Origin of the sequence: Streptomyces sp. NBC_00690, from assembly GCF_036226685.1 — a bacterium.
Lineage (GTDB): Bacteria > Actinomycetota > Actinomycetes > Streptomycetales > Streptomycetaceae > Streptomyces.
This window is the reverse complement of record NZ_CP109009.1, coordinates 1,323,536-1,438,214: the sequence shown is the minus strand read 5'-3', so window position 1 is coordinate 1,438,214 and position 114,679 is coordinate 1,323,536. Positions and strand designations below refer to the sequence as shown.

Genomic DNA, 114,679 nt, shown 5'->3' with positions numbered 1-114,679 from the left:
TCTCGAAGTTCCACTGGACGTCCCCGGCCGCGCCGTCCGCGTCAGCCGCCTTCGTCAACTCCGTGTACAGCGGGTGCCGCCCAGCACCGTTGACGTCGACCTTCTCCAACATCGGGAAGCTGACGCCGTACGTCGTCGAGCAGAAGGTCTGGATCTCCTCCGCACTGCCAGGCTCCTGGCCGGCGAACTGGTTGCACGGTACGCCGACCACCGTGAAGCCCTGATCGGCGTAACTCTTCTGAAGACGTTCCAACCCGGCGTACTGAGGTGTGAGACCACACTTCGACGCCACGTTCACCACCAGGACCGCCTGGCCCCGGTAGGCGCCGAGCGAGGTCGACTCACCGGCGAGCGTGTTCACAGGAATGTCATGCACCGTTGTCATCGTTGATCTCCTTTGCTGGCGGCTCAGCCGCCCCATGTGCGGAACAGGCCCTCCTGCACCACGGACACCAGCAGCCTGCCTTCCCGATCGTAGATCCGTCCACGCGCCAACCCCCGGCCGCCCGTGGAGATCGGGGACTCCTGGTCATAGAGGAACCACTCATCGGCGCGGAACGGACGGTGAAACCACATCGCATGATCCAGCGATGCCATGTCGAAGCCCCGCTGACCCCAGAGCGGCTCCACCGGAATGCGGACCGCATCCAGCAGGGTCATATCGCTCGCGTACGTCAGCGCGCAGGTGTGGACCAGCGGATCGTCCCCCAACGGGCCCACCGCCCGCATCCACACGGCGCTCCTGGGGTCCGTGCGCTTCTCCTCGATCTCCTCCGGGGTCCAGCGCAGCCGCTCCACATAGCGGATGTCGAACGGCTGACGTCGTGCCATCCGCTCCAGCGCCTCCGGCAGCTCACCCAGATGGGCGCGGATCTCATCGGGCAGGGTCGGCAGGGTCTCGGGGTCGGGGAACTCCAGCCGCGGCGGCAGCTGGTGCTCGATGCCGCCCTCCTCCGGCCGGTGGAAGGACGCGGTCAGGTTGAAGATCGTCCGCCCCTCCTGCACCGCGGTGACCCGGCGCGTGGTGAACGACCGACCGTCCCGTACCCGTTCCACCTGGTAGACGATGGGCACACCCGGCCGCCCCGGCCGCAGAAAGTAGGCGTGCAGCGAGTGCACCGGACGCTCGCCGTCCGTGGTGCGCCCCGCGGCGACCAGCGCCTGCCCGGCCACCTGTCCGCCGAAGACCCGTTGCAGAGACTCGTTCGGACTCAGCCCGCGGAAGATGTTCACCTCGATCCGCTCCAGATCGAGCAGATCCACCAGGCGCTCGGCCGCATTGGTCATCGGGGGCTCTCCTTCGTCAGGTGCCGTCGGGACGGGTCAGAGCTGACCCACCGAGGTGACCCGGACGATCGCCCGGCCCTCCTCGTCGGAGGCCGCCAGATCGACCTCCGCACTGATGCCCCAGTCATGATCGCCGTTCGGGTCGGCGAAGATCTGCCGGACGCGCCACAGCCCGTGCTGTTCGTCCTCCTCGATCAGGAGCAGCTTGGGCCCACGGGCGTCGGGGCCGGTGCCGAGGTCCTCGTACTCGTCCCAGTACGCGTCCATCGCCTGGCCCCAGGCGTCCTCGCCCCAGCCCGATTCGGCGTCCAACTCGCCGAGTTCGGCGACCTTGTCGAGGGCCGCGAGCTCCACCCGGCGGAACATCGCATTGCGCACCAGCACGCGGAAGGCACGGGCGTTCGCGGTGACGGGACGGACCTGATCGGCCTTCTCCTGGGCTTCCTCGGCGGTCTCCACCTCGGGGTTGGCCAACTGCTCCCACTCGTCGAGCAGACTGGAGTCCACCTGGCGCACCATCTCGCCGAGCCAAGCCGTCAGGTCCTCCAGGTCCTCGGACTTGAGGTCGTCCGGGATGGTGTGCTCCAGGGCCTTGAAGGCGCCCGCGAGATAGCGCAGCACGATGCCCTCAGTGCGGGCCAGTTCATAGAACGAGGTGAACTCGGTGAACGACAGCGCCCGCTCGTACATGTCCCGGATGACGGACTTCGGGGACACCGGGTGGTCACCCACCCAGGGGTGACTCTTGCGGTAGACGTCGTACGCGTGCCAGAGCAGCTCTTCCAGCGGCTTGGGGTAGGTCACCTCCTGGAGCCGTTCCATGCGCTCCTCGTACTCCACGCCGTCGGCCTTCATCAGCGCGACCGCCTCGCCGCGCGCCTTGTTCTGCTGCGCGGCCAGGATCTGGCGCGGATCGTCCAGGGTGGACTCCACCACGGAGACCATGTCCAACGCGTACGAGGGCGACTCGGGGTCCAGAAGTTCGAAGGCGGCGAGCGCGAACGTGGAGAGCGGTTGGTTCAGCGCGAAGTTCTGCTGGAGGTCGACCGTCAGCCGAACGATCCGCCCCTGCTCGTCCGGCTCGTCGAGCCGCTCGACCACTCCGCCATCCAGTAGCGAGCGGTAGATCGCGATGGCCCGCCGGATGTGGCGCAGCTGGTTGCGGCGCGGCTCGTGGTTGTCCTCAAGGAGCCGGCGCATCGCTTCGAAGGCGTTGCCGGGGCGGGCGATCACGGACAGGAGCATGGTGTGAGTGACCCGGAAGCGTGAGGTCAGCGGCTCCGGATCGGAATCGATGAGCTTCTCGAAGGTGGTGTCGGACCAGGCGACGAAGCCGTCGGGGGCCTTCTTCCGGACGACCTTGCGGCGCTTCTTGGGGTCGTCGCCCGCCTTGGAGAGCGCCTTCTCGTTCTCGATGACGTGCTCGGGCGCCTGCGCGACGACGAATCCCGCCGTATCGAATCCCGCCCGGCCGGCGCGGCCGGCGATCTGGTGGAACTCGCGCGCCCGCAGGGTGCGGACCCGGGTGCCGTCGTACTTCGTGAGCGCGGTGAACAGCACCGTGCGAATGGGCACGTTGACCCCGACGCCCAGCGTGTCCGTGCCACAGATCACCTTCAGCAGCCCCGCCTGGGCGAGCTTCTCCACCAGTCGTCGGTACTTGGGGAGCATGCCGGCGTGATGGACACCGATGCCGTGCCGTACATAGCGCGAGAGGTTGCGACCGAACTTCGTGGTGAAGCGGAAACTGCCGATCAAGTCGGCGATCTGTTCCTTCTCCTCCCGCGAACACATGTTGATGCTCATCAGGGACTGCGCCCGCTCCACGGCCGCCGCCTGGGTGAAGTGGACGATGTAGACGGGTGCCTGACGGGTTTCCAGCAGCTCCGTCAAGGTCTCGGTGATCGGCGTGCGCCGGTACTCGTACGACAGCGGAACCGGTCGGCTGGCCGAGCGCACGACCGCGGTGGGGCGGCCGGTACGGCGGGTGAGGTCCTGTTCGAAGCGGGAGACGTCACCGAGGGTGGCCGACATCAGGATGAACTGTGCCTGGGGCAGTTCCAGCAGGGGGATCTGCCAGGCCCAGCCGCGGTCCGGTTCGGCATAGAAGTGGAACTCGTCCATCACGACCTGGCCGATGTCGGCGTCCTTGCCGTCGCGCAGGGCGATCGAGGCCAGCACCTCGGCGGTGCAGCAGATCACCGGTGCGTCCGCGTTCACGGATGCGTCGCCCGTGAGCATGCCCACGTTCTCGGTGCCGAAGATCTTGCACAGGTCGAAGAACTTCTCCGACACCAGGGCCTTGATCGGCGCCGTGTAGAAGGTGACCTCGTCCTTCGCCAGGGCGGTGAAGTGCGCTCCGGCCGCCACCAGGCTCTTTCCGGAGCCCGTGGGGGTGGAGAGGATCACGTTCGCCCCGGACACCACCTCGATCAGCGCTTCCTCCTGCGCCGGGTAGAGCGTGATGCCCCGGTCTTCGGCCCACGAGGAGAAGGTCTCGAAGAGGGCATCGGGGTCGGCATCCGGCGGCAGCTGATCGATAAGGGTCACGCCCCCATCTTGCCTGTCTTCCGCCCCGATGAGGGAACCGGCCGGTGGACGGAAGATCACGAACGATACGCTGACCAGTCAACTGGGCTTGACCAGCAGGAGCGATGGCCGCTGCGGCGGTGGGAACGGCGCGCGAGCGGCGGGGGCGGGGAAAAGATCATGATGGGGCCTGCGCACTCACTGTCGGGAGCCGCGGCGTGGCTGGGGGTGGGCGCGGCGACCGCCGCAGCGGGACATCCGATGCCCTGGCCCGTGCTCGTCGTCGGCGCCCTGATCTGCGCGGGAGCGGCACTCGCTCCCGATCTGGACCACAAGGCGGCGACGATATCCCGGGCCTTCGGACCGATATCCCGCGGTCTGTGCGAGATCGTCGACAAACTCTCGTTCGCCGTCTACCAGGCGACGAAGAAGCCGGGTGACAAGCGCAGGACCGGCGGTCACCGCACCCTGACCCACACCTGGCTCTGGGCGGTGATGATCGGTGGCGGCGCCTCCGCGCTGGCGGTCACCGGTGGCCGCTGGGCCGTTCTGGGACTGCTTTTCGTCCATCTGGTGCTGGCGGTCGAGGGCCTGCTGTGGCGCGCGGCCCGGGTCTCCAGCGATGTCCTGGTGTGGTTGCTCGGGGCCACGAGCGCATGGATCCTGGCGGGGCTGCTGGACAAGCCGGGCAACGGCGCGGACTGGTTGTTCAGCGCCCCCGGGCAGGAGTACCTCTGGCTCGGGCTGCCCATCGTGCTCGGTGCCCTCGTCCATTGCATCGGCGATGCGCTGACCGTCTCCGGTTGCCCCATCCTGTGGCCGATCCCGCTGGGCCGGAAGCGCTGGTATCCGATCGGGCCGCCGAAGGCGATGCGGTTCCGGGCGGGCAGCTGGGTGGAGCTGAAGGTGTTGATGCCGGCGTTCATGCTGCTCGGGGGAGTGGGCGGGGCAGCGGCGCTCAATGTGATCTGACGCCGACCGGGGGCGCTCGGGAACGACTGCGGCTGTGTCCGTCGCCCGCTGGGGTGATCCTGTGGCCCGTCGGCCCTGAGTTTGACCCCGCCCGTAAGCGTGGAGGGACCGCCCGGTGTCCGAGCGGCCCCCCATGATCACTTCTGCGCCCAGCGGCGTCGGTGGTCAGCCGTGCCAGGACCGCCAGAGCGCGGCGTACGCACCATCGGCCGCCACCAGTTCGTCATGGCTGCCCAACTCGCTGATCCTGCCCTCCTCCACCACCGCGATCACATCCGCGTCATGGGCGGTGTGGAGCCGGTGCGCGATCGCGACGACCGTACGGCCCTCCAGCACACGGGAGAGCGAACGCTCCAGGTCACGGGCGGCCCGCGGGTCCAGCAGCGAGGTCGCCTCGTCCAGGACGAGGGTGTGCGGATCTGCCAACACCAATCGGGCCAGCGCTATCTGCTGCGCCTGCGCCGGAGTCAGCGCCAGACCACCGGAGCCGACCACGGTGTCGAGCCGCTCCTCCAGCGTGCTCGCCCAGCCGTCCGCGTCGACCGCGGAGAGCGCCGCCCACAGTTCTGACTCGTCCGCGTCGGACCGGGCGAGCAAAAGATTGTCCCGGAGCGAGCCCACGAAGACGTGGTGCTCCTGATTGACCAGGGCCACGTGCTCGCGCACCCGCTCGGCGGTCATCTGGGACAGCTCCGCGTCACCGAGCGAGACACTGCCCTTGCGCGGGGCGTAGATGCCCGCGAGCAGCCGCCCCAGGGTCGACTTGCCCGCGCCCGAGGGACCCACCAGGGCGAGCCGCGTACCCGGGGTGACCGAGAGGGACACCTCGCGCAGGACGTCCACCCCCTCGCGATAGCCGAAGTGCACCCCGTGTGCCTCTACGGCGCGCCCATCGGGTCGAACCGCCCCGTCACCCGCGTCCGGTTCGATCTCCCGCACCCCGACCAACCTGGCCAGGGAGACCTGGGCCACCTGGAGCTCGTCGTACCAGCGCAGTACCAGCGAGACCGGGTCGACCAACATCTGTGCCAGGAGTGCGCCCGTCGTCAGCTGGCCGATGGTGAGCCAGCCCTGGAGGGCCAGGCTGCCGCCGATCAGCAGGACGGACACCAGGACCGTGGTGTGGGTCAGGGTGATCACCGGGAAGAGCACCGAGCGCAGATGGAGCGTATGGCGCTCCCACGCCGTCCACTCCTTGATCCGCTGGTCGGAGAGGGCGACCCGACGGGCGCCGAGGCGGTGCGCCTCCACCGTGCGACCCGCCTGGACGGTCTCGGTGAGCGCGGCGGTGACCGCGCCGTACCCGGCGGCTTCGGAGCGGTAGGCGGCGGGTGCCCGACGGAAGTACCAGCGGCAGGTGACGATCAGCAGGGGTGCCGCCACCACCACGGCGAGGGCCAGCGGAGGTGAGGTCACGGCGAGGCCGCCGATCAGCACCGCCGCCCACACCGCGCCGATGGCGAGTTGCGGAACGGCCTCCCGCATGGCGTTGGAGAGCCGGTCGATGTCGGTGGTGATGCGGGAGAGCAGATCACCGGTACCGGCGCGCTCCAGCACTCCCGGAGGCAGGCGCACGGACCGTACGAGGAAGTCCTCGCGCAGATCGGCGAGCATCTCCTCCCCGAGCATCGCGCCGCGCAGTTGCATCATCCGGACGAAGACGGCCTGGATCACCAGCGCGATCGCGAACAGGGCGATCGTGCGTGTCAACGGGAGCTCCCGCACCCCGTCGGTCAGCTTCTGCACGGCGGAGCCCAGCAGATAGGGGCCCACCATGGAGGCGATCACGGCGAGGGTGTTGAAGAGGACCAGGGCGCCGAAGGCCCGCCGGTGCCTCCGCAGCATGCGCCGGCCGTACGCCCGTACCGTCGTACGGCCGGCGACCGGGAGGGTGGCTGCCGACTCTGGTGCTGCCGGGTCGAACTCCGGCGGCACCGGCCGGAAGAGCCTTGCTCCGGTCGTATCGGTCGTATCGGTCATCTGGATTCCTCGTTCCCCCCGTAGGCGCGGTGCTGCGGCGACGGACCGGTGTCGAGCGGCCCGCGGATCTTGCCGGTGCGCTTCATCGCTGCCCCGGTGAAGCCGTCGGTGCCCATCGCGGCCAGTCGTTGTTCGATCTCGTCCTGTGTCTCCCGGGTGACCACGGCTCGATAGCGCGGTTCGCTGCGCAGGAGTTCACGGTGGGTGCCGCACGCCACCGCCTGCCCCTCGTCCACCAGGACCACTCGGTCGGCGAGGTCGAGCAGGAGTGGTGACGAGGCGAAGACCACGGTGGTGCGCCCGGCGCGCACGCGTTTGATGCCGGCCGCGACCCGGGACTCGGTGTGGGAGTCGACGGCTGACGTGGGCTCGTCCAGGACGAGCACCTCGGGGTCGGCCACCAGGGACCGCGCGAGCGCGAGCCGTTGGCGCTGCCCCCCGGAGAGGGATCTGCCGCGTTCGGTGATGCGTGCCTCCATGGGGTCCTCACCGGTGTCCCCGCCGGCGAGGGCGAGGGCGGCGAGGGCATCGGCGCAGTGGGCGGCTTCGAGTGCGGCGGCGGCGGAGACCCGGCCGGACGAGGGCACGTCGAGCAGTTCCCGCAGGGTGCCGGACAGCAGTACCGGCTCCTTGTCCTGGACCAGGACGTTCGCCCGGGCGCGAAGGAGGGGCATCCCGTCCAGGGCCGCTCCACCGAGCAGCACGGAATCGTTGGTGTCATCGGTGGCCGGATGCCCGCCGAGCCGTTCGGCGAGCCTTCCGGCGAGGTCGGGGTCGCCGCAGACGACGGCGGTCAAAAGGCCCTCCGCGGCGAGGATCCCGCTGACGGGATCGTGGAGGTCGCCGCCGAGGGGGCGTTCCGACGGGTCGGATTCGACGGGGGCGGCCGATGCCGGTGCGGCGTCGGCGGTGCGGCGCAGTGCCAACACCCGCGCCGCCCTCTCGGCCGAGGGCTTGGAGTAGGAGTAGGCCATGGCCATCTCCGCGAAGTTGCGCAGTGGATGGGCGGTGAGCAGAACGGCGCTGTAGACGGTGATCAGTTCACCGACCGCGATGTGTCCGTCCAGGGCCAATTGCGCCCCGTACACGACGATCGTCAACAGGAGGGCGCCGGGGAGGAGGACTTGGATCGCCGAGATCAGGGCCCACATGCTGGCGCTGCGGACCGAGGCGCCGCGCACGTCTTGGGAGGCCCTGCGGTAGCGGCTGAGGAAGAGGTCTTCGCCGCCGATGCCGCGCAGCACCCGCAGCCCGGCGACGGTGTCCGCCGCCAACTCCGTTGCGTAGCCGGCCTTTTCGCGTTGGTGGTCCGCCCGACGGGTGGCTATGGGCAGCAGGGGCAGTACGGCCAGTGCCAGCACGGGCAGGCCGATCGCCACGATGATGCCGAGGGAGGGTTGGTAGAGGGTCAGTCCGGTGCCGATGGTGAGGAGGGCGATGGCCGCCGCGGCGAATCGTGAGAGCGCTTCGACGAACCAACCGATCTTCTCCGCGTCCGCGGTCGAGATCGCCACCACTTCACCGGCCGGAACACGGCGGGTGAGCAGGGAGCCGAGCTCCGCCGTGCTGCGGGAGAGCAACTGTTGGATGCGGGCGGCGGCCGTGGTCCAGTTGGTGATGGTCGCCCGGTGGACCATGGTGTCACCGAGCGCGATGATCACGCCCAGCAGGAGGAGCAGTCCGCTGGCGTACGCCAGTCGTCTCCCAGAGCCGTCCACCACGGCCTGGACGGCGAGGCCCACGCCCAACGGCAGTGCGGCCACGCCCAGTTGGTTGACCAACGCCCAGCCGAGGCCGGCGAGTTGGCCGCGCCACTGGCGACGGCCGAGCCAGATCAACAAGCGGGTTCCGGACCGGACGTCTGGGTCACCTGGGTCAAGATACGGAAGGTCGCGAATTTGCATGACGTCCCAGCACAAGTCGAGGTTGGTGCACGCGGCAAGGCTCGCCGTACTGACGCCTAATAGGCAAACTCGTTCATTAACTGACAGGACAGAACACGCCAGAACCCGGTGCGCGGAAGCACCGGGTCCATTCGACGACTGGGCCGATACGTAGGCGATCTCCCCCTGCCTACGGAGTGTGTTGACCCATCGAATCAGCTCGAAGGTTTGACCGAATCCACACCGGTGCGAGGCTTCTTCCACTCCCCGCGCGTGAAGTCGGGAATAGGCAGTGGTGTGCCCTTGGCCCGGATCGAGGTGTGACTGAGCGGTACGGGAGCCGTCCAGGTGGCCGCGTCGTACACGTCGAAGTCGGGCACCAGACCCAGCTGCATGCACTGCATCAGACGAAAGATCATGATGTAGTCCATGCCGCCGTGGCCGCCGGGCGGGTTGGAGTGCTCCTTCCACAGCCAGTGGTCCCAGTCGGCGTACCGTGCGAAGCTGCCCCACTGGTGGTTGGTGTGATCGGGCTCGACGTAGATGCGCGCGGGATAGTCCTCGAAGACGCCCTTGGTGCCGCCGAGGCTGTTGATGCGGCTGTAGGGGTGCGGGGTGGAGACGTCGTGCTCCAACCGGATGACCCGCCCCCGAGCCGTGCGGAGCATGCTGATCGTCCGATCGCTGCTGATGTACGACTCCTTCCAACTCGGGTCATCCGCAGGCATGTTCGCCTCGCGGTACTCCGCGAGGCCCAGCGCGGGGGTCCCGAAACTGGAGATGCTCACCACCCGGTCGCCGCGGTTGACGTCCAGGTAGTTGGCCACCGGGCCGAAGCCGTGGTTGGGGTAGAGGTCACCGCGCAACCGGGTGTGCCACTGCCGCCGCCAGGGGCCCTCGTAGTAGTCCGGGTCGAACATCAACTGGCGCAGGTCGTGGTTGTAGGCGCCCGCGGCGTGGAGCAACTCGCCGAACTTGCCCGCGTGCGCCATGCGCAGCACCCGCATCTCGTTCCTGCCGTAGCAGCAGTTCTCCAGCTGCATGCAGTGCCGTCGGGTGCGCTCGGACAGATCGACGAGCTCCCACAACTCGTCGAGGCGCATGGCGACGGGGCACTCCACACCGACGTGCTTGCCGTTCGACAGCGCCGACTTCGCCATCTCGAAGTGGGCCTCCCAAGGGGTCGCCACATAGACGAGGTCGAGATCGCCGCGGCGGCACAGGTTCTCGTAGTCCTCCTCGCCGTGGGAGTAGACGGCCGGGGCCGGCTGGCCGGCCGCCAGCACCTTGGCCGCGGCCCGTTCCGTCTTGGCCCGCACCGGGTCGCACAAGGCGCGCACCTGGACGCCGGGCAGGGCGAGGAAGAGGTCGATCATGCTGCTACCGCGGTTGCCGAGACCGATGATCCCCACGCGGACCGTACTGCGGCGCTCGAACGGTACGCCCACCATGGTGCGGCCCGCCCGGGCGGGTGTCTTCTCGGCCGTGCCTGCCGCCCCGGCGCCGTCGGTCGCAGCAGCAGCGGCCGTCCCGGTTCCCAGGGCGCCGAAGGCGAGTCCCGCGCCGGCGACTCCCGCCGAGGTCCGCAGCACGGAGCGACGGCTCGGCGGGCCGTCGGTGCCGCCCGCGGTGGTGTCGGGCAGCTCGCCCGGGGTTTCGAGGTGGTTCCCCTCGGCGGGGAAGGATGCTGCGTCGTTCATCGAGCCTCCACGAGAGCTGATGGTGCGCTGCCGGTCATCTCGACCTCGTGAAGGACCCTGGCCGCTGGGACGCACGGTGCGCAAGAGCCCCGTTTGGACTCTTGCGCACCAACCCATGGACTCTTATGCCGCCCCATGACGGCACGTCATTCGTGGCTAGCCGACGGGAGCGGCCACCGGCTCGCGCGGCTCGGACTCATCGCTGGCCACGGGGGATTCGCTCTTCGAGCGGTGCGGGAAGACAGCCTGGTGGAGCTTGCGCAACGGCGCCGGCGCCCACCACGCGGCAGCACCGAGCAGTGCCATCAGCGACGGCACCAACAGCGCCCGGACCAGCGTTGCGTCCAGCAGTACGGCGAACGCGGCACCGAGCCCCAACTCCTGGATGAAAACCAGTCGGGACAGCGCCAGCGCACCCACGGGCACGCAGAACAACACGGCGGCAGAGGTCACGATGGACCCGGTCCGTGACAGTCCGTACGCCACCGCGGCCCGATCGTCCATGCCCTGCGCCCGGGCCTCCTTGATCCGACTCAGCAGGAAGACGTTGTAGTCCGTCGACAGACCGAACGCGAGGGCGAAGACCAACAGCGGAGTGGTGGCCTCCAGACCATTCTGCGGCGAGAAGCCGAGGTTGCCGTCCTGGAACACCCAGACCAGGAATCCGAAGGCGGCACCGGTCGACAGCAGGTTCATCACCAGCGCCATCAGCGGCAACACCACGGCACCGGAGAACGCGAACAGCAACAGCAGGGTGACTCCCGCCAGGATGGCGGCGGCGAGCGGCAGACTGTCACCGATCGTCGAACGCTGCGCCAGGAAGTCGGCGGTGACACCGGTGTAGGCCGCCGAGTAGGGCGCCTTCAGGTCCTGTACGGCGTCGACGGACTCCTGTGCCGTGTCGTCCAGCGGGTTGCCCGCCACCACGGCGTCGATCTCCCAGTGCCGTTCGTCCAGCTTGAAGGGCGCTGCCACGGCCTCAACGCCGGGCACGTCCTTGATCCGTGCGACGTAGTCGTTCAGCCGGGAGTTGTCGGGCGCCAAGTCACCGGTGGCCAGCACGATCTGGAGGGGTGCGGTACCCGCGTCGTCGTACTCCTTCTCCAGGACCGCGGCGACCTGACCGGCGCTGGTCTCCTTCGGCAGGAGGGCGGGGTCCACACCGGTGAAGCGCACCCCGGCGAGCGGGGAGGCGATGAGCAGCAGGATCGCGGTGGCCACCACGGCGAAGATGCCGGGGCGCCGCATCACCGCCGAGGCCATCCGGTGCCAACGGCCCTCGGTCGCGGCAGCCGTGCCGGCGGAGCGCTGCCAGCGGCGCGGTGCCAACGAGTTGATGCGGTGACCGAGCACGGCAAGCAGCGCCGGCAGTCCCACCAGCGCGAACAGCGCGGCGGACAGTACGGTGATCACACCGGCCAGGCCCATCGAACGCAGATAGGGATGGGGGAACGCGGTCAGCGCGGCCAGGGCCGCGGCCACGGTCAGCGCACTGAACAACACCGTCCGGCCGGCGGTGGCGACCGTCTGCCGCAGCGCCTCACCCCGATCCTTGTCGGCGGCCAACTCATCGCGGAACCGCGAGACGATCAGCAGCCCGAAGTCGATCGACAGGCCGAGCCCCAGGGCGAACGACAGACTCATCGCGCCGGCGGAGACGTTCATGAAGTCGGTGGTCAGCCGCAGTCCCGCCATGGTCAGCAGCAGCGAGACAAAGCCGCCCAGCAGCGGTACGAACGCTGCCACCAGCCCACGGAAGACCAGGAAGAGCACCACCAGGATGATGGGTGCCGCGATCAGCTCCGCATTGGACACATCCTCGTCGGACACCTTCGCCACCTGCACATGCCCGGGGGTGGAACCACCCAGCCAGGTGCGGTCCTTCAGCACGGGATCGTCCTTGATGGCCTCCTGGATGGCCTTCTCGGCGTCCACGCTCTCCTGGTACTCCATCGTGCGCACGGCGCCGACGACCACCGTGCTGCGCCCGTCCTTGGAGATCAGCCCGGTGCCTGCGGCGGACGAGTAGTCGATGACGTCCTTGACCTCGGAGCGGGAGCGCAGCAGCTCGACCGCGGCCTTCACGGTCGCCGGCGGGGCGACACCGGGCTTCAAGGACTCGTCGGTGCGCACCAGCAGCAGATAGCCCTGCTGCGGGTCGACGCCGGTGGCCTTCGCGATCGTCTCGCGCGCCACGACATTGCCGCCACCCGGGTCGTCGTAGTCGGACAGACCGTTGGAGAGCTTCTCGGAGACGCTGCCGCCATAGGCGGTGGCCAGCACGGTGACCAGGAGCGCCAGTAAGAGTACGGCGACCCTTCGGCGGTGGAGGGCCGAGCCCAGAGCGGAGAACATGGCTTCCTTCCTTCCATCGGACCGACCACCGGGGCCGGCACGGAGGAGGGGGTGGGGACGAAAGGGGCGCGCGGACGGCTCGTAGGGAACTCGCTACCGAAGGGCGGAGCGCATACGGCCCGCGCAGCGTCCATCGTCCGGCAAGCCGCTGGAGTTCCACTGAAGCGGCCAGGGAGAGGCTGGGGGTTGGTTCTAAGGGATCGCTGTAGCGAAGCGTTCCGGGGGCGGCGCAGGCATCGGTGCGCAGGTAGCGTCCCTGGGGAAGGGCGTTCCCGGTGCCGTCTCCCGATCGGATGCAGCGAACGTGACCGGGGGCAACCACCGGCCGGCACCACGATCCCGCCGAGCCGTCGCTCGGACCTGCGCACAGCCACCTGCACTGCCAACGGCCCAGCCGCCTACACCGTCAACCGCTCGGGGCACCTGCACTGCCAACCGCCCTAGACACCTGCACGGGCGCCCGCACCGTCAATCGCACAGACGTCTACTCGGACACCTGCACCGATGTCCGCATCGCACTCGCTCGTACCACCCGCTCGTACCACCCGCTCCGGAAAGGGCTCCCATGCGTCGCATCTCGTCCGCCGTCCACATTGCCGCCACCCCCGACCAGGTGTGGGGCGTGCTCACCGACTTCGCGCGTTTTCCCGAGTGGAACCCCTTCCTGATCGCGGCGGAGGGACGGCCGGTGCCCGGTGCCCGACTCACCCTGCGGCTTCGACTGCCCGACAACGGACGGGAGATGACGTTCACCCCGACCGTGCTGGAGAGCCGGCCCGGGCGGCTGCTGCGCTGGCGCGGCAGGCTCGGTGTGCCGGGTGTCTTCGACGGCGTCCACACCTTTGAGCTGAGTGCTCAGCACCAAGGCACCCAGGTCCTCCAGAGCGAGGTCTTCAGCGGATTCCTGGTCCCCTTGTCCGGGTCGATCATCAATCCGTCGGAGCGTGGCTTCACCGCACTGACGGACGCACTGAAGGCCCGCGTCGAGTCGATCCACGCACCCGTCAGCCCCGGCGAGTGACCCGGCACCCCGGCCGTTCGTCCGCAAGGAGAGCTTTAGCCCCCCGATCGACGATCGGCCGACCATGACTCCCGCTGGAGAGGCAGCAATACGATGACAGCAGCGCTGACGGCACAGGTGTGCGTGGTCGGAGGAGGGCCGGCCGGGCTCACGCTCGCCATGGAGCTGGCCAAACGCTCCGTGTCCGTGGTGGTACTGGAGCAGAGCGGGCACTTCAACCGGTCGTTCCGCGGCGAGTCGGTCTCACCCGACTCGGTATGGCTGCTCGACCAGTTGGGGCTGCTCGACCGGCTCGACGGCGAGTACGCCCAGATGCACCACATGGAGATCATCGACTCCGGTCACACCGTGATGCGGACCAACTTCTCCGACTACCACTACCCCCACCCCTACCCGGTGGAGCTCCCCCAGCCCGCGCTGCTGTCCGCGCTCGCCGCCGCAGGCCGGGAGCACGAGGGGTTCACCCTGTTGCAGTCGGCCACGGTCGTGGGGCTGCTGCGCGAGAACGGCGAGAACGGCGCCGTGACCGGTGTGCGCGCCCGTACCCCCCGAGGTGAGATCACCGTCAACGCCGCGCTGACGGTGGCTGCCGACGGCCGGTTCAGCAAGGTCCGCGAGATGTCCGGCCTCCCTTACGAAAAGCTCCCGTTGGACCGGGACGTCATCTGGATGCGGCTGCCCTTCCCCGCCGAATGGGACAGCAACACGTATCGCATCCGCATCCGCGGCGGCGAGCACGGACTGTTCATCCCCACGCATCCCGACAGCGTGCGCGTCGGCCTCAACATCCCCAAGGGCGGCCTGCGCGACCTGCGCGCGCAGGGCCTCTCGGCACTCCACGAGCGACTCGACCGGCTCGCCCCCGAACTGTCGGACACCGTCCGCAGCCAGGTGCGCAGTTGGTCGGAGACCTCCATGCTCGACATCTTCACCACCGTGGTGCCCCGCTGGTCGATGCCCGGTCTGGTTCTGATGGGCGACGCCGCGCACACGCTCACCCCGATCCTGGGACAGGGTGTCAACCACGCCATCATCGACGCCGTCACCCTGGCGCCCCTGGTGGAGGGCGCCTTCGCCGCCGGCGGATCCACGGCCGAGCTGACGACGGCCGCTGCGGAGTTCCAGCGCGTCCGGGAGGAGGCGGTGCGCCGCTCCCGCGGGCTCCAGCTGCGCCAGGAGAAGCTGTTCGCGCTCGACGGCAGGTTCGGGGGCGCGCTGCGCCGGGCGCTCTACCGTGTCGTCGACGGCAACCGGGCGCTCCAGCACCGGGTACTGGCCAGGGCCTACTTCCAGGTCCAGCAGCCCGGCCCCATCGTCGCCCGCAAGGTCTCCCAACGCCCGAGCCCCCGCGTCTGACGTCCTCCGTACGACACACCACTGCCCGGGTCCCCGCCGAAGGGACCCGGGCAGCGGCGTTCAACAGCTCCACGTCACCAGGTGACCGGCATGGCGCTCAGCGCGTGGACCATCATTCCGCTGGTCATCTTCAGATTGCTCACGTCGTCCGCGAGCGCCAGGTTCGGGAACCTCTTGATCAGCGAGGAGATCGCGATCTGGAGCTCGGCCCGCGCGAGGGCCGCGCCGAGGCAGAAGTGGGCGCCGTGGCCGAAGGCGAGATGGGAGCTGGCTGTGGGTCGGGACGGGTCGAAGTCCCCGGGCGTGGCGCCGAAGCGGTCCGGGTCCTGGTTCGCCGAGCAGACCGCGGCGATCACACCACTGCCTGCGGGAATGGTGGTGTCCGCTATCTCCACGTCCTCCAGGGTGATGCGGAACGGCCCGCCGTCACCGATGGGGTTGAGCCGCAGCAACTCCTCCACGACATGGTCGATCGTCTCCGGGTTCGCCCGCAGCGCTGCCAGGTACTCCGGGTGGCGCAGCAGGGTCAGAACACAGGTGCCGATCATGCTGACGGTGGTCTCGTGGCCCGCCACCAGCAGGGTGATCCCCATGGTGATCAGCTCGATCTCGCTGAGCCGCTCGCCGTCCTCGTCGTGGACCGACACCAGCGCGCCCATCAGATCGTCCGAGGGCTCCTCACGCTTGCGCTGCACCAGCTCGCCGAGGTACTGCACCATCGACATCCGCTGTTCCATCACCTCTTCGGCCGTGTGCGAGGTGAGCGAGACGAATGCGTCGGACCAGCCACGGAAGCGGTCCCGGTCCTCGAAGGGAACGCCCAGCAGCTCGCAGATGACCATCACCGGCAGCGGGAAGGCGAAGGCCGGATTGAGATCGACGGGCGGGGCGAGCTTCTCCATCTGGTCCAGCAGCTCGTCCGTCATCTCCTGGATGCGCGGACGCAGGTTGTGCACCCGGCGCGCGGTGAACTCGCGCGACACCAGCTTGCGCAGTCGGGTGTGCTCGGGCGGGTCCATGGTGAACAGGCTGCCGCCCATGGGCGGGGCGGCCGTCAGCCGCGGAGCGCCCTCGGCGAGCATCGCCGCCCGGCTGAACCGTAGATCCGACAGGACGGTACGCACGTCGTCGTACCGGCTGACCACATAGCCGTCATCGCCGCTGGGCAACCGGACCTTGGCCACCGGGCACTCGCCGCGCAGCTTCTGGTAGACGGGCGGTACCTCGACCGCGGAGGGGCGCGGGAAGGGGTACTGGAGCTCGGTTTCGGTCTCGGTCGGGGACTCGACCGGGGCCGAGGTCGGCGAGGCGGTGTCCATCGTGTGGCCTCCACGGGATTCGGTAGACGAACGGGGACTGCGCCCCTGTCAGGCGAGCGTCCCAGCGGTGGCTTGTGCCCGGATTAAGAGCGACTGGACCGCGCTGGCCACGGCCCCCGCCCTCCACCCCTCTGCGTCGTCCCCACCGTCTGCGCCCATGCGAACAGGCCCGCACCCGAAAGGGGTGCGGGCCTGATTCCGCTGCCGCGTCGCGGCCTCGGACATGAGCCGGCGCTCGTGTGCTGCCGGGTGTGCCCGTCAGCGCACCCAGCCGTCGGCGGTGCGCTGGCCGAAGCCCATCGCCCGGGCGATGGCGATGTTGGTCAGCCACGACATGCCGAACGTGAAGGGCGCCGCGATGTCCTCGGGCGCATCGCCGAGGAACGAGAAGACGACCATGATGCCGAACGGGATCAACGGCTGGTGCAGCAGGTTGTACAACGGCACTGCCCTGCCCGGGAGTTGGCCCGGCTGGTGCTCCTGCCCCAACCCGGCGAGGCGCGACAGATCGGGGAGCACCGCGCCCAGTGCGGCGGCCGGAATCACCCAGCCGGTGTGCTTCACCACCTCGAAGACGTCCCAGATCAGGAGCAGCCCTCCCAGGACTCCCCAGGCGACCCGTACCGAGCCGGACGTCGAACTTCTTCTTGCACCGGTTCGGTCGGTCATCATCACCATGCGTTTCTCCTCAGCTTCGAGGCATTCGGCCAGGGCGGCGGTCCTGGCGCCGGAACAACGGCGGTCAAACTCAGGAGTATCCGCCAGTGCACTGAAGCGCCGCTGGAGCCGCAGGCGGCAGCGGCGATTCCCGCCCTCACGCCAGTGCGCCGGACGGCTCCCACTGGGGTACGTCCACGATCTCCAGCACCGCACAGGTGCAGCTGAACCCCGAACCGCCACCGACGAACAGCACCCGATCGCCCACGCGCAACTCGCCCCGCTCCACAAGGTCGTTGAAGCCTGCGATCTGGTCACCCGCGCCCAGATGTCCCGCCCGGCGCGCGAACTCCCAGGTGGACAGCTCCACCGGGAAGCCGAGCAGTTGGGGGAGCTGCCATTCGAGCCGGGCGCGTCCACTGGCCAGGGTCACCACGCGGTCGATGTCCGCGCGGCCGACGCCGGCGTCGGCCAGGGCCGTGTCCACGACCCTGTTGACGACCGCCGCGACCTTCTCGGTCGCCTCCCGCACACTGCCCCGGGTCCGGACGTAGTGACCGACGCGGCCCAGCAGGTCCAGCGGACCGCCTGACGGCAGCGGCTTCAGCGCAGGTCCGCGCACCACCGCCTCCAGTGAATTGTCCGAACCGCTCGCCGTGGACAGCAGCCGGGCGAATCCGCCGCGTGCGGACAGGAGCAGAGCCGTGCCCGCGTCCCCGTACACGAAGCCCGGCTCACTGCTCCACCGCTGGACCAGGGGGGCGCCGAAGCGGTCGGCGGTGGTGACCATCGCCGCACCCTCGCCGGGTCGGGCGCTGACCTGCCGGGCCGCCACCTCCAGGGCGCCCACACCGCCGTTGCACTCCTGCTCCAGCCCGAAGGCCGTCACCGATGTGCCCAGCGCGTGCCCCGCCACATAGGAGGCGGCGGGCCACATCTCCACGCCCTGGAACCAGATGCTGCTGTGGATCAGCAACTCCACGTCCGACGCATCCAGCCCCGAGCGCTTCAGCGCGGTCGTCGCGGCGTGCACGGCCATGTCCGGGGGAGCCATCGACTCGTCGGCGACCGAAACGGACAGGATCTCGTCCTGCGCGTGCTGTTCCGCGTCGTACCTACCCGACTCCACGGCGGACCGGGCGAGTTCGGGCTCGCCCAACCACACTCCGGTCCCCGCGACGAATACGCCTTCCCAACGCATGAGGTCCTACCTTCTTGGTTGTGGGTCTGAGCCGGTCATCCGGGTCAGGCAGCCGGGCCGACGGCCTGCTCGCGCAGGGTGGAAACCACGCGCCAGAGCGAGGCGGGCGTGGCGAAGGTGGCCGCGACCAACTCGCTGTCGGGGATGGAGATGCTGTACGCGGACTCCACCCGGACCAGCACCTCCACCATGGCCATGGAATCCAGACCGGCCGCCTTGAGGCTGCTGTCGGGCAGCAGCGGACCCTTCGCGGCGAGCCGGGGAAGCACGTCGTGCAGGACGGACTCGTACTCCTCGTCCCAGCCGTGGGCCGTGGACGTGGTGGTGTCGGTCGCCGTGGGGACGGAGGTGTCGGGCATGGCGGGGGAATCCTTCGACTGGAGGTCGGCGAGCGGAGCGACGGTGTGGCGTTGCAGGGCCAGACGGGTCGCGGAGACGGCCTTGCCGCCGTCCACCAGGACCTCGGCGGGCGCCGGATGACCCAGGAAACCCAGCAGGCTCGCCGACAGCCCGTAGGCGCCGACGTGCGGGAAGACCAGCCGGTCGCCCGGGCGCACCCCCGGCAGTTCCGCGACGCGCGCCAGAATGTCGGCCGGGGTGCACAGCGGGCCGGCCAGGGTCACGGTCGTCGGGCCCTCGTCCGCGCGGTCCTCGGGCACGGGAGCGAGGGGCTGCGCCGAGAGCGGCAGCAGCCGTCCGAGGCCGGAGAGCCCGCCCAGATGGTTGATTCCCGAGTCGAGCACCGCGTAGTCGCTGCCCTTGCTGTGCTTCACATCGGTGACCGTGGTCACCAGCCGACCGCTGTCCCCGACGAGATAGCGCCCCGACTCGAAGGCGATCACGGGATCACCGTCGCGCCAGCCCGGCAGGTGTTCGTCGAGGACCGCGGTCAGCGAGGTCCGCAGACCGCGGTAGACGGGACGCTCGCCCGGAGTGGCGTAGGGCGCCGCGAACCCACCGCCGAGGTCGAGCAGTTGGAGCGGGATGCCGAGTTCGTCGCGGAGCCGGGCCGCCGTGCGCACGCTGTTCGCCAGCTCGGCGTGCAGCCCCTCCTCGTCGCGGGCGTTGGTGAGCGGGAAGAAGTGCATGCCCACGATCCGGGTGCCTTCGGCGAGCAGCCGGGCCCGCTCCCTGGCCAGCCCGTCCAGGTCGAACCCGAACTGCGAGGGCCCGCCCGTCATCCTCAGTCCGCCCTGCCCGGGGGCGCCCGCTGCGTTGATGCGCAGCACACAGTCGGCGACCACCCCGTGCGCCGCAGCCGCGGCGCCGATCCGCTCCAGATCACCGAACGACTCGGTGGAGAAGGTGCGCATCCCCGCCGCGATCGCCTCGTCCAGCTCCGCCGGCACCTTGCCGGGACCGGAGTACATCAGCTCGGCGGCTGGATGTCCCGCCTCCAGCGCGGCGGCGAGCTCCCCGCGCGAGGTGACCTCGGCGCGCGCCCCGCCCCGGCGCAGCTCGGCGACGAGGCCGGGGTGCGGATTGGCCTTGAGCGAGTAGTAGATGCGGCTCGGCTGCGGCAGGGCGGTCCGCAGGTCCTCCAAAGCGGAGCGCAGCCGCGCCAGGTCGTAGATGTACAACGGGCTGCCGTACTGCTCGACCAGCCCTTCGACGAGGTCCCTGTCAGTCGCCATGGATGCCCTCCACGAGCCGCCTGCGCAGCTCCTTGCGGTCGATCTTGCCGTTGGGGGTGAGGGGGAGTGCGGTCAGCACATGGCAGACGTCGGGCACCTTCGCGGCTTCGAGACGGTCCCCGAGCCGCAGCAGTACCTGCTCGTCGGTCAGCCGGTCGTCCTCGCCGACGACGAAGAGGACCATGTCCCGATCGTCCTCGGGGACCAACAGTGCGGCTTCCCGCACACCCTCGATGTCGAGCGTGGCGGCCTCGATCTCCACCGAACTCATGCGCGCGCCGCGCCGCTTGAACAGATCGTCCCTGCGGCCCTGGAAGTAGACGTGACCGTCCTCGTCCAGCCAGCCGTAGTCGCCCGTGTGCAGGGTGACCCCGGTCTCGTCGGAATGCCGGAAGCGCAGCGCGGTCTGCTCGGGGGCCTGCCAGTAGCCCGCCATCACATGGGGGCCGCGCACCACGAGTTCACCGATCTCGTGGGGCGGCAGCCGTCGGCCGTCCTCGTCGAGTACCAGGACCTCGGTGCCGGGCAGCGCGGGTCCCACGGACCCGGGCCGGGCCAGATCGCCGTCCGGTTCCAGGATGGTGATCCGCTTGCACTCGGTGGTGCCGTACATGGGGGCGACCGCCGCACCGGGGAACGCCTCCCTCAGCGCAGCGATCAGCGGCGCGTTGAGTGCGGCGCCGGTGTTGGTGAACAGCCGTATCCGGGTCGGCTGCCGATCGCGGGAGGTCAACCGCACCAGCAGTTCGCCCAGCGACGGTACGAGGGGCACCACCGTGGCGCCGTGGTCGCGGGCGAACCCGAGCAGCCGGGCGTGGTCGGACGGGCCCGAAAGGAGCAGCTCGGCGCCGGCCAGCGCGCTCAACAGGATCTGGTACAGGCCGTAGTCGAAGGAGAGCGGTACGGCGGTGAGCACGGTGTCGTCCGCGCGGTAGCCCAGCCGGGCCGCGACCGCCCGGGCGGCGAACGCCACCGGGCCGTGCGGGCAGGCCACCGCCTTGGGCGCCGACGTGCTGCCCGAGGTGTAGATCAACAGGGAGAGCCGATCCGCCGGCACCTTGACCTGGGTGCGCGCTGCGGGGTCGGCCGCACCGGACAGATCCACCTCGCCCAGCACGGCGACCGGCACCTGCGCCGGCCACTCCAGTCCATCGGCGCCGGATCGTTCCCCCTCCTCCACCACGATCAGCGAAGGACGGGAGTCGGCGAGCACCGCCGCGAGGTGGTACGCCTTCATCCCCGGGTTGATCGGGACCAGGACGGCTCCTCGACGCCAGGTGCCGTACAGCAGTGCCGTGAACTCACGTACGCTCCCGACCCGGGCGAGCACCCGGTCGCCCGGCTCGATGCCGTAACCCTCAAGGACGCGGCTGAAGGAGTCCGCCGCGGCGTCGAGTTCGGCATAGGTCCACACTCCATAGCGGTCACGCACGGCGGGGGAGTCGGGATGGGCGCCGACGGCGGCCGTCAGGAACACCTCGGCGGCGTTCTCGACGAGGGGCGCGGTGTCGGTGCCCACGGCGTTGTCGATCAGCGCCGTCGCGGGGAACACCTCCGGTGCCGGGGCGGTCATGACTGAGGCTCCTGGGCGAGGGCTGCGGGCACGGCCCACGCGGGCTGGCTGGTGATCTCCAGGACGGCACAGCTCGCGGTGCCCGGGCCGGCGGAGAGCATCAGCACCCGGTCACCAGGGTTCAGCTCGCCCCGCTCGGCGAGGTCGTTGAGCGCGGCGAACTGGTCACCTGCGCCCAGGTGTCCGGTACGCCGGCCGAACTCCCAGGTCGTGCGTTCCGCCGGCACGCCCAGCAGCTGTTCCGCCTGCCACTGCATCTTGCTGCGGCCCCCGGTGGGGATGACGGCCCAGGCGAGGTCTTCACGGCGGGTGTCGGCATCAGTCAGGGCGTCGTCGACCGCGCCCATGACCATCGCGATCAACCGCTCGGACGCCTCCCGGATGTTGCCCTGGGCCCGCAGGTAGTGGGCGAACCTGGCCGCGTGGTCGTAGGGCTCGTCGGTGGGCAGGGGGCTGAGCCCCGCACCCCGGGCGAGCGCCTCCATCCGGTTGTCCGCGCGGGTCGCGGTCGACAACACCCGAGCGAACCCGCTGCGGTTGGAGAGCACCAGCGCGGTACCGCCGTCGCCGTAGACCAGTCCGGCCTCCGCGCTCCAGCGGTGGATCAGCGGCTCGGCGAAGCGGTCGGCGGTGGTGAGTACCGCGGCGGCCTCCTCGGGCTCCGTGCTCAGATGGCGGGCTGCGAGCTCCAGCGAACTGATCGCGGCGTTGCACTCCTGCTTCACCTCGAAGGCCGGTACGCCGCGGTGGACGGCGTGGTCGGCGACGTAGGACGCCACCGGCCACATGGTCTGGCCCTGGAACCACACATAGTTGTGCAGCAGGAGCCGCACGGTCTCCGCGTCGATCTGCGACCGCTTGAGTGCGGTGGTGGCGGCCTGCACCGCCATGTCGGGCGGCGCGATGTCGTCGCCGGCGATCCGGACCGTCAGCAGACCGTCCGCCTCGAACTGCTCGGGGTCGTACTCGCCCGCCTCCACGGCGGCGCGGGCGGGGAACGGTTCGGGGAGCCAGGCACCCGTTCCCGCCACATAAACGCTTTCCCAGCGCATGGTTCTCCCATCGTCAGGGGGCTCTCTCGCGACCGGGTCTTCACCGGCGCCTCCGCGGTACATGCGGTGCGCGGTCACGGCCCGGGTCCGCCCTCGCGGGGATCGTCCGCTTTCGCGCTTTGGGCCTGCTAAAGGCGAGGTAGGGCGGACATCGACGGGCTGAGATCCCCCCGCCCACTGCCGGCCGGCTCCTGTGCGACGGCCCGGCCCCGATCGGCTTGACGCCCTGTTCCTGCGCCGCCCGGTCCGACCCGTTCGCCACCTCCGGCAGGCGTACCCGGGCACACAACGAAGCCCGGCTACCAACGAAACACGAGCACCAACGAAACACGAGCACACAACGAAGCCCGGGCCCCTCGACGACGGCCGAGGGGCCCGGGCACACCAACCCGCGGGATCGCTCCGACAGCACGGCCTACCCGGTGGTGGTCGGAGCCGGTCGAGCCAGCGGCACGGTCGGCTCCGGACGCTCGGGGGCCACCAGTGAACGCGCCATCAACAACACCCCGAGGACGAGCAACAGCGGTACGCACATCGCAGCTCGGTAGGAGACCGTCGCGCCGACCGCCCCGACCAACGGCGGACCGACGAGGAATCCCACGTAGTTGAAGAGGTTGACGCGGGCGATGGCGGTGTCCGACGACCCCGGCAGCAGCCGGGCGCCGACCGTGAACACCTGCGGAATGATCACCGACAGACCGGCGCCGAGCATGCCGAAGCCGAACACCGCGGCCCAGGGCCCCGGCGCCGCGGCGACCACCGAGAAACCGGCGGCCGACAGCACCGCGCCCGCGCGGATCACACTGGCAGCGCCCCACCGCCTCACCCACTGGTCGCCGAAACCACGACCCACCAGCGTGGCGACCATGTAGAGGGCGTACGGCAGAGTGGCCACCGCCTCGGAGCTCCCCAGCGTGTCCTGAAGGAACTTGGCACTCCAGTTGGTGGCCGTGGAGTCGGCGACCACCGCAACGCCCATGATCAGGCAGAGCGGCAGCAGCGGCTTCCACGGCACTGCCGGCCGCTCGGTCTTCGATGCCGGCGCCGCGCCTTCACCGGGCAGCTCCACCGCGGACAACCGAGGGCCCGCCGCCACACCGATCGGTAGCAGCACCACGACCGAGACCGTATAGAGGACGGACAGCGAGACGTCCCAGTGTGCACCCGCCCAGGCCAGCAGGGCGCCGACGATGCCACCGAGGCTGGCGGCCCCGTGGAAGCGCAACATGATGCTGCGGCCGTAGCCGCGTTCGATGCCGACGCCCGTCATGTTCATCGTCGCTTCCAACGCGCCCACCATCAGTCCGAACACGGCAAGGCTCAGGGCGAGGTGCCACACGGCCCGGCCCGACCCCACCCCCACCAGCGTCAGACAGATCACCGGCTGGAGCACCCGCACCACCATCGGCGCGGGCACCCGCCGCACCAGGCGGGAGGCGCTGAGGCTCCCCACTCCGGCGAGGATCGGCACGGCGGCCAAGAATGCGGGCAGGGCTGCGTCGCTGAGCCCGTACCGGTCCTGGATCGCGGGAATCCGGGTGACCAGCAGGGCGAAGACCGCTCCGTGGACGAGGAAGATCAGCAACAGTGCTGACCGGGCTTGCCGCAGTCGCAGCGGGATCTCCATGGCACCCCCTTCGGGCATCGCCGCCTCTCGGGACGAGCACGGCACCGGGCGAAGGTATGGAGCGCCGCTGAAGCGCCGCTTGAGCGGCCGGCCGGACCCCGTCGGACGGGCCGACTGCACAAGCAGCCCTACAGTGCGGCCCGGAAATCTGGCGGTGCCCAGCGTGTCCCGGAACGACGGAGGACCGACAGATGCACCCGACCGCCAAGGACGGCACGACCCCTGAGGACCCACGCCGTTGGTGGATGCTCGGTGTGCTCTCCCTCGCGCTGTTCGCGATCGTGCTTAACAACGGCCTGCTCAACGTGGCCATCCCGGAGATGATGCGCAGCCTGGACGCGGACATCAGCGAGGTCCAGTTCATCGTGGACAGCTATGCGCTGGCCCTCGCCGGAGCCCTGCTGACCGCCGGTACGCTCTCCGACCGCTACGGCCACAAGCTCGCCACCTTGACCGGCACGGTCGTGTTCGGAGTCGGTTCGCTGGTGGGCATGGTCGCGGACGGCCCGGGCCAACTCGTCGCGGCTCGTGCCCTGATGGGTCTGGGCGCCGCCTTCATCATGCCGGGCACCCTCGCCGTGCTGGTCCATGTCTTCCCCCCGGCCGAACGGGCGCGCGCCATCGGCATCTGGAGTGGCGCCTCGGCGCTCGGGGTGGCCGCGGGCCCGGTCATCGGGGGGTTCCTGGTGGGTCACTTCTGGTGGGGTTCGATCTTCCTGGTGAACCTGGTACCGGTGGCCGTCGTGTTGGTGGCCGGTGCGCTGCTGTTGCCGGAGTCGTCCAACGCCACACCGCGCAGGCCCGATCCCATCGGTGCGCTGCTCGGCACTGCGGCCATGGTGGGTCTGGTCTTCGGCACGATCCGGGTCTCCCAACATGGCTGGACGGCACCCGGTCCGTTGGCCGGGTTTACGGTGGCGCTGGTCGCCGGGGTCGCCTTCGTCCTGTGGGAGCGCGCCCACCCGAGCCCGATGGTCGACTTCGAGCTGCTGCGTAAACGGCCCTTCATCGGGGCGAGCCTGAGCATCCTCCTGTTGATGTTCGGACTGGCCGGCACCCTGTTCGTCCTCACCCAACGGCTTCAGTTCGCCCTGGGCTACGGAGCCTTGCAGGCGGGACTTGCGGTGATGCCCGTCGCCTTCGCCGTGCTCCTGGGAACACTGATGTGTTCGGCACTGGTACGCCGGGTGGGGCCGGGCGGCAGCGTGGCGATCGGGTTGGGCGCTGGTGCGGTCGGCATTCTGATCGTGGGCACGGTCGGGAGCGGCTATCCGCCTGTCCTGGCGGGACTGCTGCTGGCGGGCGTCGGCTTCGGGCTGGCGATGGGGCCGACCACGGACGTGGTGATGTCCCTGGTACCGCCCGAGCGTTCCGGTGCCACCGGCTCCTTGGACATGACCATGCAGGAGCTGGGAAACGCCCTGGGCGTCGCGGTCGTGGGCAGCGTCCTCGCGCGCAGCTACGCCGACGAGGTGACCTCCGTCGGTCTGCCGGACGCGGCCGGGCGGACCCTCGACAGCGCACTCAGGCTCGCCGAGCGGACCGGTGGCAGTACGGGGGCGGACTTAGCGGCCAGCGCTCGGGCGGCCTTCGACGAGGCCGCGGGGGTGGGGCTGGTGGTGGCCGCGGTCGGGGTGGCGGCCGGTGCGCTGGTCGCCGCAGCGCTGATGCCCCGGCGCGGCGCGTCGGTTGACGGAGCTGGCGACGAGTTCGGCGTGGGGGAGGGGCCGGCGACTGCCTCGGGAACGCCCGAGGACACGGCACCGCGGGTGGTGGAACAGGGTTCACGTCACTAGGACCTCTGTCGAACCGCCAACCAGCCCTGAAGCCGACGACGACCCTGAAGCCTGTGGAGCGAACTGCCTCATGTCGGCTCGTTGCTCCGCCGCTCGACGCCAGTGCATCGGCCCCCAGGCCCGGATCCGGGCCTGGGGGCCGATGTGTCATGCCGTTCCGTTCGCCCGCCCCGATCGTTCCCCGCCGCCCGGTGAGGAACGACGCGACGCCTGGGCGGATCTCACTCGCTCGGAGCTCCGACCAGGTCCCGCTCGATCAGGCCGGGTGCGTTCTCGTACCGTTCCAGGAGGAGTTGCAGGCGCCCGAGGAAGTGGTCTTCCTCCTCCCGGATGAAGAAGTGCCCCCCGGGTAGCACCTCCACCGCACTCTCCGCGGTCGTGTAGGCGGACCACTCCCGGATCTCGGGCACCGTGACCAAGCGGTCCTCCACCCCGCCGAAGGCATGGACGGGCACTGGTAGCGGGGAGCGATCCACTCCGCCCGCATCGGCGCAGAGCGCCAGATCTCCCCGGACCACCGGCAGGAGGGCCGTCAACCACTCCGGTCGGTCAAGCAACGCCTGAGGCAGCCCGCCGAGCTCCGCCAGTCCCCGGACCAGCTCCCCGTCGTCCAGGACCTGTCCCTGGGCGATCGGTGGCGCGGGCAGGTGCGGAGCGCGATGGCTGCTCAGCACCAGGGCCAGCGGCAGCCGGGCACCACGGGCCCGTCGGTACTGGGTGAGGGCGAACGCGATCAGCGCACCCATGCTGTGTCCGTACATCAGATGCGGTTGTTCGAGTTCTGGTCCGATCTCCCGGTCCAAGTCGGCTATCAGCGCCGGCAGATCGGTGAAGCGCGGTTCCGCCATCCGGCCCTCGCGGCCGGGAAGCTGCACCGGTTGCACGTCCACGGCGGCGCCAAGCCGGCGCTGCCAGCTGGCGTAGGCGGAGGCACCCCCACCCGCGTAGGGGAAGCAGAACAAGCGCAGTCGGCCCCCGTCGGCCGTCCCGCCGCGCCTCAGATATCGCGTCATAGTGCCCGGTTCTCCTCTCGCTGCCCTGATGTCCACCGGCGCCCACGGCCGCGGAGCGTGGCTGGGCGACACGGTCCGGTGGGGCGTTGACCGCACGCTGCGGAGGCCGGAACGGATCCCAAACGGAGGACGGCGACAGCCGTGCCTCCCACCCGTCCACCGAACGCCGCCGCAGCAGAATCGGCCAAACACCCTCCAGAGTCGGCAGCACCGCTTAAGGGGCGGCAAACGATCGGCACGACAACCGCCCGGCGAGCCCGGTCGGCCCCGGCCCGAACGGCGGTCGTACGGGCCGGGGAACAGAGCCGGGCCGCAGCCCCGGCGAGGTCACGGGGTTGCGGCCCGGGGTCATGGGCTGGGGTCATGGGCTGGGACCGAGGATGCGGCCGGGCAACGGCCGACCCGTCGACTACACCGGGGCGGGGACGAGCCGTCCGAAGCCGCGTATGGCGCCGGCGTGCATCCCCTGCTCCGGGGCCTCCAACCCCGGATCGGCCGCCAGGATCGCCTGGTGCAGCCGCTGCAACCGCGGCGAGGGCTCCAACGCCAACTCCTGGATCAGTGAGCGACGCAACCGCTGGTAGGCGCTGAGCGCATGAGAGGGCCGACCGCAGCGGTACAGCGCCAACATCAGTTGCGCGTGCACGGTTTCGTGCAGGGGGTGTTGTGCGGCAAGGGCGGTCAACTCGCCCAACAGCGACGCGTGTCGCCCGAGCCGCAGATCGGCCTCGATGCGTCCGTCCAGCGCGCTGAGCCGGGTCTCCTCCAGCCGCAGGGTCTCGACCTCCAGCGCCCGACCGATCTGCACATCGGCGAGTGCGGGACCGCGCCACAGCGACAGCGCCCGGTGCAGCAGTTGGGACGCCTCCAGATCGGCGCCTTCGCGCAGTGCCGTCTGCCCCGCCACGCACAGCCGCTGGAACTCGGTCGCATCGACGGCCGCGGCGGCATCCAGCGCGTACCCGCCGTAGCGGGTGCACAGGACGTCCTTGGGACCGCGCACCCCACCGGGGTCGAGGGCGTCCCCGAGCATCCTGCGCAACTGTCGGATGTACGTCTGCAAGGTGGCCGGCGCGGTGCGCGGCGGTGCGTCCCCCCACAACTCGTCGAGCAGGGTGGACACGGTCACCACCTGGCCGGGATGCAGCGCCAACAGTGCAAGCACCTGGCGCGGCTTGGCCGCGCTGGGCACCACCGACATTTGGGCGAGCTGAGCGACGAGCGGCCCCAGGACCCGGATCTCCATCTGGTACTCCCTTCCAACCACAACCGCCCGGTTTCTTCCTCCGGGGTGACCAACGATCGCAGCAGGAGGGCTTTTGACCCAGTGATCGGTTCACCGGCCCGATATGAATCCGCGACGGTGGCAGCCATGAAGAACTCATATGTGAGGCATGAACGGAACACTGTCTTTCGGCCACATGTGACGCACAAGATTTATCCCAGCCGCTCAGACACGGCGCTCCGACGGACATATTCAGGATGAAAGCGGAGGACCACGTGAACGGAATCACCCTTTTCGCTCCCGACGGTACGACCCGTACGACCCGTACGACCACCGCACCCACCCCGGGTGCACTCGGACGAGAGAGATCGATCGGCTCCCAGCAACTCGTCGAGGTGGTTGCCCACATCTGGCTTGAGCCCGGCCTCGCAGACCGCTACCGCTACGACGCCCGCTCGGTACTCGGCGAGTTCGGCGTCTCCGCTGACCTGGCCGACCAGGCCCCCACGCTGACCGAGGACACCCCGGGCGAGTTGACCATCGAGGAACTCAGCCGGCCCGCGGTCGCGCAGGCGCAGCTCTGCTTCTGCCTGGAGACGGAGTCGCTCTCCGACTCCTCCCGCCTGACCGACGGCTTTTCCACCGCTTTCTCCGCGGCCCTCGCCGCCGCGAACGGGACGACCCTGCGGTGACTGCCGTCCACGGCGAGCGCTCCCCGCGCTCCCAGGAGTCCACGCGAGGGCGGCGCGTGGGATTCCGCAGTCACCTCAGGGCGGAGGTCATCGCGGGGGACGCGGCGTATCTGCTCTCCGACCGCGGAGTCACCGCCCTCCAGGGCGGTCAGATCGAGGCGCTCGTCCCCCTGTTGGACGGTACGAGGGATCTGCCGTCCGTCCTGCGCGAAGCAGCCAGGACCATCCCCGCGGAACAAGCGGGGCGGTTGATCGGACGTCTCGCCCGGGCCGGGCTGGTCGGGTACTCGGGCACCGCCCCCGACGCCCACACCGATCCCGTGCGCACTCACGCCCGCGCCTATTGGGAGTTGGCGGGGCTCGACGGGAGCGACGCCCTCGACCGATTGGCCGCGGGGTCCGTGGAAGTGCTCGCGGTGGGAAACGTCGACACGGACGGAGTGAGGGAAGCGTGCGGGGCCGCCGGTCTGACACTGGCGGGCGGTGAGGGCTCCGACGGAGGTCTCACCCTCGACGCCCCGCAACTCACCCTCGACGCCCCGCAACTCTCCCTCGTCGTCTGCGACGACTACCTCAACCCCGAACTGCGCGAGGTCGACGCGCGACATCAGGTCACCGGACGACCGTGGCTGCTGACCAGGCCGGGTGCTTCGACCACCTGGCTCGGGCCGGTGTTCCAGCCCGGTATCGGCGCCTGCTGGTCATGTCTGGCCCATCGGCTCGAAGGACACCGGCTCTGCGAGGCCCCCGTGCGACGGGCACTGGGGCTGAGCGGACCGGTGCCCCGGCCCGCAGCACGGGTCGCGGCCACCGGCGCAGCCGCCGCACACCTGACCGTGCTGGAGGCGGCGAAGTGGCTCGCGGGCTACCGCCATGCCGGCCAGTCGTCGGTGCTGACGCTGGAGACCCTGTCGCTCACCACCCACCACCACGACCTGCGCCGCCGCCCACAGTGTCCCGACTGCGGAGATCCGACGCTCATCGCCGACCAGGCACGACGACCGGTGACGCTCGTCTCCCGCCCCAAGTCGCCCCACAGCGCCGGCCATCGTGCCCGCTCCGTACAGGAGGTCCACGACCAGTACCGCCATCTGGTGAGCCCGGTGACCGGGGTCGTCGACGCCATCCGTCGCGACCCCCGGGCGCCGGCCGCCCTGCACTGCTACCTCGCCGGCCGCAACCCGGCCGCGGGAGGTGCGGACCTCGCCCAACTCCGCGCCGGCCTACGCCAGGTCAGCGGCGGCAAGGGCAGCACCGCACAGGAAGCGGAAGTCAGCGCGCTCTGTGAGGCCCTGGAGCGGTACAGCGCCACGCTCCAGGGCGATGAGCTGCGGATACGGGACAGTCGCCGTGCCCTGGGGGACGCGGCCCTGTCTCCGGACGTAAGCCAGCTCTACGCACCGCGCCAGTTCCGTGACCGCGACCGGTGGAACGCCCTGCACTCGGCCTTCCAGTACGTTCCCGAACCCTTCGACGACCGCGCACCGGTCGACTGGACCCCCCTGTGGTCCCTCACCGAACAACGCCAGCGGCTCCTCCCCACCGGAATGCTCTACTTCTCCGGTCCCGCGGGCGGCACGGCACCACCCCCGGCCGGCCATCGCGCCCTGCGTGCAGACTCCAACGGCCAAGCCGCGGGCAGCAGTTTGGAGGACGCGATACTCCATGGGTTCCTCGAACTCGTCGAGCGGGACGCGGTGGCGCTGTGGTGGTACAACCGCACCCGCCAACCGGGCGTCAGACTCGACGGCACCGAGGGGTTCGGTGACGCCTGGAGCGAGGAACTGCACGGTACCTACCGGGAGTTGCACCGCGAGGTGTGGGTCCTCGATCTCACCTCCGACCTCGGGATCCCGGTGTTCGCCGCCCTCAGTCGAAGGACCGACAAACCGGCCGAGGACATCATGTTCGGCTTCGGCGCCCACTTCGATCCCGCCGTCGCCCTGCGTCGGGCGCTCACGGAGATGAACCAACTCCTGCCGGCCGTCGTCGACGCCCGGGCCGACGGCTCCGGCTACGGCATCACCGCGGCGGAGCCGCTCGGCTGGTGGTGGGGCGCCACCGTCCGCAACCAACCCCATCTGCTGCCCGACCCCGCACAACCCGCGCGGGGCCCGGTCGACTTCACCCACCGGCGCCGGTCAGATCTGCGCGAGGACGTCGAGGAGGTCGTCACGCTCCTGCGCGGGCACGGCATGGACCTCCTCGTCCTTGACCAGACGAGACCGGACATCGGCATTCCGGTGGTGAAGGTCGTCGTGCCCGGCCTGCGTCACTTCTGGGCGAGATTCGCCCCGGGGCGACTGTTCGACGTGCCGGTGCACCTCGGCCGGCTCGATGCCCCGACCCCGTACGCCGACCTCAACCCCGTTCCGCTGTTCGTCTGAAGCACGTGTGCGTCTCCCGGCCGTTTCGACGGCTCTCCCCCGCGTCCCGCTCAGGAGTTCCCATGCCAACCGAGAGGTCATTCGACGGCCACCCGACCGTACGCCGAGGACGGCGCACCCTCTCTCTGTGGGCGCTGCGCGAGGACGTACTGGTGGACACCGGCTGCCCCAGCGGTGCCGTGGTGCTCTCGGGAAGATGGGGGGAGGTTCGCATGCGCCATGCCAGCCCCTCGGTGCGTGAGGCGCTGCGTCGGATGCGGCTCGGGCCCATCTCCCTGGCGAACGTGGTGGCCGGCGCGCCGCCCCCGCCCCCCTCGTACACCGAAGGGGGCGGGGGCGGCGCGTCCGTCGAGGCTTCGCTGACGGAGATCCTGATGGTGCTGCAACGCCTTCAACACCTGGTGGTGCGTTCCCTCGGACTCGACAGCCCCGACCATCTGCTGATGTCCGTGGTGCCGATCTCCCAGTCGGCCCGCTACGGACCGGCGACGGTCGATGAGAAGCACCCGATCCGACTCTCCCAGTTCGCGTTCTTGCGCAGTGAGGGAAAGGGCTTCGTCCTGGAGTCACCGACCTCCCTGCACCGGGTGGTCCTCCACTGCCCGGAGGCGTCCTGGGTCATCGGGATGCTCGGGCGTCCCATCACCAGTGCCGAAGTGGCCGCCGCAGTCCCGCTGCCGCCGGAGGCGACCCGCGAGATCATCGCCCATCTGCTGGGCACCGGGATGGTGGTGCCGGCCGAGCCATCGACCTCGCCCGACCTCGGGGGCGGCGCGGAAGCCGGCACGGGAGCAGTGCAGGGCGACGGAGTCCTGCATCCTCCCGTCCCCGGATTCGCGGAGGACAGCGACCCCGCCCTGGCCTCCTGGTCCGCGATCGACCTGCTGTTCCACACGCGCTCCACGCTCGGCAGGCACGACGCGGACTTCGGAGCCACCTACCCGCTCGCCGACCGGATGGCCCCGGCCCCCGCGGTCAAACCCCTGCCGGATGGGCCGCGCATCGCCCTCGCACGGCCCCGCCTCGATGAGATGCCGGCGAGCGATCCACCCCTGAGCTCCGTACTCGAAGGCCGCCGCAGCATCAGGTCCTTCGGCTCCGAGCGACTGACCGCGGACGTCCTGGGGGAGTTCCTGTTCCGGGCGCTGCGGGTGCGTTCCCTGCACGACGGATCACGGGGCGGCGAAGAGGGAGCCTTCACGGACCGGCCCTACCCGAGCGGCGGCCGGGCCTACGAGTTGGAGTTCTACCTGGCGGTCCGGGACTGCGCCGGCATTCCGCCCGGCATCCACTACTACGCCCCGCTGGAGCACTGCTTGGTGCAGGTGGGGGACCCCGACCACGAGTCGGCCAGGGCGGAGCTGTTTGCCGAGGCCAGGATCGCCGCGGGGCTCACCGACCTGCCGGCCGTGGTCATCACCATCACCTCCCGCATCCACCGCTTGGCGTGGAAGTACAGTGGCCTGCCGTACGCCCTCACGCTCAAGCACGTCGGTGCCGTGACCCAGAACCTCTATCTGGTGGGCACGGCGATGGGGCTGGCGTCCTGCGCGCTGGGCAGCGGTGACATCGATCTCGCCGCCCGTGCCACGGGCCTCGACTGGCGCATCGAACCGAGCGTCGGAGGCTTCGTGCTCGGTACGCTCCCTGAGGAACTGGCGCAATCCGCCGTAGTGCGGCACGATTTTCACAGGTCTAATCCACAAGCTGGCTCCGGAGTTCAGACTCTCCCCATTGACTGATCTCCTGTGATGCCTCACCGCGGGGGAATGCATGAGGGACGCCATGACGCGCTCGGGTAGATCCAGGACCGCAGGCAGACGGGACCCCGACCCGGGCGTCGGTGGTCTGCCGGCCCTCTCGTCGGCGGTTTCCAAGATGGGACGCGGCGCCCCGCCGCCACACCTCGCCCTCAGCATCCTGCTGCTGGTCGAGTGCGGATTCGTCCTCGTGGGCTTCCTGAACATCCTCGGGGAGGAACCGGCGACGTTCACCCTCGTGGCGTCCGTGATCGGCTTCGCCCTCATCTTCGTCCTACAACTCGTCCACTCCTCCTACCAGTTACGCCAGTTCCGCGCCCGATGGGGCCGGTGGACCCTGGCCGTGCAGGCCCTCTTGACTTATCTCCCGCTACTGACGCTCGGCTTTGGCTGGGGCGGCATGGCGGGATTCTTCGGTGCCTCGGTCCTGTTGGTGCTGCGCCCCCAGGTGGCCTGGCCGTTGTTCGCCGCGGTGACCGCGGTGGCCGCGGCGACCGGCCCGCTCCTCGGTATGGACTTGCTCGCCACCGTGTACATCGCGGTCTCTACGGTCCTCACCGGACTGATCGTGTACGGGCTCAGCAGGCTGGCCGAGTTGGTGGTCGAAGTGCAGGAGGCCCAGCAGGAGATCGCGCGGCTCGCGGTCACCCAGGAGCGCCTTCGCTTCGCCCGTGACCTCCATGACCTCCTTGGCTACAGCCTCTCGGCGATCACGCTCAAGAGCGAGTTGGCCCGTCGGCTGGTGCACGGGGAGACCGATCGTGCCCTCGCGGAGCTGGAGAGCATCCTGGAGATCTCCCGTCAGGCGCTGTCCGACGTACGCACGGTCGCCCGCGGCTACCGGGACATGTCCCTGGCCACCGAGGCGGTATCGGCGCAGGCCGTACTGGAAGCGGGCGGCATACGGGCGACCGTGGACCTCAGGGGCAGGCTTCCCGAAGGCGAGGTCGACACCATCATGGCCACCGTGCTGCGGGAGGCCGTCACCAATCTGTTGCGGCACAGCAAGGCGGAGAACTGCCGGATCGCCTGCTGGACCGATGCGGCGGGCGATGCGGTGCTCACGATCGTCAACGACGGGGTGGAGCAGTCTCTTTCGGGCACTCTGCAGGATCCGAGCTCCCGTGATGGCAGCGGCTTGCAGAATCTACAGTTCCGATTGGCGGCGGTCGGTGGCCGGCTCGCCTCGGGCATCGACACGGACGGCTGCTTCTCGCTGCGGGCCGAGGCGCCCGTGCGGCTGCCACCTCATCTCGCGGACTGAAACTCGCCGACTGCGCGCGACAAAGTCGACTGAGCGGTTCGAAAGGCAGGCCCCGCGCCCCGGCCCCTGCGGATGTTCCGTCGACGGGGCGGGGGCGGTGTCACATCAACCAGCCGCTCTCCCGTGCCACTCGGATGGCGTCCACCCTGTTGCGGGCGTTGAGCTTGGTGACGATGGTCGTCAGATAGTTGCGGACCGTCCCCACCGAGAGGAAGAGACGGATCGCGATCTCCGCCGCCTCCGCCCCGTCCGCGGCCAGCCGCAGGACCTCCACCTCGCGTGGAGTCAGTGGATTCTCGCCGTTGTCGAAGGCGGCGAGGGCGAGTTGAGGGTCGATGACCCGTTTGCCCGCAGCCACTTCGCGTACGGCGTAGGCAAGTCGGGCCGGCGGCGCCTCCTTGAGGAGGAAGCCGCCGACCCGGGCCGCGAGTGCCTTGCGGAGCGTTCCGGGTCTGCCCAGACTGGTGAGGATGAGCGTTCGGCACCAGGGAGCTTGCTCGGCCAGGAGCGCGGCGGCACTGAGACCGTCGAGCCCCGGCAGATCGACATCGATGATGGCGATGTCCGGCCGGCACTCCAGGACGGTGCTGACGATGGTGTCACCGCGTTCGACTTCGGCGACCACGTCTAAGTCGTCCTCCAGAGCCAGCAGTGCCACAAGCGCCCCGCGAACCATGTGCATGTCTTCGGCGAGCAGGATGCGTATCAATGCGGTCCCCCGTCGGGTTCGGTCGATTGGCCGACACCTTTTGGGCGGAAATGCTACTGGATGGAGACAATGCACGGGATTTATGCAAACGTCTTTCTTTTTGAACTCAACTCCATTGTGCCACCTCAAGCCGCAGGGCAGTGGTGGTCCTTCCCTCCTGAACCGCTTCGACCGAGACCGGGACTGTGCAAGTGCGTAGATCTTCGTCCCAGCGGAACCCCTCGGCGGTCGCCCGCATTCGGGTGATCTGGTCCAGCTCCGCATAGTCGGAGAAGTTCGTCGTGATCGAGGCGATCGTCAGGGTGTACGGGTCCAGTCCGTGCAGTCGTGCGACCGAGGCTATGGCCAACTGCCGTGCTGCTTCCATCTGGAGGTGGCCGGGCACATGGTCCAGCGGGTGGTCGAAAACGTGCGGGTGCGTGGTGTCCACCACCAACTGCGCCGAGAACAGCCCGTGCTCCGCTTCGGCGACCGGATCGGTGATGAACACATTGCGGGCGTCGCGCCGCCCCACGGTGGCGGGCTCGGCAGCCGTGAAGCGGGGCAGCAGGAATCCCGGGTGATCGGGGACCTGCCGCTTTCCGCGCAGCACCCGATAGGCGGAGGAGGAAAGGATCAGCAGCCCGCCCTCCCCTTCGAGGGCGAGCTCCCCGTCGACATGGATGGCTCCGGTGAAGGTGAAGCCCTGGACCCGGCCGGCTCTGTTGCGCTTCGGCTTGGCGTCCATCGTGACGACGAGGTCCGCGGGCCGCAGCCCGATCCGCAGCGGCGCGAAGCCCGTGGTGCGCAGATTCAGGTCGCGGAAGATGAAGGCCGAGGCGAGGGCCACGTTCAGATGGCGATGGGCGACCAGCACGCCGGCCTGGCGCACCACCTCGACCAGGAGGGTGAAGTCGTAGAGCGGCGAGGTCTCGCCGATGAGGTGGCCACGGGGCAGTTGGGCCGCGACCTTGAAGCTGTCCTCACCCGTCTGGATGGAGTCGGTGACGAAGACCTCGGCGATCGAGGAGCGGTGGACCAGGGCCCGCGGGACCGTGGCGTCATAGCTCAGCGTCGGCAGGGCCGCGGTCTCCTCGCTGATGAGGGACGACGTCTGCTGAAGGTCTGCCTCGACGGCGGCGGCCGTTGCGGGGAGGGTGACGGCGGGCGTCGAGAGGGAGGCTGCGGTGGAGATGGACATGGCGAAGTGATCCCTTCACACGAATGGTCATGGGGAGCGGTGGCCACCCGCGGGAGCCCGTCGAGTCGAGCGGGGCTCCCATGGCGTGGCGGGAAGTGCAGGAAGGCTGCGGGGCGCCGGTTTCCGCAGTGCGGTGACGGACGCAGTGGGGCGGGTCAGTGCCGTGATGGGGAGAGGGGAGGTGGGCGAGCGGGCCCATCAGGCCCGCGACGCCCGTGGTGTCCGCGGGGTCAACTACCGTGCCTGGCCGCGAGGGTCTGCCCCACCGAGGGCGCCTCGACGGACGACTTCGGCGGCTGCCCGGGCGCGGGCGGCAACTGATTCTCGACGGCGCGCAGGGAGGGCCAGCACGGCAAGCGGGCGAGCAACGCATCGAAGCCGGCCGTGCCCGAGCGGGCGCCGAGCACCCCGTCCGGCCTGATGTAGGCGAACCACGGAGTGTCGCCGCCCCCGAGCACATAGCCCCGGTCCTGGAGGACCTCGCAGCCGGGAACCGTGGCCCCCCGGTCGTGGCCGGCGCCCGGGCGCACCCAGAGCACCTGTACGACGTCGTCGACCTCCCAGGCGCGAAGCGCCAGGGCGGCCTGCTCAGCCCATTCGCCGGCGCTCGCACCGTGCACCATCAGTGTGTGCCGCCCGGTGGACAGGTACTTCCTGAGCGACGTCATCGCACCCCCGGGCACCGGTGCGAGCGGTACGTCGAAGGCGCGCCTGCCCAGGCGCAGAGCGCGCGGTACGGCTCCGGCACCGGGCAGATCGACGACCGCCGCACTGCGTGAGTGGTCCAGATCCAACTGGGCCAGCAGAGGCACGACCTTGGACTCCAGCACTCCCGCGCCGGACAGCGCCCGCATCGCCAGATCCCGAGCCTTGCGGGCAGCCGGGGAGCGCAGCAGCCACATCCTGGTCTGTTGATCCCCGCTGCGGACCGCCCGCACCGATGCCGGCCGGCGTTCCGCCTCGAAGCTGTCGAGCAGCCGTGCATCGCCGCCGCGGATCACCGAGGCCAGCTTCCACCCAATGTCATAGCCGTCCTGCACACCGGTGTTGAGCCCTTGACCGCCCGCGGTGGTGTGGGCGTGCACCGCATCTCCCGCAAGCAGCACCGGACCCTCCCGAAAGCGAGGGGCGACCTTTGCATGGACCCGGAAGCGGCTGGACCAGCGGACGTCCCGCAGCCTCAGCCCACCGGGGCCGCGCTCGTCGAGCAGCCGTTGGAGCAGTTCCAGCGGGGGCGGTTCGGATTCGTCGGTGGGTTCGGTGTCGAAGAAGACCCGGTGGCCTTCGGGCTGCGGCACGATCACCAACACACCCTCCGGGGCGATGTGGTGCTGGACCTCGGCCTCCGCGGGAGCGCCCTCAAGCGTGCCGTCCCCGATCAGGAATGTCCGCTCGAAGGTGTGGCCCTCGAAGGGGATGCCCACGGCCGTGCGCACCAGGCTGCGTGCCCCGTCGGCGGCGATGAGCCAGGGAACCGTCAACGTCTCCTCGCCCCCGCCGGACCGCAGGGCCACGGTCACAAACTGGTCGGACCCGGAGCGGTCCACCCGTACGGTCGTGGCCTCGGTCTCCCACTCCACCCGACCGCCGAGTTCCATGAGCCGTCGGTGCAGGGCCCGCTCGGTCACGGGTTGCGGCACACACAACGGCCCGGGGAACGCCGTGTTGGCCAGCCCTCCGAAACGCACCCCGGCGATGCGTCGACCGGCGGTCCAGTAGGACGCCCCGGCCAGCGGCAGGGCAACCCGGGCCAGCTCGTCGGCCACACCGACGCGGTCGAGGCACTCCAGCGCCCCGCTCCACAACACCAGTCCCTTGGGGGCCGTACCGGGCCCCTGGCGGCGGTCCACCACACGGGCGGGCACCCCGAGGCTCCACAGCGCACAAGCCGCGGTGAGACCGGTCGGTCCGGCCCCGATGACCAGCACGGGCGCACTCATCGTGAACCACCCAGGGCCCGTGCGCCGAGCGGGCTGGCGCCCACGAGGATGTCATCGGTCGTTGCGGAGGACGCAGCCCCGTCCATGCACACCGCAGACGGCTGTTCGGGGCCCTGGTGCCCGAGCACGGCGTCGATCTCCTCGATCGCCCGCAGGGTGTCGGTGAAGTGCACCGCGCGCATGCCCAGACCCTCCGAAGCCGTGCAGTTCTCCTCGGTGTCGTCGACGAACAGGCACCGCTCGGGGCCGACTCCGAGCCGGTCGAACAGCACCTGGTAGATGGCCGGGTCCGGCTTGCGGACGCCTTCGCGGTGCGAGTCCACGACGACGTCGAACAACTCGTCCACGGGCAGTTGGGCCCGCCACAGCGGCTCCCACTCGCGCACATTGTTGGTGAGCAGCGCCAGTCGTACGCCACCGCGCCGCAGCGAGTGCAGATACTCCAGGAACGGTGTGTTGGGACGGCGTCCGCGGAACCAGAGCTCGCCGAAGCTGTGCCCGTCGCCCAACACCCGGCCCGCGCCCTCGGGTAGTTCGGCCAGGATCCGCTCGGTCATCTGCCGCTCGCTGATCCTGCCGGTCTCCAGTGCGGCCATGGGTGTCTGGCCGTACCGTTGCGTTGCTGCCATCAGGGCACCTGCGAGCTCATCCGTGCCCAACCGGGCCAGCTCGGCGAAGGCCACGAAGGTCTCCACCAGCGGGTTGGTGAGAACCCCTCCGTAGTCGACGACGACCGTGTCGATGGCCATGGCCACTCCTCCTCGTACCGGTCTGGGCGTACGCACGCTCCGCGCGCCCCCCATCTGTTGCAGAAAAGGTCCAGGAACCGTCCGTCGGTCCTCCAAGGGGAGGCCGAACGGGACTGGTGGAGGATCTGTCCTGCGTCCGCCGTAGCGCGGTGCCCCGGACGCTATGCGCGACCCCTTGTGCAGGGCCAAAGCAGCCCGCACACCAGCCTGCACACCAGTCCCCGCGCCAGCCCCCGCCAGTCGGCGAACTGCGCGGACCGAGGGCACATGCCTGCTCCGCCTCTGTCCCGTAGGGCCGTTGAGCGGGCACGAACGGTCCGAACCCGCGTGGTCGAGGCACCAACGGCCAGGTGAGGCCCACACCGCCCCACGGCACTCGCATCCCACGCTGCGTTGTGACAACAGCGAAGGGCCGGTCGTCCCGTCGGAGAGGGGCGACCACACCCGCCCCCAACAGTTCGGGGCCGCCCCGTCGACCGGCCTGCACACGGCAGGCTCTCCGGTCGACGGGACGGCCCCGAGCGGGGGACGAGTCAGATCTTCGCGGCCGTCCTGTGTTGCTCGTCGGCCGGGGCGACGGCCGTCCGTACGGGCGGATCGACCGCATCCGGATCAGCCGTCTCTCGATCGGCCGTGGCACGCCCCGCGGTGTCGGCAGTCGGTTCACGGCCCTCGTCGGCACGCGGACCCGCATCGTGATGCACCGAACCGCCTTCGCTGATGCCGAACCGCGCGTGCAACCGGCGTAGCGGCCCCGGTGCCCACCAGGTGGCCTTGCCCGTGAGCGAGAGCACCGCGGGGACCAGCAGCGTACGGATGACCATGGCGTCCATGAGGATGGCGAGGGCCACACCGAGCCCCAACATCTTGGTGTTGGTGATCCGCGAGCTGCCGATGGCCACCATCACCACCGCGAGCACCACCGCGGCAGCGGTGATCACCCCACCGGTGCCCCGGATGCCCTCGACGACCGCGGCCCTGTGGTCGCCGGTGCGCAGCCGCTCCTCGTTGATCCGGGACAGCAGGAAGACCCCGTAGTCCATGGAGAGACCGAAGGCCAGGCAGAACATCAGCACCGGTAGTGCCGTCTCGATGCTGCCCGTCGGTGTGAAGCCCAACAGGCCCGAGAAGTTGCCGTCCTGGAACACCCAGACGACTGCTCCGAGCATCGCGGTCAGACTGAGCGCATTGAGCAGCACCGCCTGCACGGGCACCAGCACACTGCCGGTCAACAGGAACACGAGCACCAGCGTGGCGAGGACGATGATGCCGATCGCCCACGGCAACCCACGACCGATGGCCGACTGACTGTCGATCAGGGCTGCGGTCGTACCGGACACATGGGCCGGGAACGGCGTTCCCACTGCCCGTACGTCCCGCACCAGTTCCTTGCCCTCCTCGGACACGGCCTCCACCCCGGGCACCACCGTCAGGTACGAGGTGTCACCTGCGGTACGGGAGGGCTGGGCGCTACCCGAGACCTCACCGTCCGCGTAGCGGCCCTGCGGGGCGTCCACCCGCAGTACGCCGGGCAGGGCGGACAGCTCCTCGGCATAGCTCCCCAGCTCAGCGCCGGCTGCCCGCTCGGTGACGACCTCGATCGCTCCGGTGGGACTGCCCTGGAACCCGTCCTTGATGCTTTCCTGCACCTGCCGGGACTGCGCGGACGAGGGCAATTGGCGGTAGTCGGCCGTACCGAAGTCGACGTTGAGGAAGGGGGCGCCCAGGAGCAGCAGCACGGCGAACGTACCGGTCGCGACCAGCGGCGCACGCCGCATCACACCCTGTGCCAACCGTGCCCAGGCCGCCCCAGGAGCGGACTTCCGCTGGCCGCCCGAGCGCCGCTTGAGCAGCTTGCGGACGTCCCATGCGTCGATGCGCGGACCGAGTACCACGAGCAGGGCCGGCAGCACCACCAGGGCGGCCACGGCCGCCAACACCACCACACTGATGCCGGCGTAGGCGAGCGAGCGCAGGAAGTACAGCGGGAACACCATCATGGCGGCGAGCGAGACGGCGACGGTCGCCGCCGAGAACAACACCGTGCGCCCCGCGGTGTTCAAGGTGGTGGTCAGTGCGTCCCGGAGGTCCTTGCCGGTGTCCAACTCCTCGCGGTAGCGCCGCACGATCAACAAGGCGTAGTCGATGGCGAGCCCGAGGCCGAGCGCGGTGGTCAGATTGGTGGCGAAGACCGACACATCGGTGAACTCGGTGATGACCCGCAGCACCGCATTGGTGCCGAGGATGGCGATCACCCCGATGCCGATGGGCAGCAGCGCCGCGACCGCGCTGCCGAAGACCACCATCAGGATCAACAGGGTGATCGGCAGGGCGATCAGCTCGGCCCTGATCAGATCCTCGGCGATCAGCTTCTGCTGCTCGTGCTGGACGGCGACGCTCCCACCGATCCGTACGGTGAGGTCGTCCTGCCGGCCGTCGAAGCGGGGGATGATCCGGTCTTCGAGTGTGCGTTCCGCCGCCAGTTCATCACCGTCGATGCGGGCGACCACCATCGCCTCCCGGCCGTCCTGCGAGCGCAGGGCGGGGGAGCGGGTGCTCCAGTAGGACGCGACACCGGTGACTCCGGGAACGGCGGCCAGCCGGTCGGCGAGCTCCCGACCCTGCCGGGCGATCCCCGGGTCGTCGACGCCCTTCCCCGAGCCGTCGGCCTCGACGAGCAGGACGACGTTGGGCCGGGCGTCGGGGAACTCCCGCTCCAGCACCTTCGCGGCGTACGACGACTCCGAGGCGGGGTCGACGACACCGCCACTGCCTCCGCTGCGCAGCCGGTCGGCCACTCCGCTGCCGAGGACCACGGCACCGGCCAACAGGATCAGGGTGAGGAGGAGCAGCAGCCGTGGCCGGTTGCAACTTAAGCGGGCCAGGGCGGTGAAGGGGCCGCCGGGCGAAGCCTGCTGGGGCGGGGCACCGGTGCGTGGTCGATGCGGCATGGGCGGGACTCCCGGGTCGGTCGATACCGGTGGCGTTCGTGCCGGGAGGAGTCCTCGCGGAGCAGCCCGCCACCGGTGGGGTGAATGGGTCGGGGCTTGATGGGGAAGTGTTTTGGCGCGGTCAGCGCCGGCGCAGTTGGAACTGGCCGGGAGTGGTGGAGGGCACCCCGGCGAGGATTTCCCTGAGGCCCCCGCTGACCACGTAGTCGCCGTACGGCGTCACGGCCACGGTGGTGGGGTCGGCGAGCGGCCAGGTCTGGTCGCGCAGGGTACGGGCCGTGCGCCAGCCGTCCGTGGACCGCAGGACGACCACGGCGTCCCGGCCGCCTGCACCGCCGGGCAGCGAGAGGTCGTTCACCACGACGACCAGGGAACCGTCCGGGCGCAGCGCGATGCCGTCGATGGAGGCGGGCGCGCGATCCAGGCGCACTTCGCGGACGATGGGGCGCGCCGAACGCGGACGGTCGATGCGAAAGAGCCGGCCGCCGTCGTACTTGCCCATCAGCAGATGCCCGGCGGGGTGGGCGACGATGCCGTTGGGACCGGTGCCGTCGGCCGTGAAGCGGTCGTCGCGGATCACCTGGAGCACCTCACCGTCCCGGCTCACACGGGTGATGGTGTCGGCTTCGGTGTCGGTGACGTAGATGTCGCCGTGTCGGTCGGTGGTGACGTCGTTGGTCCGCGGCTCGGACTCCCCGGTCGAGACGGGGACCAGCTGCCGTACGGCCCCGGTGGCCAGGTCGAAGCTGCCGACGCCGTTCACCGGGGGCAGGGAGGTGTCCACCATGCCCAGACGGCGGAAGAAGTAGTCGCTGTAGGCGGCCTGGATGCTGCCGCGGACCGCGTCCACCTGGATGCCGATCACGGACACCCGGGCGAACGGGGCGACCAGCACGGAGAGCGAACCATCGGCGCGCACCACCGAGATGGTGCCCTGGGCGGTGGAGCCCACCAGGAACGCCTTGCGTCTTGGGTCCCAGGCGACGCCTTCCGGATAGAGCCCCGGAGCGGTGACCGAGAGGGTCCGCGGCAGCGGGCAGCGGTCCGCGCCGGTGGCGGCGAACGCGGGCAGCGGGGTGGCGGCGATGGCGCCACCGGCCGCGCCGACTGCCGCGAGGCGCAGAAGAGTGCGGCGGGATGTCTGCAGTGAGGGTTCCACGGTGTGCTCCTTCGAGCGGTACGGAATGCGAGGCGGTGCACTGGGCCGTACGGGCCTGCCCGGTCGGACCGGGTCCGGTCGGGGGAAGGGGTCGGACAGACCGGCTCCGCCGACGAGGAAAGCGTCGCGAGGCTTTCTGGAGAACTGCTGTACGGGCGCTGTAATCAGCCGCCATTCGCTGTCCGTACGCGGCCGGCCGGGCCAGCGGCGCGCATCACCGCCGTTGCACGGGCTCCCGGGCGTCGGTGATCCCGTCCGGCCAGGGGGCCGTGCATCGGGGATGGACCGGTGCTTTGGCTTGCCTCAAGGCGGCCTGCCTAGCGTCGTGCTCGTCCATGTGCCGAAGCCGCGCAGTCGCCCGGTGAACAGCCAGCAGAATGTTGAAGGAGACGGATCGCGTGACGGTAGACACGGTAGGCGTCGAAGAGGCTGAGCCGGTGTCGGCCTCCGTCCCGGCCAAGGAGGTTCGCCGGTTGGATCGGGTGGTGATCCGGTTTGCTGGTGACTCGGGTGATGGGATGCAGCTTACGGGTGACCGGTTTACGTCGGAGACGGCGTCGTTGGGGAATGATCTTTCGACGTTGCCGAACTTCCCGGCGGAGATCAGGGCGCCTGCCGGGACTTTGCCGGGGGTGTCATCGTTCCAGTTGCATTTTGCGGATCATGACATTTTGACGCCGGGTGATGCGCCGAATGTGTTGGTGGCGATGAATCCTGCTGCGTTGAAGGCGAACCTGGCGGATGTGCCGCTCGGTGGCGAGATCATCGTGAACACCGATGAGTTCGCGAAGCGGGCGATGGCGAAGGTCGGCTATGCCACCTCGCCGTTGGATGACGGCACCCTGGAGGGTTACCGGGTTCATCCGGTGCCGTTGACGAGTCTGACCATCGAGGCGTTGAAAGACTTCGGACTGTCCCGTAAGGAAGCGGAACGGTCGAAGAACATGTTCGCGCTCGGGTTGCTGTCGTGGATGTATCACCGGCCGACCGAGGGCACGGAAGCATTCCTGCGGTCGAAGTTCGCGAAGAAGCCACAGATCGCGGAGGCGAACATCGCCGCGTTCAGAGCGGGCTGGAACTTCGGCGAGACAACGGAAGACTTCGCGGTCTCCTACGAGATCGCCCCGGCGACCTCGGCGTTCACCCCGGGCACCTACCGCAACATGTCCGGGAACCTGGCCCTGTCACTGGGTTTGATCGCCGCCTCCCAGCAGGCAGACCTGCCCCTGTATCTGGGCTCGTATCCGATCACCCCAGCGTCGGACATTTTGCATGAACTGTCCAAGCACAAAAACTTCGGGGTCCGCACCTTCCAGGCGGAAGACGAGATCGCGGGGATCGGCGCAGCGTTGGGAGCGGCGTTCGGTGGCCAGTTGGCGGTGACCACCACCTCTGGACCGGGTGTCGCGTTGAAGTCGGAGACCATCGGGCTGGCCGTGTCGTTGGAGCTGCCCTTGTTGATCGTGGACATCCAACGCGGTGGGCCGTCCACCGGGCTGCCCACCAAAACCGAGCAGGCCGACCTGTTGCAGGCCATGTATGGGCGCAACGGCGAAGCACCGGTACCGATCGTGGCGCCGAAAACCCCCGGCGACTGCTTCAACGCAGCCCTGGACGCAGCCCGTATCGCCCTCACCTACCGCACCCCCGTCTTCCTCCTCTCCGACGGCTACCTCGCCAACGGCTCCGAACCCTGGCGCATCCCCGACCTCACCGAACTCCCCGACCTCAAAGTTCAATTCACCACCACCACGAACCACACCCTCGCCGACGGCACCGAAGTGTTCTGGCCCTACAAACGCGACCCGCAGACCCTCGCCCGCCCCTGGGCCGTCCCCGGCACCCCCGGACTCGAACACCGCATCGGCGGCATCGAAAAACAAGACGGCACCGGCAACATCTCCTACGACCCCGCCAACCACGAACACATGGTCCGCACCCGCCAAGCCAAAATCGACCACATCACCGTCCCCGACCTCACCGTCGACGACCCCCACAACGCCCGCACCCTCGTCCTGGGCTGGGGCTCCACCTACGGACCCATCACCGCAGCCGTCCGCCGCCTCCGCGCCGACGGCCACCCCATCGCCCAAGCACACCTCACCCACCTCAACCCCTTCCCCACCAACCTCAAAACCATCCTCAACCACTACCAACACACCGTCATCCCCGAAATGAACCTCGGCCAACTCGCCACCCTCATCCGCGCCCGCTACCTCACCCCCGCCCACTCCCACACCCAGGTCAACGGAATGCCATTCAAGGCCGAACAGCTCGCCGCGGCCCTCAAGGAGCACATCCATGACTGACACCACCACCCGCAGCGAGCCCACCCTCCTGACCCTGGTCCCCAAAACCACCACCCCCCAGACCATGAAGGACTTCAAGTCCGACCAAGAAGTCCGCTGGTGCCCCGGCTGCGGCGACTACGCCATCCTCGCCGCCGTCCAAAGCTTCATGCCCTCCCTCGGCCTCGCCAAAGAAAACATCGTCTTCGTCTCCGGCATCGGCTGCTCCTCCCGCTTCCCCTACTACATGAACACCTACGGCATGCACTCCATCCACGGACGTGCCCCCGCCATCGCCACCGGACTCGCCACCTCCCGCCAAGACCTCTCCGTCTGGGTCGTCACCGGCGACGGCGACGCCCTCTCCATCGGCGGCAACCACCTCATCCACGCCCTACGCCGCAACGTCAACCTCAAAATCCTTCTCTTCAACAACCGCATCTACGGCCTCACCAAAGGCCAATACAGCCCCACCAGCGAAACCGGGAAGATCACCAAGTCCACCCCCATGGGCTCCCTCGATGCCCCCTTCAACCCCGTCTCCCTCGCCCTGGGAGCCGAAGCCACCTTCGTCGCCCGCACCATCGACTCCGACCGCAAACACCTCACCGAAGTCCTCCGCCAAGCAGCCGAACACCCCGGCACCGCACTCGTCGAGATCTACCAAAACTGCAACATCTTCAACGACGGCGCCTTCGAAGCCCTCAAAGACAAAGACCAAGCCCAAACCGCCCTCATCCGCCTCGAACACAACCAACCCATCCGCTTCGGCATCGACAACAACCAAGGCATCACCCGCAACCCCACCACCGGCGACCTCGACATCGTCACCATCACCCCCGAAAACGAACCCCACATCCTCACCCACGACGCCCACAACCCCAACCCCACCACCGCCTTCGCCCTCTCCCGCCTCGCCCACCCCGACACCCTCCACCACACACCCATCGGCGTCTTCCGCAGCACCCAACGCCCCGTCTACGACACCCTCATGAACAACCAACTCGACACCGCCACCGAACAACTCGGCAGAGGCGACCTCAAGGCACTCCTCACCGGCAACGACGCTTGGGTCGTTCGTCCGGAGCGCAGCAGCGCGACCCCGCAGCCCGTCTGATCCGCCCGAGAACCCCACACCCCAGGGAGGGACCCATGGCGTACGTGATCGCTCAACCCTGTGTCGACGTCAAGGACCGGGCGTGTATCGACGAATGCCCCGTCGACTGCATCTACGAAGGTCCCCGCAAGCTCTACATCCACCCCGACGAATGCGTGGACTGCGGGGCCTGTGAGCCCGTCTGCCCGGTCGAGGCCGTCTTCTTCGACCAGGACGTCCCGGCCGAGTGGAGTGACTTCCGCACGGCCGACTCCGAGGTCTTCGTGCCCCTCGGCTCTCCCGGAGGAGCCAGCGGAGCTGGACCGCTCAGCGTCGACCACCCCCTGGTCGCCACTCGGGCGGCGGGGGAGTAGCCTCTCGGGCCCGTTGGTGGTAGATCGCATTCCGGTGCGGTCCAGTCCCGGTACAGGCCAAGTCCAGAGCGATTGCAGCGACCCGAGAGAACGTTGGGGCGGTGACGGGTAAATCCCGCCACCGCCCTCGGTGTTTCCGGTCCGGAAAAGGCTTGATCGCCCAGTACACCGCTCATGGACACATGCATATGCGCCAGTCACGTGTGCATCGGTGGTGGCCGTGAGCGATTGGGACGGTACGGAAGCTCCGCGTCGTACCCCGCACGATCGTCCCTCTCGCCGCCCACGGCCCAGCCCGGGGCACCCGAAGGAGCTGGTATGGACAGCGCGCCCAACGCTTCCGACGCACACGCTAGACCACCCGAGCCCGCGCCCCGCGCCACCCTCGCGGCCGGGCTGCCGGGCTCCCACGACATGGCCCCGCTGCATCTCCTGCACCGGCCCGACACCCCGGAGGGCTTCCTCCTGGACGCCACAGCCCCGGTGGAGCAGCACTTCGCGCTCTCCGCCGAACTGCCCGACGAGCACCCGGTCTTCAACGATGGACCGGACACCTTCCACGACCTGCTCTTCGCCGCGGAGTCACTGCGCCAAGCCACGTTCTTCGTCGCCCACCAGTACTTCCGGGTCCCCGTCGACCGCCCCGCCGTCTTTGTGTCGAGCGGTATCGACATCCGGGAGCTCACCCCTTGGCGCCGCGTCGGCCGGCCGGCGTCCATGACGCTGGACATCACGCTCAACCCCGTCGATGTGGTGAACGGCGTCCCGCGCGGTCTGGAGTGCCGCGGGGGAGTGGCGATCGACGGCGTGAGCTGCGGCAGTGGCACCGCACGCCTCCAGTTCCTGATGCCTCGGGTGTACCGGGCACACCGTGAACTCGGGCGTCGGGAGAGCCTGCGCGGAGCTCTGCCCCCCGCTTCGCCGACGGCCCGACGGGCGACCGTCCGTCCCGAACAGGCCGGCCGCGGCGATGTGCGCAACGTCCTGGTGGGCCCACCGCTCCGCGCGATCGACGGCGAGTTCATGTTGCCCGTCACCCCACAGCCCGGCCATGAGACCTTCCACGGCGGACCGGGCGGACACATCCCGGGGACGGTGTTCCTCGAAGCGTCCAGGCAGGCGGCGCTCGTCGTCGCCGCCGAACTCCAGGGGTTCGAGCCGGCCCATGCCGTACTTACCCACTGGTGGGCCTCGTTCCGCGGTTTCGGCGAGGCGGACCTCCCCCTGACCTGCACCGTCAATACGCGCGATCCACTGCGTGACCGTGCCGGTCGTCCCGTCGTCCACACCCGGATCACCTTCAGCCAGGGCAGCCGGGTGTTGTGCACCGCGACGGCGACCCTGCTCCAGGACTGCTGACGCCCCGCCCGTCAGCCGTCCAGCTGTCCAGTTGTTCAGCCGCCCAGTCTTCGATCCTCCAGTTCTCCAGCGCTCGGTCCGAAGATCCCCCGGTCCGACGATCCCCCGTCTGAAGATTCCGCGGTCCGACAGCCCCCGCACCCCACCCCCGATCACACAGCCTTCCGTTTGCTTTCGAGAGGAGCCAGACCATGCGTTTTCGGGTATTGGGGCCGGTGAGCCTGTCCCCGCGCACCCCGTCCGCCGCCAAACCGCGTGCCCTGCTCGCCACCCTGCTGGTGCAGGCCGGAGAAGTGGTGCCCGCGCACAGTCTCATCGACGAACTCTGGGGGAACGAGCCGCCGCGGACAGCGACCACCACGCTCCAGGTGTACGTGTCGCAACTGCGCAAGATCCTTGCCGAAGGCCCGGCCACCACGACCGGCGGTCTCCTGGTCACCCGCCCACCGGGATATCTGCTCCAGATACCCGACCAGGAGCAGGACTTCGACCTGCCCCTGTTCGAACGACTGCGTACCGACGGTCGCGCCGCCCACCAGCAGAATGACTTCGCCGGTGCCTCCCGTCTGCTCGGCGATGCCCTCGCGCTGTGGGGCGGACCCGCGCTCTCCGGGATCCCGCACGGCGTACGGCTGGAGTCCGCGGCCATCCGCCTGGACGAACTCCGCCTGGAGGTCCTCGAACAGCGCATCGTGGCCGATCTCCGGTTGGGACACCATCAGGAACTCGCCGGTGAACTGCTGGCCCTCGCCAACGAACACCCGCTGCGCGAGACGCTCCACGCCCATCTCATGGTGGCGCTGTACCGCACCGGGCGCGGCTCCGACGCACTGCGGGTCTACGGGCGACTGCGGCGCTCCCTGGTCGAGGAGTTGGGAGTGGAGCCGGGGCCCACGCTCGCCCGGCTCCACGAACGCGTACTGCGCCGTGACCCCTCGCTGGACTGGCGGGCCCCCGTTCCGCCCACCCCCGTGGACGCCCGCCCCCCGACGATGCGTTCCGATCCCGGCGCGACCTCCTCGACACCGGGCCAGACCGTACCGACCCTGCCTGTGCCGACCCCTCCGGCACTGCCCGCCGCAGCCTCGGGCTTCGTGGGCCGCCACGAGGAACTCGCCCACGGCGAACGCGTGCTGCGCGGCGGCTCAGGTCGTCCGCCCGGGCGCGTGCTCGCCATCTCCGGTCGCGCCGGCGTCGGCAAGTCCGTACTCGCCCTCAGACTCGCCCATCGGCTGGCCGGCCGATTCCCGGACGGACAACTCCTGGTGTGCCTGCGCGGTCCGCAGGGCAGACCGCTGACCCCGTTACAGGCGCAGGCCGCCCTGCTGCGCGGACTCCTGGGCGACACCGCCGGACCCGCCGTGCCGACCGACCCGGTGGAGTTGATGGATCGGCTGCGGCGCGCCCTGAACGGACGGAAGCTGCTGCTGGTCCTGGACGACGTCACCTCCGAGGAGCAGGTCCGACCCCTGCTGCCGCCCGCCGAGGGCAGCGCCGTGATCCTGATCGGTCGCCGTACGGTGGCGGCACTCGACGGCGCGGAACACCTGGTGCTGGATGCGGTACGACCGGACGACGCACTGGAGTTGCTGCGTACGGCCGCTGGCGAGCGCATCACCGACGATCCGGCCGCCGCCGCCGAGATCGCCCGGCTCTGCGGCTATCTGCCCCTGGCGCTGCGGGTGGCCGCGGCGGCGCTGACCGCCCGCCCGCACACCACGGCAGCCGAACTGGCCGAGCGGCTGCGGGACGAGCGGACCCGGCTCGGTGTCCTACGGGAAGGCGACCTCGATCTGCGCTCCAGCCTGTTGACTGGATACCAGGAGGCGGCCCCCGCCACCCAGCGCGCCTTCCGGCTGCTGACCCTGGCCCCCGCGCCCGACTTCGCGGCCTGGACGGCGGGCGCGCTCCTGGAGGTCGCACCCGGTGCCGCGCACGAGGTCGCCGAAGAACTGGTCCGGGCCCAACTCCTGGAAGCACGTCCCGGCGGGCGCCCCGCCCGCTACGGCTTCCACTCCTTGCTCCGGGTACTCGCCGTCGAGTTGCGGGACGCCGATGCCGGTGGCCGTGAGCAAAGGCGCCAGGCCGTCGAGCGGCTGTGCCACGCGTACCTGGACCTCGCCCGGTACGCGGACGGACGGCTCGCCCCGGGCCGGAACTGGACCGCGCACGCGCTCTCGGGTGGCTCGGCCGCACCGGACGGCACGTACCGGGGGACCCTGTTGGACCGGGCGGCGATCGTCGGCTCCAGCCCGCTCGGCTGGTTCCGCGACGAGGCAACCGGGCTGGTCGAGAGCGTACGACAGGCGCACGCGGCCGGTCTGTGGCACTTGGTGTGGGAGCTCGCCGACAGTGCCACCGGCTACTTCCACGTCTGCGCCGCCTGGGACGACTGGGAGGAGACGCACCGACTGGCGCTCGATGCCGCACTGCGCGCGGGGAACACCTCGGCGGAGGCCGTCGTGCGCTACGGACTGGGCGATCTCGCCTGGCAGCGACAGGAGGGACGCAGGGCCCTGGAGCACTTCACCGCAGCTCAGCGCTGCTTCGATCGGGTCGGGGACCGGACCGGTGCGGCCCGCTGCCGGATCGGCATGGCGGACATCCTGCTGGGCCAGGGCAGACTGGGCGCCGCGGCCCGCCGGTACGGACGGGCCCTGGACCAGTGCCTGGCCGCCCAGGACCTCTGGGGCAAGGTGGCGGCGCTCAACGGACTCGCCCTGGTCAATCTGCGTAGGGGCCGTCGTGACACCGCCACCGGGCAGTTGGTCCAGTGCCGTCGGTGGGCCGAGCGCCTCGGCGACCGCCGCTGGGCGGAGTACACGCGTCGTACGGCCGCACGGCTGGCCCAGGACATCTCCGTCGCGCACGAGTCGGGCGCTCCCGCTCCGGCGGTGAGCGGCGGCGCGGACGGAGATGGCCCGGGCCAGTACGCGGTGGAAGTGCGCCCCGGAATGTGGCTCATCGGTGCCGCGGCGGGACGTACGCGCCGAGCCCCGGTGCCCGCACTGTCCTTGTGACGGGTGGATCACCAAGGGAGTCGTGGTGGGTGCCGGGCAGTACATCCGGTACCCGCCACGGCGGCGCACCCCACCACGCGCGGCGGAGCGTGGGCCGTACTACCCCGCCGCGCGTGGGGCAGCGGGCCCGGCGGTGCGGGCCTGCGGGCGGCGGGTGCGCAGCAGTTGCCGCCACTCCTCGGCGCTGAACTGCGCCGGCTGCGACCCACGGATGAAGTCGTGCACCACCGCGAGGAACCGTTCGGGGTCCGCACGGAACGGAAAGTGTCCCGCCTCGGGGAAGATCTCCAGCCTGCTGCCCGGCATCGCCACATGTCCCAGCCCCGCGTGCATGGCCGGCACTACCATGTCGCGCCCGCCCCAGATCAGCATGGTGGGCATGCCCTGCGTCAGATAGCTGCGATCCAGCAGCGTCCCGACCTGGCCGCGCCAGTCCACCACTGCCCGCAGGGTGCGCACGAACGCACTGCGTGACGTGGCGTCGGGCAGTGCGTCCACGGCCCGGAGCAACTCCGGCGCATCGAGCCCCAACCCGCTGTGGAGCGACTGGAGGACACGGACGGTCAGCCCGAGTTGCCAGCGTACGGTGGGCAGTTGCAGAGCGGCCAACAGCAGTCCGGCACCTGGCAGGCTGGCCGCACGCAGCAGCGGCGTCACATGTCGTCCGATGCCACCGCTGCCCACCAGGACCAGCCGTTCGGTGCGCTCGGGGAACTGGTACGCGAACTGCGCGGCCACCGCCCCACCGAGCGAGTGCCCCACCAGGGTGGCCCTGTCGATGCCCAGGGCGCTCAGTAGATCCCGCAGCCCGTTGGCGTACGCACCCGGTGAGTAGTCTCCGCGGGGCTTGTCCGACGCCCCGTGTCCCAGCAGATCCGGTGCGACCACCCGATAGCGGCGGGCGAGCCCAGGGACGATCTCCGCCCAGGTGGCCGACGAGTCCCCGATGCCGTGGATCAGCACGACGGCCGGCCCCTTGCCGGCCATCCGGTAGGCGTGGCGGTGTCCGTGCAGCAGCCGGGAGCGGAGCCGCACCCCACCGCCCCCGGTCCGCGGACGATCAGGTTCCGGGCGATCGCCGAGCTGGGCTCTGGCCACGGATCATGCCTCTTTCGGACCTGGACGTCCCGTCAGGGCGGACAGGAAGTCGGACGAGGGGAACGAGACCAGCGGGGTGTGCGGCCCGCTGTGGTCCGAGGCGCCGGAGGCATCGTCGACGGCGATCGGCTGCCCCTCGTCGAGCGTTGACACCGACCGGGTGTCCAGGGGCAGGGGGTCTATCCCGAGTGACGTCAAGGAGCGCCACGGCTGGACGGTGCCGTGGAAGACGGCCCGCGGTGGCGCGGGGGACAGTGTGGTCGCAGAGGGCATGGCAACCGCCTCTCGGTCGGCGTTCACGGGGCCCGGAAGCGGGCGCTGCCGGGCGGATCGTTCGACTGGCGTGAGGTACGGACAGACGTACGGCGGCGCTGAACGGTTGACGCGGCTGGAGGGCGTCAGCTGCCGGGGGTCGCGGAGGGGCGACGACCGTCCGAACGCGTCGCGGGGAGCTGAGCACCCGGGGCGGGCGAAGCCGTGCCGTGGGGCACCGTCACCCGTGCCGCGGCCCTTCCGTACCGACCGGCGCGCCCCGAGGACTCCGCGATGCGCGAGCGCACCAGCGAGGCGACCAGCCAGGAGCGCAACGCACCTTGGTGCGCCGGTGAGCCGTGCACGTCGTCGAACTCCTTGAACCGCACCCGCGGCAGGGTCCTGGCCAGCAGCTGGTGCTCCCCGGCCGGGATGATCTCGTCGCGCTTACTGACGACGTAGTTCACCGGAACGCGGACCGACTCCAAGGTCGTCTCGTCGAGGGCGAAGTCCGCCAGTACGGAGCGCAGTTCGCTCTGATCGGCGACACCCGTGAGCCTGCGCAGGGTCTCCCGGGTGATACCGGGAACGCGGGGCCACCACAACGGGTCGCTAAAGAACTCCGACACCGGGGCGCCCACCGTGTGGATGCTGCGGATGCGGGAGTCATCGGCTGCGGCCCGCAGGGCGAGATGGCCGCTGAAGCTCAATCCCAACACCGAAGTCTGCGTGACCCGGGCCCGATCGCTTAGGTGGTCGAGGAGGTAGGGCAGCAGCTCCCAGGAATCGGCACGGTAGCGCAGTGTGTTCTCGCCGACTCCCGGCATCTCGGTCGCGATGGCCGCGTACCCGAGCCGAGCGAGCTTGGGCAGCAGCGGCGCCCACTGCTCCTTGACGCTCACGATGCCACCCATGATCACCACCAGCGGGCGCTGACGCCCACCGTCCAGTCCAGCCGTCCAGGCGGCGACCGTGCCGCCCGGATGGTCCAGCACCAGACGGTCCACGCCCCGGCGCCTGCGCCAGTCGTCGAAGGTGCGCACACAGTTGTGCTGCGCCCTGAGACGGTCGTCGTCGCCGTGATGGGGGAAGCGGGCGAGCGCATAGCGGCGGCAGGCGTCGATCGGTCGGCCGGCGAAGGCCAGTCGATCGGCCTCGGCGCTCCACACCCGCGCCCAGGACCCCGGGTGCCCCGGCTCGTCCGTGGTGATCCAGGGGAGGACCGCCGCCACCTGGCGTTCGGTCATGCCCTGGCCCCGCGCATGGAGCCGGGCGAACTCCTTGAGTTCTTCGAGGTGGTTCATGGGTGTCCTCCGTCTCCCCGGTGACCAGGGCCGGTGGCCGACGAGCGCGGCACCGGAGCGCCGTCCTGGTCGATCAGATGCGCAGCGCTACGGATCGGGGCGGGCGCCATGCCGAGGTGGGGGGTGTGGAGCCTTCGGCGGAGCGCCCGCCCGATGACCAGATTGCGGCTCGCCCCTTAAGCCACGCTTGTCGCTCGGACACACGAAGGCGCCGTGGTTGCGGGGAGCTCCCCGCAACCACGGCGCCCGCCGGAAGCTGCACTTCGGACATGGTGCTGCGGCCTCACCAGTACGCTGTCGCCGCCTGTGGCCGGGTGCCGGTGCCGTCGATTCCCGCGTGGGGATACGTGGCGTGGACGGTGTTGCCGTCCGTGTTGTAGTCGTCAGCCTCGTCGTCGCCCAAGGCTTCCGTCACGGCTGCCACCACCCGTGGATCGAGCATGGTGCGCGCAGCAGTGTCCTCCGTATCACCGAAACCGGAATCGCTGACGGCCACACTGACGGCATAGCCCCCGTCGACCGTATAGGTCTGGAACTCCCATTCGACGCCGGTGCCCGGAGCGCCGTCGGGGGCCAGCACCCGCGCTGGCTGTCCATCAGGCCCAAAGCCGAAATCGGTGAAACGGAACCGCATCCCCTGACCGATGGCCTTGCTGTACGCCTCCTTGAGCGTCCAGAGGCGTACGAGCGCCCGCTCCCGCTGTTGTGGTGGTAGCAACTCCAGGTCCGCCAACTCATGGGGGGTGCACACATGCCGGTGCAACCCACGGGTGTACAGCGGACGATCCTCCCGTTCGGCATCCACCCCGATCAGACCGCGTGTCGTCAGACCGATCAGCAGCAGGTCCTCCGTATGGCTGAGGCTGATGTCCACGGCGTCACAACCGCGCAGATAGGGCCGTCCGGTGGGGCCGTAAGCGAGCTCGATCACCTGTGGGGGCACCCGGAGGGCGACCGCAGCGGCGAACTTCAACAGCACCCGGGACGCCGCGAAGCGAACCCGGACCGCCGGATGCGACATCTCCAGATAGCGTTCCCAGTCCCGGCCGAGCAACGCCCGCAGCCGCGGTCCGCCCGCTTGGTCCGGCCGCCAGTCGGCGAGCCGGGCGTGCAGGACCGCGACCGAGTGCTCTTCCAGATCGGCGCGGACCCGGTCCCAGGCCCCGTCACGTCCGGAGATCTTGACCGGTTCCCCGAACGAGGGGCTGGATACAGTCCTCCTCCGCGCCGTCATCGAACTCCTCCAAGGTGGATGTGAGATCACCGAGCACGTCCGCCGCTGCCGCGCCGTCGACGATCCGGTGGTCGAAGGTCAGCCCGAGGCGCATCACCGGTGCGATCGCGAGGCGTCCGTCCCGGACGACGGGACGGTCGATCACCCGCCCCGCACACAGGGTGACGGCGGTACCACCGCTGGAGTGGAACCCGTCGACGGGCCGATGTCCCAACGAACTGACCGACACGGTGCCCAGCGTGCCCGGCGTGCGCACCGCGGCGGCGAAGGCCAGCCGGCCGAGCGGTACGGGCAGTCTGCCTAGTAACCGCACCCCGCGGAACTCCGGCAACTGTGCGGTGTCGGGCTGTCGATAGCGGTCGATCCGCTCCTGGATGGCGTCCAGATCGGCCGACTCCAGCCGGGGCAGCAGCGCGGAGAGCACCGTCCGCTCACCGTCGACGACACGATCCAGCGCAACCTTCGCGGTCACCCCGGAGAAGCGGACCGTCCGCGGCGCCCGCAACCCCGACCGGCTCGGCACCAGGGCAGCGTTGGCCTCGGGATGGCGTTGCAACACCCGCCCGGCGGCCCACAACAGATAGCCGACCACCGAGTACCGCCGGCCGGCTGCCCTGGCCGCGGCCCGGTGCGCCTCCACCCGCGACATGTCGATGTCCGTGTCCAGGTGCACGGGCCGCTGCCGGGCGGCGTGTTCCAGGAAGTACAGCGTGTGGAGTCGGCGACGCTCGGAGTGGATGCGTACGGGGGTGGCCGGCGCCGGGTCGTTGGGGCGTCGCAAACCGCTCACGTCTGGACCGCCAGTCGGTAGATCTCCTGGAGGCTACGGGCCTCCAGCAGCCTGCCGACCGGCAGCGGCCTGCCCGTGGTCTGCTCCAGTACGGTGACCAGTTTCAGCAGGTAGAGCGAGTCCCACTCGGGTAGTTGGTCGAGATCGGCGTGGACCTCGTGGTCTTCTAGCGGCATACCCAGTTCGTCTCGGACGAGACGGACGAAGTCGTCGATGGTCTGCATGCGAAAACGGCCCTCCCGGGCGCGGAGCGGAATGGTGACGACGGGCGGGGCGCCGCACCGCGCCCATGCGGTGCGGCGGCCCCGCGCCGGTGGTGTCTGATGAAGGGCGTCGTCCGCCCGAAGGGGGCGGGCCAGGCGGAACCCATCAGGAACGAGCTAGGTCATGGCTGATGGAGAGCGACGTCCGCCCACAGTCCGGACGGGATGCGTTGGACAGGGCTGGGGGAGATCTGACCGGTCATACCTTCTCCAGTGCGAAGCCGGACTTGATCCACTTGCTGGATTCGACGGCCACCGCCAGCGCCCGCTGACCCTCCGTCATCTTCGGCAGGAGTCCCTCCAACTGGAGGAAGGGCAGGGCGTTCCCGTTGTTCCCGGTCTCCGCCACACAGGACACCTCGACGGCGCCTGGCAGATCCAACTGCTCGGTGATGCGGCGGGTCATCCGACCCGAAAGCTGCGGTGGCAACAGGAAGTCCACCTGATCCGTGGTCCAGTCCAGCTCCTCCAGCAGTTCCCACAGGATCTCCGCCGCCATCACCGGGACGGCGGCTTCGATCGCCTTGTAGTCCTCCCGCACGGCCTGTCGGTCCTCGTGCCGGTCGGCGAGTCCGAACCAGTCGATCACCTGACCGGGCTCCCGGCCCAAACCGGTGAACCGGTTCAGCACCCGGCGCAGCGCGAGCCGCTCGCCGCGCGGTTCGGCGGTGAGGACCGCGGCACCCGCGCCGTCCCCGAACAGGACGTAGTTCACCAGATCACTGGGAGCCGCGCCGGAGAGATCACGGTCCAGCTCCAGGTGCTTGCTGCACACATCGCCGCCGATCACCAGCCCGGTGCCATAGCCACCGCCGGTGATCAAGGTGCGTCCCAGCTCCAGGGCCTGGACGGCACCCGCGCACCCGGACTGCAGCTGATAGGTGGGCAGTTGGTCCAGCCCCAACTGGTCGGCGACCTGATTGACCGTTGCGGGCATCAAGTGGTCCGGGGTCGCGGTGCCCATCACCACGAACTCGATCTCCTCCGGTGCGATCCGGGCCGCGCTGAGCGCCCGTTCCGACGCCTGGGCACAGAGATCGGCGAGCGACCAGCGCACATCACCGGTGATCAGATCGCGGGCGAAGTGCCGGGTGCGGGTGCCGATGAATACATCGATCCACTCCTCGTTCACACCGAGGGTCTTCGCCAGCATCGCATTGTCCACGGGGTCGCCCGGCAGCGCGGTACCGACGGCCGCGAGATGGGCGACGACTTCGGTGGACGGTGGGGATGACTGCATCGTGGGTCCTTCCTTCCTTTCAGGGCCGGTGGGCCCGAAAGGGCCGACGTGGTCTGGGCGCCAAGGGCGCGGAACGGGGCGAACGGCCCCGGGGCCGTATCAGGCGACGGCGGAACCCACCCGGTCGCGCAGATAGTCGATGAGGTCGCCAACGGAGGACAGGCGCGGCAGCAGATCCTGCACGCTCATCGTCTCCAGTCCGCTCAACTGCTCCTGAATGCGGTCCTTCAGCTCCATCACCATCACCGAGTCGAATCCCAGGTCCTCGTAGAGGAGGGAGGCGGGTGACACCTCGTCGGGCGCGTAGCCGCCCACGGCTGCGACGGCTTCGATCACCGCCCCGGCCACCGAGTCCACGGACGTTGCTTCCCGCGCTGACGGCAACACCCCCAGCGCCTCGCCGGCCCCGGCTGCCACGCTCAGTCCGCGCGCCTCCGGCTCCCCGCCGCCCACGGGCTCGCGGGACCCACCGGCGGCCGGCGCCGGCAACACACCGACGCCCGATGCCGCAGCGGACCGCACGGGACCGCGGGTCCAGAAGCGATGGGCGTCCGAGAAGGCATAGGGAGCCAGGCGTTGCGGTTGCCGTTCCTCCTCCGCGTACGCCGCGTCCCACCACGGCTCCAGACCACTGCGGTACAACTCCGCAACCGCCTGGGCGAGGTCCCGGCCGCCCGCGTCCTCCTTGGGCACCAGGGCGACCCCCTGGCCACCGGTCAGTCCGGACGACCGCAGCCGGCGCGCCATCTGTGTCAGCACCGGCCGGGGGCCGACCTCCACCAGATGCGTGGGCCCCGCCTCCAACAGTTGCGTCGCGGCCTCGCCGAAGAGCACGGGGGCGCTGATGTGCTCGGTCCAGTACTTGGCGTCCATCGGTTCGGCCTCCAGCAACCGGCCGCGGACCGTGGAGTACACGGGCAGCTTGGGCACCCCGCCGCCGGCCTCCTCCGCGACGTCGGCGAACCGCTCCAGCACCGGTTCCATCAACGGCGAGTGGAAGGCATGGGACACCTCAAGCCGCCTGCTGCGGATGCCCTGCTCGCGCAACGACTCCTCGACCCGGGCAAGTGCCGCCAGCTCACCCGACAACACCGTGGCCTGCGGCCCGTTCACCGCACCCACCCCCACCAGGGGTTCCATCTCCACCAGGGGCGCCAACTCCATCGGCGTCGCCCGTACCGACAGCATTCCGCCGCCTTCGGGCAACTCCTCCATCAGCGCACCGCGCGCAGCGATCAACTGCGCTGCCTGCTCCAGCGGAAAGACCTCCGCCAAAACCGCAGCCGCGTACTCGCCGACGCTGTGACCGAGCATGAGGGCAGGTCGTACGCCCAGGTCCGCCATGCTCGACGCCAGTGCGTAGCCGACCGCGAACAGGGCGGGCTGGGTCCACCGGGTGCGGTGCACCGACGGGTCGCCCGAAAGTATGAGATCACGCACCGAAGCACCGGTGTGGGGGGTCAGCGCCGCGTCCGCCTCGTCCAGGTACTTCCGGTACAGCGCCGACTCCTGGTAGAGCCGGGCCGTCATCTTCGGATACTGCGAGCCCTGGCCGGTGAACAGCAGGGCCACCAGCGGCTTGCCCGCGGGGTTTCCGGTGAGCTGGGCCAGCCGGTCGTCGTCGGTCGCCGCCTCGCGCAGGGCAGCGGCCAGTTCACCCGTTTCCTGGGCGGGCACAGCGAAGCGGTAGCGGTGGCCCGTCTTGACCCGGTTACTGTTCCAGCACAGCGGGCCGACCGGCACCCTGCGCCGCTGCACGGCATCGGCCTGGGCCAGCAGATTGCGCCGCAGCGCCTCCAGGGAGGGAGCGCTCACCGTGAAGACCCCGCTGCCCAGCCCGGTCCGACCGCCGGCATCGTGGCTCGACACCGCCTCGGGCCGGGCGGCGTAGGCGGGAGCGGACTCCAACACCGCATGGGCGTTGGTACCCCCCATGCCGAAGCTGCTGAGCCCGCCGATCGCCGGCTTCGACTGGAGCCGCAGCGGGGTCTTGAGCAGCCGCAGACCGTGCTTGGCGAGCTTGAGCGCCGGATTCTCCTTGGTGGCGTAGCGGCTGGCCGGCACCGTTCGATGGTGCAGTGACAGCGCGACCTTGATGAGACCGGCGATGCCGGCCGCACCTTCCGCGTGGCCGATGCTGCCCTTGACCGACCCCACCGCCATCGGACGACCGGTCCGGCCCGCGTGGAGCTGCCCCAACGCCTTGATCTCGATCATGTCGCCGAGCACCGTGCCGGTGCCGTGTGCCTCGGTGAAGGTCACATCGGACGGTTCCACACCGGCCCTGCGGTAGGCGGCCGTCAGCACGTCCTGTTGTGACCAACGGTTGGGCGCGGTGATGCCGTTGCTGCGCCCGTCCTGGTTGACGGCCGTCCCCCGGATGACGGCGTACACCGGTTGACCGTCCGCGACCGCGTCCTCTAGGCGGCGCAGTACGACGGCACCGACGCCCTCGCCGCGGCCGATGCCGTCGGCCTCGGCACTGAACGGCTTGCACCGGCCGTCGGGGGCCGACAGACCGGCCTGGGTGTAGAAGATGTTGAGCGCGGGGGTGAGGGCCACATTGACCCCGGCGGCGATGGCGGTGTCACATTCTCCCGACAGCAGTGCGTTGCAGGCGAGGTGCACGGCGACCAGCGAGGACGAGCACGCCGTGTCCACGGCCAGGCTCGGCCCCTTGAGGTCGAGGTGGTAGGAGACCCGGTTGGCCGTCATGCAGTAGCCGTTGCCCGAGCCCACCTGCGCCGTGACCCGGGCGTAGTCGGTGAGGTGCAACTGCGCCCACTCATTGCCCATGATGCCGACGAACACCCCGGTGGGGGTCCCGGCCAGCTTCTGCGGGGCGATCCCGGCGTCCTCCACGGCCCGCCAGGCGCATTGCAGCAGCAGCCGCTGCTGGGGGTCCATCGCCGCGGCTTCCCGCGGCGAGATGGTGAAGAACTCGTTGTCGAAGGCGTCGGGGTCGCTGATGAATCCGCCCTCGACCGTGTTGGCATGGCCTTCTGCGCCGGTGGGGGAGTGGAAGTCGCGGGCGTTCCACCGCTGCCCTGGCACCTTTCCCACTCCCTCGTCGGAGCGCATCAACATGTCCCAGTAGGCACCGGGGTCGGGCGCCCCGGGGAAGCGGCAGTCCAGCCCGACGATGGCTATCGGTCTCATCGGGCCTCACTCTGCACATCTCGCAGCTCCTCGACGAGGTGCCCGGCCAGCGCGTCGACGGTGGGGTAGTCCCAGGCCACGGTCGGCTCCAGGACGAGGTCGAAGTCCTCCTCGATGTCGCCGCACAGGCTGAGCGCAGCGACCGAGTCCAGCCCGTACTCGGCCAGCGGGACGGTGGACACGATCTCGGACGGCGACCGCTGGAGGTACAGCGCGATGCGGTCGGCGAGCCAGCTGCTCAGCGACTCGACGCTGTGCTCGGTGCGCTCGGTGCTCGTGGGGCGGTCGGTCGCGGGAACAGACATGGGGTACTCCTCGGTGGAAGCGCTGGGAGGCGGAATCAGCCGGCCAGCGGAGTGTCGTAGAGGTCGTAGCTACGGCGTTCGTGGAAGCGCCGCAGCACTTCCTCGTGCACGCGGCCTGCACAGGCGGGAGGCAGATCGGCCGGGCGCTGCCCCAGCCGGCGGGCGAGGCGGTGCAGTGCGGCGGCGGCCCAGGCGGGGTCGGCGAGGAAGGAGTCCCCACCGTCCCGCGCGGCCCGCCACACACCCAGCACCGCCGCCGCCGCGAGGAAGACCGCATAGCGGTCGGCGAGGGCGAAACTGGCCGGGCTGGCCAGCGCGGTCCTGTCCTGTGGGGAAAGGTTGAGGCTGTCCTCCTGGAGCTGTCTGAGCTGGTCCAGCATTCGCATCACCAGGGACTGCACCGCCAACTCCTCGGGGGAGCCGCTGGGCAGGTCGTCGACCGCCGCCACCAGGGAGGCACTGAGACTGTCCCGCCCGCTGGCCAGCGCCAACCGGTCGAAGGGAATGTCCCCCAGCGCCGTGCGCGGCTCGAACAGCGCCCGGGGTGCCTCGTCGCCTGCGAACCAGGCACGTCGGGCCAGCCGGGAGAGCTGCGGGATGATGGTCGCCTGGCAGGCTGCCGAGCCCGCGTGTCCGAGACTGAGCACCGGTAGGTCGCGCACGTGCTTCTGGAAGAGGCCGAACTCGCCCTCGCGCACGTAGAAGCGCGCACCGAGCACGATCGACAGGTCGTACATGGTGTCCGTGAGCATCTTGGGCACCAGGTACTTCACCGCAGCCGCGTACACACTGGTCTCGTCGGGAAGCAGATGCACCGCACGGGTGCCCACCAGGGCCAGGCTGTCGCAGATCAGCAGATCGAGGAAGGCGCCCGTCAATGTGGCCGAGGCATGGGGGATCTCCATCACGGTCCGCCGGTACAACTGCCGCCCGACCGCGAACCGCACCACCGTGCGCAGACTCGTATCGAGCGCGCCGATCGCCATCCCGGGAATCGCGCTGCGGGTGATCTGGAACGAGCGCAGGGCCAGTTCCACACCTTGGCCCACGGCACCCACCCGGGCGGACTCGGGCACCGGGCAGTCGGTGAAGTCCAGGCCCGAGAGCCGGCAGCCGCGGACCCCGACCGCGCTGTAGCGCGGCAGGACCCCGAAGCGCTCGGCGTCGAGTTGGTCCCGTTCGACGAGGAGCACCGAATGGCTGCGGCTGCCCGGGCTCTCGTCCGTGCGGCTGAAGAGGGAGAACGCGGCTGCCCTGTCGGCGTTGTTGATGACCTCCTTGCGCCCGTTGAGCCGATAGCCCCCGGGATACGGGTCGGCACGGAACTCGTTGCGGACGAAATCGTTGCCATGCGGCAGTTCGTGGTACGCGACCGAGACCTTCGACCCGGCCAGCAGCAAGTCGGCCAACCGCCGGCGCTGCTCGTCGCTGCCGGCGGTCCACACATTGGCCGCCGCCATGAACGAGGTGATGCCGTAGCCGAGGCCGAGGGCCACATCGCGCCGAAAGACATGACGCATCGTTCGGACGAGGGTGTCGAGCCGGTCGAGCCGGCCGCCGAGCGCGGTCGGCACGAACTCGGCGTTGAACACCACGTCGTCGAGGAGCTGTTCTCCCGCGGGCGGCAGTTCGCCCGCTTCGTCGGCGGCGACGATCTGGGCCGCGGACAGGGGGTTGGCAGCGTCTTCGGGGTCACCGAAGCGTCGTTCCAACTCCGCGACGCGCTCCTTGGCCGCGTCCTCCTGTGTCTGGTCGACGCCCGACAGAAGGCGTTCGGCCTGGCCGGTCGGGACCGCATCGCCGCGGAGCCCCTGGACGGCGGGATCACTCAGCATGACGCCCCCTCGGATGACCGGGCGTTCGGTGCAACGCTCGGGTGTCGATGACAGCGGACCCGGCTTGCGGATCGCTGTCGTGGTGCCCCGTCGCCGGTGGGCGCGAGGTCGCGGCGGGTGCCGCATTGCCCGTTGAAGGACGCGAAGGGCTCGACGGGCGAACCGGCGCCGTGCCCGGTGGGGCGCCGGTCACCGGATCCGATGGACTGCCCGGTGGGTCCGCGGTGGCGACCCCGGGATGCAGTCGAAGCGCGAAGAGGGAGAACAGCGCCCCGGCCCGGCCGGCTGCGCGCAGTTCCTCCAACAGGTGCGGAAACGCCTCGGGCGACTCCGGGCCGGATTCGCCCAGGCGGATCAATAGGCGATCGAGCGCGGCACGCAGCCACACCGCGTCACGCCACAGACCACCGGTGGCTCCCGCCCCGCCGGCCACATGGTTGTTCACCCACAGCCCGAGGCAGGCCGCGCCGGCCAGACACAGGCTGTAGCGCCGGGCGACCTCGAACGCCTCGGGCGGTACGTCGGTCACCACCGTCCGGTATGCGTCCATCGACTCGTGGACCTGCTCGACCACGGCGAGCAGTCGCACTGCCGACGCCACCGCTTGCTTCAGCTCGGGCCGCCGCTCGGCCTCGGCCTCCAACTGCGTGATCGACGTCAGCAGCGTCGCCATGATTCCGCTGCCGCGGCGCGCCACCAGGGACAGCCGCTCGGCCGCCAGCGGGGGCAGCGGCGTCGACAGGTCGAACGCCGCGCCGGCCCCCGTCACATCGCCGCTGCCCCGTCTCCAGCCCCGTACCAGTGAACGGAACTGGTTCACCAGCGAGTTCAGATTGACCAGTGTGTTGCCGTCGAAGAGACCCACGATGCGATGGTCGCGGTCGATCTTCTGGAACATGCCGCGGGCGTGGACGCCCTTGAGGAAGGCACGGGCGCCGAGCACCTTGGTGAGGTCGCCGATGACTGTCTCGGTGCCGGTGGGCACCAGGTACTTCGTGACCGCGGCGACCACACTGAGCTCGTCGGTCGCGGTGTGCACCGAGCGCGCGGCCACCGTTGCGAGGGCCTCGCCGATCAGTACGTCCGCGGCGGCGGACGCCAGTACATGACGGGCCTGCGGCAGATCCACCAGACGCCGCCCGTACAACTCGCGTCCCTCGGCGAAGTCCAACGCGATCCGCAGCGCGTGATCGGCCGCGCCCAACGAGAGGGACGCGCACATGGTCCGGGTGAGCTGGAGGGCCTTGAGGACGGTCTCCACCCCGCTGCCCACCGCACCCACCGCGGCGCCCGCGGCCACCGGGGCCCCGTCGAAGACGATGCCGCTGATGTCCGCGCCCCGGATGCCGTGCGTACGGATCTTGTCCAGGCAGCGGTAGTCGTCGCCGGCGGTGAGGGTGCGCTTGTCGACCAGGAGGACCGTGAATCCGCGCGGCCCGCCCTCCGCGGAGGTACGGGTCAGCACCGACAGCAGACTGCCCCGAGTGGCGTTGTTGATCAGCCACTTCTCCCCGGAGAGCGACCAGCCGCCCGAGCCGTCCGGCTCGCCCAGCACGTCCCCGGCGAGCAGATCGCTGCCGTGGGCCCGCTCGGTGAGCGCCAAGGAGACCGGCAGCGCGGCACGGATGTCCGCGGCCAGTGCACTGGCCTGCTCGGCGGAGCCTGAGACCCAGACGCACACCCCGCCCAGATAGGTCTTGCCGTGCCCGACCGCCACCGTCAGATCACGACGGGCGATCACCCGCATCACCTGGAGGACGGTCTCGTAGTCGGTGAGCCGTCCACCGTGCTCGACCGGAATGTAGTACTCGGGCAGACCCCAGTCCTCCAGCGCCCGGCAGATCTCCGTCGGGAACTCCTCCCGCTCGTCGAGCTCAAGGCAACGAGCGTGGGAGAACACCGCGTCGCGGTCCTCGGGGTCGCCGAGCAGCAGTTCCAGTTCCTGTGCCGCGCGATAGGGGGGATGGTCCATGGGTCAGCCCACCGCAACCAGGGACGGTGACGGTGTTGACGCAGTGGCCTTCGCCCCTTCCACGACCGCGCGGACCCCGGGCTCCAGGACGGCGTGCAGCGGTGTCAGCGCGCCGTCGAGGAACAGCTTCCGCATCAGCGTCCGCTGGATCTTGCCGCTCGTCGTGCGCCGGACGGTGCCGGGGCGGACCAACAGCACGTTCCCCGCCGGCACGGCGAACTCCTGGCCGATCATGCGCTGGACGGAAGTGGTGAGCGTCTTGAGGTCGGACCCCAGGGCCGCGGCTCGCACCTCGTGGATCACCACCAGATGCTCCTGATCACCTGCATCGACACCGAAGACCGCCCCCGAGCCGATGGCCGGGTCCAGCTCGCGGACCGCGCTCTCCACGTCGTACGGGTAGATGTTGCGGCCGTTGATCAGGACCATCTCCTTGAGACGTCCCGTCACGAACACCTCGGGGCCGTCCAGCACCCCGAGGTCCCCGGTGCGCAGCCAGGTTCCGATCGACTCCTGGCCCGCGATCCGGGCACCGAAGACTTCCGCGTTGACCTCGGGTCGCTCCCAGTACCCGGACGCCACACTGGCACCGCGGATCCAGATCTCCCCGACCCTGCCCGATGGCTGCTCGACCAGGGTGGCGGGGTCGACCACGCGCACCTCGAAGTCCTCGGCCTCGGCCACTCCGCTGCTCACCAGCGTCCGGGTGGGCGCGCCCAGATAAGGGCCCTCGATGCGCCCGCGCTCCAACCCGGCCGCGTCCACGTCCCGCAGCAGTGCGCCGCGGTCCTTGGGCGTACCGGTCACCAGCAGCGTCGTCTCGGCCATGCCGTAGCACGGGAAGAAGGCATCGGCGTTGAACCCATAGGGCGCGAAGCGGTTGGTGAAGGCCCTCAGGGTCTCCGCGCGCACCGGCTCGGCGCCGTTGCACGCGGTCCGCAGCGTCGAGAGGTCCACGCCCTCCAACTGGGCGTCGGTGACCCTGCGGACGCAGAGGTCGTAGGCGAAGTTGGGGGCACCGGTGCCGTTCACCCCGTAGTCGCTGATCATCTCAAGCCAGCGGGCCGGTCGGCGCAGGAAGGAAACCGGGGACATCAGCACGCCCACCGTCCCCAGCCACAGCGGCTGGAGGACATGACCGATCAGGCCCATGTCGTGGTAGAAGGGCAGCCAGCCGCCGATGACCATGTCGGACGTGTTGCCCGCCGAGCGGGCGATGGCCGCCTCATTGGCGAGGAGGTTGCCGTGGCTGACCATCACTCCCTTGGGGGAGTTGGTGGATCCCGAGGTGTACTGGAGGAAGGCCAGGTCGTGCCGGTCGAGTTCCGGGTCGCGCCAGGCGCTCGCATCCCCGACCGGTCCGCCGTCGGTGGCCAGGGTGACCACATCGGCGAATCCCTCGGCTGCGAGCCACGCCTCCACCTCGGGGGCGTGCTGGGTCAGTGTCAGCACGGCGCCGACCCGGGCGTCCCGCACGATCGAGGACACCCGCTGGAAGTGCTGTCCCTGCTCGGACGGCAGGGGCGCCGGCACGGCGACCGCACCCGCGTAGAGGCAGCCGACGAACGCCTTGATGAAGTCCAGGCCGGATGGGTAGAGAAGGAGCACCTGGCGTCCCGACAGGCCGCGTTCCTGGAGCCAGGACGCCACGTCCTTGGCGGTGCGATCCAGCTCCAGATAGGGCAGCCGCTCGGGTTCCGCGCTACGCCCGTCGGAGAGGAACACGAATGCGTCCGCGTCACCCCGTTCGTCCGACCGCGTCAGCACCAGCTCCGCGAATGAACTGAATTCCGCCACCGTCTTCCCCTCGCCTTGACGCCATGTGAATCGTGTTGGACCGACTCGTCCCGCCGATCGTCGATTCCCGACCTAAAGGCCCTCTTGCGCACCGGCTGCATCCCCCTGAGGCGGGCGCGTGACGGGCCCCCGCCCGCCTCAGGGGACCCCGTCACGCGCCCGGGACGCCGTGGGGAATTCGGAGGATCGTGGGCGGGCACGGTGTAGGTCCGGGCACGTCGATCGTCGGCTGCGCTGGTCGGCCCTCGGGTCGAGCAGGGGCTAGTGCCGCGAGACGGTGCGCCGGCCGTCGGAGCAGGCGGTGTGTTGCAGTCCGCCGGCACCGGGCACGGCGAAAGTTCCGGGCAGGGCGAAGGGCCCGGGTACGGCGAAGGGTCCGGGACGTGGAGCACAGTCCCGGACCCATCGAGCAGACGTCGGCGCTCCGGGGGCATCGCCCGGTCAGTGCCCGCCGTCTAGGAGAGCCGGCCTGGGCCCTCCAGTTGTGCCCACAGCGCCCGTTCGCTCGGGGAGGGCGGGACCTCCACCACGAGCCGCTCCGGATGCGCGGGCGGCGGACCCGCCAACTGCGCAGCGGACTCGTCGCGGTCGTCGTCGCGGCTCGCCGCGTCCTTGGCCATCCACTCCCGTGAGGCCGTGTGGAAGGAGTCGGCGGGAAGCGTTCCCGCCATGGCCGCCAGCGAGGCGAAGCCCCGCATCACGAACCTTCCCAGCCACCGCGCACCGTGCCGGATCGATCGTCGTCCGCCCGAAGGAATCGCCATCGATGTGCCTCTCAGGTCGACTGCTCGGTGACGTCCACGGTCAGTTGGACGTGCTCCGGTGGCCGTGGCACCTGCTCCTCGGTCAGCTCGTGGCGGAAGGAGACCGTGCCGTCCACGTCCTCACCCGTCTCCGTGAAGCCGACGGAGGGATAGAGCCCGCGCACCCGGTGGTTCTTGGCGGTCGGCCGATAGCGGGCCTCCACGCCGGGTGCACCGGCCTGACTCGCCCGTTGGAGGAGCGCCGAGAGGCACGCCTCCTCGATGCCACGGGCGAACACCCGGCAGCTGAGCAACATGTTGTCGATGTGCCAGGCGCCACCCGTCCCGACCCCGCTGACCAGGATGACCCCCACCAGCCCGTTGTCCCCGAACCGGTCCGCGGAGCGGATCGCCAGTACCAGGTGTTCGGGTGATTCACGACGGGCCCGTACATCCGCCTGCTGAAGTCGTTCGGTGGTCAGATTGAACTGGTTCGTGCGCAGGGTGACTTGGGAGACCCGGGCGATCTCGTGCTCCCGCACCGGCGAGAGGGAGACCTGGACGCCGAGGCCCGCCAGATACTCCTCCATGGACCCGGCACTCTCCTGGAGGTCCTGCCGGGCGGCGTCGGTCCGGTACAGAGCGGCGCGGGCACGGTCCTCGGCGGTCAACTCGGGAACGTCGAACCAGCCGTCCGCCAGGAGTCGTTCGACGTGGAGCGCCGGCTCCTCATCGAGTCGGACCACCGCCACCCCCGGCAGGCTGCCCGCCACCAGACCGCACTCGAACGGGGAGTCGTCGGCGAAGACGAAGCTGTCCACACCCAGGTTCAACCGCCGGGCGATCTCCAGCAGATTCCCGTCCTTGGGGTCCCAGTTGGCGTTGACCCGTACGAAGTCCTTCTCCCGCAGGGCCATGTCGGGATGGTCGCGCAACACCTGGAGGACCGGCTCGCGGTCGTTCTTGCTGCACACCGCCAGCAGGACGCCCTGGGCACCGATCTGCCCCACGACCTGTTGGAACCGTCCGAACGCCTCCCCGCGGTAGGTGGTCGCGGCGGCGATGCCCTCCGGTCCGTCGTCGCCGAGGATGCCGTCCCACAGGGTGTTGTCCAGATCGACCACCAGGACCTTCTTGGTGCGTCCGCGCAGACCGCGGGCGAGGTGTCCCACCTCCCGTGCGTAGCCGGCGAGCAGTTCGTCGCCGAGGAGGACCTTGGCGTACGCGGCCAGCCTCGGTTCGTGCACCGGACCGCTGGTGGCCACCAGCGGGTCGAGGTCCACGACGTGCACCCGGTCGTGGTCGACCGACAACCGCAGCAGACCCGCGTTGAACTCGCGCCAGATCACTCCCAGTCGAGCCCGCGAGCGCGCGTCCACCAGCCGGCGGACATGGCTGCGCAGCAGGGGGAGGGTGTTCAGGACCAAGGTGCCCGTGCCCTCGGTGACATAGCGCTTTGCGAGGGAGCCGATCAGGGCGAGCTTGGCGGTGGCGATCCGCTCCACGTCCTCCACCAGCCAGGGGTGCGGCAGTTCATCGAAGACGATCTGTGCATCGAGGACGCACAGGGCGATCTCCGCCCGTGTCGTGTAGAACTCGCTGCCGGTGTCCTGGAGGTCGCGGAACCAGGAGCCGAAGTCGCCGGAGTGGTGGCGCAGCAGCAGTCCGTGCCGGGCGAGTTCGGCGGTCAGGGGGGCGGTGAGCCCGCTCAGGGTGGAGTGCCCGGTGACCGCGACGGTGACCGCGGCGGTGTCGGGGTGCTCGGCCAGGATCTCGTCCGGCTTCACCCGGGCCAGTAGCTGACCTGCCCGCACCAGGTCCGGGGCGGGCGGGCCTGCGGGATCGCCCGCCGATGCCAACTCGGCCAGCAGGCCGGGCACCTCGGGGTACGCGTGGGCGAGCCGCCCGTCGCGGTGGAGGGCGCGCAGCCGGTCCAGTGGCCCGATCCGCTCGCCCACGGTGGTGCTCGCAACCGTGGCCATGCTCTCTCCGTTCACCGACGTTCACTTCACAGGGCATTTGCGCTGGGTGTCGCCCTGTTCGTCGGTTCGGTGCCAGGCCCCGGGGCGCTGCCCCGCCCCAGGGCGCACGGCGCCGCTGCGACGGGCGACGACCTTCAGCGTCGCGGAGGTGTCTTAAGGCGGCCTTGAGCGGTTCAGATGCCCCGGAGGCCATGGATCCATGCGTGCCGCTGCCCACGATCGGCGACGAGGGCGAGCCCGTGCCCCTTCGGAGTCCTGTCCCGACGTTCCCGACGTTCTGCCGGCGGTTGACCAGCGCAGGTTCAGCAGTCCTGCGCCGTCCCGTCGACGAGGGAGGACAGCAGTCCGCCGAAGGTCTCGCGCTGCTCCCGGCTCAGTGGGGCCAGGATGTCTTCGGCCGCCGCCAGACGGGCGTCGCGCAGCGTCCGCAGCACGCTGCGGCCCGTGTCGGTCAGCTCGATCCGGGTCACCCGCCGATTGGCGGGGTCGGGCACCCTACGGACGCACCCGCTCTTCTCCAGGCCGTCCACCAGGCTCGTCACCGCACGGGGAACCACCTCAAGACGGGCGGCGAGATCTGCCATCCGTGGAGGTGAGTCACTGAAGTGCGTCAAGGTGCGCAGCAGTCGGGACTGCGCCGGAGTGATGGCGACACCCACCGATTCCAGCTGCCGCTTCTGGCTGCGGTACAGGCGTCGGCTCAGCCTCAGCAACTGCTCGGCCAGCAGGCCGTCGGCGTCGGGGGTGCTCATACGGGAACAATATCAGGATGTTCTTCATTGTGAACATAGGTAACAGTGAGCTAAGCTCTCAAGCGGCTGTCGTACGGTGCGCCACCGGACCTATGAACGCCGAGTGCGATCGACTGCTGCGAGCGGGGGCGGACCCCGGCCGCAGGCCCCCGTGCGACCGTCCGCCAGCCACCGTCACTCAAGAACCCGAAGGAGCCCATGCATCCCCTCGAACCCCTGACGCCACCTGCCAAGGACGAAGAACAACCACCCGCCCAGGTGCGCCGCATCCTGCGCCTGTTCCGCCCCTACCGCGGCCGACTGGCGGTGGTCGGCCTGCTGGTGGGCGCGGCGTCCCTCGTCTCCGTCGCCTCCCCGTTCATGCTGCGGGAGATCCTCGACACCGCCATCCCCGACGGCCGCACCGGACTGCTGTCCCTGCTGGCGCTCGGGATGATCGCTTCCGCGGTGATGACGAGCGTCTTCGGCGTGCTCCAGACCCTGATCTCCACCACCGTCGGCCAACGCGTCATGCACGATCTGCGCACGGCCGTTTACGCCCAACTCCAGCGGATGCCGCTCGCCTTCTTCACCAAGACCCGCACCGGCGAAGTCCAGTCCCGTATCGCCAATGACATCGGCGGCATGCAGGCCACGGTGACCTCCACGGCGACCTCCCTGGTCTCCAACCTCACCGCCGTCATCGCCACCATCGTCGCCATGCTCGCCCTCGACTGGCGGCTGACGCTCGTGACGCTGCTCCTGCTGCCCGTCTTCGTGGCGATCAGCCGACGGGTCGGCCGGGAGCGCAAGAAGGTCACCACCCAGCGGCAGAAGCAGATGGCCGCCATGGCCGCCACCGTCACCGAGTCCCTCTCGGTCAGCGGCATCCTGCTGGGGCGGACGATGGGCCGGGCCGACTCGCTCACCGACTCCTTCTCCCGGGAGTCCGACCGGCTCGTCGACCTCGAAGTGCGCTCCAGCATGGCCGGACGCTGGCGGCTGGCCATCATCGGCATCGTCATGGCCGCCATGCCGGCGATCATCTACTGGACGGCGGGCATCGCCATGCAGGGCGGCGGTCCGGCGATTTCGATCGGCACGCTCGTGGCCTTCGTCTCCCTCCAGCAGGGGCTGTTCCGCCCCGCGGTGAGCCTGCTCTCCACCGGTGTGGACATGCAGACCTCGCTCGCACTCTTCCAGCGCATCTTCGAATACCTCGACCTGCCCGTCGACATCACCGAACCCGCCGAACCGGTCCGGCTCGACCCGGTCCGCGGTGAGGTTCGCTTCGACGGCGTCACCTTCGGCTACGACCGCAACCAGCCGCGCCCCACCCTGGACACCCTCGACGTCACGGTCCCCGCAGGGGGCAGCCTCGCCGTCGTCGGCGCGACCGGTTCCGGCAAGTCCACGCTCAGCTATCTGGTGCCCAGGCTGTACGACGTCACCGGTGGCCGGGTCACCCTTGACGGGGTCGATGTACGCGACCTCGACTTCGACACCCTCGCCCGTGCCGTGGGGGTCGTCTCCCAGGAGACCTATCTCTTCCATGCATCCGTCGGCGACAATCTGCGCTTCGCCAAACCGGACGCCACCGATGCGGAGCTGGAGGCAGCCGCGCGGGCCGCACAGATCCACGACCACATCGCCGCACTGCCCGAGGGCTACGACACCCTCGTGGGAGAGCGCGGATACCGGTTCTCCGGCGGTGAGAAGCAGCGGTTGGCCATCGCCCGCACGATCCTGCGCAACCCACCGGTCCTCATCCTCGACGAGGCGACCAGCGCCCTCGACACCCGTACGGAACAGGCCGTCCAGCAGGCGATCGACTCGCTCTCCCAGGGGCGTACGACCATCACCATCGCCCATCGGCTCTCCACCGTGCGTGACGCCGACGAGATCGTCGTGCTGGAGGCGGGACGCATTGCGGAGCGCGGCACACACGATGAACTGCTCGCCCAGAACGGTCGGTACACCGCACTGGTCCGCAGGGACGCGAAGGCAGCGGCACCCGTCCATGCCGCGATCGATGAGGACTCCCGGGCGGCGGCACCGATTCCGCAGTGATGATCCGCCCGCTGCCCGGCCTCTCGATCGAGCGCGGGCGCACCTCGGACCCAGACTTCAGACTGAAGCGTCTGGGCGAGTGTCGACTCCAGCTAGACGAGTGCGGACTCCTGCGCCAGCAACTCCTGGATCTCCCGGACCGCGGCCCGCCCGGCCCGGTTGGCCCCCACCGTCGATGCGGAGGGCCCATATCCCACCAGATGGACCCGTCCGTCCCGAACGGCCCGGGTCCCCGCCATCCGAATGCCGCCCCCTGTCTCCCGCAGCTTCAGCGGAGCGAGATGCTCGATGGCGGCGCGGAAACCGGTCGCCCAGAGGATGACGTCCACCGCGACGGTCTGTCCGTCGTCCCACTCGGCCCCCGTCGGGGTGATCCGGTCGAACATCGGCAGCCGATCCAGCACCCCTTGCTCACGGGCTCGCCGGACCGCATCGGTCACCGGAAGGCCGGTCACCGACACCACGCTCTGCGGTGGCAATCCTTGACGCACCCGCTCCTCGACCAGCGACACCACCGCCCGACCGCGGTCCTCGTCGAACGGCTCGTCGACGAAGACCGGAGGACGCCGGGTGACCCAGGTGGTCTCTGCCGCAACGGGGGCGATCTCCATGAGGTGCTGTGTTCCTGAAGCGCCGCCGCCGACCACGAGAACTCGCTGACCTGCGAACTCCTGCGGTCCTTGGTACTGCGCCGTGTGGAGTTGGCGCCCCTCGAAGCTCTCCTGATCCGGATAGCGCGGCCAGAACGGTCGGTCCCAGGTGCCGGTCGCGTTGATCAGCGCCCGAGTCGACCAGCGTCCGGCCGACGTCTCGACGAGCAGCCGTCCGCCTTCGCCCTCGCGCACGGCGCTCACATCGACCGGCCGCAGCACCTCCAGCCCGAAGCGCTCCTCGTACGCGGCGAAGTACTCGCCGATCACTTCCGCCGACGGTCGCCCGTCATCCGCTCCCGTCAGCTCCATTCCGGGGAGGGTGTGGATGCCGTGCACCTTGCCGAAGGTGAGCGAGGGCCAGCGGAACTGCCAGGCGCCGCCTGGTCGCGGGGCATGGTCGAACACCACGAAGTCCCGCCCGGGCACGAGCCCCACCCGCCGTAGGTGGTACGCCGCGGAGAGCCCCGCCTGCCCGGCGCCGACGACCACCACATCCACGTCCTGCACCCCAGAGTCGTTCACGCTTCTACCAACGGTGGGGGACTCGCGGATCTTCCCGACCCACGACAATCGACGCCCTGCGAGAAGATGGCCCCATGCCCGGACCCTTCACCACGCAACTGCTCTCCGTGACCACTGGCTCGGAGGAGACCGTGACCGATCTGACCGAGGACTGCGAACGGTTCCTCCAGGAGGCCGCACAGGGCAGGGACGGCCTGTTGAACGTCTTCGTCCCCCACGCCACGGCAGGCATCGCGATCATCGAGACCGGCGCCGGGAGCGACGATGACCTGCTCACCGCGCTCCACGCCCTGCTTCCCTCGGACGAACGCTGGCAACACCGCCACGGCACCCCGGGGCACGGCCGCGACCATGTCCTCCCGGCCTTCGTCCCACCGCACGCCACACTGCCGGTCATCGCCGGCCGGCTCGAACTCGGCACCTGGCAGTCGGTGTGCCTCGTCGACACCAACCGGGACAACCCTCGCCGCCAGGTGCGGCTGAGCTTCCTGGGCTAGGGACTCACCACGTTGGGACACGGCATCGGTGGCGTCCGAGGACCGCGAGCGAGCAGCCAGCCGATGGGCTGCCGGAGCGACCTCAGCCCGCCGGGTAGAAGATGAACAGCGTGCAGCCGGTGGTGGACGAGGGCACGTGCCACGACCCGGCCGGGGCATGCAGGAACGTGCCCGCAGGGTAGTCGCGTGCTCCGTCGTTGAAGGTGCCGGCAACCACGTAGACCTCCTCAGGACCAGGCTCGTGGACATCGCGGTGCGGCCAGGAGGTGCCCGCGTCCATCTCCAACACGTTGGCGTGCGCACCGGTTGGCCCCCGCCATAGGGGGCGCAATCGGATGCCGGGGAACAGCTCACGGACAGGGGATTCGTCGACAGAGACGGAGGTGTAGCCCTCCTGGGCAAGGATCTCAGGGTGCATGTCGGCAACAGTGCCGTGCGTGGGGCGCGACGGGACAGAGACTGTAATGACACCATGAGGTACTTTCGTGCCAAGCATCACGTGGTAACTCTGGTGCAGCTGCCGGGCGTTCGCGCTGGCCCTGGACTGCTGGACGGCCGTTCGGCCCCCCGCACCGGGCGTGCAGAGCAACTGCGGTGTGTTCCCCGGCTGGGCACGAACATGGGGATCAAGCGAGTCGCAGTGAAGTACACCACCGCCCTGCGCCTGGGCACCGCCGAGGCCGAGCAGGTCCTGCGGCGTTTCACCCGCGGCGGTCCCAAGCACCCCACGTACCGGGCGATCGAGGAACTGGGGCGGGCGGTGCGTACGGCGTTCATCTGTGACTACCTCGCGGACGCCAGCCTGCGCCGCGAGATCAAAGATGGGCTCCAGGTCGTGGAGAACTGGAACTCCGCCAACCACGACCTGTTCTACGGCAAGGTCGGCTCGGCAACCTGTGGGCGTGCAATCCGTCCTCTTCGGCGGGCAGTTGGATCTTTGGCTGGTCTGATGCGTTGAGCGGCGTGCCGGCTCAAGGGCGAGCCGGGTGGCTACGGCGCTGGTGGGTTCTCGGTGGCGAAGTCCGCGATGTGTCCGGCGGTGGCGGCGGGGGCTTCGAAGGGGAGCATGTGGCCGTGGTCGTCGAGGATGTGTGTGCTTCGCGGGTGGAGCAGGTCGGTGACGGTGGGGAGTTGGTCGATCGGGGTGATGTGGTCGTGCCGTCCCCAGAGCAGCATGGTTGGCACGTGGAGTTTTCCAGCGGTCCGGTAGAGGTCGTGGCCGTGGTGGAGGGGGACGTCGCGCAGGGTGGTGAGTACGGCGTGGACGGTGCCTTCGAACCGGGCCGGTGCGGCGAGGAGTCGGGTGAGGCGTTGTGCGTCCTCGGGGGTGCGGACGTTGTGGCGGGCGTGCTGGGCGAGGATGCGGCGTCCGAGGTGCATGCCGGTGTGCCGGGCGAGGGCGGGGCAGCGCAGGAGCCGTTGTAGGCCGGGGTTGGGGGCGGCGAATCCGGCGGGTCCGATGAGGGTGAGGGAGCGGGGGGCGGCGGTGGCTGGGGTGGTGAGGTGGGTCAGGGCGATGAGGGCCCCCATGGAGGCGCCGACCAGGTGCTGGGCGGGGCCGGCTGCGGTGGCGTCGAGGAGTTCGGCGAGTTGCCGTTGGAAGAGGCGCAGGTCGTAGGGGCCGGTGATGCGGTCGGACCAGCCACGTCCGTAGGCGCTGTAGGACAGGGTGCGCAGGCCGCGCCGGTGGAGGTGGCCTGCGGTGTCGTCCCAGTAGCCGAGGGGAATGGTCAGGCCGGGGGTGAGGACGGTGAGCGGTCCGTCGGCGGGGCCGGCCAGGCGGTAGTGGGTGATGCCGTCGCTGAGGCGGACGAAGGAGCCGTCGACGGCAGCGCGGGCACTGTCGTCCAGGGCATGGTCTTCGCCGCAGGCCCGGTAGGGGCGGTTCTTCGCCGTACGGGGGGTCATGGCAGGGGCTCCAGGAAGGTGCGGACGGCGGTGGTGACGGCTTCGGGTGCTTCTTCGGGCATCAGGTGGCCGACGCCGGGCAGGACTGCCTCCCGGCTGTCGGGGATGTCACGGGCGAAGTGCTGGCCGTCGATGTTCTCGCCGTACAGCACCAGGGTGGGGGCGGTGATGTCGGACAGGTGGGCGGTGCGGTCCGGCTGGTCGGTGCGGGCGAGGTCGATGAACGCTTGCCGGTTGCCGGGGCGGCCGGTCATGGCGTGGGTGCGGTCGATGAGGGTGTCGGGGACGGTGAAGGCGGAGCCGGCGGCGGAGCGCAGGGTCGCGGCGGTGGCGCGGCGTGATCCGGCGCGGCGGAGCAGGGGGCGGGTGAGGGGGTTGCGGGCCAGGCGCATCGCGAGGGGGAGGGTCTTGCCGGGATAGCCGGTGGCGTTCATCAGGATCAGGCGGTCCACGCGGCCGGGGTGGTCCAGGGCGAGGTTCCAGGCGATGTTGCCGCCCAGGGAGTGGCCGGCCACGGAGCAGGTCTTCACGGCGAGCGCGTCGATGAGGCGTGCGAGGAAGGCGGCGTAGGTCGTGATGCGGTAGTCGCGGTCGGGCCGGGGGCCGGTGAGGCCGAATCCGGGCAGGTCGGGGCGGATGACGTCGTGGTCGGTGTGCAGGGGAGGGGCGATGCGGTCGAAGGCTTCGAGGCTGGAGCCAGAGCCGTGCAGCAGGAGCAGAGGGGGGCCTGTGCCCGCGCGGCGGTAGCGCACCCGCATGGAGTCGAGGTCGGCCCAGTAATCGTGGTCGTGCCGCCCGCTGGTCATGCAGCCTCCTGTTATCGGCAACACTGTAGCCGTTTATATGGGGGCAGCTTAGCCAGCGGTCGGCGCGAGAGGCAACGAGTGCGGCGCCCCGCATGTGCGGGACGCCGCGGTGGCGCGTACGGGCGGGTTCAGGTGGCGGTGAGGGCGGCCTGGGGGCCGATGGCGTCGGCCCAGGCGTCCTCGACACCCTCCAGCGGGAAGGTCCGGACGTCGAGGGTGACGCGCTGGTCGGCGACGAGCGGGAGATAGTCGCGCATGTCGAAGGGGCCGATGCCGCTGCCGCTCAGGCGGACGGGGCGGCTGCGTAGGAGTGAGGCGGGCACGGTCGCCCCTCGCCGATCACCGCGCCGATCTCGACGTAGTCGACCGCGTCCGTGCCGGGCATCTTGGATAGGGCGCCGAAGGCGGCTTCGGCGGCGGTGCCCCACAGGAAGTCCAGGACGAGGTCGGGGGTCGAGTCGCCGAGGCGTGCGGCCGCCGCGTCGACGCCGGGCACCAGCGGGTAGGCGCCGGTGCTGCTGTAGTGGCGCCCGGTGGCCTTGGACCGCACGACCGGGTGGATCGCGGCCGCGACCAGGTCCACCAGATGTTCACCGGCGCCCGCCTCGGGCTCGGGGGAGTCCAGGTACCGCGGGGAGGCCCCCGCCCGTGTGGCCACTGCCGCCTTCATCGCTGCCTCCACTGTCACGGCATCGAGCGCCGCTTTCGCCACCGGGCCGGATACCCGTCGCCCATTTATGGCTACACTGTAGCCATAAATGGAGGCGGAATCCATCCTAAAAGGACATATGGGAGTGATGATGGTCGACGGACAGCTCAACGGCACGCCGATGGACGCCGACGTGGTCGTGGTCGGAGCCGGGCCGGTGGGTCTGGCCCTCGCTCTGGACCTCGCCCGCCGCGGCATCTCTGCACGCGTTCTGGAGCGCGGCCGGGGAACCTTCGAAGGGTCGCGGGCCAAGGGCGTGCAGCCCCGCACCCTGGAGGTGCTCGACGACCTCGGGATCGCCGCCGACGCCAGGGCCGCCGGCGGGCCGTACCCGCCGATGGGCCTGCACATCGGACCCTTCACCAAGACGTGGCAGATGCAGCACCCCGCCCCGGTCGCCGCCGCGACCCCCTACCCGGACATCCTGCTGCTGCCGCAGTACGCCACGACCGCCCTGCTCCACCGCGCCGTTCTGGAACAGGGCGGCACGGTGGAATTCGGTGTCACCGCCGAGCAGTTCGCCCAGGACGAGGAAGCTGCCACCGTCACGACCGGCGCCGGCCGGCTGCTGCGCGCCCGGTTCGTCGTCGGAGCCGACGGCGGCGGCAGCACGGTCCGCAAAGCCATCGGGGCCGCCTTCGAGGGCAGCACCGATGAGGCCGACCGGATGATCATCGCCGATGCCCGCGTCGACGGCCTCTCCCCGGACCGCTGGCACGTCTGGCCCCGCACCGGAGGCCGCACCGTCGCCGCCTGCCCGCTGCCCGGGAGCGACCTGTTCCAACTCATGATCACCATTCGGCCCGACGACCCTGCCGACCTCACCGAGGAGGCCCTGGCCGCCCTGCTGAAGCGCCGGGCCGGACGCTCACTGCTCCTGCACGGCCTGACCTGGGCCTCCGTGTTCCGGCCCAACATCCGCCTGGCCGATCGCTACCGCAACGGCCGCCTGCTCATCGCCGGTGACGCCGCCCACGTCCACACCCCTGCCGGGGCCCAGGGACTCAACACCGGTATCCAGGACGCCTACAACCTCGGCTGGAAACTCCAGCAGGTCCTCGCCGGAGCCCCCGACAGCCTGCTCGACACCTACCAGGGCGAACGCCGCCCGGTCGCCGCCAAGGTCCTGGGCCGCTCCACCGAGCTCTACGCCGGACTCAAGCAGCCCCGCACCCGCGCCCTGACCCGCGGCGACGAGGAACGCCAACTCGGCCTGTCCTACTTCGGCGGCCCCCTGGCCCCCTCCGACACCGCCACCACCGCCGCCCTGCGCACCGGCGACCGCGCCCCCGACGCCCCCCTGCCCACCGGCGGCCGCCTCTTCGACCTCTACCGCGGCCCCCACTTCACCGCCCTCGCCTTCGGCACCCACGCCTCCGAAGCGCTCGCCTCCCTCCACTGGCCCGCCACCGGCGCACCCCTGCACCGCCACACCGTCACGACCGCCACCACCGCGAGCACCCCCGACGAAGCGAGCCTTCTGACCGCCTACGGCATCACCGACGACACGCTCATCCTGGTCCGCCCCGATGGCTACATCGCCCACATCCACCGGCCCGGCACCCCCACGCCCCCCGGAGTCGGCCTCACCGAAACACTCCGCCGGCTCACCCCCGCCCCAGCGGCGGCCTGACCGCGGGGCCGCCGGCGGCAAGATCGCGTCCCCGGCGGCCGCGCGCCCGCTACCGTGGACCGCAACCCACCCCGCGAACCAGGCCCCGCGCACGAAGGACATCGCATGACCAGCACCCCCGCCCCCGGAAGCCCGGCCTGGTGGCTCCGGCGCACCGCACCGACGGCCGCCCCCCGCCGGGGGCGCGGCCGGCCCTCCCTCGACACCGACCACATGGTCGCCACCGCCCTGCGCCTGATCGACGGGCACGGCGTCCAGGCGTTCTCCCTGCGCACCCTCGCCGACGCCCTCGGCTCCAGTACCGCCACCCTCTACCGGCACTTCGCCAACAAGGACGAAATCCTCGCCCTGACCGTCGACCTCGCCCTCGGCGAAGCCGACACCGTCCCTCCAGCCGCTTCCGCCAGCTGGAGGGACGTACTGAGCACCATGGGGCACCAGCTGCGCGCTGTCCTCGCCCGGCACCCCAGTCTTCTGCCCACCCTCATGGACCACGTCCCCGTCGGCCCCAACGCCCTCGCCCAGCGGGAACGCGTCCTCGCCGCCCTGCTCCACCACGGCCTGCCGCCCGCTCTGGCAGCCCGCGCCTTCACCGCCGTCGGCCACTACGTCATCGGCTTCGCCGTCCAGCAGCGCGAATCCGACGGCCCGCCCCTCGCCGACTACTACGGCAAACTCGATCCCACCACCCACCCCGCCATTACCGCCACGGCCGAAAGCCTCACTGCTGTCAACCCCGACGACGAGTTCGCCTTCGGTCTCGACCTTCTCCTCGACGGACTCGCACGACAGGCGGACCGCTGAGCCCGAAAATGCCTTGAGCCCCCTGCGGAACGTCCGTATGTCCGCGCCGCATCCAAGCTGCCCCGCACTGCAAGTCCTCAACAACGGCGACAGCAAGGGGCTCAAGATCCGCTTGAACGGGCACGGAGAGTCTCACAAACGGTCCTTTGTGCGAGCAAGATCAGAAACGGGCCGCCGGACGCCCGCCGATCCCGCATTCGTTCGCAGAGCCCGTTCTCATTCAAAAGCGGGACGGACCCCCTTCTGCGACTTGCATTGTGCGAAATTCCAGGCCCATGGCGGACCCTCAGCAGCCTTCCCCGACCGACCTCGTACAGAAGCCAAGGCCCTAACGACGCGCTGAGTTACTTGTCACTTCGCGGCAGCTTCGGGAGAACAGGGCCGTATCCCGGCGGTCGCCTCCCCGCTCGGGATCTCCCATGGAGCAGGGCCTATGCCGTCTGCCCAGGCCATGAGCGCATCGTGGTCGATGCACACGATGCCGCACTGTTCCGCGTACTCCTGTGCGGGTGCGGTGAACTCGCCGGTGGTCACGACCGCGGCGATCTGTGCCTCGTGCACCGAGAAGCAGGTACCGCCGAAGCGCTGCATGTCCTGCGAGCCGACCTTGTTGGCCGGGCCGTACCTTTTGCACTGGATCACCATGCGCCGGCCGTCGGGCGCGGTGGCCAGCACATCGGCGCCCAGGTCCCCCGCGCCTCCGGTGACCTCGATGTCCACACAACCCGCGCGTTCACACAACTCCCCGATGGCGACCTCGAAGGCGGCGGGGTCCATGGCCGCGAAGTCTGATGGCCCCGCGACCGCCCCGGCCTCGGGCTCGTACGACGAGTTCATCGCGGGTTCCGGCAGTTCATCGATGTCGGCCGCGGAGAACTCCGGCCGTACCGGCAGCGACGGTTCCTCGACCGGGCCGGTACGGGCACGGCGCGGCGATCGTATCCACAGCGCCACCAGGAGGGCGGCTGCGACGAACACCGCGGGCCAGAACATCGCATGTCGCCCCGACGCCTCCCAGATCGCCCTGAGGCTCAATCCGGCCCCGCAGATCAGAACGGCTGCGACGCCGAACGCCAGGACCGTCTGACGCATGCTGAAGGCAGGTCTCCGGCGGGCTGTTCTCGGCCGGCGCGCGGGCATCGTCATCGGTGGCCTCATCTCCCAGTACGGCGTTCCAAGATCGCTCCTGGCTTCGCATCTGCCCCCACCAGCCAGCTTCACGCGGCTGGGGAGCGTCGCCGTACGCAAGGCGCCTGGGTACACCTCGTCGGGGCCCTTTGGCGTGCGCGCCGACCGGCAACCGCCGACTCAAGACCCGGCCCCCCCGGCAAGGGTTGGCACCGGTGTGGGGAGCCCTGATTCGACCAAGGCCCCCCACACCGGGTATTACCTCTCGACCTCAGCAGATGCGCGGCAGTTGCTCGCCCAACGGCAGATCGACGACCCGAGTGCCGCCGAACCCCGTACGGGCGACCACCATTCCCGGATGCTCCGCCACGCACTCACCGATCACCGCGGCACCCGCGCCCAGTGGATGGGCCCGCATGACGGCGAGGACCGCATCAGCCTCCTCGCGCGGCACGAAGGCCACGAGCTTGCCCTCATTGGCGACGTACAACGGATCGAGCCCCAGGATCGCGCAGGCGTTGGCGACTTGAGGGGGCACCGGCACGGCGCGTTCCTCGATGCGGACCCCGACGCCCGCCGCGGTGGCGATCTCATGGAGTGACGCAGCCAAGCCCCCGCGGGTGGGATCACGCAGCACATGGATGTCCGGGGTGACGTCCAGCATGGCCTGGACCAGCCCGCCGAGCGCGGCGCAGTCGCTGGCGATCTCCACGCCGAACTCCAGGCCCTCGCGCACGCTCATGATCGCAATGCCGTGGAGCCCGATCTCACCGCTGACGATCACCACATCGCCCGGTGCCGCCCGCTGCGGTCGAATGTCCACTCCCCGCGGGATCAGTCCGATTCCGGAGGTGTTGATGTAGATGTCGTCCCCATGGCCGGCTTCCACGACCTTCGTGTCACCGGTCACCACCTGGACGTCCGCAGTTCGGGCCGCGTTGCCGAGCGCCTTGGCGACTCGGCCCACCACCTCCGTCTCCACTCCTTCTTCCAGGATGAAGCCGCAGGACAGATAGGCGGCCCGGGCACCGCTCATCGCGAGGTCGTTGACGGTGCCGTTGACCGCGAGGTCGCCGATGCTCCCGCCGGGGAAGAACAGCGGCCTGACCACGTACGAATCGGTGGAGAAGGCCAAGCGGGCATCCCCCAGGGTCAGGACGGCGCTGTCGCCGAGGTCGGCGAGGACCTCGCCGCCGAACGCCGGGATGAAGACGTGCTCCACCAACTCCGCGGACAGGGCGCCGCCTCCGCCGTGCCCCATCACCACCCGCGGGTGGTCCCTCAGCGGCAGGGGACACGTCCAGCCGGCGAAGTCCAGTTCGTCGGGGGCTTGGATGCTAGCCAACGGGGTTCGCCTCCAGACGGGTCGCCGGGCTGCCCAGGCGTCGGTAGAGGTAGTAGGCGGCGCAGGCCCCCTCGCTGGAGACCATGGTGGCCCCGAGCGGTGTGCGAGGTGTGCAGGTCGTGCCGAACACCTCGCACTCATGCGGTTTCAACAGCCCTTGGAGGACTTCGCCGCTGCGGCACTCGGCCGGCTCCAGCGTGGCGATGTCGACGACGTCGAAGCGGTGCTCCGCATCGTGCTCCCGGTAGCGGGGGGAGAGTCGCCAGCCGCTGAGCGGGATCGTGCCGATCCCGCGCCACGCGCGATCGGTGACCTCGAAGACGTCCTCCAACATCACCCGGGCCGCCGGGTTGCCCTCCGACCGCACCGCCCGCGGATAGGCGTTTTCGACCGTGTGCTCACCGCGCTCCAACTGCTTCACCGTGCGCCGGATGCCCTCCAGGATGTCGAGCGGCTCGAAGCCAGTGACGACGATGGGCACCCGATGACGGGCCGCCAACTCGGGGTACTCGCCGATGCCCATCACACTGCACACATGACCGGCGGCCAGGAAGCCCTGCACCCGGCAGTCCGGTGAGGTCATGATGGCCTCGATGGCGGGTGGCACGCGCACATGCGAGACGAGCATGCTGAAGTTGCGGACGCCGTGTCTGCGGGCCTGGTAGACCGCCATCGCATTGGGCGGCGCGGTGGTCTCGAACCCGATCCCGAAGAACACCACCTCGCGGTCCGGGTTCTCCCGGGCGATCCGCAGGGCGTCCAGCGGCGAGTACACCACCCGGACGTCACCGCCCTCGCTGCGCACGCGGAAGAGATCGCGCCCGGTGCCGGGCACGCGCAACATGTCACCGAAGGAGCAGAAGATCACCCCGGGCCGTGACGCGATCTCCAGCGCTTTGTCGATGACCTCCAACGGTGTCACACAGACCGGGCAGCCGGGGCCGTGGATCAGCTCCACGCCCTCGGGCAGCAACTGGTCGATGGCGTGCCGGATGATGGTGTGGGTCTGCCCGCCGCACACCTCCATCAGTGCCCAGGGGCGGGTGACGGTGGCCCTGATGTCCTCCAGCAGACCGCGGGCCAACTCCGGATCCTGGAACTCCTCCAGATACTTCATCGCTCCGCCTCCGACGGTGTCACATCGCCCGCGGCTGCTTCCCACGGGTCGCCGAACTCCTCCTGGAGCAGGCCGAGTTCGGCGAACAGCTCCAGGGTCTTGCGCGCCGACTCCTCATCCAGCCGCTGGAGTGCGAAGCCGACGTGCACAATGGCGTACTCGCCCACCTCCAGGTCCGGCAGGTACTCCAGGCACACGTCCTTCACCACACCGCCGAAATCCACGACGGCCATCCGCGTACCGTCCTGCTCGGCGATCTCGATCACCCTGCCAGGCACCGCCAGGCACATGGGGCTGACTCCTCTCAGTTCGCGGCCCGCGCGGCGACCATCAGCTGGCCGAGCGCCAGTCCACCGTCGTTGGGCGGCACCGACTGGTGCCGCAGCACCGTGAATCCATCCGCCGACAGCCCGCGCACGCAGGCCGACAGCAGAAGGGCGTTGGCGAAGACACCGCCCGTGAGGGCGACCGTCTCCAGACCGTGTTCCTCGCGTGCTCGGGCGCAGAGATCTCCGACCAACTCCGCAACCGCGGTGTGGAACCGGGCTGCCGTCAGACCCACTTCCGCCCCGGCCCGCAGATCGGCCACGAGGTCCACGAGCACCGGTGCTGGATCGGCGATCCACCGTCCAGCTTCGAGCGCCAGGGCGAAGCGATAGCCGTCCGCAGGGCCATGGGCATAGGCCACGCCCTCCCACTCGATCGCCGCCTGCGCCTCGTACTCCGCCCGGTGACAGACGCCCGCGAGGGAGGAGACGGCGTCGAAGAGTCGCCCCATGCTGGAGGTGGGAACACAGGCCGCGCCCGCCGACAACTGCTGTGCCAGCACTCGGCGTTCGTCCTCGGGGCAGGCTTCCACGCAAGCCAGATCCGGGGCCCAGTCGACGCCGGCCGCCCAGAGGTGGGCCAGCGCCATCCGGTACGGACGGGCCACTGCGGCATCCCCGCCGGGAAGCGGCACGTACCGCAGTTGGCCAAAGCGGCGGTGGTCCGCGTAGTCGGCCACGAGCACCTCACCGCCCCAGACCGCGCCGTCGTCCCCGTAGCCGGTGCCGTCGAAGGCGACACCGATCACCGGCCGTGTCCCGTCCAAGCCGTGCTCCGCCATGGCGGCTGCGATGTGAGCGTGATGATGCTGTACGAGCGACACCCGGTCCGCTCCGGCGCGGTGTTGGGCCCGTTTCCCCGAGCGGTAGCCGGGGTGGCGGTCCGCCGCCACACGACGTGGTGTCACACCGGTGACCGCGACGAGATGGTCCACGGCCCGGTCGAAGGCACTGAGCGTGGCCAGGTCGTCCATGTCGCCGATGTGCCCGGACAGCCAGGCGGAGCGCCCCTCGGCCACGGCGAAGGTGTTCTTCAAGTCGCCCCCGACGGCGAGGACCGGCCCGACCGCCAGGGGGAGGGGAACCGCAGTGGGCACGAAGCCGCGTGAACGCCGCAACGGGAGGGGCGCGCCCTCCACGACCCGCACCACCGAGTCGTCGCAGGGCACATGGATGGGGCGGTCATGTGCCAACCAGCCGTCCACCAGGGGCGCAAGCTGTTCCCGCGCTTCGCGGTCATCGGTGACGATCGGCTCGCCGCCACGGTTGGCGCTGGTCATCACCAGCAGCCGCGGTCCGACCGGATCCCCCGGAAGCCCGAAGAGCAGATGGTGCACCGGTGCGTACGGCAGCATCACCCCCAGGTCCGGGCAGCCCGGTGCCACGGCCTCCAGCGCCGCCGCGAGTGTGTTCGGCAGGGGTGCGTTCCGACGGTCACCGTCGGTGCGGCGCCGCAGGAGGACGATCGGCCGTGGTGGGGAGGCCATGAGCGCCCGCTCCACCGGGTCGAAGGCGACGAACGGTTCGAGGTGGCCGAGATCGGCCGTCATCAGGGCGAACGGCTTATCCCCCCGGTTCTTGCGACGGCGCAACCGACGGACCGCCTCGACGTTCTCGGCGTCACACACCAGGTGGTAGCCGCCGATGCCCTTGACGGCCAGCACCGCCCCCGCAGCCAACAGCCGACGGGCCTCGACGAGCGCCGCATCGCCGTCGAGGGTGCTCGCCCCCGGTGCGATCAGCGAGAGCCGGGGGCCGCAGTCATGGCAGGAGATGGGTTGGGCGTGGAAGCGCCGGTCGGAGGGGTCGCGGTACTCCCGGGCGCAGCGTGCGCACATCGGGAAGCCCGCCATGGTGGTGGAGGGACGGTCGTAGGGCAGCGCGGTGACGATGGTGAAGCGCGGACCGCACCCCGTACAGGTGATGAACGGATGCCGGTGGCGTCGGTCGGCGGGGTCGAAGAGTTCGGCCAGGCACTGCGCACAGGTCGCGGTGTCGGGAGGAATCAGACTCCGTCCGCTGCGCTGGGAGGCCAGGGATGGGGCGATCGTGAAGCCCGCGGCACCGGTGGCCGCGACGTTCTCGTGCCGTACGGACACCACCCGGGCCAGGGCCGGTGCATCGGCTGCGACCCGATGGCAGAAGGCTTCCACCGCTTTCGGGTGGCCTTCGACCTCCGCAAGCACTCCCTCGCCGGTATTGGTCACCTGCCCGCAGAGTTCGAGTTCGGAGGCGAGCGTGAAGACGAACGGCCGGAACCCTACGCCTTGGACCTGGCCCTGGACGGTGACCCTGCGGCGCAGCGGGACGACTGGGGGTGCGGGGTGGATCACCACCGATCCACGCTCGGACGCTCACCCCGGTGCGCCTGCGGGAGCGGATCGTGATCGTGCTGGGGAGCCCCGTGGGTGTGCGGCAGTCCATCGTGGATGTGATCGTGGTCGTGCGTGTGCTGGTGTTCCCGGGCCGTCGCGGCGGGTGACGCCGCTCCCGCCGGGGAGTGGATGTGATCGTGCGCCGTCGATGTGCGGGCCATCACCGGCCGGTGCACCTGCGCACCGTTGCGTACGGCCAGTGCCCGTTCCAGCAGCACGCCGACGCCCTGCCCGCTGCGGGCCGAGGTGAAGACCACTTCCACCCCGGGATTGACGCGGGTCACATTCCGTAGGAACGCCTCCTCGTCGAACTCCACCGCGGCGGCGATGTCCGTCTTGGTGACCACCACCAGATGGGCCAGCCCGAACGCGCCGGGGTACTTGAGCGGTTTGTCCTCCCCCTCGGTCACCGATGCCAGCGTCACCCGCAGCGACTCACCGAGGTCATAGGCGGCCGGGCAGACCAGATTGCCCACGTTCTCCACGAACAGCAGTTGGGTGCCCCGGGGCAGCCAGCCCGCGAGATAGCCCCGCAGCATCACCGCTTCCAGATGGCACAGCCCGTCGGTGAGCACCTGTTGCACCGGTACGCCGGCCCGGGCCAGCCGTTCGGCGTCGTTGTCGGTGGCCAGGTCGGCCGTCAGCGCGGCGACCGGCACTCCGCGCTTCTTGGCCAGGGCGAGTTCGGACTCCAACAGCGCCGTCTTCCCGCTGCCGGGGCTGGACAGCAGGTTCACCGCAATGGCGCCCCTGCCCGCGAGCTCCGCCCGCAGAGCATCGGCGCTGGCATCGTTCCTGGCGAGGACTGCCTGCCGGAGATCGGTCGTACGGCACATGGGGTTCGCCTTCCTCGTCGGTTCGCTGGGCGGTTCGCTGGGCAGGGTCGGTGGTGTCCGGGGTCACTGGTGAGCGGGCAACGGACCGTCAGCCCACTGGACGTCGCGGATCTGGAGCTCACGGCCGCTCAACAACTCCGCCCTGGCGCCCTGGCACTGTGGGCAGACCAGGTCAGGCGGCATGCCCGGATGCCATTCGACGTCGCACGGACCACATCTGGCCCGTGCCGGCACGGTCCGGGTCTTCAGGGAGGCGCCCTCCAGCAGGGTCCCCTGGCAGGCCAGCGCAAAGCAGAAGTCCAATGCCGATGGGACCACTCCGGCGAGTTCGCCGACGTCCAGCCGTACGGTCGTCACACCCGTCGCACGCTGGTCGACCGCCACCCGACCCACTTGCTCGACGACGGCCGCCGCGATCGACATCTCATGCATCGGTACGCCTCATTCCACGGCACCACTCCGGGAGCTGGCAGCGGCTCGGACGCACGGCATGACAGCGGCTCCATTGCACTGCCTCACCGTCGCGCAGGGGGGAAGCCACGCCGTAGGGCCAGCCGGGAGCAACCCCGTCGGCAGCATTCGACGCCCTGGCCCACTCGCCGCTGCGAGTGCGCCCCGCGGATCACATCTGGGAGATGCGCAGATACCGCTTGAGGTCCGGCAGGCTCTGCCAGACGATCGCCCCGACCAGGGCCCCGACGGCCCCCAGGAACACGGTCTTCAGCATGTTGTCGCCTTCCTCTCGTACGGTGGGCTCCCCGTCGCCCGGTTGACCTCTGCGTCAAGCACCTGCCGGATCAGGCCCACCGCCTCGTCGACGGCCGCGGACACCGGGGCGCTCAGCCCCATGCCCTCCTCCAACGAGGCCGGCTCGCACCCCACCACCAACACCCGCTCGGGCGGTACGCCGTCCGTACCGGCGCTCAGGGTGTCCAACAGCGCAAGCACCGCGTCCGGCCCCATCCGGTGGCCGTCCAGCGCCGGGGTGTCCAGGGACTCCACCGGACCGGTCCGCGCCTCGATCAGGTACACCGTCCCCGGAGCCCCGCCGCGCGAGGTGGCGTCCACGAGGACCAGGGTCCGGTAGCCGTCGAGGAGTTGATACGCCAGATGGACGCCGCGCACACCGAAGTCGACTGCGTCGACGCCGTCCGGGAGCCCCCCGCCCACCAGGCGTTGCAGGGTCTCCACCCCGAATCCGTCGTCGCCGAGGAAGACGTTGCCCACCCCGGCCACCAGCACCCGGCGCTCGGTCATGACTCCTCCAGCGGGATCACTTCGTCGGGCTGGTAGTAGCGGAACCTGCCCTGCACCCGCCAGAGGTCGGCCCCCGGATCGTCCTCCACCGTCACGGCCAGGTGCACCGATCCGTCCACGTCGTGGAGGACCGCCTCCACCAGGGCGGTGCGCCCCTCCAGGAAGAGATCCTGGGCGTCGGTGCGCCGACGGCCAGGGCCCAATCGGACCCGGCTTCCTGCGCCGATCTGCCGCCCGTCGATGACCACCCGGTCCCGGGCCGGGTCCACGTCCCGGTCGCCCCCGGGATCCCACCAGGGTTGTTCTCCTGCGTCCGACGCCGTTGCGCCGGGGCCGCAGACGTCCCGCATCGCCCGTACGGCTCCGTGCAACCGTTCCAACACCTCGGGCGGCATGGAGTCGGCCAGGTCGATGACGGCCCCGGCGCGGTCATCGGTGCCCCGGGCCTCCCGCTTCTCCTGGTCGGTCAGGGCTGCCGTGCGCAGGGCGAGGATCTCGTCGATCTCGGTGGCGTCGTAGAGCGCACCGGGACTCTCCGGGGCGATGTGCGGATGGTCCTCCAGGATGATCGGCGACGACAGCACCACGTCCGCCCGGTCCGGTGTGCCCGCGAGGACCGGCCAGGTGTGTTCGTTGCGGCATTCGGCCACGGCAGCCTCGGCCCACCGGGGCGGGTCGGTCATCGACAGGAAGGAGCCGTGGTCGAGGGCGAGCACGAGGTGTGCCGAGACCAGGGAGTGCGGTAGGGCCGCCTCCCTGCGGGACTCTCCCGCGCCGTGCCAGCGACTGGTGTTCTCCACCACGGCGGTCAACCGCAGTGCGCTGTAGGGGCCGGGAATCTCCGCGGTGCCCAACCGGAGCACGCCCGAGACCTCCTCGGCGACCCGCACCAGCCGTCCCACCCGTACACCCGACTCGTCGAGCCCCTCCTCGGTGCGCCGCGCGGGCAGCCGGAACGGATGGGTCACCCCGTCCGCGAGTTCGGCCACCGGCACCACCAGCCGGATGCGCTCCTCGGTGCCCTCGTCCCACGGGACGAGCACCCGGTTCGCGCACTCCAGACGCGGGACCGTCTCGTAGCCGCCGTCCTCGGCGACCCGCTGCACGGTCTTGCGCTGGGCGCGCAGGAACCGCAACTCGACCGCGATCCGCGCGCCCCGCCGCGGTTCCATCAGGCACTCCGTCCGCTGATGGGTGTGCTCGGCGCTGTCCTCGCCGTATCCGGGCGGTACGAGGACACCGAACTGCCAGCGCAGTTGGTTCTTGGCCGCCGACGCCCGGTAGGGGTAGAGGACGTACCCCTCGAACAGCACGGCGTCGGCGATCTGTCGTACCGCCTCCAGCCGGGCGTCCCACTCGGCCGGAAGCTCCTGTGCATCGGCGCAGGACTGCACGGTCCCACTGCGCACCTCGGTCACCGCACGCCCTCCCCGGTCGGCACCGCCGTGCGCTCACCGTCATGGCCCGCGGGTTCCACGGCATCGAGCAGGGTGCGTACGGTCGCCTCCCACGAAGGCAGTGCCCTGCCGGTGCGGAAGGCGAGCAGATCGTCCATCAGATCACCGGGCAGCCGCAGCCAACCGCAGCCGGGAAAGTGCTGCTCGATCATCTCCCGCCAGACGCTCACCGGCAGGCCCACCGACGCCTCCTTGTCCCAGGGCACCGGAGTGACCTGGAAGCCGGCCGGACCGCTGAACACCGTCCCCGAGAACAACAGCAGAAGGGGTACGTCGCCTTCGTCGAGCGACCGGAAGTAGCGGGCCGAAGCGATGTCCACGTCATAGGTGCAGGGGACCACCACATCCACCTCGGTCTCCGAGGTGAACCCGGGGACCATCACCGGCACCTGGGCGAACTCGATCGGATTGAGGGTGGTGCCCCAGCGCGAGCGCTCGCCGAACAGATCGGTCAACCGCGCGCCCTCCGCGTCGGAGTAGCCACGACGGGCGGGTTGCAGCCGCAACTGGCACCGCAGCGCCAGTGCATGGACACGCGTCCCCGGATCCGCCGTGATGCGCAGCCGCAGCACCAGCGTGGGACCCGCCGCATGTGGATCGGCCCGCACTCCCGTACAGATGAATCCGAGGTCGGTCATACCGCGACCTCCTTCGGCAGGGGTCTAGCCCGGTCCGCGACCGCGGCGAAGAAGGCGTCGAGTTCCCTGTGGGCCTCGGTACCGCCGTCGAAGCCGCGCCAGTGCAGACGCATCCGTCCCACCAGTTCGTAGCAGATGTCGACGGGCACGAGGAAGCAGTGGTACTCCCCCTGCTCTCCCCGCGGACGACGCAACAACAGGGCCTCCACATCGGGCTCCAGGATGGCGGCCAGGCGGTTGTCGGCGAACACCGACCGCCAGGTCGACTCGTCCAACTCGCTCTCGGTGGCACCGGCCGGACTCGGATAGCACAACACCGGGTGTCCGAGAGCTGTGTTGTGGAGCACGAACGCGGTGCTCACCGGGATGCACAGCGTCGTCCACACGTCCTCGCCCGGCTCCCTGCCGGGGTCGGTCAGATAGCGGTCGGGCACCGCGCGATAGCGCCCGTCCCCGGCACCGGGGCGTTGGAACAGCAGGCTGCACGCCGTACACGCGCACACCAGGGCCCGTTCCTCGGTGTCCGCGAGATGGCGATGGCCCGGTACGAGGGCCACCGCACAGAAGGCGCAGCGCTCCGGCTGCGGTGGTGCCGGAGCACGCAGGGCCCGCAACAGCCGGACACCCGCCCCCTGGCCCTGGTGCCCGCTCATCTTGCCTCCGCCGACGTCGGGGGACGGGTGCCGATCTGGAGCAGCGCGGGGGCGGTTCGCCACACGATCTCGGTCACCTCCGGTGCATGGCAGGCGATCGTGTCCTCCACGTCCGTCGCACCGCTGCCACAACCGCAGCCCGACGCTGCCCGCCGCAGTGTGAGCGTGCCGCTGTCCGGCTGGAAGCCGACGAACTCGATCTCCGACCCGGCCAGGGTCGTCAGTGCCCGGTCGATGCGCGCCCCGACGTCCTCCGGGTGCAGTTCGTGCAGCACCAGCAGGCCGGCCACCGCGGGAGCGTCCAGGAGCGGCGCCAGATCCCGCGCCGGCACGGCCTTCACCAGCGCGGTCAGCCCCTCGTCGTAGAACGCCATCAGCTCGCGGACCAGCGCCTCGCCCGCCTCCTGCGCCCCGCTGCCGGTCAGCCGGTCCAGCGCCTCCTGAACCCGCGCACCCGTTTGGTCCGCTGTCATCCGCCGAGCCCGCTCAGACCGGTGGGCACGTGCATCTGCTGGAGGGTGCGCCCACCGCCCACGTACATGTGCACACCGCAGGGCAGGCAGGGGTCGAAGCTGCGGACGGCGCGCATGATGTCGATGCCCTTGAAGTTCTCCGGGGAGTTCTCCTCGAAGATCGGGGTGTTCTGCACCGCGTCCTCGTACGGTCCCGGAGTGCCGAAGTTGTCCCGGACGCTGGCGTTCCAAGGCGTGGGGGGATACGGGTGATAGTTGGCGATCTTGCCGTCCCGGATCACCATGTGGTGCGACAGGACGCCCCGCACCGCCTCGGTGAAGCCGCAGCCGATGCTCTCGTCCGGCACCTCGAACTTCTCCCAGGTCTGGGTGCGACCGGCGCGCACCTCCGCAAGGGCCTTCTCCGCGAAGTGGAGTGCCGCAGCGGCTGCGTACGCCTGGAAGTAGGTGCGGGCGCGATTGCGCTCCAGCGCATTGCTCCACTTCGGGATCTTCCACTCGAAGGTGGTCTCCGGCTTGGTCATCGACCGAGGCAGGTTGATGACCACGCTGTGGCCGGTCGCCTTGATGTATCCGATGTCGACGAGACCTGACAGGGCGGTGGACCAGAGCCGTGCGATGGGGCCGCCGCCGGTGTCCAGGGCCAGGTGCTCCTTGCCGTCGAACCAGCGGGGGGACATCACCCAGCTGTACTTCTCGTCGAAGTTCCGCTTCTGCGGGGCGGGAATGGTGTGCTGGTTCCACGGGTGCCGGGGGTCGACGGGGTTTCCCAACGGGTCGTGGGTGACGAAGAGGTCCTTGCCCTCCCAGTCCTCGTAGTACGAGCTGCCGAGCAGGATGCGGATACCGAGGTTGATCTCGGTGAGGTCGTTGGTGACCAGTTTGCCGTCGACGACGACGCCCGGGGTGACGAACATCTTCCGTCCCCAGTCCGTCATGTTCTGGTAGGTGAAGTCGCAGTGGTCCGGGTCGTTCAGGCTGCCCCAACACCCCAGCAGCACCCGTCGCCGGCCGACCTCCTCGTACCCGGGCAACGCCTCATAGAAGAAGTCGAAGAGGTCGTCGTGGAGCGGGACGACCTTCTTCATGAACTCCACGTACCGCATCAGGCGGGTGAGGTAGTCGGTGAACAACTGCACGGTGGCCACCGTGCCCACGCCGCCCGGATAGAGGGTGGAGGGGTGCACATGGCGCCCCTCCATCAGACAGAACATCTCCCGGGTGTAGCGGCTGACCTGGAGCGCCTCACGGTAGAACTCGCCCTCGATCGGGTTGAGGGAGCGCATGATGTCGGCGATCGTCCGATATCCATGGTCGCCCGCATGGGGCGCCTTGGTGCGCTCGGCCAGTTCCAGGACTCCGGGATTGGTCTCGCGGACCATCCGCTCGCAGTAGTCGACCCCGACCAGGTTCTCCTGGAAGATGTTGTGATCGAACATGTACTCGGCCGCCTCGCCGAGATTGATGATCCACTCGGCGAGGTGCGGTGGCTTCACCCCGTAGGCCATGTTCTGGGCGTAGACGGAGCACGTGGCGTGGTTGTCGCCGCAGATGCCGCAGATCCGGCTGGTGATGAAGTGGGCGTCGCGTGGGTCCTTGCCCCGCATGAAGACGCTGTAGCCGCGGAAGACCGAGGAGGTGCTGTAGCACTCCGCGACCTTCTTCTGCTTGAAGTCGATCTTCGTGTGGATGCCCAGGCTGCCCACGATCCGCGTGATCGGGTCCCAGGCCATCTCCACCAGGCCACTGCCGTCACCGGCCGCCTTGGTCTTTGCTGCCATCGTGTCTCTCATGCCCTTCTGGGAGCGGTGCTACGTAGCCGGCGGCACCGGTGGGGCCGCGCACTCATCGCGGCGAGCGGTAGCCGGTCGTCAGCTGGCGGCCGGTCCGACGCCACTTGGGTTCCTTGTCGAGCGTCTTCGAGGTGATCGTGCGCAGCCGCCTGATCACCGCTCCGTACGCGGAGCTGGCGTTGCTGGAGATGTGCGATCCGGGCGGGGCGTCCATGAACGGCATGAACTTGTCGGGGAATCCGGGCATGGTGCAGCCGATGCAGATGCCGCCCACGTTGGGACAGCCGCCGATGCCGTTGATCCAGCCGCGCTTGGTGACGTTGCACTTCACCACCGGGCCCCAGCAGCCGAGGCGCACCAGGCACTCGGGCGTGCCGTATTCCGAGGCGAACTGGCCCTGCTCGTAGTAGCCGCCGCGGTCGCAGCCCTCGTGGACGGTCGCGCCGAAGAGCCAGGTGGGGCGGAGCTTGTCGTCGAGCGGGATCATCGGCGCGGAGCCGGCAAGCTGGTACAGCAAATAGGTGAGCGTCTCGGCGAAGTTGTCCGGCTGGATGGGGCAACCCGGTACGCAGACGATCGGCAACCCGGCCTTGGACTTCCAGTCCCAGCCGAGGTAGTCGGGGACGCCCATGGCGCCGGTCGGGTTGCCCGCCATGGCGTGGATGCCGCCGTAGGTGGCGCAGGTGCCGATGGCGACGACCGCGGTCGCCTTGGCGGCGAGCCGGTCGAGCCACTCACTAGTGGTGATGGGCTGACCGGTCTCGGGGTCGTCGCCGAACCCGCACCAGTAGCCCTCGTTCTTGATCTGCTCATTGGGGATGGAACCCTCGACGACCAGGACGAACGGCTCGATCTCGCCGCGTTCCGCCTTGAAGAACCACTCGATGAAGTTGTCCGCTCCCTGCACCGGGCCGCATTCGAAGTCGATCAGCGGCCAGTGCACGGCGACCTTGGGCAGGCCGGGGAGCGCTCCGGTGACGATCTCCTCGATGCTCGGCTGCATCGCCGCGGTCAGGGCCACCGAGTCGCCGTCGCAGCTGAGGCCCGCGTTGATCCAGAGGATGTGCACCGTGTCGGTCTCGGTGCCGGTGGTAGCCGTCCCGTTCATGAAGCCGCCTCCCTAAAAGGAACAAATCATCCGAGATTGCTCACTAAGGTCATAGCACCTCGCCCCGGGCGGTGCTGCTCGGAAGCCCCGGTGCGGTCGCCCGGAAAGCCGTACCGCGGGTGGCGGTCGGTGCGGGGTGGTGGAGGTCTTCGGATGCCGGTGCCGGTGTCGGTGCCGATGTCGGTCGGCGGGGCGCGCTCGGCCGGTGGAGTGGCGACCGGCTGGATAAATCGTACATATGGGCGATAATGAAGGTGGAGGGCGGTCGTGGGGGAGTCCCCTTGGACACGCACTCGCATGGATCTTCTCGAGGGCTCGGACCTGCGGAGGTCAGGCGCCCCAAGGGGTCAGGGGTGCCGCCGCCGCTCCGGTCGAGGTCTGCCCTGAGATGGGGCTCGAAGAAGAATCGTCAGGCGTGCTAGTCTGTTTAAGTTGCAGTTGTGGTTCCCATATATTTCGAGTGGTCGGCGGTTTCGTATTCCGTCGGACACTTTTATACTTCCGGTATCTCCGGACGGGGCAATCATCGCGGCGACGCCGGGTTCCGCACAGTGTGGAATCCCGAGCATGCCCCAAGGAGATTTTGTTATGGCTACTGGCACCGTGAAGTGGTTCAACGCGGAAAAGGGTTTCGGATTCATCGAGCAGGAGGGTGGCGGCCCGGACGTCTTCGCCCACTACTCGAACATCGCGACCTCTGGCTTCCGTGAGCTTCAGGAAGGCCAGAAGGTGAACTTCGATGTCACCCAGGGCCAGAAGGGCCCCCAGGCGGAGAACATCGTTCCCGCCTAAAGCTAAAAAGTGTTAGACGACTGGGGCCCGCACCCGAGGTGCGGGCCCTGGTTCGTTGCCGCATGTGAGGTTCGCCAACGCAGGGCCGGGACCTCATGGCAACTCCCTCACCACGGTGAGTTCTTGACATTCCGGATGCCCTGGTAGCGCTATTACAGCACCAGCACGGCCCGTGTCTTCAGCATTTCGGCTCGTTTCTGCGATTCATTCGGTTTCTTTGCACCGGGGGATTCCTCGATACGCGCCATATCGGGGAAAGGTCTCCATGCAGCGCCCACATCGTACGAATCGTTCCTCCCCTTCGCGCAAGCGCACCCCCACAGGCTCAGGTCGCAGCGGCAACCCCCGCTCCCAGGGCCAGGGTGGCTCCAACGGACGCCCCCGCCCCGCGCCGAAGCAGGACTTCCAACTTCCCACCACCATCACTCCCGCACTCCCGGCGGTAGAGACCTTCGACGCAATGGAGCTTCCCGCTCCGGTACTGAAGACGCTCACCACCCTGGGAGTGACCGAGCCCTTCCCGATCCAGGCCGCGACCCTGCCCAACGCCCTGGTCGGGCGGGATGTCCTGGGCCGCGGACGCACCGGATCGGGCAAGACGCTCGCCTTCGGACTGGCGCTCCTCACCCGCACCGCCGGAAACCGCGCCACCCCCCGGCAGCCGCTGGCCATGGTCCTGGTTCCCACGCGCGAACTGGCCCAGCAGGTCAACGAGGCACTCACCCCGTACGCCCGCTCCCTCGGGCTGCGACTGGCCACCCTCGTGGGCGGACTGTCGATCGGCAAGCAGGCCGCTGCACTGCGCGCCGGGGCCGACGTGATCGTCGCCACCCCCGGGCGGTTGAACGACCTCATCGAGCGCGGCGACTGCCGCCTGGACCGGGTGCGCATCACCGTCCTGGACGAGGCCGACCAGATGGCGGACATGGGCTTCATGCCCCAGGTCACCCGGCTGCTCGACCAGGTCAACGCCGAAGGGCAGCGGATGTTCTTCTCCGCCACCTTGGACCGCAGCATCGACACCCTGGTCCGTCGCTACCTCCACGACCCGGTGGTCCACTCCGTCGACCCCTCCGTCGGCGCGGTCACCACGATGGAACACCACCTCCTGCACGTCCACGCGGCCGACAAGCACAGCGTCGCCACCGAGATCGCCGCTCGGGACGGGCGCGTGATCATGTTCCTCGACACCAAGCGGTCGGTGGACAAGTTCACCAAGCACCTGCTGAGCGTCGGCGTCCACGCCGCCGCGCTGCACGGCGGCAGGTCCCAGCCGCAGCGCACCCGCACACTGGCGCAGTTCAAGTCCGGCGAGGTCACCGTGCTGGTGGCGACCAACGTCGCGGCACGCGGCATCCATGTGGACGATCTCGACCTCGTCGTCAACGTCGATCCGCCTGCGGACCACAAGGACTATCTGCACCGGGGCGGCCGGACCGCCCGTGCGGGCGAGTCGGGCCGTGTGGTCACCCTGGTCACCCCTGATCAGCGGCGTGAGATGACGCGACTGATGTCGGACGCCGACATTGCGCCGCACACCACACAGGTGCGTTCGGGCGAGGCCGAGTTGACCCGCATCACCGCCGCTCAGGCACCCTCGGGCGTCCCCATCATCAATGTGAGCGCCCCGGCCGCACAGCGTCCCAAGACGGGCAGTGCCCCCTTCCGGGGCCGCGGAACCCGACCTGGTCAGCCCGCCCGCGCCGGCGGTGCGTCCCGTCGGTCCACCGAGTCCCGCCGCACCGCCGAAGCCCGCAAGGCGGCCCGGGTGCGACGCTCGGCCTAGCTCGCACCTCCGTACCGCACGGCCGTCCTTTCGCAGGGCGCCGGGCGGGACGACCCGAACAGCCAAGGGGCCGCTCGCCACATCAGGCGAGCGGCCCCTTCGTGCTGGGCCTTCATGGGCCTTCATGGGCGATCGCGCGGCTTCCGCTATGGATAGCCCGGGCCGATGGGACTCTTCTCCGCGGCGAGTGCGCCCTCGGTGGGGACCCAGCTCCTTTCAGCCACGCACCGTACTGATCAACTCGGCCAGGAGTGCGGCCCGAAGCGGCATCTCGGACACCACCACATGCTCGTCGTCCGCATGGGCACCACCGCCCACCGCGCCGAGACCGTCCAGGGTCGGGACACCAGCGCCCGCGGTGAGATTGCCGTCCGATGCGCCCCCCACCGCCGCCGCCCGCAACGGCTCCATCCCGAGACGGGCCGCCGCCTGCTGTGCCGACGTGAACAGCGCGGCCGAGGAGCCGTGTTCCAACGGCGGCCGATGGGGCCCGCCTTCGACGGTCAGATGTGCACCGGGAGTCCGTACGGTGAGCGTGCGGATCAGTTCGTCCACCCGCGTCAGAGCCGCAGCGCTGGCGGCCCGTACGTCGACACGGATCGTGGCCAGATCGGGGACCGTGTTGCCAGAGGTGCCCGCGGAGACGAGGGTCGGGGTGATGGTGGTGGCCTCCGGGCCGTGCGGTCGGCCCTCGCGCATCAGCGCGTCCAGTTCGGCGAGTGCAAGGATCTGGTGGGCGGCCTCGATCGCCGCATTGATTCCCTTCTCCGGCTGGAGACCGGAGTGCGCGGCTCTGCCCCGCACGGCGATGTCGTACCGGGACACGCCCTTGCGCACGGTCTTCAACGCCCCGCCGTCGGCGGACGCCTCCAGGACGAGGGCCGCCGCACACCCCTGCGCCGATTCCAGGATCAACTCCCGCGAGGTGCGGGAGCCGACCTCCTCGTCCCCCGTGATCAGGATGCAGATGCCGTCGAGGGAATCGAGACTCCCCACCGCGTGGAACATCTGCACCAGTCCCGCCTTCATATCGAAGACACCGGGTCCACGAGCGATGCCGTCCTCGACGGACCAGGGATGGATGGACAACGAGCCGATCGGCCATACGGTGTCGTGGTGCCCGACCAGGAGCACCCGGGGGACGCCGAAGGTCCAGCGCAGATGGGTCACCCCGCCGATCACCAGGGTTTCGGGAGCCGTGTCCAGCCATCGGCTGCCCTGCGCCGCGACCGTCGTCGCACTGCGGGCCACGGCCTGATGGTCGGCCGAGAAGGATTCGCACAGGACGAGCTCTTCCAACTCGGTCAGCATGCGGTTGAGATCCACGGGGTCCCTTCGTTGAATGCAGGAGGACTGAGCCCGTCGACCCGATCTGGCGCCCCCGGCCCACTGCCGTCGATGCGGGCCTTCGGCGCGGCGGACGGGGCGGTTCGTGGGCCGCCACGACAGCTGCGGTACTCGCTCATGGACACCCCCGATCGGGTCGAACTCCGGTAAAGCGTAAGTTCGTTGGGAATCATGCCAAGAACGGCGACAGCAGGCTACGATGCGTGGGCTCCGGTCCCACCGGTGTGACAACTCAATGCGCGTACGACTGGGGAAAGCCGGTGTGATTCCGGCGCTGACCTGCAACCGTGATCGGCAATGGGCTGCCGTGAGCCGGAACGCCCGTCGTGACGCGCGTGCACTGCTTCCCACCGCCATGGTCTGCGGCGCGAAGCCCTGAGTCCGGTGCACGGCAGCGTCCGTCCATGGGGCGGTGCGTGGGCCGTTGCTCGGTTCTCAGGGGGTCGCGCGGTTGGCCTCCATCGGAAAGGCACCCTCGTGCGCCAGACGCTCGCCCTCCGCGTTGCGACCCTCACCGCCGTGCTCGGCCTCACTCTCACCGCCGCACCTCTCGCCCATGCGACGCCCGCGCCCACCACCGTCCCCACGAATGCGCCGGTCTTCGTGAAGCTCACGGTGCAAGGACCGGAAGGTCGCCTCTTCAAGGGCCTCATCAGAACGAAGGGGCACGACGTCACCACCGCGACGGGTGGTACTCACCGCTGTGACGGCACCAACGGCGGTCAGTACCCGACCGCCGTACCCACCCCGACCGCAGCACTCGACGATGCGGCCCGCAAGCGCCACTTCACCTGGGACGGCACCTGGTACTCGTCCTTCGACGACTTCTCCGTGGACACCATCAAGGGAGTCAGCGGTGGGGCGTCCGCGTACTGGAACATATCGGTGAACGGCGTACCCACACCGGTCGGTGGCTGCCAGTTCCGCATCAGGACCGGTGACCACGTCGCCTTCACCTGGACCGCCTTCTAGGCCACATCAGGCAACGTTCGCCCTGTTGGGTACTGCGCCTCGACGTCGACCTCACCCGGCTCGACGTCGAGGCGGCATGACAGCGGACGCCCCGCATCACACGGGCGGTATCGGCCCTTGTCCCAGGGACAGTTGCAGCAACCGATCTGCGTGCACCGCCCGGAACGAGGTCATGAAACCTGTGTCGCCTTCTTGAAGACTTCGAACACGGCCAGATAGTTCTTGCCGCCGTAGCCGTCGGCGATCGCTTGCTCGGCGATCTCCTTCATCAGCCGCGGCTGGTCGGAGTGAACGCCCTGCTCCACACAGGTACGGGTGATGTGCTCCAGTGCATTGAGATTCATCTCCATGGTGCCGACGTCGCCTGGGTAGTTGCCCTTGTCCAGATCGGGAGCCTGCTCGGTAAGAGTTGAGTCCACCACCGAGGGCATGAACCAGTTGAGTGCGAGATCGGCGAAGGTGGCCGCTGAGACGTTCGCCGATCCGACCAGCGCCGTGGCGTGCAGAAAGCCGTTGATGGTCGCGTACATCAGGTCGAGCAGTGCAGCGTTGTAGAGCACTGCCAAGCTGGGGTCGGAGCCGAGGTATCGAGGGTTGCCCATGCTCGCCAGCGTCGCCCGATGCTCGTCGAAGACATCCTGTGGACCGCTGTAGAGGAAGACGGACTCGGGGTGTCCGACGAGCGGCGGTGGCACCATGATCGCGCCGTCCAGGTAGGCGGCACCTCGCGAGGTTGCCCAGGTGACCGCTGCGTGCGCCTCGTTGGGGGTACCGGAGTTGAGGTTCACCAGTACGCGCCCCTCCAAGGCATCATCAGCCGATTCGAGAACCGCGTACATGGTTGTGTAGTCCTTGAGACACAGGATCGTGACAGGGCTCGCGGACACTGCATCGGCGACGGTCCTCGCGCGGCGGGCGCCCTTGGCGACGAGGCTGTCGGCTTTCTCCGGGGTGCGGTTCCAGACGGTCGTGGCGTGGCCGTGGTCTCCCAGTGTCTCCGCAAGGGCCAGGCCCATCGGGCCGAGGCCGAGGACGGTAACGGGTGCGTGCTGAGGGCTTGTTGATTGCTGATTCGTCATGCGGAATAGACTGCTGTCTCACATCGATGTGAGAGTCAACTGAACGTGGTGGTCATCACATGCGCATGGGGGAGTTCTCCCGGCGGACCGGGGTCAGCCAGCGCCTGGTGCGCTACTACGAGGAGCAGGGGCTGCTCAAGCCGTCGCGGCGGCCCAGCGGATATCGCGAGTTCACGGAAGAGGACGTGGCCACCGTCCGGGGCATCCGCATGCTGCTCGGCGCCGGTCTCAACACCGCGACGATCGCCGAACTGATGCCCTGCATGGTCGACGACGGGCAGACCCTGGCACCGGCCTGTTCCGGCATGCTGCCCGACCTGAACCGGGAGCGTGAACGCATCGACGAGGCCGTGGCCGGCCTGCTGGCCGCACGGGACAGGCTGGACGCCGTCATCGCTGCCACGGCGCTGACCGGAGGCGCCGATCCAGAAGCCTGCCACGCGGCCGGTGCCGCACAACGGCCCGGCGACGCCGCTGTGTCACCGCTCGTTACGCACATCTGACTGGCGCCGGAGCAGGCAGCCTGAGGCGTCAGCAGTCGATCGCACGGCTGATCCGCGATCCGGCCCCACTGCGCCCAGGTGGATACTCAAGTCAGTGATCCGAAGGGGGACGGGTGGACTGGTCGGGTGGGTTGCTCGCGTTCACAGCAGGGTTCGCGATCTCGATCGTGACCGCACCCGTCGGTGTGTCCGGAGCGGTGTTCCTCCTGCCGGTGCAGCTGAGTCTGCTCCAGGTGCCGAGCCCTTCGGTGACTCCCACCAATCTGCTCTACAACGTGGTCGCCGGGCCGGGGGCACTGCTGCGGTATCGCCGTAGAGGAGGGCTGGGCGGTCGACTGCCCCGGCTGCTGATCGCCGGTGCCGTGCCGGGAGTGGTCCTCGGCGCGGTGATCCGTGTCTTCGCCATCCCCGGCCCCGAGGTCTTTCGACTCCTGGTCGCCGCACTCCTGCTGCCGCTCGGTCTGTGGTTGTGCATCCGTACCCTCAGACCGTCGGGTCAGGTGGAGAGGCCCGATCTCGGTACCCGTTCCACCGTCTGGTTGGCACTGGCCGTCGGTACGGCCGGTGGGATCTACGGCATCGGTGGTGGTTCGCTGATCGGTCCGATCCTGGCGGGCCGAGGGATGGCGGTCTCCCGGGTCGCTCCCGCCGCATTGGCCTGTACGTTCGTCACCTCTCTCGTAGGTGCGGCCACCTATGCGGTACTCGCCTTCGCCGTCCCCGGACACAACATCGCTCCGAACTGGTTCCTCGGGCTGGTCTGCGGACTCGGGGGCCTGTGCGGGGGCGCGGTGGGTGCGCATCTCCAACCCAGGCTTCCCGAAACGTCGTTGAGGTTGCTGCTGGGGACCCTGGCGATGGCGCTGGGCGCCCTCTATGCGGTCCAGGGGCTTATCTGAGAGCGGCGCCCCCGCACAGCGGGCCTCCGACGGGAAGCGGCGCGCCGGTGAACTCCACCGTCCGGTGAACAACCAGGGCATCGGGCGGCTTCCATCGGCCGTGGGTTCCTCAACACCGCCGAGGCTGCCCAGCCCGTTCCGCGTCCGCGGCGTTGCCGAAGTCCCACAGACAAACCAGACTCCGGTCCTCGACCGCCGTACGCACATATGCGCTCACGTGCAGGAGGAACGACGTCAGCCGCGGCTGCCTGCCCTCCCATCGATCGGCGAACCAGTCACCCGTACCCTCATGCAACAGCAGTTGTGCCGTGGGCCTGGAACACACCGCCAACAGATCCCCCGCCCGGGTGTGGATCGGATCCCACCGCACCTTCGCGTTCCTACGGGGCAGCGGGGGTCCACCTGGCCCGGCCTCCTGGACGGGGAACACCGTCGACCAGTGGCCGTCGCGCAGCCGCAGCACCATTCCGTCGCCGGCTCCGAAGGCCAGATGGGTGCGCGACGGCCGGTCGCCGAGGGGCGACAACAACCCCGTCATCGCCACCTCCACCGCCCGATCGTCCGCCGTGCCCTCCTGCGAGGACCAACCCCGGTTGTTCGCCTCCACTCTGATCGCCCGCCCCACGTCCGCCAGGGCCAGCCGTAGCGCAGCCGCGGGCGTCGAGAAGTCCTCCAGGGTGTTCGGCTCGCCGGGGGGCGCATCCGAGTGAGGTGCGAGCCAGGAGGAGAGCACATCGGCCTGGTTCTGGACCTGTGTGACCAGCGCCTGACAGGCATGGGAAGCCGCCGACTGCGACCAGGCACCGTCGGGCGCACCCGCGGCGACCGCGCTCAGCAGCGTGGAGCCGCCGAGACCCACCGGCATCCGCAACAGCACGGCGTCCCGCCGGTGTTGCTGACGTTGCCGGTGGCCTTGCGGTCCTCGACCGGCAGGAGGTCCGGTCTGCCGAGGACCGAGCCCAACAACAGGGACTTGCCCACACTGAACTCGCCCACCACACCGAACGTGACGGGCTTGCGCACCCGGTCGCGCAGTTCGAGGACGAATCGCATCACCTCGGCGTTTCGGTCGTGGGCCTCCTGGGTCCCCGGTATCTCCTGCTGTTCGAGCATGGCGAGGGTCTCGTCGGCGAAGCGACGCAACTCGGCCAGATTCAGTGGTGGGGCCAAGGTGGTGGTCCTCCTCGTTCCGTTCTGTACTCGGATGACGTCCAGAGGTCGATGGATCGCAGGCCGGGTGGTTCGCTCGGCGGGGCCGCTGCGATCCCTCCGTCGTGGTGGCGTGTGCTGCCGTGACTCGGGCGATGGCCGGAGTCATTGGCGCAGGAAGAACAGCTCGATCGTGGCCTGGCCCCGAACCCGATCACCGCTGGTGTTGCGGTAGCCGCGGATGATCTCCTCGTGGAATGGAGGGAAGAAGGTGGGGGAGACGGAAGGCAGCAGGGCGGCGATGGCCCGGGCGTATGCGCGGCTGGCGTCATCGGTGACCGGACAGGTGCCACAGGAAGCGGCCGTACCCCAGACGATGACGAGCGCCGCCGTCTTCCCGGGGTGGGCGCGGATGCCCTCGGCCACCTCCTGACGGATCTCGCGAACGGCCTCCGCCCTGCCCGCCAGGAGCCCCGGCGCATCACCGGTCACATCGAAATCCTCGCTGTTGGGATCGAGTCCGGGTTGGGCCGTCGCCGTTGCGGGCGTGGCTGAGGGGGATCGTGCGGCTGATGCACTGGGGGCGGGAGACGGTTCGCCCGTGGCCAGGTCGGCGGCGGTGGGAGCGATCCACTGACCACCGAGGGCGATCACCGTGATCACGAGCAGCAGATCGGCGAACAGCCACCCCGCTGCATGCGTCACACTCCCCGAAGAGCGTTGCCTCACGGCCCCTCCTCCCCGTTGCTCGTCGCCGACCCGGTCCTTGGACGGTGTACGTCGTGGTGATCGGTCACACTCCGGGCAGCAGGCTCGGGCGCTTCATCGCTGGCGCCGCCCTCCCACGGACCGCCGACCCCGAAGGGATTCGGAGGAACGGCGTCATAGGGGCCCGTTGCGTCCGCCGCGTCGAGACGACGAGGATCGACGGGGGCGGCCCGGTGCACAGCGGTGTCATCGGGGACGCTCTGGTCATCGGGATCCTCGGAGTACCACTCGTCCCAGCCCGTGTGCCCCTCGTCGCGCGGGTGATCTGCTGAATCGTCATAGGGCAGCTCCGGACCGTCCGTACCGCGCGCCTCGGGCGACCGGGCGGAGCGCGCCAGGAAAGCGTCCGAAGGCCCCGCCACCGGACCCGAACGGGTGAGCCGCTCGGTCGCCTCCGCCACCGAGGCGGCCACGGCCGCCAGGGTTCGACGGAACTCATCGACCGCCAGGCGAAGATCCTCCTCCGTGTCCGCCCGGCTGATCCGGGCCGACAGCTCAGCGCCCTCGCGTTGTTGTGCCAGCTCCCGCAATTGATCCAGTTGGGCGATGAGTTCACCGGATACGGCCCGGACATCGCCTCGCAGCGAGACGGCGAGCGCCGTGACGGCCCGGTCGTACGCCCAGCCGATTCGCTCCGCACCGTCGGCTGCCGATGCCTCCAGGGCCTGCGGCAGTGCGGCCACCGTCCCGTTGAGCTGCTCGGTCGCGCCTCCCAACTCGGCCGTCGCGTTCTCCAGGGCCGTCCGCGCCCCGTCGAGGGTGCCCCCCAGTGCTTCGGCTGTACGGTCCAACAGTTCGACTCCCCGTCGTACCGCGTTGTCCTCATGTGTCGCTGCGTCGTCGGCCGCGTCGTGGATGCGGTGCACCGCATCTATGGCAGCTGCCGACAACTGGCCCGCTGCGGTGAGCGCGGACTCCTTGACGTGCCGACCCATCTCGCCCAGGACCCTGACGACCTCGTGAGAGAGCACCTCCGCACCCCGGTTGGCGCCTGCGGCGGCCTGCGAGGCATGGTCGGCCGACAGTTCCACGGCAGCGGCGGCCGTCTGGAGACCCGCGACGGCCGCTCCCAGGGCTTCGGCGGCCGACCGGGTGAGGGTCGCGGTCTCCCGAGCCTGCTGGACCAGTTCCCGGGTCTCACGCTGGACCGAGCCCGCCAGATCACCCAGAGCACGCAGATTGGCGGCTGCCCCCTGCAACTCCTCGGCGAACCGAAGCGGTGTCATATGTGCCGCACCGGACGCCAGGGCCTGCACTTGCGCAAGCGCCCCTGCCAAACGGGCGGCGAACACCCTGGTCGCACGCTCATCGGCCAACTCCTGCTGGCTGCGCAACCGAGTCGCTGCGATGAGACCACCGAGTGCCAAGACGGTGTAGAGCACCATCACATCGAAGTGGAACGGAGCCCAGAGCTCTCCGGCGAAGCCCTGCTGCCACAGACCGAGAAACGATTCATTGCCCCCTTTTCCGGCCTCCCGCATCTCTTGATAGGCCCAGGCGGCAGCGCCCAGCCCAGCCCATGTGACCAAGAGCGGCAGGAAGACCAGCGCACCCGCCCAGCCCGCAAGGGTTCGAGCCCATCTCTGCCGACGTAACCCCCAACTCATGCGCCCCATAGGTTGGTTCGGTGTGGGAGCTCCACGGGCGCGCGGAACCGTCGGCTCGGGGCCGGGGACGGTGAGCAGCGATCCAGGTGCGCTGTAGACGGCGACCAGATCGGTCCCGGACCATCGAGCGAGCCGTTCGGGGTAGGGGATGTCCCCTGCGAGTTCGATCAAGGCGGCGCGATGGACGGCCACGCGTGGATCCAGCGCCAACGAGCCAAGTTCGGCCGCCAGTTGCCGTGGTTCTCTCCCCGTCGGACCGGCTGCGGGCACATCACTTCCGGCCATCGAACCCCCCAGTCCGGTATGACCCCCACGTCCTGCCCTCCCGGGACAGGACGTATCGATCCGGCCTCGGACGTATGGCCACACTCCGCACCGAGCCGGTCACCATTACGCCATAGATCCGGCCATCCGCACTATCGGTTGAAGGTAAAACGTCGGGCGCCTCGGGATGGCCGGGAACCGGGTGACGGATGGGGCTCGTTGTCCGTGCCCGAGCGCCCCGGCAGACAGCGCGGGATGGGGATGGCGACCCAAAAGGGGGACCGGTGCCGCTCAGCGGCACCGGTCCCCTGCGGCCTGAGCCGCGATGTCATCGTCGGCCGACGGTCACCGGCCCTGGAGCGTCTTCACATTCTTTCCGAAGGTCCAGTTGCGAGACCCGTCCCAGTTGATGGACCAGGTCATCAGCCCCTTGAGGGCGTTGTTGTAGCCGTTCCACGCCTGCGCCACGAGGCTCGGGGACATATGGCCGCCGCCCGCGCCCGGCTGTGCCGGCAGACCCGGGACCTGCTTGTCGTACGGGACCTTGATGGTCGTGCCCTGGATGACCAGACCGCGGTTGAGGCAGTCGGTCTGGGCCTTGAAGCCGGCCACCGTTCCGGCGGAGTACGAGTCACCTGAGCACCCGAACATGCTGCCGTTGTAGTACTGCATGTTCAGCCACCACAGCCGGCCGTTGTCCGCGTACTTCTTGATGATGGGCAGGTACGAGCCCCAGATCGAGCCGTACACCACACTGCCACCGGTGACGTAGGCCGTCTCGGGCGCCATCGTCAGACCGAAGTTCGCGGGCATCTGGGCGAGGACGCCGTCGATGATGCGGATCAGGTTGGCCTGGGACGCGGAGAGTTGGTTGATGTTCCCACTGCCGACGAGGCCGGTCTCGATGTCGATGTCGATGCCGTCGAAGTTGTACTTCTTGAGGATCGGCACCACAGTGGCGACGAACCGGTCGGCGACCGCGCTGGAGCTGAGGTCGATGCCTGCGGCGGCGCCGCCGATGGACATCAGGATGGTGAGCCCGTCCTGCTTGGCCTGACACATCTCGGCCGGTGTCGGGACCTTCACCGTGTTGTCCATGCCGTCTTCCCACAGCACGGTGCCGTCCGAGCGAATGACCGGGAAGGCGGCATTGATCACGTTGTATCCGTTGGCGCGGATTCGGCTGTCGGTGATCGGTATCCAACCGAGCGGGGGATGGACGCCGTTGACCGCGCCGTCCCAGTTCTCCCAGTAGCCGTGAAGCACCTTGCCGGTGGGCCTCGACTTGACCGCACAGGTTTCCGCTGCAGCCGCTGTGGGGGCGGCCTTCTGGTCGCTGGGTGCGGCGCTGGGTGCCTGGGCGGCCACCATCTGTACGGCGAATGCCATGGCCAGGGCGGAACCCAGCAAACGCATCTTCCGACCGATCATGCGTGCTCCCTTCGGGCCCGCCGCGAGCACCGGCTCGGCGCTGCGTCGGGCTCTCGGTGAGTGGTGGGGGGTAGTTGATCGCGAGGCGGATGTCCGCGTGCCGCCCTGGGGGCGGGGCGGCACGCGGTGGGGGAACGACTGCCGGGGGGCCGGTGTCGTGAACATCCGGGCGGCGGGAGACGGGGAGTCGTGCGACTGGGGAGAGCCGCAGGACCGAGAGAGCTATGGAGGATAGGGAGGGGTAGCTCTGTGGAGCACGCTTACCTCCTGGACTGTGGGGGCCTGGAGACATCCGCGGTGCGATGCGCCACACCGTAGGTTGGTCCAGACCTGTCGTCAATAGGTCTGGACCAAAGTGCTGGTGGGGTGATGTCGCCCCACGGTGGGTAGAGCCCTCGGACCGGGTAGTTCCTCCCACGGGGCCCACACGGGACCGCGGTTGTTTCAACTACCCCGTGTCGAAAGGGCTGTTAAGGTTCCGACTTGCGACATCTGGGGTGATCCGGGGGGAGAATCCATGGCTTCATCAGATGTGCGAAGACTGTTCATACCCACGGGGCCCGGCCCCCGCTGGGGCGCCCTCGCATTCCTCCTGTGGTCGCTCGGCATCCTGGGCCTGATGACGTTCGACTACGGCTTCCGGGACATCTGGAACGCCGAGGCCGCCGCCAAACAGCGAGCTCCCGCCACCCGTTCGCTGTCCCTCGCGATCGAGCGCCCGGGCACGTACTGGGTAAGTCTGGAGTACCGCAGCGATCTCGCCCGCTCGGCTCGACTGGACACCTTCATCGATCAGGAGCCGTCGCGACCGGGAGCCATCCGTGTGGTGCCGAACGCCGGACGCCCTCCCGAGATCAAACGTGAACGCCAGGGGCGCGACTACTGGATGTCGGACGAACAGGGCAACTGGCGCGGCACCACGGCAGCCCGTCTCGATCTGACCCCGGGCACCTATCGCGTCTCCACCACTCTTCGCGAGCAGGGAGTACGTATCGCCTGGGGCCCGCAGCCCGACCAGCTCAAGGGCAGGGCCCCACTGTTCTGGACGATCGGCCTCAGCGGCAGCGGAGCGCTGATCGGCGCATGGGGAGTGATCGCAAGACGCCGGGCGGCCCGGCTCATTGCGGGGAACTGAAGAAGGAGGGGGAGGCACATGTTCGAGGAGACCGAACACGAGGAAACCTCGCGGCGACTGCGCCAGGGCGAGGAGGCGGCGCGCGAGTGGGCGGAACGCGGTTACAGAAGCCAGCGGACGGGCACTTTCGAAAGTGCCTACTGGCTCTTCTTCGCCCTGCCGCTCACCATCATCTACTTCTCCGTGATGGCGCTCGTCCGCGGCTCCACCTGGCTCGCCCAGGAATCGCTGCTCTCCGCGCTCTTCCCCGCCCCCGGCGACAGCCTCGCCCGCTACGCACTCTCGATGGTGACCCTGTTGCTCCTGCTACCCGGCGGACTGCTGTTCGCCGCACGACGCCTGGCCACCACTCGGCTCAGGCTGCTGGCCAACGTCGTGCTCCTGCCCTCGGCTGTGCTCCTCGTCCCCGTGCTGCTGTTCGTCGCCGGCCAGACCCTGCACGCCGACATCGTTAGGCTCGGGTCATGACCGCCGGTGTGGAGCCGGCCCAGTGGAATCCGGGCCGGTGGTTGCGCACCCTGTCACGGCCCGTGGCACTCGCGGCCGGCGCCGGAGTGCTGCTGCTCATCGGCTCCCTCCTGCCTTGGGTGTCCGGCGACGGCCCGCTCTCGTTCGGCTGGGCCCAGCACGCCACCGGGCGGATGGCATTGGGATCACGGGCCGGTCTGGCAGGCGGCGACGCCGTCGTCACACTGCTCGTCGGCGCTGCGGCGCTGCTGGTCGCAGCACACCGGGTGTGGCGCGGGCCCCTCCGTGGCCACCGCACGGTACTGATCGGCGCTGGCGCCCTGGCCGCCTGCTGGGCGGTGCTGAACATGGCCGAGGCCGGTCGTACACCCACCCCGACCGGAGAATCCCTTGATCTGAGCCCGAGCGTTGGTCTCTACCTGGTCCTGCTGGGGGCGCTGCTGGCGATCGGCGCCGGAGCGCTCTCCCGACCGGACCCGGTGGCTGAACTGACACTGGCCACCGAACGGGCGGTGCGCCTCTGGGAGTCGGGCCACGAGGTGCCCGGCCTGGCCAGGCTGCAGCACGCGGTCAGGACCTGGGAGTCGGGCGTCGGCACCGCTCATCCCGCGTTCTCTGTCGCCCTCGCCCTGTTGGGGCGGATGTACCTCCAGATCGGTGCGCCGGACCGAGCCGTCGCCGCCGTGGAGATGGCCTGGACACAGACGGCGAACTGGCCGCAGCCCGATCCTCACGCCCTGAGCATCGTGCAGTCACTCCAGCACGACGTCCGCTCCCTGGCACACGGCTAGGACACCATCGGGCAGCTGGCGGTGGGGGAGCGGCCCGCAGTCAGCCGGGGGCGGGACTGTCAGTGCGTTCTGCGACAGTGGACCGGTGATCACAGACACCTCCCTTCCCCAGCCGCTCCCGCTCGACGACTTCTGGCGCCTCATCGACGAGGCCCGCACCAGGACGACACCGGAACGTCCGTTCGCGACAGTCCTTACCGACGTACTGGCCAGTTCCTCCCCGGGCCAGGCCCTCGGCTACGAACTGACCTTCACCGCGGTCCACGGGGCGTTGTACCGCTGGGACGTATGGGCAGCCGGCTATCTGATAGGCGGTGGCTGCTCCGACGACTCCTTCATGGATTTCCGGGCCGGTGTCATCGCCCAGGGTCGATCTTGGTACGAGAGGGTCCTCGCGGCCCCGGACAGCCTCGCGGAGCACCCCGTCGCACAGAGCGGCGAGCCCACCATGTTGGAAGAGATCGTCTTCGACGAGGACAGCAACTACGCCGCGTCCCGAGCCTTCTCCCGGCTGGCCGGCAGTGAGGAACTCTGGGAAGCCGCGACAGGGTCGAGCACCCGGCATGAGCCGGATATGGGGGAATCCTTCGATTTCGACGATGACGACGAGATGCGTCGCCGACTGCCGGCGCTGGCCGCGCTCTTCCTCGACGGCGAAGGCTGATCGGCCCCCTCGGTGGATTCCCCCGGTGGATTTCCCTCCCGTGGACCCGTCGGGCGGCCACGGTGGCATCTCAGGGAAGGTGGGGAGGGTCGTGACGCATCCGGCCGTCCGCGCTGAGCGGAGAATTGTCGACATGGGGGAGAAGTCGGCCTCGGCACATCAACTCGCGCACACAACAAGGCTCGGCGTCCCCCGAGGGGGCGCCGAGCCGCAACATTCTTCTTAGCTTTTGAGCGTTTTAGTTAGTTTTTGTGGTTGTTGATGTGGGTGGTGAGTTGGGGGATGACGGTGAAGAGGTCGCCGATGATGCCGTAGTCGGCGAGGTCGAAGATGGGTGCTTCGGGGTCTTTGTTGATGGCGATGATGGTTTTGGAGGTTTGCATGCCGGCGCGGTGTTGGATGGCGCCGGAGATGCCGGTGGCGATGTAGAGGTGGGGGGAGACGGTTTTGCCGGTTTGGCCGATTTGGTGGGTGTGGGGGTACCAGCCGGCGTCGACGGCGGCGCGGGAGGCGCCGACGGCTGCTCCGAGGGTGTCGGCGAGGGTTTCGATGAGGTGGAAGTTTTCTTGGGAGGCGAGTCCGCGTCCGCCGGAGACGATGATGGTGGCTTCGGTGAGTTCGGGGCGTCCGGTGGTGGTGCGGGGTGTGTGTTGGGTGATGGTGGTGGTGGGGTGTTTGGTGGGTGTGGGGTTGAGGGTGTGGTGGGTGGGTGTGGTGGGGTGGGTTTGGGGGGTGGTGGAGTTGGGTTTGATGGTGATGATGGGGGTGCCGTGGGTGGTGTGGGATTGGGTGGTGTAGGTGGCGGCGAAGGCGGTTTGGGTGGTTTGGGGGCCGTGGGGTGTGGGGGTGAGGTCGGTGGCGTCGGTGATGAGGCCGGAGTTGGTGCGGAGGGCGAGGCGGGCGGCGATTTCTTTGTTGTCGGGGGTGGAGGTGAGGAGGACGGTGGTGGGTTGGGTGTCGGTGTAGGCGGTGTGGAGGGCGTGGGTGTGGGGGGTGGTGTGGTGTTGGGTGTATTCGGGGGTGTTGTGGGTGTAGATGTGGGTGGCGCCGTATTCGGCGAGGGTGGTGTGGGTGTTTTCGGCGCCGGGGCCGAGGACGAGGGCGATGGGGTCGCCGAATTGGCGGGCGAGGGTGAGGAGTTCGAGGGTGGGTTTGCGGACGGTGCCTTCGTGGTGGTCGACGTAGACGAGGACGTTAGCCATGGGTTTCCTTCAACTCCTGCACGGGGCGCGACGCGACGCGGGGCGACATGGGGCGGGGCGACGTGGTGTGGCGGGGCGGGGTGTGGTGGGGTGGGTTAGATGAATTTGTGGGTGGCGAGGTAGTCGGCGATCTGTCGGCCGCCTTCGCCTTCGTCCTTGACGATGGTTCCCGCGCTGCGGGCGGGTCGTGCGGTGACGTCGTCCACGGTTGTCCATGCTCCGGTGTGGCCGACCTGTTCGGCGTCCAGGCCCAGATCGTCTAGATCCCAGGTGGTGACCGGCTTCTTCTTCGCCGCCATGATCCCCTTGAACGACGGGTAGCGTGCTTCGCCCGACTGGTCGGTCACCGACACCACCGCCGGTAGGGGTGCTTCCAACACCAACGACGCCGCATCACCATCACGACGCCCCACCACCACACCGTCCACCAACGACACCTCGGACAACAACGTCACCTGAGCCACCCCCAACCGCTCAGCCAACAACGCCGGCAACACCCCCATCACCCCATCCGTCGACGCCATCCCACACACCACCAAATCGAACCCCACCTTCTCCACCGCCGCCGCAACCACCAACGACGTCCCCATCACATCCGACCCACGCACCCCCTCATCCTCCACATGCACCCCACGATCCACCCCCATCGACAACGCCTTCCGCACCGCATCCCGAGCATCCTCAGGACCCACCGTCAACACCGTCACCTCAGCCCCATCCACCCCCTCCGCCAACCGCAACGCCTGCTCCACCGCATACTCATCCAACTCCGACAACAACCCATCCACACCCACACGATCCACCACCAAATCCTCACCAAACCCCCGATCACCCGAAGCATCCGGCACATACTTCACACACACCACAATCCTCAAACCCACAACCAAACCTCCTACTGACCACCGACGAGTCGGATCACTTCGTACACTGTCCTCGCGACCATATGGTACGCAGTACCCCCTGTAAAGGTACGTAGTGCCAAATGGGGGGCCGCGGTGTTACGTTCCCCGTATGACTGAAGTGCAGAGACGACGCAAGGCGGCCACCGGCCCCGCCGCCGTGCCCATCGCCGCCAAGCCGCCCATGCGCGAGGTGCTGGCCGAAGCTGCCTTCCAGCTGTTCCTGGAGCGCGGTTTCGAGCAAACCACGGTGGATGACATCGTCGCTCGCGCCGGTGTCGGTCGCCGGTCGTTCTTTCGCTACTTCCCGTCCAAGGAGGACGCGGTCTTCCCCGATCACGAGCGGTGCCTGGCCGAAATGACCGCCTTTTTGGAGGAGCGCGGACCGGACGCCTCGCTCGACCCGGTCGACACGGTGTGTGATGCGGCGCGACTGGTGACACGCATGTACGCGGCGAACCCCGAGTTCTCCGTACAGCGCTATCGCCTCACGCGTGAGGTACCCGGGCTGCGCACCTACGAGCTTTCCGTGGTGCGCCGGTATGAACGCACCCTTGCCGGGTTCCTTCGGCGCCGATACGTCGATGACCGGGGTGGGGACGAGCCCGAAGGCGCATTGCGCGCCGAGGTGATCGCCGCCGCCGTGGTCGCCGCACACAACAACGGCCTGCGCAGCTGGTTGCGTTCGGGTGGTCGCGATGACGCGGATGCTTCCGTCGACCACGCCTTGGCATTGGTCCGAACGGTGTGGGGGCGCGGAAGTGAGTCCAATCCATCCCCTACCGCCGTCGCCGCCACCGATGACAGAGACAGGTCAGTCGACGACGGCGAGGTCATCGTCATGGTCGCCCCTCGGGGGGCTCCGTTGTGGAAGGTCGTGCAGCAGATCGAGTCCGCACTGGGTGAGGATGCCTAGGCCCCGAAACTGGCACTCAGTATCGCCGATTCCCCTTGCACTCTTTACGGTGCTGCACTCGGTGCCATAAGGTGCCGGTGCGCCAACGTGGTGGCGTGCTGTTTTCCGAGTCGAGTGCAGGGGGTCGAGTCGTGTCCCAGCCAGCAACCCGCATTGCGCAGATTCGTCATTCACCGAGATGGACCGTGGGGCCGCCGACAGAGCAGACGGCACGGTCAGCGACGCAGCAAACGTCCTCAAAGGACAGTCCAGGATTGATCCACCAGCGTTGTCGCTGGTGCGGCACCACATCGTTTCGGCGACTGTTGTGCCCCGTCTGTGCCGCCAGTGATCTGGAGACCGTCCGGAGTGACGGCCGTGGCGTTGTCATCGAGTCCCATGTGGTGCACCGGCACAGAGGAGTTGCGCACAATGAGTCCCTTGTGCGCTTCGACGAGGGATTCGTCTTCCGGTGCCGTGTGGTTGGATCGGCTCCCCATATGGTCTGGGTCGGTGCGCGGGTCCGTCCCCTACCGGGATCCGACCCGTTGAGCGGGGAACTCGTCCTCAAGCTCTGCGAAACCGATCAGCGTACGGACAGTTAGTACTCGCTGCCGGGTGCCCGCTCAGCCCTCGTCCACGCCACCGCCTCGTACGCGTCCCGCTTCCAGCAGGTCAGCGGACCGATATTCAGTTGTCTCTCGGTGAGGGCGATGGATGCAATGCCCGCATGGTCACTGAGATGCGCCCGCCACGGCGAGCCACGATGAACGCGTACCACCGTGCCTTGCCGTTCGGCGGACAACACCACACACGGCAACCGGAGCGCCACCCGGGAGATGCCGACGCATGAGTACGACACCATCGTCATCTGAAACGGCGCCGGCTGGTGGACCAACCGTCCGGATCGGCGTTCTCGTTCCGCTGACCCGGCCTGGTTGGGTGGAGGCGGGTCAGCACCTGCTCGCTGGACTTGAGCTGGCGGTTCGCGATGTCAACGACGCAGGCGGGGTCGCCGGAAGGCCGATTGAGCTGGTGGTCCGGGACACCGCGGCCGATCCACGAAGGGCCGCGGCGGCCGTGGACGAACTGGCCCAGCTGGGCGTGGCTGCTCTGGCGGGGGAATACCACAGCGTCGTCGCTCGCACCGCAGCCGCCAGGGCCGATGCCCTCGGGCTGCCGTTCCTCTGTTCGTCAGCGGTTCTCGACGCACTCACCGAACAGCCGACGCCATGGGTCGCGCGCCTCGCCCCGCCGCAGTCCCACGGCTGGCGGACGTACGCGGACTTCCTCCTCGGCACGGGGCATCGCCGCATCGCCGTGGCAGCACAATCGAGTGTCTACTGGGCATCCGGGATCCGTATCCTGCGGGACCGCTTCGCCTCACACGGCGGCACCGTCGTCGAGTTCGACATGGGCGCTCTCGCGCCCACCGCCCTGTGCGATGAACTCGTCGACCAGCGTGCGAGCGCCCTCCTCCTTCTGGTCGGCAGCCCTGAGCCGGCAGTGTCGATCGTCAAGTCCGTCCGTGGTGACCAGCGGCTCGCCGAGCTGCTGATCGGTGCTCCCGCCGGGCAACCGGAGTTCACCGAGTGGGCGGGGTTGCTGGGCAACGACGGCGCTGCGATCCCGTTTCTGCGCTATCTGCCCGAGCACCTCAGTCCACTCGGGACCCGAGTGGACAAGGCACTGCGCGAGCGGTTGGCGACATCGCCCTCCTTTGTCGCCTTCGAGGGCTACGACACGGTCGCCGTCCTCGCCGACGTACTGCGTTCTCACGGTGGGGACCGGGCACGCATCGCCGACTCCTGGCCGCGGGTCGCCGTCGAAGGCACCCGCGGAAGGATCCAGTTCTCCCGCATGCCGGGCATCAGCGTTTGGCAATGGGCGCGGGCACCGATCCAAGTCGTCGATCGAGACCCAGCAGAACCCGAGCACTTTCGGATCCTTCACGTCGGCTGAGTGCACGAAGTTCCATCTGCCGGGCGAGCTGCCCCGGGCCGCTGAGGAAGCGTGCGGGCCGGGGCAGCGATGAGCTGGCGCGAGCGGCTCAGTGGCCCCCGCCGGAGGTGACGTCGAGCCGCTTGGCGAAGGTCTTGCCGCCGTC

Annotated in this window: 97 protein-coding genes, 1 pseudogene and 1 riboswitch (2 of these 99 cut by a window edge); of the genes and pseudogenes, 30 read left to right on the top strand and 68 right to left on the bottom strand. The window is 69.5% G+C overall.

What is annotated here, in order from left to right:
* The 3 genes in view from OID54_RS06310 to OID54_RS06300 are tightly spaced (at most 36 nt apart) and all read right to left on the bottom strand, a layout consistent with a single transcriptional unit that may run on beyond the window.
* Nucleotides 1–385, bottom strand: the 5' portion of a protein-coding gene (locus tag OID54_RS06310; protein ID WP_329015159.1) for a glutathione peroxidase. 107 nt of this gene lie to the left of the window's left edge; the window shows 385 of its 492 coding nt (coding positions 1–385); its start codon is at nucleotides 383–385; the stop codon falls past the left edge of the window.
* A 23-nt stretch (nucleotides 386–408) separates the two neighbouring features.
* Complete coding sequence (locus OID54_RS06305; RefSeq protein ID WP_329015157.1) at nucleotides 409–1,287, bottom strand: acyl-CoA thioesterase; 879 nt, start codon at nucleotides 1,285–1,287, stop codon at nucleotides 409–411.
* A 36-nt stretch (nucleotides 1,288–1,323) separates the two neighbouring features.
* Nucleotides 1,324–3,897: a DEAD/DEAH box helicase gene (locus OID54_RS06300; RefSeq protein WP_329015155.1), complete on the bottom strand. Its 2,574-nt coding sequence runs from the start codon at nucleotides 3,895–3,897 to the stop codon at nucleotides 1,324–1,326.
* A gap of 99 nt (nucleotides 3,898–3,996) precedes the next feature.
* Between OID54_RS06300 and OID54_RS06295 the strand changes: the two genes are divergently transcribed.
* On the top strand, nucleotides 3,997–4,788 hold the full coding sequence (locus OID54_RS06295; protein ID WP_329015152.1) for a metal-dependent hydrolase: 792 nt from the start codon (nucleotides 3,997–3,999) through the stop codon (nucleotides 4,786–4,788).
* Nucleotides 4,789–4,953: 165 nt separating this feature from the next.
* On the opposite strand, the gene OID54_RS06290 is transcribed toward OID54_RS06295, so the two are convergent.
* From OID54_RS06290 to OID54_RS06275, 4 genes are all read right to left on the bottom strand, one after another.
* Nucleotides 4,954–6,768 carry an ABC transporter ATP-binding protein gene (locus OID54_RS06290; protein ID WP_329015148.1) on the bottom strand — a complete coding sequence of 605 codons (1,815 nt, stop codon included), beginning with the start codon at nucleotides 6,766–6,768 and terminating at the stop codon, nucleotides 4,954–4,956.
* A complete protein-coding gene (locus tag OID54_RS06285) occupies nucleotides 6,765–8,672 on the bottom strand; it encodes an ABC transporter ATP-binding protein (RefSeq protein WP_329015146.1) in 1,908 nt (635 codons plus the stop codon). Before OID54_RS06285 ends, OID54_RS06290 begins: the two co-directional genes overlap by 4 nt.
* A 194-nt stretch (nucleotides 8,673–8,866) precedes the next feature.
* Complete coding sequence (locus OID54_RS06280; protein ID WP_329015143.1) at nucleotides 8,867–10,351, bottom strand: Gfo/Idh/MocA family protein; 1,485 nt, start codon at nucleotides 10,349–10,351, stop codon at nucleotides 8,867–8,869.
* Nucleotides 10,352–10,507: 156 nt separating this feature from the next.
* Nucleotides 10,508–12,706 carry an MMPL family transporter gene (locus OID54_RS06275; protein ID WP_329015140.1) on the bottom strand — a complete coding sequence of 733 codons (2,199 nt, stop codon included), beginning with the start codon at nucleotides 12,704–12,706 and terminating at the stop codon, nucleotides 10,508–10,510.
* Nucleotides 12,707–13,271: 565 nt separating this feature from the next.
* Here OID54_RS06275 and OID54_RS06270 point away from each other — a divergent pair.
* Nucleotides 13,272–13,727, top strand: a complete 456-nt coding sequence (locus OID54_RS06270; RefSeq protein WP_329015136.1) for an SRPBCC domain-containing protein — start codon at nucleotides 13,272–13,274, stop codon at nucleotides 13,725–13,727.
* Nucleotides 13,728–13,820: 93 nt separating this feature from the next.
* The gene (locus OID54_RS06265) at nucleotides 13,821–15,083 is read left to right on the top strand and encodes an FAD-dependent oxidoreductase (protein ID WP_329015134.1); all 1,263 of its coding nucleotides are present in this window, start codon (nucleotides 13,821–13,823) and stop codon (nucleotides 15,081–15,083) included.
* Nucleotides 15,084–15,157: 74 nt separating this feature from the next.
* Here the strand turns inward: OID54_RS06265 and OID54_RS06260 are convergent, their stop codons facing one another.
* The 7 genes from OID54_RS06260 to OID54_RS06230 form a co-directional block, all read right to left on the bottom strand.
* Nucleotides 15,158–16,402: a cytochrome P450 gene (locus OID54_RS06260; protein ID WP_329015131.1), complete on the bottom strand. Its 1,245-nt coding sequence runs from the start codon at nucleotides 16,400–16,402 to the stop codon at nucleotides 15,158–15,160.
* Nucleotides 16,403–16,660: 258 nt separating this feature from the next.
* Nucleotides 16,661–17,080: a hypothetical protein gene (locus tag OID54_RS06255; RefSeq protein ID WP_329015128.1), complete on the bottom strand. Its 420-nt coding sequence runs from the start codon at nucleotides 17,078–17,080 to the stop codon at nucleotides 16,661–16,663.
* A gap of 136 nt (nucleotides 17,081–17,216) precedes the next feature.
* Nucleotides 17,217–18,260 carry a ketoacyl-ACP synthase III family protein gene (locus OID54_RS06250; protein WP_329015125.1) on the bottom strand — a complete coding sequence of 348 codons (1,044 nt, stop codon included), beginning with the start codon at nucleotides 18,258–18,260 and terminating at the stop codon, nucleotides 17,217–17,219.
* A gap of 44 nt (nucleotides 18,261–18,304) precedes the next feature.
* Complete coding sequence (locus OID54_RS06245) at nucleotides 18,305–19,894, bottom strand: phosphopantetheine-binding protein (RefSeq protein WP_329015122.1); 1,590 nt, start codon at nucleotides 19,892–19,894, stop codon at nucleotides 18,305–18,307.
* Entirely contained in the window at nucleotides 19,884–21,467 is a 1,584-nt protein-coding gene (locus tag OID54_RS06240) for a class I adenylate-forming enzyme family protein (RefSeq protein WP_329015119.1), read from the bottom strand. The genes OID54_RS06245 and OID54_RS06240 overlap by 11 nt, the downstream gene beginning before the upstream one ends.
* Nucleotides 21,464–22,519, bottom strand: coding sequence for a ketoacyl-ACP synthase III family protein (locus OID54_RS06235; protein ID WP_329015116.1), 1,056 nt, complete (start codon nucleotides 22,517–22,519; stop codon nucleotides 21,464–21,466). Before OID54_RS06235 ends, OID54_RS06240 begins: the two co-directional genes overlap by 4 nt.
* 415 nt (nucleotides 22,520–22,934) lie before the next feature.
* On the bottom strand, nucleotides 22,935–24,146 hold the full coding sequence (locus tag OID54_RS06230) for an MFS transporter (RefSeq protein WP_329015112.1): 1,212 nt from the start codon (nucleotides 24,144–24,146) through the stop codon (nucleotides 22,935–22,937).
* Between the two features lie 191 nt (nucleotides 24,147–24,337).
* On the opposite strand from OID54_RS06230, the gene OID54_RS06225 reads away from it, so the two are divergent.
* Nucleotides 24,338–25,942: an MFS transporter gene (locus OID54_RS06225; protein WP_329015110.1), complete on the top strand. Its 1,605-nt coding sequence runs from the start codon at nucleotides 24,338–24,340 to the stop codon at nucleotides 25,940–25,942.
* Between the two features lie 221 nt (nucleotides 25,943–26,163).
* Here the strand turns inward: OID54_RS06225 and OID54_RS06220 are convergent, their stop codons facing one another.
* Nucleotides 26,164–26,955, bottom strand: a complete 792-nt coding sequence (locus OID54_RS06220) for a thioesterase II family protein (RefSeq protein WP_329015108.1) — start codon at nucleotides 26,953–26,955, stop codon at nucleotides 26,164–26,166.
* A gap of 409 nt (nucleotides 26,956–27,364) precedes the next feature.
* Nucleotides 27,365–28,201: an AfsR/SARP family transcriptional regulator gene (locus OID54_RS06215; RefSeq protein ID WP_329015105.1), complete on the bottom strand. Its 837-nt coding sequence runs from the start codon at nucleotides 28,199–28,201 to the stop codon at nucleotides 27,365–27,367.
* Nucleotides 28,202–28,455: 254 nt separating this feature from the next.
* Between OID54_RS06215 and OID54_RS06210 the strand changes: the two genes are divergently transcribed.
* The 4 genes from OID54_RS06210 to OID54_RS06195 all read left to right on the top strand — a co-directional run bounded on the left by OID54_RS06210 (nucleotide 28,456) and on the right by OID54_RS06195 (nucleotide 34,283).
* A complete protein-coding gene (locus tag OID54_RS06210) occupies nucleotides 28,456–28,872 on the top strand; it encodes a hypothetical protein (RefSeq protein WP_329015102.1) in 417 nt (138 codons plus the stop codon).
* Entirely contained in the window at nucleotides 28,869–31,259 is a 2,391-nt protein-coding gene (locus tag OID54_RS06205; protein ID WP_329015099.1) for a TOMM precursor leader peptide-binding protein, read from the top strand. Before OID54_RS06210 ends, OID54_RS06205 begins: the two co-directional genes overlap by 4 nt.
* Before the next feature lie 62 nt (nucleotides 31,260–31,321).
* Complete coding sequence (locus tag OID54_RS06200; protein WP_329015097.1) at nucleotides 31,322–33,001, top strand: SagB/ThcOx family dehydrogenase; 1,680 nt, start codon at nucleotides 31,322–31,324, stop codon at nucleotides 32,999–33,001.
* Between the two features lie 43 nt (nucleotides 33,002–33,044).
* Nucleotides 33,045–34,283 carry a sensor histidine kinase gene (locus tag OID54_RS06195; RefSeq protein WP_329015095.1) on the top strand — a complete coding sequence of 413 codons (1,239 nt, stop codon included), beginning with the start codon at nucleotides 33,045–33,047 and terminating at the stop codon, nucleotides 34,281–34,283.
* 100 nt (nucleotides 34,284–34,383) lie between these two features.
* On the opposite strand, the gene OID54_RS06190 is transcribed toward OID54_RS06195, so the two are convergent.
* The 6 genes from OID54_RS06190 to OID54_RS06165 all read right to left on the bottom strand — a co-directional run bounded on the left by OID54_RS06190 (nucleotide 34,384) and on the right by OID54_RS06165 (nucleotide 42,971).
* On the bottom strand, nucleotides 34,384–34,992 hold the full coding sequence (locus OID54_RS06190; RefSeq protein ID WP_329015092.1) for a response regulator transcription factor: 609 nt from the start codon (nucleotides 34,990–34,992) through the stop codon (nucleotides 34,384–34,386).
* Nucleotides 34,993–35,098: 106 nt separating this feature from the next.
* Nucleotides 35,099–36,172: a ScbA/BarX family gamma-butyrolactone biosynthesis protein gene (locus OID54_RS06185; protein ID WP_329015087.1), complete on the bottom strand. Its 1,074-nt coding sequence runs from the start codon at nucleotides 36,170–36,172 to the stop codon at nucleotides 35,099–35,101.
* A 230-nt stretch (nucleotides 36,173–36,402) separates the two neighbouring features.
* Nucleotides 36,403–38,112: an FAD-dependent monooxygenase gene (locus tag OID54_RS06180; RefSeq protein ID WP_329015084.1), complete on the bottom strand. Its 1,710-nt coding sequence runs from the start codon at nucleotides 38,110–38,112 to the stop codon at nucleotides 36,403–36,405.
* On the bottom strand, nucleotides 38,109–38,861 hold the full coding sequence (locus OID54_RS06175) for an HAD family hydrolase (protein WP_329015081.1): 753 nt from the start codon (nucleotides 38,859–38,861) through the stop codon (nucleotides 38,109–38,111). Before OID54_RS06175 ends, OID54_RS06180 begins: the two co-directional genes overlap by 4 nt.
* Nucleotides 38,862–39,394: 533 nt before the next feature.
* Nucleotides 39,395–41,812 carry an MMPL family transporter gene (locus OID54_RS06170; RefSeq protein ID WP_329015078.1) on the bottom strand — a complete coding sequence of 806 codons (2,418 nt, stop codon included), beginning with the start codon at nucleotides 41,810–41,812 and terminating at the stop codon, nucleotides 39,395–39,397.
* 121 nt (nucleotides 41,813–41,933) lie between these two features.
* On the bottom strand, nucleotides 41,934–42,971 hold the full coding sequence (locus OID54_RS06165; protein WP_329015075.1) for an SMP-30/gluconolactonase/LRE family protein: 1,038 nt from the start codon (nucleotides 42,969–42,971) through the stop codon (nucleotides 41,934–41,936).
* Between the two features lie 398 nt (nucleotides 42,972–43,369).
* On the opposite strand from OID54_RS06165, the gene OID54_RS06160 reads away from it, so the two are divergent.
* From OID54_RS06160 to OID54_RS06140, 5 genes are all read left to right on the top strand, one after another.
* Nucleotides 43,370–45,280 (top strand): 2-oxoacid:acceptor oxidoreductase subunit alpha, encoded by a 1,911-nt coding sequence (locus OID54_RS06160; RefSeq protein WP_329015072.1) that lies wholly within the window; start codon nucleotides 43,370–43,372, stop codon nucleotides 45,278–45,280.
* Entirely contained in the window at nucleotides 45,273–46,376 is a 1,104-nt protein-coding gene (locus OID54_RS06155; protein ID WP_329015069.1) for a 2-oxoacid:ferredoxin oxidoreductase subunit beta, read from the top strand. The genes OID54_RS06160 and OID54_RS06155 overlap by 8 nt, the downstream gene beginning before the upstream one ends.
* Before the next feature lie 35 nt (nucleotides 46,377–46,411).
* Nucleotides 46,412–46,729: a ferredoxin gene (gene fdxA, locus OID54_RS06150; protein WP_329015066.1), complete on the top strand. Its 318-nt coding sequence runs from the start codon at nucleotides 46,412–46,414 to the stop codon at nucleotides 46,727–46,729.
* A gap of 318 nt (nucleotides 46,730–47,047) precedes the next feature.
* Complete coding sequence (locus tag OID54_RS06145) at nucleotides 47,048–48,088, top strand: AfsA-related hotdog domain-containing protein (protein WP_329015064.1); 1,041 nt, start codon at nucleotides 47,048–47,050, stop codon at nucleotides 48,086–48,088.
* A 191-nt stretch (nucleotides 48,089–48,279) separates the two neighbouring features.
* Nucleotides 48,280–51,108 (top strand): AfsR/SARP family transcriptional regulator, encoded by a 2,829-nt coding sequence (locus OID54_RS06140; RefSeq protein ID WP_329015062.1) that lies wholly within the window; start codon nucleotides 48,280–48,282, stop codon nucleotides 51,106–51,108.
* Between the two features lie 99 nt (nucleotides 51,109–51,207).
* Here OID54_RS06140 and OID54_RS06135 read toward each other — a convergent pair whose 3' ends face one another.
* The 15 genes from OID54_RS06135 to OID54_RS06065 form a co-directional block, all read right to left on the bottom strand.
* Nucleotides 51,208–52,206, bottom strand: coding sequence for an alpha/beta fold hydrolase (locus OID54_RS06135; protein ID WP_443055533.1), 999 nt, complete (start codon nucleotides 52,204–52,206; stop codon nucleotides 51,208–51,210).
* Nucleotides 52,207–52,209: 3 nt separating this feature from the next.
* Nucleotides 52,210–52,479 (bottom strand): hypothetical protein, encoded by a 270-nt coding sequence (locus tag OID54_RS06130; RefSeq protein ID WP_329015059.1) that lies wholly within the window; start codon nucleotides 52,477–52,479, stop codon nucleotides 52,210–52,212.
* A 125-nt stretch (nucleotides 52,480–52,604) separates the two neighbouring features.
* Entirely contained in the window at nucleotides 52,605–53,762 is a 1,158-nt protein-coding gene (locus tag OID54_RS06125; protein ID WP_329015056.1) for an alpha/beta fold hydrolase, read from the bottom strand.
* Nucleotides 53,763–54,045: 283 nt separating this feature from the next.
* Entirely contained in the window at nucleotides 54,046–54,996 is a 951-nt protein-coding gene (locus OID54_RS06120) for a 4'-phosphopantetheinyl transferase family protein (protein WP_329015053.1), read from the bottom strand.
* Complete coding sequence (locus tag OID54_RS06115) at nucleotides 54,929–55,669, bottom strand: 2-oxo acid dehydrogenase subunit E2 (RefSeq protein WP_443055757.1); 741 nt, start codon at nucleotides 55,667–55,669, stop codon at nucleotides 54,929–54,931. The genes OID54_RS06120 and OID54_RS06115 overlap by 68 nt, the downstream gene beginning before the upstream one ends.
* A 113-nt stretch (nucleotides 55,670–55,782) precedes the next feature.
* Entirely contained in the window at nucleotides 55,783–56,010 is a 228-nt protein-coding gene (locus tag OID54_RS06110; protein ID WP_329015049.1) for an acyl carrier protein, read from the bottom strand.
* Between the two features lie 238 nt (nucleotides 56,011–56,248).
* Nucleotides 56,249–57,289 carry a 3-oxoacyl-ACP synthase III family protein gene (locus OID54_RS06105; protein WP_329015047.1) on the bottom strand — a complete coding sequence of 347 codons (1,041 nt, stop codon included), beginning with the start codon at nucleotides 57,287–57,289 and terminating at the stop codon, nucleotides 56,249–56,251.
* Between the two features lie 99 nt (nucleotides 57,290–57,388).
* Nucleotides 57,389–60,448: a type I polyketide synthase gene (locus OID54_RS06100; RefSeq protein ID WP_329015045.1), complete on the bottom strand. Its 3,060-nt coding sequence runs from the start codon at nucleotides 60,446–60,448 to the stop codon at nucleotides 57,389–57,391.
* Entirely contained in the window at nucleotides 60,445–60,753 is a 309-nt protein-coding gene (locus OID54_RS06095; protein ID WP_329015041.1) for an acyl carrier protein, read from the bottom strand. The genes OID54_RS06100 and OID54_RS06095 overlap by 4 nt, the downstream gene beginning before the upstream one ends.
* A gap of 35 nt (nucleotides 60,754–60,788) precedes the next feature.
* Nucleotides 60,789–62,588: an acyl-CoA dehydrogenase family protein gene (locus OID54_RS06090; protein WP_329015039.1), complete on the bottom strand. Its 1,800-nt coding sequence runs from the start codon at nucleotides 62,586–62,588 to the stop codon at nucleotides 60,789–60,791.
* The gene (locus OID54_RS06085) at nucleotides 62,578–64,560 is read right to left on the bottom strand and encodes an acyl-CoA dehydrogenase family protein (RefSeq protein ID WP_329015037.1); all 1,983 of its coding nucleotides are present in this window, start codon (nucleotides 64,558–64,560) and stop codon (nucleotides 62,578–62,580) included. Before OID54_RS06085 ends, OID54_RS06090 begins: the two co-directional genes overlap by 11 nt.
* A 3-nt stretch (nucleotides 64,561–64,563) precedes the next feature.
* Nucleotides 64,564–66,357 (bottom strand): fatty acyl-AMP ligase, encoded by a 1,794-nt coding sequence (locus tag OID54_RS06080; protein ID WP_329015034.1) that lies wholly within the window; start codon nucleotides 66,355–66,357, stop codon nucleotides 64,564–64,566.
* 455 nt (nucleotides 66,358–66,812) lie between these two features.
* Nucleotides 66,813–67,055, bottom strand: a complete 243-nt coding sequence (locus tag OID54_RS06075) for a DUF6059 family protein (RefSeq protein ID WP_329015030.1) — start codon at nucleotides 67,053–67,055, stop codon at nucleotides 66,813–66,815.
* A gap of 77 nt (nucleotides 67,056–67,132) precedes the next feature.
* Nucleotides 67,133–69,082, bottom strand: coding sequence for an HAD-IIIC family phosphatase (locus OID54_RS06070; protein WP_329015025.1), 1,950 nt, complete (start codon nucleotides 69,080–69,082; stop codon nucleotides 67,133–67,135).
* Between the two features lie 302 nt (nucleotides 69,083–69,384).
* The gene (locus tag OID54_RS06065; RefSeq protein ID WP_329015022.1) at nucleotides 69,385–69,834 is read right to left on the bottom strand and encodes a MarR family winged helix-turn-helix transcriptional regulator; all 450 of its coding nucleotides are present in this window, start codon (nucleotides 69,832–69,834) and stop codon (nucleotides 69,385–69,387) included.
* A gap of 198 nt (nucleotides 69,835–70,032) precedes the next feature.
* Here OID54_RS06065 and OID54_RS06060 point away from each other — a divergent pair, with 198 nt between their 5' ends.
* Nucleotides 70,033–71,883 (top strand): ABC transporter ATP-binding protein, encoded by a 1,851-nt coding sequence (locus tag OID54_RS06060; RefSeq protein ID WP_329015018.1) that lies wholly within the window; start codon nucleotides 70,033–70,035, stop codon nucleotides 71,881–71,883.
* A 92-nt stretch (nucleotides 71,884–71,975) separates the two neighbouring features.
* Here the strand turns inward: OID54_RS06060 and OID54_RS06055 are convergent, their stop codons facing one another.
* Entirely contained in the window at nucleotides 71,976–73,043 is a 1,068-nt protein-coding gene (locus OID54_RS06055) for an NAD(P)-binding domain-containing protein (RefSeq protein WP_329027291.1), read from the bottom strand.
* A gap of 89 nt (nucleotides 73,044–73,132) precedes the next feature.
* Between OID54_RS06055 and OID54_RS06050 the strand changes: the two genes are divergently transcribed.
* Nucleotides 73,133–73,555, top strand: a complete 423-nt coding sequence (locus OID54_RS06050) for a secondary thiamine-phosphate synthase enzyme YjbQ (protein WP_329015015.1) — start codon at nucleotides 73,133–73,135, stop codon at nucleotides 73,553–73,555.
* 82 nt (nucleotides 73,556–73,637) lie between these two features.
* Here OID54_RS06050 and OID54_RS06045 read toward each other — a convergent pair whose 3' ends face one another.
* Entirely contained in the window at nucleotides 73,638–73,973 is a 336-nt protein-coding gene (locus tag OID54_RS06045) for a cupin domain-containing protein (protein WP_329015012.1), read from the bottom strand.
* 222 nt (nucleotides 73,974–74,195) lie between these two features.
* On the opposite strand from OID54_RS06045, the pseudogene OID54_RS06040 reads away from it, so the two are divergent.
* Nucleotides 74,196–74,459 (top strand): annotated as a pseudogene (locus OID54_RS06040) (Tn3 family transposase); the annotation flags it as partial.
* Between the two features lie 86 nt (nucleotides 74,460–74,545).
* On the opposite strand, the gene OID54_RS06035 reads toward OID54_RS06040, so the two are convergent.
* The 4 genes from OID54_RS06035 to OID54_RS06020 form a co-directional block, all read right to left on the bottom strand.
* A complete protein-coding gene (locus OID54_RS06035; RefSeq protein WP_329015009.1) occupies nucleotides 74,546–75,463 on the bottom strand; it encodes an alpha/beta fold hydrolase in 918 nt (305 codons plus the stop codon).
* Nucleotides 75,460–76,269, bottom strand: coding sequence for an alpha/beta fold hydrolase (locus tag OID54_RS06030; protein ID WP_329015005.1), 810 nt, complete (start codon nucleotides 76,267–76,269; stop codon nucleotides 75,460–75,462). The genes OID54_RS06035 and OID54_RS06030 overlap by 4 nt, the downstream gene beginning before the upstream one ends.
* A 128-nt stretch (nucleotides 76,270–76,397) precedes the next feature.
* On the bottom strand, nucleotides 76,398–76,592 hold the full coding sequence (locus OID54_RS06025; protein ID WP_329015002.1) for a hypothetical protein: 195 nt from the start codon (nucleotides 76,590–76,592) through the stop codon (nucleotides 76,398–76,400).
* Complete coding sequence (locus OID54_RS06020) at nucleotides 76,553–76,939, bottom strand: hypothetical protein (RefSeq protein WP_329014999.1); 387 nt, start codon at nucleotides 76,937–76,939, stop codon at nucleotides 76,553–76,555. The genes OID54_RS06025 and OID54_RS06020 overlap by 40 nt, the downstream gene beginning before the upstream one ends.
* A gap of 118 nt (nucleotides 76,940–77,057) precedes the next feature.
* Here OID54_RS06020 and OID54_RS06015 point away from each other — a divergent pair, with 118 nt between their 5' ends.
* Both OID54_RS06015 and OID54_RS06010 read left to right on the top strand, forming a co-directional pair.
* Nucleotides 77,058–78,611 (top strand): FAD-dependent oxidoreductase, encoded by a 1,554-nt coding sequence (locus OID54_RS06015; protein ID WP_329014997.1) that lies wholly within the window; start codon nucleotides 77,058–77,060, stop codon nucleotides 78,609–78,611.
* Nucleotides 78,612–78,716: 105 nt separating this feature from the next.
* Nucleotides 78,717–79,415, top strand: coding sequence for a TetR/AcrR family transcriptional regulator (locus OID54_RS06010; RefSeq protein ID WP_329014994.1), 699 nt, complete (start codon nucleotides 78,717–78,719; stop codon nucleotides 79,413–79,415).
* A gap of 351 nt (nucleotides 79,416–79,766) precedes the next feature.
* Here OID54_RS06010 and OID54_RS06005 read toward each other — a convergent pair whose 3' ends face one another.
* From OID54_RS06005 to OID54_RS05940, 15 genes are all read right to left on the bottom strand, one after another.
* Complete coding sequence (locus OID54_RS06005; protein ID WP_329014991.1) at nucleotides 79,767–80,507, bottom strand: restriction endonuclease; 741 nt, start codon at nucleotides 80,505–80,507, stop codon at nucleotides 79,767–79,769.
* A gap of 307 nt (nucleotides 80,508–80,814) precedes the next feature.
* The gene (hypE, locus tag OID54_RS06000; protein WP_329014989.1) at nucleotides 80,815–81,888 is read right to left on the bottom strand and encodes a hydrogenase expression/formation protein HypE; all 1,074 of its coding nucleotides are present in this window, start codon (nucleotides 81,886–81,888) and stop codon (nucleotides 80,815–80,817) included.
* Nucleotides 81,881–83,005 (bottom strand): hydrogenase formation protein HypD, encoded by a 1,125-nt coding sequence (gene hypD / locus OID54_RS05995; protein ID WP_329014987.1) that lies wholly within the window; start codon nucleotides 83,003–83,005, stop codon nucleotides 81,881–81,883. The genes hypE and hypD overlap by 8 nt, the downstream gene beginning before the upstream one ends.
* Nucleotides 83,002–83,295, bottom strand: a complete 294-nt coding sequence (locus tag OID54_RS05990) for a HypC/HybG/HupF family hydrogenase formation chaperone (protein WP_329014984.1) — start codon at nucleotides 83,293–83,295, stop codon at nucleotides 83,002–83,004. Before OID54_RS05990 ends, hypD begins: the two co-directional genes overlap by 4 nt.
* 14 nt (nucleotides 83,296–83,309) lie before the next feature.
* Entirely contained in the window at nucleotides 83,310–85,661 is a 2,352-nt protein-coding gene (gene hypF, locus OID54_RS05985; RefSeq protein ID WP_443055756.1) for a carbamoyltransferase HypF, read from the bottom strand.
* Nucleotides 85,661–86,542 carry a hydrogenase nickel incorporation protein HypB gene (hypB, locus tag OID54_RS05980; protein WP_329014982.1) on the bottom strand — a complete coding sequence of 294 codons (882 nt, stop codon included), beginning with the start codon at nucleotides 86,540–86,542 and terminating at the stop codon, nucleotides 85,661–85,663. Before hypB ends, hypF begins: the two co-directional genes overlap by 1 nt.
* 63 nt (nucleotides 86,543–86,605) lie before the next feature.
* Nucleotides 86,606–86,974, bottom strand: a complete 369-nt coding sequence (gene hypA, locus OID54_RS05975; protein ID WP_329014979.1) for a hydrogenase maturation nickel metallochaperone HypA — start codon at nucleotides 86,972–86,974, stop codon at nucleotides 86,606–86,608.
* A gap of 190 nt (nucleotides 86,975–87,164) precedes the next feature.
* Nucleotides 87,165–87,269: a DUF6893 family small protein gene (locus tag OID54_RS39160; RefSeq protein ID WP_383541596.1), complete on the bottom strand. Its 105-nt coding sequence runs from the start codon at nucleotides 87,267–87,269 to the stop codon at nucleotides 87,165–87,167.
* The gene (locus tag OID54_RS05970) at nucleotides 87,263–87,799 is read right to left on the bottom strand and encodes a hydrogenase maturation protease (RefSeq protein WP_329014976.1); all 537 of its coding nucleotides are present in this window, start codon (nucleotides 87,797–87,799) and stop codon (nucleotides 87,263–87,265) included. Before OID54_RS05970 ends, OID54_RS39160 begins: the two co-directional genes overlap by 7 nt.
* Entirely contained in the window at nucleotides 87,796–89,217 is a 1,422-nt protein-coding gene (locus tag OID54_RS05965; RefSeq protein WP_443055532.1) for a hypothetical protein, read from the bottom strand. The genes OID54_RS05970 and OID54_RS05965 overlap by 4 nt, the downstream gene beginning before the upstream one ends.
* Nucleotides 89,214–89,894 (bottom strand): DUF6084 family protein, encoded by a 681-nt coding sequence (locus tag OID54_RS05960; RefSeq protein ID WP_329014974.1) that lies wholly within the window; start codon nucleotides 89,892–89,894, stop codon nucleotides 89,214–89,216. The genes OID54_RS05965 and OID54_RS05960 overlap by 4 nt, the downstream gene beginning before the upstream one ends.
* A complete protein-coding gene (locus tag OID54_RS05955; protein ID WP_329014972.1) occupies nucleotides 89,891–90,547 on the bottom strand; it encodes a DUF5947 family protein in 657 nt (218 codons plus the stop codon). Before OID54_RS05955 ends, OID54_RS05960 begins: the two co-directional genes overlap by 4 nt.
* Nucleotides 90,544–91,020: a thioredoxin gene (locus OID54_RS05950; RefSeq protein ID WP_329014970.1), complete on the bottom strand. Its 477-nt coding sequence runs from the start codon at nucleotides 91,018–91,020 to the stop codon at nucleotides 90,544–90,546. The genes OID54_RS05955 and OID54_RS05950 overlap by 4 nt, the downstream gene beginning before the upstream one ends.
* Nucleotides 91,017–92,801: a nickel-dependent hydrogenase large subunit gene (locus OID54_RS05945; protein WP_329014966.1), complete on the bottom strand. Its 1,785-nt coding sequence runs from the start codon at nucleotides 92,799–92,801 to the stop codon at nucleotides 91,017–91,019. Before OID54_RS05945 ends, OID54_RS05950 begins: the two co-directional genes overlap by 4 nt.
* A 64-nt stretch (nucleotides 92,802–92,865) precedes the next feature.
* The gene (locus OID54_RS05940) at nucleotides 92,866–93,921 is read right to left on the bottom strand and encodes a hydrogenase expression protein HypE (protein WP_329014964.1); all 1,056 of its coding nucleotides are present in this window, start codon (nucleotides 93,919–93,921) and stop codon (nucleotides 92,866–92,868) included.
* Nucleotides 93,922–94,509: 588 nt separating this feature from the next.
* Between OID54_RS05940 and OID54_RS05935 the strand changes: the two genes are divergently transcribed.
* Both OID54_RS05935 and OID54_RS05930 read left to right on the top strand, forming a co-directional pair.
* Entirely contained in the window at nucleotides 94,510–94,713 is a 204-nt protein-coding gene (locus tag OID54_RS05935) for a cold-shock protein (protein WP_142215547.1), read from the top strand.
* Between the two features lie 265 nt (nucleotides 94,714–94,978).
* Nucleotides 94,979–96,499: a DEAD/DEAH box helicase gene (locus tag OID54_RS05930; protein ID WP_329014961.1), complete on the top strand. Its 1,521-nt coding sequence runs from the start codon at nucleotides 94,979–94,981 to the stop codon at nucleotides 96,497–96,499.
* A 216-nt stretch (nucleotides 96,500–96,715) separates the two neighbouring features.
* Here OID54_RS05930 and OID54_RS05925 read toward each other — a convergent pair whose 3' ends face one another.
* Entirely contained in the window at nucleotides 96,716–97,810 is a 1,095-nt protein-coding gene (locus tag OID54_RS05925; protein WP_329027286.1) for a M20 family metallopeptidase, read from the bottom strand.
* A 230-nt stretch (nucleotides 97,811–98,040) separates the two neighbouring features.
* Nucleotides 98,041–98,189, top strand: a riboswitch (cobalamin riboswitch).
* A 134-nt stretch (nucleotides 98,190–98,323) separates the two neighbouring features.
* On the opposite strand from OID54_RS05925, the gene OID54_RS05920 reads away from it, so the two are divergent.
* Nucleotides 98,324–98,818 carry a DUF4430 domain-containing protein gene (locus OID54_RS05920; protein ID WP_329014958.1) on the top strand — a complete coding sequence of 165 codons (495 nt, stop codon included), beginning with the start codon at nucleotides 98,324–98,326 and terminating at the stop codon, nucleotides 98,816–98,818.
* A 170-nt stretch (nucleotides 98,819–98,988) separates the two neighbouring features.
* On the opposite strand, the gene OID54_RS05915 is transcribed toward OID54_RS05920, so the two are convergent.
* On the bottom strand, nucleotides 98,989–99,897 hold the full coding sequence (locus OID54_RS05915; RefSeq protein ID WP_329014955.1) for an NAD(P)-dependent oxidoreductase: 909 nt from the start codon (nucleotides 99,895–99,897) through the stop codon (nucleotides 98,989–98,991).
* Between the two features lie 59 nt (nucleotides 99,898–99,956).
* On the opposite strand from OID54_RS05915, the gene OID54_RS05910 reads away from it, so the two are divergent.
* Together OID54_RS05910 and OID54_RS05905 are read left to right on the top strand one after the other, a co-directional pair.
* On the top strand, nucleotides 99,957–100,400 hold the full coding sequence (locus OID54_RS05910; protein WP_329014952.1) for a MerR family transcriptional regulator: 444 nt from the start codon (nucleotides 99,957–99,959) through the stop codon (nucleotides 100,398–100,400).
* A gap of 113 nt (nucleotides 100,401–100,513) precedes the next feature.
* On the top strand, nucleotides 100,514–101,299 hold the full coding sequence (locus tag OID54_RS05905; protein ID WP_329014949.1) for a TSUP family transporter: 786 nt from the start codon (nucleotides 100,514–100,516) through the stop codon (nucleotides 101,297–101,299).
* 109 nt (nucleotides 101,300–101,408) lie between these two features.
* Here OID54_RS05905 and OID54_RS05900 read toward each other — a convergent pair whose 3' ends face one another.
* The 5 genes from OID54_RS05900 to OID54_RS05880 all read right to left on the bottom strand — a co-directional run bounded on the left by OID54_RS05900 (nucleotide 101,409) and on the right by OID54_RS05880 (nucleotide 106,518).
* A complete protein-coding gene (locus OID54_RS05900) occupies nucleotides 101,409–102,164 on the bottom strand; it encodes a hypothetical protein (protein ID WP_329014947.1) in 756 nt (251 codons plus the stop codon).
* Entirely contained in the window at nucleotides 102,131–102,469 is a 339-nt protein-coding gene (locus OID54_RS05895) for a hypothetical protein (protein ID WP_329014944.1), read from the bottom strand. The genes OID54_RS05900 and OID54_RS05895 overlap by 34 nt, the downstream gene beginning before the upstream one ends.
* Nucleotides 102,470–102,613: 144 nt before the next feature.
* Complete coding sequence (locus OID54_RS05890; RefSeq protein ID WP_329014941.1) at nucleotides 102,614–103,177, bottom strand: hypothetical protein; 564 nt, start codon at nucleotides 103,175–103,177, stop codon at nucleotides 102,614–102,616.
* Entirely contained in the window at nucleotides 103,174–105,108 is a 1,935-nt protein-coding gene (locus tag OID54_RS05885) for a hypothetical protein (protein ID WP_329014939.1), read from the bottom strand. The genes OID54_RS05890 and OID54_RS05885 overlap by 4 nt, the downstream gene beginning before the upstream one ends.
* A gap of 324 nt (nucleotides 105,109–105,432) precedes the next feature.
* Entirely contained in the window at nucleotides 105,433–106,518 is a 1,086-nt protein-coding gene (locus tag OID54_RS05880) for a chitinase (RefSeq protein ID WP_329014936.1), read from the bottom strand.
* Between the two features lie 517 nt (nucleotides 106,519–107,035).
* Between OID54_RS05880 and OID54_RS05875 the strand changes: the two genes are divergently transcribed.
* The 4 genes from OID54_RS05875 (at nucleotide 107,036) to OID54_RS05860 (ending at nucleotide 109,576) form a co-directional block, all read left to right on the top strand.
* A complete protein-coding gene (locus OID54_RS05875) occupies nucleotides 107,036–107,653 on the top strand; it encodes a hypothetical protein (protein WP_329014934.1) in 618 nt (205 codons plus the stop codon).
* Nucleotides 107,654–107,671: 18 nt separating this feature from the next.
* Nucleotides 107,672–108,121 carry a hypothetical protein gene (locus OID54_RS05870; RefSeq protein WP_329014932.1) on the top strand — a complete coding sequence of 150 codons (450 nt, stop codon included), beginning with the start codon at nucleotides 107,672–107,674 and terminating at the stop codon, nucleotides 108,119–108,121.
* Entirely contained in the window at nucleotides 108,118–108,912 is a 795-nt protein-coding gene (locus OID54_RS05865; RefSeq protein ID WP_329014929.1) for a hypothetical protein, read from the top strand. The genes OID54_RS05870 and OID54_RS05865 overlap by 4 nt, the downstream gene beginning before the upstream one ends.
* Before the next feature lie 85 nt (nucleotides 108,913–108,997).
* The gene (locus tag OID54_RS05860; protein ID WP_329014926.1) at nucleotides 108,998–109,576 is read left to right on the top strand and encodes a DUF4240 domain-containing protein; all 579 of its coding nucleotides are present in this window, start codon (nucleotides 108,998–109,000) and stop codon (nucleotides 109,574–109,576) included.
* A 242-nt stretch (nucleotides 109,577–109,818) separates the two neighbouring features.
* Here the strand turns inward: OID54_RS05860 and OID54_RS05855 are convergent, their stop codons facing one another.
* Complete coding sequence (locus OID54_RS05855; RefSeq protein WP_329014831.1) at nucleotides 109,819–110,778, bottom strand: electron transfer flavoprotein subunit alpha/FixB family protein; 960 nt, start codon at nucleotides 110,776–110,778, stop codon at nucleotides 109,819–109,821.
* A gap of 95 nt (nucleotides 110,779–110,873) precedes the next feature.
* Nucleotides 110,874–111,659: an electron transfer flavoprotein subunit beta/FixA family protein gene (locus tag OID54_RS05850; protein ID WP_329014924.1), complete on the bottom strand. Its 786-nt coding sequence runs from the start codon at nucleotides 111,657–111,659 to the stop codon at nucleotides 110,874–110,876.
* A 202-nt stretch (nucleotides 111,660–111,861) separates the two neighbouring features.
* Here OID54_RS05850 and OID54_RS05845 point away from each other — a divergent pair, with 202 nt between their 5' ends.
* From OID54_RS05845 to OID54_RS05835, 3 genes are all read left to right on the top strand, one after another.
* On the top strand, nucleotides 111,862–112,593 hold the full coding sequence (locus OID54_RS05845) for a TetR family transcriptional regulator (protein ID WP_329027284.1): 732 nt from the start codon (nucleotides 111,862–111,864) through the stop codon (nucleotides 112,591–112,593).
* A 254-nt stretch (nucleotides 112,594–112,847) separates the two neighbouring features.
* Nucleotides 112,848–113,177, top strand: coding sequence for a Zn-ribbon domain-containing OB-fold protein (locus OID54_RS05840; RefSeq protein WP_329014922.1), 330 nt, complete (start codon nucleotides 112,848–112,850; stop codon nucleotides 113,175–113,177).
* Between the two features lie 244 nt (nucleotides 113,178–113,421).
* On the top strand, nucleotides 113,422–114,534 hold the full coding sequence (locus tag OID54_RS05835) for an ABC transporter substrate-binding protein (RefSeq protein ID WP_329014918.1): 1,113 nt from the start codon (nucleotides 113,422–113,424) through the stop codon (nucleotides 114,532–114,534).
* An 88-nt stretch (nucleotides 114,535–114,622) separates the two neighbouring features.
* Here the strand turns inward: OID54_RS05835 and OID54_RS05830 are convergent, their stop codons facing one another.
* Nucleotides 114,623–114,679 carry the final stretch of a F510_1955 family glycosylhydrolase gene (locus tag OID54_RS05830; RefSeq protein WP_329014915.1) on the bottom strand. It continues 819 nt past the right edge of the window, so only the last 57 of its 876 coding nucleotides appear in the window; its start codon lies beyond the right edge, outside the window; it ends in the stop codon at nucleotides 114,623–114,625.

Excerpts from the sequence above, each read along its gene's own strand:
- OID54_RS06305 (WP_329015157.1), bottom strand. The coding sequence starts at position 1,287 with ATGACCAATGCGGCCGAGCGCCTGGTGGATCTGCTCGATCTGGAGCGG.
- OID54_RS06295 (WP_329015152.1), top strand. The coding sequence starts at position 3,997 with ATGATGGGGCCTGCGCACTCACTGTCGGGAGCCGCGGCGTGGCTGGGG.
- OID54_RS06290 (WP_329015148.1), bottom strand. The coding sequence starts at position 6,768 with ATGACCGATACGACCGATACGACCGGAGCAAGGCTCTTCCGGCCGGTG.
- OID54_RS06285 (WP_329015146.1), bottom strand. The coding sequence starts at position 8,672 with ATGCAAATTCGCGACCTTCCGTATCTTGACCCAGGTGACCCAGACGTC.
- OID54_RS06280 (WP_329015143.1), bottom strand. The coding sequence starts at position 10,351 with ATGAACGACGCAGCATCCTTCCCCGCCGAGGGGAACCACCTCGAAACC.
- OID54_RS06275 (WP_329015140.1), bottom strand. The coding sequence starts at position 12,706 with ATGTTCTCCGCTCTGGGCTCGGCCCTCCACCGCCGAAGGGTCGCCGTA.
- OID54_RS06270 (WP_329015136.1), top strand. The coding sequence starts at position 13,272 with ATGCGTCGCATCTCGTCCGCCGTCCACATTGCCGCCACCCCCGACCAG.
- OID54_RS06265 (WP_329015134.1), top strand. The coding sequence starts at position 13,821 with ATGACAGCAGCGCTGACGGCACAGGTGTGCGTGGTCGGAGGAGGGCCG.
- OID54_RS06260 (WP_329015131.1), bottom strand. The coding sequence starts at position 16,402 with ATGGACACCGCCTCGCCGACCTCGGCCCCGGTCGAGTCCCCGACCGAG.
- OID54_RS06255 (WP_329015128.1), bottom strand. The coding sequence starts at position 17,080 with ATGGTGATGATGACCGACCGAACCGGTGCAAGAAGAAGTTCGACGTCC.
- OID54_RS06250 (WP_329015125.1), bottom strand. The coding sequence starts at position 18,260 with ATGCGTTGGGAAGGCGTATTCGTCGCGGGGACCGGAGTGTGGTTGGGC.
- OID54_RS06245 (WP_329015122.1), bottom strand. The coding sequence starts at position 19,894 with ATGGCGACTGACAGGGACCTCGTCGAAGGGCTGGTCGAGCAGTACGGC.
- OID54_RS06240 (WP_329015119.1), bottom strand. The coding sequence starts at position 21,467 with ATGACCGCCCCGGCACCGGAGGTGTTCCCCGCGACGGCGCTGATCGAC.
- OID54_RS06235 (WP_329015116.1), bottom strand. The coding sequence starts at position 22,519 with ATGCGCTGGGAAAGCGTTTATGTGGCGGGAACGGGTGCCTGGCTCCCC.
- OID54_RS06230 (WP_329015112.1), bottom strand. The coding sequence starts at position 24,146 with ATGGAGATCCCGCTGCGACTGCGGCAAGCCCGGTCAGCACTGTTGCTG.
- OID54_RS06225 (WP_329015110.1), top strand. The coding sequence starts at position 24,338 with ATGCACCCGACCGCCAAGGACGGCACGACCCCTGAGGACCCACGCCGT.
- OID54_RS06220 (WP_329015108.1), bottom strand. The coding sequence starts at position 26,955 with ATGACGCGATATCTGAGGCGCGGCGGGACGGCCGACGGGGGCCGACTG.
- OID54_RS06215 (WP_329015105.1), bottom strand. The coding sequence starts at position 28,201 with ATGGAGATCCGGGTCCTGGGGCCGCTCGTCGCTCAGCTCGCCCAAATG.
- OID54_RS06200 (WP_329015097.1), top strand. The coding sequence starts at position 31,322 with ATGCCAACCGAGAGGTCATTCGACGGCCACCCGACCGTACGCCGAGGA.
- OID54_RS06195 (WP_329015095.1), top strand. The coding sequence starts at position 33,045 with ATGACGCGCTCGGGTAGATCCAGGACCGCAGGCAGACGGGACCCCGAC.
- OID54_RS06185 (WP_329015087.1), bottom strand. The coding sequence starts at position 36,172 with ATGTCCATCTCCACCGCAGCCTCCCTCTCGACGCCCGCCGTCACCCTC.
- OID54_RS06180 (WP_329015084.1), bottom strand. The coding sequence starts at position 38,112 with ATGAGTGCGCCCGTGCTGGTCATCGGGGCCGGACCGACCGGTCTCACC.
- OID54_RS06175 (WP_329015081.1), bottom strand. The coding sequence starts at position 38,861 with ATGGCCATCGACACGGTCGTCGTCGACTACGGAGGGGTTCTCACCAAC.
- OID54_RS06170 (WP_329015078.1), bottom strand. The coding sequence starts at position 41,812 with ATGCCGCATCGACCACGCACCGGTGCCCCGCCCCAGCAGGCTTCGCCC.
- OID54_RS06155 (WP_329015069.1), top strand. The coding sequence starts at position 45,273 with ATGACTGACACCACCACCCGCAGCGAGCCCACCCTCCTGACCCTGGTC.
- fdxA (WP_329015066.1), top strand. The coding sequence starts at position 46,412 with ATGGCGTACGTGATCGCTCAACCCTGTGTCGACGTCAAGGACCGGGCG.
- OID54_RS06145 (WP_329015064.1), top strand. The coding sequence starts at position 47,048 with ATGGACAGCGCGCCCAACGCTTCCGACGCACACGCTAGACCACCCGAG.
- OID54_RS06140 (WP_329015062.1), top strand. The coding sequence starts at position 48,280 with ATGCGTTTTCGGGTATTGGGGCCGGTGAGCCTGTCCCCGCGCACCCCG.
- OID54_RS06130 (WP_329015059.1), bottom strand. The coding sequence starts at position 52,479 with ATGCCCTCTGCGACCACACTGTCCCCCGCGCCACCGCGGGCCGTCTTC.
- OID54_RS06125 (WP_329015056.1), bottom strand. The coding sequence starts at position 53,762 with ATGAACCACCTCGAAGAACTCAAGGAGTTCGCCCGGCTCCATGCGCGG.
- OID54_RS06120 (WP_329015053.1), bottom strand. The coding sequence starts at position 54,996 with ATGACGGCGCGGAGGAGGACTGTATCCAGCCCCTCGTTCGGGGAACCG.
- OID54_RS06110 (WP_329015049.1), bottom strand. The coding sequence starts at position 56,010 with ATGCAGACCATCGACGACTTCGTCCGTCTCGTCCGAGACGAACTGGGT.
- OID54_RS06105 (WP_329015047.1), bottom strand. The coding sequence starts at position 57,289 with ATGCAGTCATCCCCACCGTCCACCGAAGTCGTCGCCCATCTCGCGGCC.
- OID54_RS06100 (WP_329015045.1), bottom strand. The coding sequence starts at position 60,448 with ATGAGACCGATAGCCATCGTCGGGCTGGACTGCCGCTTCCCCGGGGCG.
- OID54_RS06095 (WP_329015041.1), bottom strand. The coding sequence starts at position 60,753 with ATGTCTGTTCCCGCGACCGACCGCCCCACGAGCACCGAGCGCACCGAG.
- OID54_RS06090 (WP_329015039.1), bottom strand. The coding sequence starts at position 62,588 with ATGCTGAGTGATCCCGCCGTCCAGGGGCTCCGCGGCGATGCGGTCCCG.
- OID54_RS06085 (WP_329015037.1), bottom strand. The coding sequence starts at position 64,560 with ATGGACCATCCCCCCTATCGCGCGGCACAGGAACTGGAACTGCTGCTC.
- OID54_RS06075 (WP_329015030.1), bottom strand. The coding sequence starts at position 67,055 with ATGCGGGGCTTCGCCTCGCTGGCGGCCATGGCGGGAACGCTTCCCGCC.
- OID54_RS06070 (WP_329015025.1), bottom strand. The coding sequence starts at position 69,082 with ATGGCCACGGTTGCGAGCACCACCGTGGGCGAGCGGATCGGGCCACTG.
- OID54_RS06065 (WP_329015022.1), bottom strand. The coding sequence starts at position 69,834 with ATGAGCACCCCCGACGCCGACGGCCTGCTGGCCGAGCAGTTGCTGAGG.
- OID54_RS06060 (WP_329015018.1), top strand. The coding sequence starts at position 70,033 with ATGCATCCCCTCGAACCCCTGACGCCACCTGCCAAGGACGAAGAACAA.
- OID54_RS06050 (WP_329015015.1), top strand. The coding sequence starts at position 73,133 with ATGCCCGGACCCTTCACCACGCAACTGCTCTCCGTGACCACTGGCTCG.
- OID54_RS06045 (WP_329015012.1), bottom strand. The coding sequence starts at position 73,973 with ATGCACCCTGAGATCCTTGCCCAGGAGGGCTACACCTCCGTCTCTGTC.
- OID54_RS06035 (WP_329015009.1), bottom strand. The coding sequence starts at position 75,463 with ATGACCCCCCGTACGGCGAAGAACCGCCCCTACCGGGCCTGCGGCGAA.
- OID54_RS06030 (WP_329015005.1), bottom strand. The coding sequence starts at position 76,269 with ATGACCAGCGGGCGGCACGACCACGATTACTGGGCCGACCTCGACTCC.
- OID54_RS06020 (WP_329014999.1), bottom strand. The coding sequence starts at position 76,939 with ATGAAGGCGGCAGTGGCCACACGGGCGGGGGCCTCCCCGCGGTACCTG.
- OID54_RS06015 (WP_329014997.1), top strand. The coding sequence starts at position 77,058 with ATGGGAGTGATGATGGTCGACGGACAGCTCAACGGCACGCCGATGGAC.
- OID54_RS06010 (WP_329014994.1), top strand. The coding sequence starts at position 78,717 with ATGACCAGCACCCCCGCCCCCGGAAGCCCGGCCTGGTGGCTCCGGCGC.
- OID54_RS06005 (WP_329014991.1), bottom strand. The coding sequence starts at position 80,507 with ATGCGTCAGACGGTCCTGGCGTTCGGCGTCGCAGCCGTTCTGATCTGC.
- hypD (WP_329014987.1), bottom strand. The coding sequence starts at position 83,005 with ATGAAGTATCTGGAGGAGTTCCAGGATCCGGAGTTGGCCCGCGGTCTG.
- OID54_RS05990 (WP_329014984.1), bottom strand. The coding sequence starts at position 83,295 with ATGTGCCTGGCGGTGCCTGGCAGGGTGATCGAGATCGCCGAGCAGGAC.
- hypB (WP_329014982.1), bottom strand. The coding sequence starts at position 86,542 with ATGTGCCGTACGACCGATCTCCGGCAGGCAGTCCTCGCCAGGAACGAT.
- hypA (WP_329014979.1), bottom strand. The coding sequence starts at position 86,974 with ATGCATGAGATGTCGATCGCGGCGGCCGTCGTCGAGCAAGTGGGTCGG.
- OID54_RS39160 (WP_383541596.1), bottom strand. The coding sequence starts at position 87,269 with ATGCTGAAGACCGTGTTCCTGGGGGCCGTCGGGGCCCTGGTCGGGGCG.
- OID54_RS05970 (WP_329014976.1), bottom strand. The coding sequence starts at position 87,799 with ATGACCGAGCGCCGGGTGCTGGTGGCCGGGGTGGGCAACGTCTTCCTC.
- OID54_RS05960 (WP_329014974.1), bottom strand. The coding sequence starts at position 89,894 with ATGACCGACCTCGGATTCATCTGTACGGGAGTGCGGGCCGATCCACAT.
- OID54_RS05955 (WP_329014972.1), bottom strand. The coding sequence starts at position 90,547 with ATGAGCGGGCACCAGGGCCAGGGGGCGGGTGTCCGGCTGTTGCGGGCC.
- OID54_RS05950 (WP_329014970.1), bottom strand. The coding sequence starts at position 91,020 with ATGACAGCGGACCAAACGGGTGCGCGGGTTCAGGAGGCGCTGGACCGG.
- OID54_RS05945 (WP_329014966.1), bottom strand. The coding sequence starts at position 92,801 with ATGGCAGCAAAGACCAAGGCGGCCGGTGACGGCAGTGGCCTGGTGGAG.
- OID54_RS05940 (WP_329014964.1), bottom strand. The coding sequence starts at position 93,921 with ATGAACGGGACGGCTACCACCGGCACCGAGACCGACACGGTGCACATC.
- OID54_RS05935 (WP_142215547.1), top strand. The coding sequence starts at position 94,510 with ATGGCTACTGGCACCGTGAAGTGGTTCAACGCGGAAAAGGGTTTCGGA.
- OID54_RS05930 (WP_329014961.1), top strand. The coding sequence starts at position 94,979 with ATGCAGCGCCCACATCGTACGAATCGTTCCTCCCCTTCGCGCAAGCGC.
- OID54_RS05925 (WP_329027286.1), bottom strand. The coding sequence starts at position 97,810 with ATGCTGACCGAGTTGGAAGAGCTCGTCCTGTGCGAATCCTTCTCGGCC.
- OID54_RS05915 (WP_329014955.1), bottom strand. The coding sequence starts at position 99,897 with ATGACGAATCAGCAATCAACAAGCCCTCAGCACGCACCCGTTACCGTC.
- OID54_RS05910 (WP_329014952.1), top strand. The coding sequence starts at position 99,957 with ATGCGCATGGGGGAGTTCTCCCGGCGGACCGGGGTCAGCCAGCGCCTG.
- OID54_RS05900 (WP_329014947.1), bottom strand. The coding sequence starts at position 102,164 with ATGCCGGTGGGTCTCGGCGGCTCCACGCTGCTGAGCGCGGTCGCCGCG.
- OID54_RS05885 (WP_329014939.1), bottom strand. The coding sequence starts at position 105,108 with ATGGCCGGAAGTGATGTGCCCGCAGCCGGTCCGACGGGGAGAGAACCA.
- OID54_RS05880 (WP_329014936.1), bottom strand. The coding sequence starts at position 106,518 with ATGATCGGTCGGAAGATGCGTTTGCTGGGTTCCGCCCTGGCCATGGCA.
- OID54_RS05875 (WP_329014934.1), top strand. The coding sequence starts at position 107,036 with ATGGCTTCATCAGATGTGCGAAGACTGTTCATACCCACGGGGCCCGGC.
- OID54_RS05870 (WP_329014932.1), top strand. The coding sequence starts at position 107,672 with ATGTTCGAGGAGACCGAACACGAGGAAACCTCGCGGCGACTGCGCCAG.
- OID54_RS05865 (WP_329014929.1), top strand. The coding sequence starts at position 108,118 with ATGACCGCCGGTGTGGAGCCGGCCCAGTGGAATCCGGGCCGGTGGTTG.
- OID54_RS05855 (WP_329014831.1), bottom strand. The coding sequence starts at position 110,778 with ATGGCTAACGTCCTCGTCTACGTCGACCACCACGAAGGCACCGTCCGC.
- OID54_RS05845 (WP_329027284.1), top strand. The coding sequence starts at position 111,862 with ATGCGCGAGGTGCTGGCCGAAGCTGCCTTCCAGCTGTTCCTGGAGCGC.
- OID54_RS05835 (WP_329014918.1), top strand. The coding sequence starts at position 113,422 with ATGAGTACGACACCATCGTCATCTGAAACGGCGCCGGCTGGTGGACCA.